99 protein-coding genes and 1 tRNA gene (1 of these 100 cut by a window edge) are annotated in these 115,343 nt (G+C 34.4%); 46 read left to right on the forward strand and 54 right to left on the reverse strand.

The annotated features are described in order from the left end of the window. The first annotated feature begins 231 nt into the window (after window positions 1-231). Both ABEG63_RS00200 and ABEG63_RS00205 read left to right on the forward strand, forming a co-directional pair. On the forward strand, window positions 232-717 hold the full coding sequence (locus tag ABEG63_RS00200) for a hypothetical protein (RefSeq protein WP_346582071.1): 486 nt from the start codon (window positions 232-234) through the stop codon (window positions 715-717). Between the two features lie 2 nt (window positions 718-719). After that, window positions 720-2,078: a M64 family metallopeptidase gene (locus tag ABEG63_RS00205; RefSeq protein WP_346582072.1), complete on the forward strand. Its 1,359-nt coding sequence runs from the start codon at window positions 720-722 to the stop codon at window positions 2,076-2,078. A 54-nt stretch (window positions 2,079-2,132) separates the two neighbouring features. On the opposite strand, the gene ABEG63_RS00210 is transcribed toward ABEG63_RS00205, so the two are convergent. After that, the gene (locus tag ABEG63_RS00210; protein ID WP_346582073.1) at window positions 2,133-2,657 is read right to left on the reverse strand and encodes a 2'-5' RNA ligase family protein; all 525 of its coding nucleotides are present in this window, start codon (window positions 2,655-2,657) and stop codon (window positions 2,133-2,135) included. Window positions 2,658-2,738: 81 nt separating this feature from the next. On the opposite strand from ABEG63_RS00210, the gene ABEG63_RS00215 reads away from it, so the two are divergent. Further along, on the forward strand, window positions 2,739-3,062 hold the full coding sequence (locus ABEG63_RS00215; protein ID WP_346582074.1) for a PadR family transcriptional regulator: 324 nt from the start codon (window positions 2,739-2,741) through the stop codon (window positions 3,060-3,062). 14 nt (window positions 3,063-3,076) lie between these two features. Beyond that, entirely contained in the window at window positions 3,077-3,799 is a 723-nt protein-coding gene (locus tag ABEG63_RS00220; RefSeq protein ID WP_346582075.1) for a hypothetical protein, read from the forward strand. Between the two features lie 3 nt (window positions 3,800-3,802). Here ABEG63_RS00220 and ABEG63_RS00225 read toward each other — a convergent pair whose 3' ends face one another. From ABEG63_RS00225 to ABEG63_RS00245, 5 genes are all read right to left on the reverse strand, one after another. Then, window positions 3,803-4,945: a serine hydrolase domain-containing protein gene (locus ABEG63_RS00225; RefSeq protein WP_346582076.1), complete on the reverse strand. Its 1,143-nt coding sequence runs from the start codon at window positions 4,943-4,945 to the stop codon at window positions 3,803-3,805. 141 nt (window positions 4,946-5,086) lie between these two features. Then, a complete protein-coding gene (locus ABEG63_RS00230; protein ID WP_346582078.1) occupies window positions 5,087-5,794 on the reverse strand; it encodes a diphthine--ammonia ligase in 708 nt (235 codons plus the stop codon). 45 nt (window positions 5,795-5,839) lie between these two features. Beyond that, window positions 5,840-6,877, reverse strand: a complete 1,038-nt coding sequence (locus tag ABEG63_RS00235; protein ID WP_346582080.1) for a hypothetical protein — start codon at window positions 6,875-6,877, stop codon at window positions 5,840-5,842. A gap of 127 nt (window positions 6,878-7,004) precedes the next feature. Further along, window positions 7,005-8,693, reverse strand: coding sequence for a T9SS type A sorting domain-containing protein (locus ABEG63_RS00240; protein WP_346582082.1), 1,689 nt, complete (start codon window positions 8,691-8,693; stop codon window positions 7,005-7,007). 161 nt (window positions 8,694-8,854) lie between these two features. Next, window positions 8,855-12,202: a methylmalonyl-CoA mutase family protein gene (locus ABEG63_RS00245; RefSeq protein WP_346582084.1), complete on the reverse strand. Its 3,348-nt coding sequence runs from the start codon at window positions 12,200-12,202 to the stop codon at window positions 8,855-8,857. Window positions 12,203-12,406: 204 nt separating this feature from the next. On the opposite strand from ABEG63_RS00245, the gene ABEG63_RS00250 reads away from it, so the two are divergent. After that, window positions 12,407-12,739, forward strand: a complete 333-nt coding sequence (locus ABEG63_RS00250) for a hypothetical protein (RefSeq protein ID WP_267406913.1) — start codon at window positions 12,407-12,409, stop codon at window positions 12,737-12,739. A 55-nt stretch (window positions 12,740-12,794) separates the two neighbouring features. On the opposite strand, the gene ABEG63_RS00255 is transcribed toward ABEG63_RS00250, so the two are convergent. Beyond that, a complete protein-coding gene (locus ABEG63_RS00255; RefSeq protein WP_346582086.1) occupies window positions 12,795-13,904 on the reverse strand; it encodes a DUF3667 domain-containing protein in 1,110 nt (369 codons plus the stop codon). 383 nt (window positions 13,905-14,287) lie between these two features. Here ABEG63_RS00255 and rplM point away from each other — a divergent pair, with 383 nt between their 5' ends. From rplM to rpsB, 3 genes are all read left to right on the forward strand, one after another. Continuing rightward, on the forward strand, window positions 14,288-14,743 hold the full coding sequence (gene rplM / locus ABEG63_RS00260) for a 50S ribosomal protein L13 (protein ID WP_027381190.1): 456 nt from the start codon (window positions 14,288-14,290) through the stop codon (window positions 14,741-14,743). Between the two features lie 6 nt (window positions 14,744-14,749). Next, window positions 14,750-15,136, forward strand: coding sequence for a 30S ribosomal protein S9 (gene rpsI / locus ABEG63_RS00265; protein ID WP_034706090.1), 387 nt, complete (start codon window positions 14,750-14,752; stop codon window positions 15,134-15,136). A gap of 207 nt (window positions 15,137-15,343) precedes the next feature. Continuing rightward, window positions 15,344-16,105, forward strand: coding sequence for a 30S ribosomal protein S2 (rpsB, locus tag ABEG63_RS00270; RefSeq protein WP_267406930.1), 762 nt, complete (start codon window positions 15,344-15,346; stop codon window positions 16,103-16,105). A gap of 81 nt (window positions 16,106-16,186) precedes the next feature. Here rpsB and ABEG63_RS00275 read toward each other — a convergent pair whose 3' ends face one another. From ABEG63_RS00275 to tsf, 17 genes are all read right to left on the reverse strand, one after another. Continuing rightward, window positions 16,187-16,645, reverse strand: coding sequence for a DUF6759 domain-containing protein (locus ABEG63_RS00275; RefSeq protein WP_346582089.1), 459 nt, complete (start codon window positions 16,643-16,645; stop codon window positions 16,187-16,189). A 30-nt stretch (window positions 16,646-16,675) separates the two neighbouring features. Further along, window positions 16,676-17,305, reverse strand: coding sequence for a DUF6759 domain-containing protein (locus ABEG63_RS00280; protein ID WP_346582091.1), 630 nt, complete (start codon window positions 17,303-17,305; stop codon window positions 16,676-16,678). A 181-nt stretch (window positions 17,306-17,486) separates the two neighbouring features. Continuing rightward, window positions 17,487-18,164 carry a tRNA (guanosine(46)-N7)-methyltransferase TrmB gene (gene trmB / locus ABEG63_RS00285; protein ID WP_267406936.1) on the reverse strand — a complete coding sequence of 226 codons (678 nt, stop codon included), beginning with the start codon at window positions 18,162-18,164 and terminating at the stop codon, window positions 17,487-17,489. A 108-nt stretch (window positions 18,165-18,272) separates the two neighbouring features. Further along, entirely contained in the window at window positions 18,273-19,049 is a 777-nt protein-coding gene (locus ABEG63_RS00290) for a DUF6759 domain-containing protein (RefSeq protein ID WP_346582094.1), read from the reverse strand. A 194-nt stretch (window positions 19,050-19,243) separates the two neighbouring features. Beyond that, on the reverse strand, window positions 19,244-20,032 hold the full coding sequence (locus ABEG63_RS00295; RefSeq protein ID WP_346582096.1) for a hypothetical protein: 789 nt from the start codon (window positions 20,030-20,032) through the stop codon (window positions 19,244-19,246). A 165-nt stretch (window positions 20,033-20,197) separates the two neighbouring features. Next, window positions 20,198-23,596 carry a T9SS type B sorting domain-containing protein gene (locus tag ABEG63_RS00300; RefSeq protein WP_346582098.1) on the reverse strand — a complete coding sequence of 1,133 codons (3,399 nt, stop codon included), beginning with the start codon at window positions 23,594-23,596 and terminating at the stop codon, window positions 20,198-20,200. A 115-nt stretch (window positions 23,597-23,711) separates the two neighbouring features. Next, window positions 23,712-24,551 carry a tetratricopeptide repeat protein gene (locus ABEG63_RS00305; RefSeq protein ID WP_346582100.1) on the reverse strand — a complete coding sequence of 280 codons (840 nt, stop codon included), beginning with the start codon at window positions 24,549-24,551 and terminating at the stop codon, window positions 23,712-23,714. Between the two features lie 60 nt (window positions 24,552-24,611). Continuing rightward, window positions 24,612-25,190: a hypothetical protein gene (locus ABEG63_RS00310; protein ID WP_346582102.1), complete on the reverse strand. Its 579-nt coding sequence runs from the start codon at window positions 25,188-25,190 to the stop codon at window positions 24,612-24,614. Between the two features lie 155 nt (window positions 25,191-25,345). Further along, the gene (locus tag ABEG63_RS00315; protein ID WP_346582104.1) at window positions 25,346-25,756 is read right to left on the reverse strand and encodes a hypothetical protein; all 411 of its coding nucleotides are present in this window, start codon (window positions 25,754-25,756) and stop codon (window positions 25,346-25,348) included. 95 nt (window positions 25,757-25,851) lie between these two features. Continuing rightward, entirely contained in the window at window positions 25,852-26,397 is a 546-nt protein-coding gene (locus tag ABEG63_RS00320) for a hypothetical protein (protein WP_346582106.1), read from the reverse strand. Further along, a complete protein-coding gene (locus tag ABEG63_RS00325) occupies window positions 26,372-27,808 on the reverse strand; it encodes a hypothetical protein (protein WP_346582108.1) in 1,437 nt (478 codons plus the stop codon). Before ABEG63_RS00325 ends, ABEG63_RS00320 begins: the two co-directional genes overlap by 26 nt. A gap of 11 nt (window positions 27,809-27,819) precedes the next feature. Beyond that, window positions 27,820-29,604, reverse strand: a complete 1,785-nt coding sequence (gene vgrG / locus ABEG63_RS00330) for a type VI secretion system tip protein VgrG (RefSeq protein WP_346582110.1) — start codon at window positions 29,602-29,604, stop codon at window positions 27,820-27,822. Between the two features lie 185 nt (window positions 29,605-29,789). Continuing rightward, a complete protein-coding gene (locus ABEG63_RS00335) occupies window positions 29,790-30,149 on the reverse strand; it encodes a hypothetical protein (protein WP_312394614.1) in 360 nt (119 codons plus the stop codon). A gap of 303 nt (window positions 30,150-30,452) precedes the next feature. Then, window positions 30,453-33,311 carry a T9SS type B sorting domain-containing protein gene (locus ABEG63_RS00340; RefSeq protein WP_346582112.1) on the reverse strand — a complete coding sequence of 953 codons (2,859 nt, stop codon included), beginning with the start codon at window positions 33,309-33,311 and terminating at the stop codon, window positions 30,453-30,455. 150 nt (window positions 33,312-33,461) lie between these two features. Beyond that, window positions 33,462-36,362, reverse strand: coding sequence for a gliding motility-associated C-terminal domain-containing protein (locus ABEG63_RS00345; RefSeq protein ID WP_346582114.1), 2,901 nt, complete (start codon window positions 36,360-36,362; stop codon window positions 33,462-33,464). A gap of 79 nt (window positions 36,363-36,441) precedes the next feature. Next, window positions 36,442-39,786, reverse strand: a complete 3,345-nt coding sequence (locus tag ABEG63_RS00350) for a gliding motility-associated C-terminal domain-containing protein (protein ID WP_346582115.1) — start codon at window positions 39,784-39,786, stop codon at window positions 36,442-36,444. Window positions 39,787-39,985: 199 nt separating this feature from the next. After that, window positions 39,986-40,810: a translation elongation factor Ts gene (tsf, locus tag ABEG63_RS00355; RefSeq protein ID WP_267402382.1), complete on the reverse strand. Its 825-nt coding sequence runs from the start codon at window positions 40,808-40,810 to the stop codon at window positions 39,986-39,988. Between the two features lie 145 nt (window positions 40,811-40,955). Between tsf and ABEG63_RS00360 the strand changes: the two genes are divergently transcribed. Continuing rightward, entirely contained in the window at window positions 40,956-41,669 is a 714-nt protein-coding gene (locus ABEG63_RS00360) for a DUF6759 domain-containing protein (protein WP_267402381.1), read from the forward strand. Window positions 41,670-41,732: 63 nt separating this feature from the next. Then, window positions 41,733-42,314 (forward strand): hypothetical protein, encoded by a 582-nt coding sequence (locus ABEG63_RS00365; protein WP_346582116.1) that lies wholly within the window; start codon window positions 41,733-41,735, stop codon window positions 42,312-42,314. A 52-nt stretch (window positions 42,315-42,366) separates the two neighbouring features. Here the strand turns inward: ABEG63_RS00365 and ABEG63_RS00370 are convergent, their stop codons facing one another. Further along, complete coding sequence (locus ABEG63_RS00370) at window positions 42,367-43,323, reverse strand: acetyl-CoA carboxylase carboxyltransferase subunit alpha (RefSeq protein ID WP_267402379.1); 957 nt, start codon at window positions 43,321-43,323, stop codon at window positions 42,367-42,369. Window positions 43,324-43,373: 50 nt separating this feature from the next. Next, a complete protein-coding gene (gene gltX / locus ABEG63_RS00375) occupies window positions 43,374-44,876 on the reverse strand; it encodes a glutamate--tRNA ligase (protein ID WP_346582119.1) in 1,503 nt (500 codons plus the stop codon). Window positions 44,877-45,062: 186 nt separating this feature from the next. Between gltX and ABEG63_RS00380 the strand changes: the two genes are divergently transcribed. From ABEG63_RS00380 to ABEG63_RS00390, 3 genes are read left to right on the forward strand one after another with little or no spacing between them, the layout of a single operon-like run. Then, window positions 45,063-46,001, forward strand: coding sequence for a glycosyl transferase family 90 (locus ABEG63_RS00380; protein ID WP_312394593.1), 939 nt, complete (start codon window positions 45,063-45,065; stop codon window positions 45,999-46,001). 13 nt (window positions 46,002-46,014) lie between these two features. Beyond that, the gene (locus ABEG63_RS00385; RefSeq protein WP_346582120.1) at window positions 46,015-46,359 is read left to right on the forward strand and encodes a phosphomannose isomerase type II C-terminal cupin domain; all 345 of its coding nucleotides are present in this window, start codon (window positions 46,015-46,017) and stop codon (window positions 46,357-46,359) included. Window positions 46,360-46,372: 13 nt separating this feature from the next. Further along, the gene (locus tag ABEG63_RS00390) at window positions 46,373-47,122 is read left to right on the forward strand and encodes a hypothetical protein (RefSeq protein WP_267402375.1); all 750 of its coding nucleotides are present in this window, start codon (window positions 46,373-46,375) and stop codon (window positions 47,120-47,122) included. A gap of 50 nt (window positions 47,123-47,172) precedes the next feature. Here the strand turns inward: ABEG63_RS00390 and ABEG63_RS00395 are convergent, their stop codons facing one another. The 3 genes from ABEG63_RS00395 to ABEG63_RS00405 are packed head-to-tail and all read right to left on the reverse strand — an operon-like array spanning window position 47,173 to window position 51,106. After that, window positions 47,173-48,048, reverse strand: coding sequence for a hypothetical protein (locus ABEG63_RS00395; protein ID WP_346582121.1), 876 nt, complete (start codon window positions 48,046-48,048; stop codon window positions 47,173-47,175). Continuing rightward, window positions 48,045-50,081, reverse strand: coding sequence for a glycosyltransferase (locus ABEG63_RS00400; protein WP_346582122.1), 2,037 nt, complete (start codon window positions 50,079-50,081; stop codon window positions 48,045-48,047). The genes ABEG63_RS00395 and ABEG63_RS00400 overlap by 4 nt, the downstream gene beginning before the upstream one ends. Before the next feature lie 2 nt (window positions 50,082-50,083). Beyond that, window positions 50,084-51,106, reverse strand: a complete 1,023-nt coding sequence (locus ABEG63_RS00405; RefSeq protein ID WP_346582124.1) for a hypothetical protein — start codon at window positions 51,104-51,106, stop codon at window positions 50,084-50,086. A 47-nt stretch (window positions 51,107-51,153) separates the two neighbouring features. Here ABEG63_RS00405 and ABEG63_RS00410 point away from each other — a divergent pair, with 47 nt between their 5' ends. Beyond that, on the forward strand, window positions 51,154-52,239 hold the full coding sequence (locus ABEG63_RS00410) for a glycosyltransferase family 1 protein (RefSeq protein WP_346582126.1): 1,086 nt from the start codon (window positions 51,154-51,156) through the stop codon (window positions 52,237-52,239). On the opposite strand, the gene rocD is transcribed toward ABEG63_RS00410, so the two are convergent. From rocD to pdxA, 6 genes are all read right to left on the reverse strand, one after another. Then, window positions 52,236-53,486 (reverse strand): ornithine--oxo-acid transaminase, encoded by a 1,251-nt coding sequence (gene rocD, locus ABEG63_RS00415; RefSeq protein WP_346582128.1) that lies wholly within the window; start codon window positions 53,484-53,486, stop codon window positions 52,236-52,238. The genes ABEG63_RS00410 and rocD overlap by 4 nt on opposite strands. A gap of 257 nt (window positions 53,487-53,743) precedes the next feature. Beyond that, entirely contained in the window at window positions 53,744-55,099 is a 1,356-nt protein-coding gene (gene accC / locus ABEG63_RS00420) for an acetyl-CoA carboxylase biotin carboxylase subunit (RefSeq protein WP_267402368.1), read from the reverse strand. A 151-nt stretch (window positions 55,100-55,250) separates the two neighbouring features. Continuing rightward, window positions 55,251-55,733, reverse strand: a complete 483-nt coding sequence (gene accB / locus ABEG63_RS00425) for an acetyl-CoA carboxylase biotin carboxyl carrier protein (RefSeq protein ID WP_267402366.1) — start codon at window positions 55,731-55,733, stop codon at window positions 55,251-55,253. A 126-nt stretch (window positions 55,734-55,859) separates the two neighbouring features. Next, window positions 55,860-56,063 carry a 50S ribosomal protein L32 gene (rpmF, locus tag ABEG63_RS00430; protein ID WP_267402364.1) on the reverse strand — a complete coding sequence of 68 codons (204 nt, stop codon included), beginning with the start codon at window positions 56,061-56,063 and terminating at the stop codon, window positions 55,860-55,862. A 59-nt stretch (window positions 56,064-56,122) separates the two neighbouring features. Continuing rightward, complete coding sequence (locus tag ABEG63_RS00435; protein ID WP_346582131.1) at window positions 56,123-56,647, reverse strand: DUF177 domain-containing protein; 525 nt, start codon at window positions 56,645-56,647, stop codon at window positions 56,123-56,125. Between the two features lie 84 nt (window positions 56,648-56,731). Beyond that, window positions 56,732-57,823, reverse strand: coding sequence for a 4-hydroxythreonine-4-phosphate dehydrogenase PdxA (gene pdxA, locus ABEG63_RS00440; protein ID WP_346582133.1), 1,092 nt, complete (start codon window positions 57,821-57,823; stop codon window positions 56,732-56,734). 49 nt (window positions 57,824-57,872) lie between these two features. Between pdxA and ABEG63_RS00445 the strand changes: the two genes are divergently transcribed. Genes ABEG63_RS00445 through ABEG63_RS00455 form a run of 3 tightly spaced genes read left to right on the forward strand, consistent with a single transcriptional unit; the run spans window position 57,873 to window position 60,608 of the window. Then, window positions 57,873-58,469 carry a riboflavin synthase gene (locus tag ABEG63_RS00445; RefSeq protein ID WP_267402358.1) on the forward strand — a complete coding sequence of 199 codons (597 nt, stop codon included), beginning with the start codon at window positions 57,873-57,875 and terminating at the stop codon, window positions 58,467-58,469. Then, complete coding sequence (locus ABEG63_RS00450; RefSeq protein WP_346582134.1) at window positions 58,459-59,913, forward strand: HAMP domain-containing sensor histidine kinase; 1,455 nt, start codon at window positions 58,459-58,461, stop codon at window positions 59,911-59,913. Before ABEG63_RS00445 ends, ABEG63_RS00450 begins: the two co-directional genes overlap by 11 nt. Continuing rightward, a complete protein-coding gene (locus ABEG63_RS00455) occupies window positions 59,913-60,608 on the forward strand; it encodes a methyltransferase (RefSeq protein WP_346582135.1) in 696 nt (231 codons plus the stop codon). Before ABEG63_RS00450 ends, ABEG63_RS00455 begins: the two co-directional genes overlap by 1 nt. Before the next feature lie 123 nt (window positions 60,609-60,731). On the opposite strand, the gene ABEG63_RS00460 is transcribed toward ABEG63_RS00455, so the two are convergent. Then, window positions 60,732-61,442, reverse strand: coding sequence for an ATP-binding cassette domain-containing protein (locus tag ABEG63_RS00460; protein WP_267402352.1), 711 nt, complete (start codon window positions 61,440-61,442; stop codon window positions 60,732-60,734). Between the two features lie 155 nt (window positions 61,443-61,597). Then, window positions 61,598-61,756 (reverse strand): 50S ribosomal protein L34, encoded by a 159-nt coding sequence (gene rpmH / locus ABEG63_RS00465; protein WP_039365072.1) that lies wholly within the window; start codon window positions 61,754-61,756, stop codon window positions 61,598-61,600. Window positions 61,757-61,996: 240 nt separating this feature from the next. On the opposite strand from rpmH, the gene ABEG63_RS00470 reads away from it, so the two are divergent. After that, a complete protein-coding gene (locus ABEG63_RS00470) occupies window positions 61,997-63,001 on the forward strand; it encodes a bifunctional oligoribonuclease/PAP phosphatase NrnA (protein ID WP_346582821.1) in 1,005 nt (334 codons plus the stop codon). Between the two features lie 75 nt (window positions 63,002-63,076). Here ABEG63_RS00470 and ABEG63_RS00475 read toward each other — a convergent pair whose 3' ends face one another. The 7 genes from ABEG63_RS00475 to tilS form a co-directional block, all read right to left on the reverse strand. Then, window positions 63,077-63,877 carry a patatin-like phospholipase family protein gene (locus ABEG63_RS00475; protein ID WP_346582136.1) on the reverse strand — a complete coding sequence of 267 codons (801 nt, stop codon included), beginning with the start codon at window positions 63,875-63,877 and terminating at the stop codon, window positions 63,077-63,079. A gap of 50 nt (window positions 63,878-63,927) precedes the next feature. Continuing rightward, window positions 63,928-64,749, reverse strand: coding sequence for a hypothetical protein (locus ABEG63_RS00480; RefSeq protein WP_346582137.1), 822 nt, complete (start codon window positions 64,747-64,749; stop codon window positions 63,928-63,930). Between the two features lie 9 nt (window positions 64,750-64,758). Beyond that, window positions 64,759-65,541, reverse strand: a complete 783-nt coding sequence (locus ABEG63_RS00485) for an alpha/beta hydrolase (RefSeq protein ID WP_346582139.1) — start codon at window positions 65,539-65,541, stop codon at window positions 64,759-64,761. An 11-nt stretch (window positions 65,542-65,552) separates the two neighbouring features. Then, a complete protein-coding gene (locus ABEG63_RS00490) occupies window positions 65,553-66,068 on the reverse strand; it encodes a hypothetical protein (protein ID WP_346582141.1) in 516 nt (171 codons plus the stop codon). Window positions 66,069-66,131: 63 nt separating this feature from the next. After that, window positions 66,132-66,659 carry a biopolymer transporter ExbD gene (locus ABEG63_RS00495; protein ID WP_346582142.1) on the reverse strand — a complete coding sequence of 176 codons (528 nt, stop codon included), beginning with the start codon at window positions 66,657-66,659 and terminating at the stop codon, window positions 66,132-66,134. A gap of 342 nt (window positions 66,660-67,001) precedes the next feature. Continuing rightward, window positions 67,002-69,080, reverse strand: a complete 2,079-nt coding sequence (locus tag ABEG63_RS00500) for a cytochrome c biogenesis protein CcdA (protein ID WP_346582826.1) — start codon at window positions 69,078-69,080, stop codon at window positions 67,002-67,004. Between the two features lies 1 nt (window position 69,081). Beyond that, complete coding sequence (tilS, locus tag ABEG63_RS00505) at window positions 69,082-70,425, reverse strand: tRNA lysidine(34) synthetase TilS (RefSeq protein ID WP_346582143.1); 1,344 nt, start codon at window positions 70,423-70,425, stop codon at window positions 69,082-69,084. Between the two features lie 86 nt (window positions 70,426-70,511). Between tilS and ABEG63_RS00510 the strand changes: the two genes are divergently transcribed. The 4 genes from ABEG63_RS00510 to ABEG63_RS00525 all read left to right on the forward strand — a co-directional run bounded on the left by ABEG63_RS00510 (window position 70,512) and on the right by ABEG63_RS00525 (window position 74,392). After that, window positions 70,512-71,345, forward strand: a complete 834-nt coding sequence (locus ABEG63_RS00510; protein WP_267402334.1) for an OmpA family protein — start codon at window positions 70,512-70,514, stop codon at window positions 71,343-71,345. A gap of 358 nt (window positions 71,346-71,703) precedes the next feature. Next, the gene (locus ABEG63_RS00515; protein ID WP_346582146.1) at window positions 71,704-72,351 is read left to right on the forward strand and encodes an O-methyltransferase; all 648 of its coding nucleotides are present in this window, start codon (window positions 71,704-71,706) and stop codon (window positions 72,349-72,351) included. A 79-nt stretch (window positions 72,352-72,430) separates the two neighbouring features. Further along, window positions 72,431-73,150 (forward strand): C40 family peptidase, encoded by a 720-nt coding sequence (locus tag ABEG63_RS00520; RefSeq protein ID WP_346582147.1) that lies wholly within the window; start codon window positions 72,431-72,433, stop codon window positions 73,148-73,150. Between the two features lie 9 nt (window positions 73,151-73,159). Beyond that, window positions 73,160-74,392, forward strand: a complete 1,233-nt coding sequence (locus ABEG63_RS00525) for a glycosyltransferase N-terminal domain-containing protein (RefSeq protein WP_346582150.1) — start codon at window positions 73,160-73,162, stop codon at window positions 74,390-74,392. Here ABEG63_RS00525 and ABEG63_RS00530 read toward each other — a convergent pair. The 3 genes from ABEG63_RS00530 to ABEG63_RS00540 are packed head-to-tail and all read right to left on the reverse strand — an operon-like array spanning window position 74,384 to window position 76,759. Then, complete coding sequence (locus ABEG63_RS00530) at window positions 74,384-75,010, reverse strand: deoxyuridine 5'-triphosphate nucleotidohydrolase (RefSeq protein ID WP_346582152.1); 627 nt, start codon at window positions 75,008-75,010, stop codon at window positions 74,384-74,386. The genes ABEG63_RS00525 and ABEG63_RS00530 overlap by 9 nt on opposite strands. After that, window positions 75,010-75,768 (reverse strand): glycosyltransferase, encoded by a 759-nt coding sequence (locus ABEG63_RS00535; RefSeq protein WP_312394536.1) that lies wholly within the window; start codon window positions 75,766-75,768, stop codon window positions 75,010-75,012. The genes ABEG63_RS00530 and ABEG63_RS00535 overlap by 1 nt, the downstream gene beginning before the upstream one ends. A gap of 13 nt (window positions 75,769-75,781) precedes the next feature. Beyond that, window positions 75,782-76,759, reverse strand: a complete 978-nt coding sequence (locus ABEG63_RS00540; RefSeq protein WP_346582154.1) for an acyltransferase — start codon at window positions 76,757-76,759, stop codon at window positions 75,782-75,784. Window positions 76,760-76,973: 214 nt separating this feature from the next. Between ABEG63_RS00540 and ABEG63_RS00545 the strand changes: the two genes are divergently transcribed. The 15 genes from ABEG63_RS00545 (at window position 76,974) to ABEG63_RS00615 (ending at window position 101,324) form a co-directional block, all read left to right on the forward strand. After that, a complete protein-coding gene (locus ABEG63_RS00545; protein ID WP_312394531.1) occupies window positions 76,974-77,435 on the forward strand; it encodes a lipocalin family protein in 462 nt (153 codons plus the stop codon). A gap of 204 nt (window positions 77,436-77,639) precedes the next feature. Then, on the forward strand, window positions 77,640-80,453 hold the full coding sequence (gene leuS / locus ABEG63_RS00550; RefSeq protein WP_346582156.1) for a leucine--tRNA ligase: 2,814 nt from the start codon (window positions 77,640-77,642) through the stop codon (window positions 80,451-80,453). Window positions 80,454-80,693: 240 nt separating this feature from the next. After that, window positions 80,694-81,557, forward strand: a complete 864-nt coding sequence (locus ABEG63_RS00555; protein ID WP_267402318.1) for a MotA/TolQ/ExbB proton channel family protein — start codon at window positions 80,694-80,696, stop codon at window positions 81,555-81,557. A 60-nt stretch (window positions 81,558-81,617) separates the two neighbouring features. Further along, window positions 81,618-82,220: a biopolymer transporter ExbD gene (locus ABEG63_RS00560; protein WP_312394524.1), complete on the forward strand. Its 603-nt coding sequence runs from the start codon at window positions 81,618-81,620 to the stop codon at window positions 82,218-82,220. 12 nt (window positions 82,221-82,232) lie between these two features. Beyond that, window positions 82,233-82,808, forward strand: a complete 576-nt coding sequence (locus ABEG63_RS00565; protein ID WP_267402314.1) for a biopolymer transporter ExbD — start codon at window positions 82,233-82,235, stop codon at window positions 82,806-82,808. Between the two features lie 23 nt (window positions 82,809-82,831). Next, window positions 82,832-83,677 carry an energy transducer TonB gene (locus ABEG63_RS00570; RefSeq protein ID WP_267402312.1) on the forward strand — a complete coding sequence of 282 codons (846 nt, stop codon included), beginning with the start codon at window positions 82,832-82,834 and terminating at the stop codon, window positions 83,675-83,677. A gap of 75 nt (window positions 83,678-83,752) precedes the next feature. Then, a complete protein-coding gene (locus ABEG63_RS00575; RefSeq protein ID WP_267402394.1) occupies window positions 83,753-83,947 on the forward strand; it encodes a DUF308 domain-containing protein in 195 nt (64 codons plus the stop codon). Further along, window positions 83,937-84,809 (forward strand): substrate-binding domain-containing protein, encoded by an 873-nt coding sequence (locus tag ABEG63_RS00580; RefSeq protein ID WP_346582157.1) that lies wholly within the window; start codon window positions 83,937-83,939, stop codon window positions 84,807-84,809. The genes ABEG63_RS00575 and ABEG63_RS00580 overlap by 11 nt, the downstream gene beginning before the upstream one ends. A 96-nt stretch (window positions 84,810-84,905) precedes the next feature. Then, complete coding sequence (locus tag ABEG63_RS00585; protein WP_267402309.1) at window positions 84,906-86,558, forward strand: tetratricopeptide repeat protein; 1,653 nt, start codon at window positions 84,906-84,908, stop codon at window positions 86,556-86,558. A 144-nt stretch (window positions 86,559-86,702) separates the two neighbouring features. After that, window positions 86,703-87,422 (forward strand): bacillithiol biosynthesis deacetylase BshB1, encoded by a 720-nt coding sequence (bshB1, locus tag ABEG63_RS00590; protein ID WP_267402307.1) that lies wholly within the window; start codon window positions 86,703-86,705, stop codon window positions 87,420-87,422. A gap of 36 nt (window positions 87,423-87,458) precedes the next feature. Then, window positions 87,459-87,534: transfer RNA gene (locus tag ABEG63_RS00595), tRNA-His, on the forward strand. Between the two features lie 687 nt (window positions 87,535-88,221). Then, the gene (locus ABEG63_RS00600; RefSeq protein WP_346582159.1) at window positions 88,222-90,456 is read left to right on the forward strand and encodes a T9SS type A sorting domain-containing protein; all 2,235 of its coding nucleotides are present in this window, start codon (window positions 88,222-88,224) and stop codon (window positions 90,454-90,456) included. A 358-nt stretch (window positions 90,457-90,814) separates the two neighbouring features. Next, complete coding sequence (locus ABEG63_RS00605; protein ID WP_346582160.1) at window positions 90,815-95,332, forward strand: fibronectin type III domain-containing protein; 4,518 nt, start codon at window positions 90,815-90,817, stop codon at window positions 95,330-95,332. Window positions 95,333-95,703: 371 nt separating this feature from the next. Continuing rightward, window positions 95,704-96,138, forward strand: a complete 435-nt coding sequence (locus tag ABEG63_RS00610) for a hypothetical protein (protein WP_346582162.1) — start codon at window positions 95,704-95,706, stop codon at window positions 96,136-96,138. Between the two features lie 149 nt (window positions 96,139-96,287). Continuing rightward, window positions 96,288-101,324 carry a DUF4132 domain-containing protein gene (locus tag ABEG63_RS00615; protein ID WP_346582163.1) on the forward strand — a complete coding sequence of 1,679 codons (5,037 nt, stop codon included), beginning with the start codon at window positions 96,288-96,290 and terminating at the stop codon, window positions 101,322-101,324. 246 nt (window positions 101,325-101,570) lie between these two features. Here the strand turns inward: ABEG63_RS00615 and ABEG63_RS00620 are convergent, their stop codons facing one another. Then, window positions 101,571-101,906 carry a DUF3276 family protein gene (locus ABEG63_RS00620; RefSeq protein WP_034679055.1) on the reverse strand — a complete coding sequence of 112 codons (336 nt, stop codon included), beginning with the start codon at window positions 101,904-101,906 and terminating at the stop codon, window positions 101,571-101,573. Between the two features lie 99 nt (window positions 101,907-102,005). After that, complete coding sequence (locus tag ABEG63_RS00625; RefSeq protein ID WP_267402293.1) at window positions 102,006-103,667, reverse strand: ABC transporter ATP-binding protein; 1,662 nt, start codon at window positions 103,665-103,667, stop codon at window positions 102,006-102,008. Window positions 103,668-103,758: 91 nt separating this feature from the next. Between ABEG63_RS00625 and ABEG63_RS00630 the strand changes: the two genes are divergently transcribed. The 4 genes from ABEG63_RS00630 to ABEG63_RS00645 all read left to right on the forward strand — a co-directional run bounded on the left by ABEG63_RS00630 (window position 103,759) and on the right by ABEG63_RS00645 (window position 106,650). After that, window positions 103,759-104,664: a transcription antitermination protein NusB gene (locus ABEG63_RS00630; RefSeq protein ID WP_346582165.1), complete on the forward strand. Its 906-nt coding sequence runs from the start codon at window positions 103,759-103,761 to the stop codon at window positions 104,662-104,664. Between the two features lie 11 nt (window positions 104,665-104,675). Next, window positions 104,676-105,191, forward strand: a complete 516-nt coding sequence (locus ABEG63_RS00635; RefSeq protein ID WP_346582167.1) for a DUF1573 domain-containing protein — start codon at window positions 104,676-104,678, stop codon at window positions 105,189-105,191. 58 nt (window positions 105,192-105,249) lie between these two features. After that, window positions 105,250-105,576 (forward strand): preprotein translocase subunit YajC, encoded by a 327-nt coding sequence (gene yajC, locus ABEG63_RS00640; protein WP_312394618.1) that lies wholly within the window; start codon window positions 105,250-105,252, stop codon window positions 105,574-105,576. Between the two features lie 342 nt (window positions 105,577-105,918). Further along, entirely contained in the window at window positions 105,919-106,650 is a 732-nt protein-coding gene (locus ABEG63_RS00645) for an SDR family NAD(P)-dependent oxidoreductase (protein ID WP_346582169.1), read from the forward strand. Here the strand turns inward: ABEG63_RS00645 and ABEG63_RS00650 are convergent, their stop codons facing one another. The 3 genes from ABEG63_RS00650 to ABEG63_RS00660 all read right to left on the reverse strand — a co-directional run bounded on the left by ABEG63_RS00650 (window position 106,651) and on the right by ABEG63_RS00660 (window position 109,631). After that, window positions 106,651-107,196, reverse strand: a complete 546-nt coding sequence (locus ABEG63_RS00650) for a hypothetical protein (RefSeq protein WP_346582170.1) — start codon at window positions 107,194-107,196, stop codon at window positions 106,651-106,653. A 104-nt stretch (window positions 107,197-107,300) separates the two neighbouring features. Continuing rightward, window positions 107,301-109,055: an aspartate--tRNA ligase gene (aspS, locus tag ABEG63_RS00655; protein ID WP_346582171.1), complete on the reverse strand. Its 1,755-nt coding sequence runs from the start codon at window positions 109,053-109,055 to the stop codon at window positions 107,301-107,303. A gap of 138 nt (window positions 109,056-109,193) precedes the next feature. After that, complete coding sequence (locus tag ABEG63_RS00660; RefSeq protein ID WP_346582173.1) at window positions 109,194-109,631, reverse strand: ankyrin repeat domain-containing protein; 438 nt, start codon at window positions 109,629-109,631, stop codon at window positions 109,194-109,196. A 250-nt stretch (window positions 109,632-109,881) separates the two neighbouring features. Here ABEG63_RS00660 and ABEG63_RS00665 point away from each other — a divergent pair, with 250 nt between their 5' ends. Continuing rightward, entirely contained in the window at window positions 109,882-110,001 is a 120-nt protein-coding gene (locus ABEG63_RS00665; RefSeq protein WP_267402277.1) for a 30S ribosomal protein THX, read from the forward strand. A 64-nt stretch (window positions 110,002-110,065) separates the two neighbouring features. Here ABEG63_RS00665 and ABEG63_RS00670 read toward each other — a convergent pair whose 3' ends face one another. Together ABEG63_RS00670 and ABEG63_RS00675 are read right to left on the reverse strand one after the other, a co-directional pair. Next, window positions 110,066-110,731, reverse strand: coding sequence for a DUF937 domain-containing protein (locus tag ABEG63_RS00670; RefSeq protein WP_346582175.1), 666 nt, complete (start codon window positions 110,729-110,731; stop codon window positions 110,066-110,068). A 124-nt stretch (window positions 110,732-110,855) separates the two neighbouring features. Beyond that, window positions 110,856-111,365: a DUF2480 family protein gene (locus ABEG63_RS00675; protein WP_346582177.1), complete on the reverse strand. Its 510-nt coding sequence runs from the start codon at window positions 111,363-111,365 to the stop codon at window positions 110,856-110,858. Window positions 111,366-111,497: 132 nt separating this feature from the next. Here ABEG63_RS00675 and lpxB point away from each other — a divergent pair, with 132 nt between their 5' ends. The 4 genes from lpxB to ABEG63_RS00695 form a co-directional block, all read left to right on the forward strand. Continuing rightward, window positions 111,498-112,601 carry a lipid-A-disaccharide synthase gene (gene lpxB / locus ABEG63_RS00680; RefSeq protein WP_346582179.1) on the forward strand — a complete coding sequence of 368 codons (1,104 nt, stop codon included), beginning with the start codon at window positions 111,498-111,500 and terminating at the stop codon, window positions 112,599-112,601. Between the two features lie 142 nt (window positions 112,602-112,743). Then, the gene (locus ABEG63_RS00685) at window positions 112,744-114,519 is read left to right on the forward strand and encodes a ComEC/Rec2 family competence protein (protein WP_346582181.1); all 1,776 of its coding nucleotides are present in this window, start codon (window positions 112,744-112,746) and stop codon (window positions 114,517-114,519) included. Between the two features lie 143 nt (window positions 114,520-114,662). Then, window positions 114,663-115,325, forward strand: coding sequence for a succinate dehydrogenase cytochrome b subunit (locus tag ABEG63_RS00690; RefSeq protein ID WP_267402271.1), 663 nt, complete (start codon window positions 114,663-114,665; stop codon window positions 115,323-115,325). A 15-nt stretch (window positions 115,326-115,340) separates the two neighbouring features. Further along, window positions 115,341-115,343, forward strand: the beginning of a protein-coding gene (locus ABEG63_RS00695) for a fumarate reductase/succinate dehydrogenase flavoprotein subunit (protein WP_346582183.1). The gene runs 2,010 nt beyond the window's last position; the window shows 3 of its 2,013 coding nt (coding positions 1-3); its start codon is at window positions 115,341-115,343; its stop codon lies off the right edge, out of view.

Below are 115,343 nucleotides of genomic sequence, written 5' to 3' on the forward strand. Positions count from 1 at the left end.
CTGCGGCGGGCAAAGCCCGCCGCAACCGCAAAAAACAAAAAATGAGCTCAAACAAATGCTTCCAATCACGGCTAGGGTGGTAGTCATAAATTCAACATTGTGTAATAATCAAGACAATTTATCTTCCAAAAAAAATTTAGACTAAATAAAATTGAAAGTAGAAAGAAGTTTAATTAAAAAGTAATACAAACTTATCTGAAAAACTTCTTACCTTCATACCAAAATTGAGATATGAAAAATTTATTTACTATTTTAATTATTCCCTCTTTTTTAATAGGTGGTTTAGCAAAGCTCAATCACTTGCAGGGAAATGAAATGAAAGTTCAGCATTCATCACTGAATAAGAATCAGATAGGATATCTTTTCTTTAAAGTGGAAAAAGACAAATCTGGGGCTGAAAAAGTAACTTTGCAAGATCAAAAAATCAGTGAAGGAAAATTGAAATTTACTCCGACTTATGATAGAAATTCTGCGAATATTGGAGATTTCATCATTACATTAACCAATGCAAGCGGTAAAGAAATCGTAAAGCAAAGTATTGAAGACCCTTTGAATCCTGTAATGGAAAGCTTTGAAGATACCATCCAAAGAACAAAATTATCGCTTCAAAATGCTGAATTCAGTATCAGATATCCACATTCTGCAGAAGTGAGTATGGTAAAAGTTGAAAAAATTACCAACGGAGGAAATCAATTGTTATTAACTCAAAAACTATAATCATGAAAAAAACTTTATTTTCCCTATTTATTAGTTCATTCTGTTTTGCTCAGGTTTTTGAGACAGTGCCTATTCTGCAAAACGGAACCAATGATAAACGCATCAACATTGCTGTGATGGGAGACGGTTTTACCGCAGCCGAGCAAACAAATTTTGTGAATTCTGCTCTTAGTACGGTAAATTATCTTTTTACAAAAAGTCCTTATAAAGAATATAAAAACTATTTTAATGCGTATGCCATTAAAGTAATTTCTCCCGAATCTGGTGTAAAGCATCCTGGAACGGCAACAGATGTTACAGAGCCTGTATTTCCGGTGAGTAATCCAAATAACTATTTCAGTTCTTCTTTTGATAATGGAGTTCACAGATGTTATTATGGGAATACAACAAAAGTTACTCAGGTTTTACAAGCCAATCTTCCAGATTATGATGCAACCTATATTCTCGGAAATTCTGCAGAATATGGTGGTTGTGGTGGAACGTATGCCTTTGCAACGCTTGACCCTTCTGCAAATGAAGTTGTAGTTCATGAGCTTGGACATTCTTTTGGAAAATTAGCAGATGAGTATTGGTTTGCGGGCACTGGAGAATCGCCAAATAAAACTCAAAATTCTAATGCTGCTACCATCAAATGGAAAAACTGGGTAGGGCAAAATGATGTAGGAATTTACCCTTATACAGAAAGTCCTACATGGTTCCGTCCTCATCAAAATTGCGAGATGAGATATTTGAACAGAGAGTTTTGCTCCGTATGTACAGAAACGCTGATTGAGAGAATCCACTCGTTGGTTTCACCGGTTGATTCATTTACGCCAGCAAATTCAAGCACATTGAACGGAAATTCAAATGTAACATTTACGGTGAATGAGATTTTACCAATTCCTAATACTTTAACAAATACCTGGACGCTGAACGGAACACCACTTTCATCAACAAGCAATACGGTAACGCTTACTCCGGCTCAATTGAATGGCGGAAACAATACACTGCTTTTTTCGGTGACAGACGGAACTTCTTTGGTAAAAGTCGATAACCATTCTGCAGTTCACTTTGCAACGGTAACGTGGACGTTGAGTAAAGCTGTGTTGGGAACTTCAGATGTGAGAGCAGAAGAAAGAAGGTTCGGGATTTATCCAAACCCGGCAAATAATGAATTTTACATCAAAGGAAAACAAGATTTTGGAAAAAATGTAAAAGTTTTATTTTATGATGCCTCTGGAAGAGTAGTTACTGTAAAACATGAATTAAAAGATGCTGCAACTATTTTTGTAGACATCAATGCAGTTCCAAGTGGAGTTTACACATTGGCTGTAAGTGAAAATAATGGTTTAATTATTTCTCAGAAAATTGTGAAAGAATAAGTTTAAACTTACAAATATTTTAAAATCGATTCTATTTAGAGTCGATTTTTTTGTTTAAATAATTAATTTTTTCTCATTAATAGGAATCCAATTGTCATCATGACGAAGAAGAGTGATCTTGTCAACTAAGAAATTAGTTTTGTATTCTTTGTCTCTATAAATTTCCCAAGCCTTCAAATAGTTTTCAAAACTTAAATTTCTGTAACCAACCGTAACATGGGGATGGAAGGAATATTTAATAAAATTAAACTGCTGCTGTACACGAAGATAAAGTTCATTCAAATGATTATTTTCTTCGGGTTTTACGAATAGAACAGGGTTTTTAGGATTAGAAAAACTTCCGAAACCATTTAATGTAATTTCAAATGGAGGAATTGTGGTATTAATCTTCTCAAATGCAATATGAATATCTTTTTCTAAATCTAATTCTCTATTAAAAGGCGGAAACAAAGTAATATGGGCATCATTCTTCAATGCTTTTGAATTATCATAATTCAAAGCCAAATCCTGCTTGAAAATTTTGATTTCATCAATAATTTCTTGAGGTGGATAAATCGCTATGAAGTATAACTTTTTCATTTTATAAATTTAAAAAACTAAAATAAATTTTGATGCATAAGAAAATTATGTATAGATTTGCTAGGTATTAAAAGATAAAAATTGAAAAAGAACAGTCTTTATAAAGGAACTCTTCAAAACATCATTTTAAAGCTGCTTGCCAAAGACGTGAAAATGTACGGTTATCAAATTACGCAGCGGGCAAAAGAACTCACACAGGGCGAATTGGAGATGACAGAAGGTGCATTATATCCTCTACTGCATAAGCTGGAAGCAGATGGTATGATAACTTCTGAAGTTCAGAAAATTAACGGAAGAGATCGTAAATATTATCTTTTAACGGAAAAAGGTAAGGCGCAACAGGTAGCGCAGGAAAGTGAAATGAAAAATTATTTATTCAATTTAAACACAATATTTAATATTTAATAAAAACTCAAACGATGATTACAGCTGAACAGGAAAAACAAATAACAGACTATCTTATTTTTCAAAAGCTTCCTTTAGATGTTTTATTTGAAGTAAAAGACCATATGATTGCGCAGGTTTTGGATATTCAGATGAATGAAAATATCAATTTTGATGAAGCTTTTCGTAAAACGGTAGAATTATGGAAAGATGAATTTAAAATGACCTCTTACTACGCTTTCTATGTAGAAAAAATTCCTGTGATTGTAAAGAAAATTGTAAAAGAAAGATATAATAGGATTCTTAAAAAATCATTTTTGTTAGGATTGGTTTCTTTTGGGATTAATTTGATTTTAATTTATTCGGCAAATAGCTCAGAAATGTACGCTTCACTTTTCAAAGCGCAAAATTGCATGTTTTTATTTGCTTTACTTTTTGTTTTATCTACGAACTATAAAATGAGACAGTACCTCAAAAAAGATTTTAAATTCAAAGGGAAGTCATTTTATACAATGTATCAGCAAAACATGAGTCTGTTGATTGTGTGTATTACCTCGCTGATGCAAATTGTTTCAAGAGATGCAAAGTATGCTTTTTCGCTTTTTAGAATGGGAGATTTCGCGCATATTTCTTCTTCATTATTTACGTTGATTTTTCCATTTTTGGTACAAGTGATGACGATATTTTATCTCATCAACTTCTTCGAACATAAAAAAACAATCATCAGGCTTAAAAATAATCTAAAAACTGCCGATTAATTTTTATATTTTGAGTTGAGAAGCAAGCGTATCAATTTTCATTTCATGAATAGTGTTTTCCACAATATCTGCGATTTTCTTTACTTCTTTATGAGGTTTAAAAATTAAACCTTTTCCACTTTGCTCATCGGCAACGTTAGATAAAATAATCACCGAAGTTTTAGTTTCAGGATAGTAAATATTCAAAGAAGGCGAACCTTTGATATAGCCACTGTGGAAAAAAGATAACGGCTTGCCAAGGTTGATCATAATCCCATAACCGTAGCCCATTTTGCCAAAAATAGCATGATTTCTTTGTGAAGTTTTGGAAGTGAATTGCTTCAGAGTTTCCGGCTTTAAGATTTTTCCGCCATACAATGCATTATTCCAGATATGAAGATCATCAATGGTTGAAAGAATTCCTCCGGCAGGAATTCCTATCTCTTTACTGCCTAATCTTTTCGGCATATTTTCAATTTTTTCGGCATATTTTCCATTGCCAACGTGCGCGCCTGCGAAATTTCCACCTTTAAAAAGATCCCCTGTTGAAGAATGATTCATCCCTACTTTTCTGAAAAGCTCCATGATATTGTCGTCATAGGTTTTTCCTGAAACTTTTTCCACAATTTTTCCTAGGGCATTAAAACCGTCATTAGAATAATAAAAATCTGACCCACTTTTAAACATCAATTTTCCTCCGAAAGTATTTAATCCAGAAGTGTGATTCAAAAGCTGATGAATATTGATATTTTCGTACTCTTTCGATTTAAAATTATCTAAATATGTTGAAACTTTATCTTCTAAATGTAGTTTTCCCTGCTCCATTTGAAGCAAAACCAAAACAGCGGTAAACTGCTTACTTACCGATGCAATGGCAAAAACTGAATTTGGGTCAATCTTCGTTTTAGTTTTAAAATCAAGAAAACCATTTTCTTTGCGGTAAAGTTCGGTAGAATCTTTAAAAACAGCGACGCTTCCGTTAAAATTATATTTTTTGAAAACTGAATCTATCTGTTGCTTCAAAAGATTTTTTTCAAAGGTTGTGATGGTAGAATCTACAATTTCGTTTTTATTGATGGGTTTTGCAGGAGGAATATCATTCTTGCAGGAAATAAAATTAACGAGAATTGAAATTAAGGCGAATAAATAAAGTGTTTTTTTTGTCATTTGATGTAGGAAATAATTTTTTAAGCAACATTGTATCTCAAAAATAAGAAAAAACCTCCTAATTTTAATTAAGAGGTTCGGTTATATGATATAATCTTATCTGAAATATAATTTCCATCTCTGCCACCTTAGGCATGATAACTATGAAGTCAAATCACAAAACCAGAAAACATATTCTCCGTCTTCGTCATTTTCATCAGATTTTGGTTTAGAATAGGTTTTCTTTACAACTTCTCCGATTTCAAACTGAACCGGGTTTTTGAAAATAGGACCATCAAAAGTGAAAGTATGAAATTCTCCGTTTTCACCGCAAGGATCTACTTTTTCGGGTAAATCTTTAATGAAATCTTTATCAATAATTCTTCCAGCAAAGCTTTTGTCTAAATACGTTCCGTTCACGCAGGTTACGATGGTTTTAAAGCTTAAATTTAAAAATTCATGAATAAGTTCGCCCGTATCTATTTTCCACAAAGGAAAAGCGCCTTCCATTCCGATGGATTGCAATTGATCTTCACGATATTTTCTCAAGTCCTCCAAAAAAATATCTCCAAAAATAGAATGGGTAACGCCTTGAGATTGTATTTCATTCATCGTTTTAGACATGATTTCGCTGTATTCTTTCATCGAAGGCTCTTTCGGGATTTCTATTTTAATTAAAGGAAAGCCTAAACTTTCTGCCTGTTTTTCCAGTAAAGAAACATGAACGCCATGCATGGAGATTCTTTGAAATTCTTTATTAATGCTTGTTAGCAAAGAAATAATTTCAAATTGATCTTCTTTTAAAGTTTTATATAATGCAAGGGCAGAATCTTTTCCGCTGCTCCAGTTGAAAATGGCTTTTGGTTTCATATTAAAAATAAAAATCTCCCAAAAATAGGGAGATTATGTGAATTACTATTTTTCAACTTCTTTAAGAGGAATAAAACCTCCGTTTAAATAATCTAGTTTTAATTCAAATGGAACCGAAGAAGATCCGGATGCGATTAACCCACCAATGATACCAAAAAATGCTGAGGCTAATACGACATCTCCAGTTTTAGCTGTAGATTTTATTTTTCCGGTGAAATAATAATCATCTTCTCTTTTCTCTGCTTTTGAAAAAACATCTTCCATAGGCAAATAAATGTAAGGTGCTCCTTGATAGACAATCGCAAAAGTGTTATTTTTTTTGATTTCCTTGTCTTTTCCATCAATGGTCTCGTAAATTTTAATGATTTTTGATGTTTTTCCATAAAATTTAGCATTTGAAATCAATTTTTCAGATGGCTGCTGATTCTTGAAAGAATTATAATCTGTATATATTCCTTCTTTCAGTTCATTAGAGTTGTAGAGTGCTAATTTTTGTTTTTCAATTTCATCAAAATTTTTAATGTCTTCGAAGGTATATTGATCAGTTGGAACTGCTTTTTTAGATATATTCTTACTGATAAAATTACTTACCATCTCACTGCCTTTTCTCATCGTGGCTTTAGTAACATCCATAGATGAATGATCGATAACAGAATCTATTTTATCAATGTATGAATACGCTCCATTATCATTTTTTGCAAATAAATAGGCTTGAAAATAACAGTAACCATGTTCGGAAAAGGCTCCTGTAAGCTCTGCAAAATATAATTGTTTAAGATACATTACAATTGTACCTTCTTCAGTATTCTCTCCGTTGATTTGATTTAATAAATTTTGAAACTGAACTGCAAGACTTGTCGTAGGAACCACCCTTGCTTTTGTATTAAATGCTCCTTTTTGCACAATTCCCAACGATGTAGAATCGGCTCTAGCATCTATGAGCTTAATGGTTTTATAATAACTTTTTTCAAGTTTTTTCTCAGGAAAGCTGATTGTAAAATCTTCAGTTCTCTTTTGAGCATAAGCTGAGGATGATATGACGATTCCTAAAAACAGTAAAATATACTTTAAATTATTTTTCATAGCTATTTTTAATTTTTGCGTGAAATTATAAAAAACTCTTGAAGAGAAAAATAGACTTTGTGAAAATTAAATTTTTAAACAACAAAAAACCTCAAAGAAAATTTCCTTGAGGTTTTGATTTAAAGTATTACTTCTTTATCATTTTTTTATTTGTAATTAATTTTCCAGACTTGTTGAAAATTTCTACAATATAATTTCCGGAGGGTAGTGATCCTATTTCAATTTTATTAGATAAAAAAGTTGGATTTAACATCAATTTTCCGCTTATATCATATATTTTAGCAGATGATAATTGTTCATTTGTATCAACTATAATAAAGTCATGAGCTGGATTAGGATACATTTTTATATTATTTACTATTTGCAAATCTTTTACTCCTAAAGCGCCCATTTGTGCTAATTCTGCTATATAATAATTATCTCCACCGATGCTATTAATTGCTTGCCCTTTAATAGATTGTGCCCATGTGTTACCTGCTATGAATATTTTATTGCTTGAAAGGATTGATATTTTTTGATTATAATCATTGAATGAACTTTGAATAATTGGCTCAATAAAGCTTAAACTCCCATTTGAATTAAATTTAATAATATTGGAAGAATATGTACTCATTGGATGTTCGTTTCCTTCAATTGTTATTTTATCAAACCATCTTCCATAAATATAAGAATTTCCTACTTCATCAATATCAAACTGATTGGAATCATACGTGCCTGATGTGAAAATAGGACTAGACCATAATACATTTCCTGTTTTAGAGACTTTTGATACGGCATTGGCTATACTCTTATTTGGATAAGGATTTGTATGATACATTCCATTAATTGTTAAAAATGATGGATTAGGAGTTGCTCCTGCCGACGCTATTACTTCGTACATTATAAAATTAGTTCCATCATATTTTACATCATTAAGCCAGCTATATTTATTTGTACCAACAGGTATATTTTGATAAAAGTTTTTACCCCAAATAGGATTGCCTAAACCATCGAATTTTACCATTAGAAAATTAAAATCATCTTCGTTTCCTTGAATTTGAATATTTCCAACATTAAATGTATGATCAGAATTGATGTTAAAAGGTTCATAGAAAGCATACATTTCATTATTTTCATCAAATAAGATTGATCCTATCCAATAACTTAAGTCATCAATACTTTTTGTGTAAATAATATTTCCTGTCTGCCCATTTAATTTTACAATAATGCTATATATTGAGCTTAATTGTTGATTGTCAAAAAGCAAATTGGTTCCCTGATTTTGTCCTATCCAAACAATAATGTCACCATTTCGGTCATAAAATGAAGAAACCTTAGGATTTGTAAGGGAGACAATGCTTTTTTTCCATTGTAGTTCTCCTGTATTAGATAGTTTTATTACCTCGTATGCATTGTTGACTAAAGGTATTTCTACACCATTATTACTTTTAAAACTACTATTATTAGATGTCGGAATAGTATAAATAATTTCACCTTGACTATTTAAATCTATAATGTGATTGTTGTCATAACTTGCTGGCATAATATCCGATGAAGTAATATAGGATTGCCATTCAAGATTTCCAGCTGAGCTTAATTTTGAAAATACACTAATTTTATTGGCTCCTGTATCAATAGTATTTCCAAAAATATTTACATTTCCAGATGCTACTGTGTTAGAATATATGCTGCCGTCTACCTGTTTTTTTAGATAGCTAGATGTTATAGTTTGGGAGAGAGCATTGCTGTTTGACTGAAATAAATTGTTTAGTTGTAGATTCTGAGCTTTTAAATTATAATTCAAGATTAATAATAAGCAAAAAAATATTTTTTTCATTGTTGTAATTAATTTTGTGCGAAAATATAAAATCTTGGTAAGATAGTCTCCTCTAATTATGATTAATTTAAAATATCAAACCTCAAAGAAAATTCCTTGAGGTTTAATTATATAATTTTTAAAACAAGTAGTAGTAAAAAATTGTCTGCCCGACTACGGGCCTACATATTTCTTCTGTACTTACCACCCACTTCAAACAAAGCATTGGTAATCTGCCCAAGTGAACAATATTTCACGGCATCCATCATCACTTCGAATAAGTTTTGCTGATTGATGGCAGCGTGTTGTAAAGTTTTCAGAGCTTCTGCAGATTTATCTTGATTAGAATTTTGGAAATTATGGAGCATTTCAATCTGGAATTGCTTTTCTTCCTCAGTCGAACGGATCACTTCTCCTGGACGAACCGTTGGCGAACCGTCTTTTCCTAAGAACGTGTTTACCCCGATGATTGGATATTCTCCTGTGTGTTTCAACCATTCGTAATGCATTGATTCTTCCTGAATTTTTGAACGTTGGTACATCGTTTCCATCGCTCCAAGAACACCACCTCTTTCCGTGATTCTGTCGAATTCTGTATAAACAGCTTCTTCCACCAAATCCGTCAATTCTTCAATAATAAATGAACCTTGAAGTGGATTTTCATTTTTCGCCAAACCTAATTCTTTATTAATAATCAACTGAATCGCCATCGCTCTTCTTACCGATTGCTCAGTCGGAGTTGTAATCGCCTCGTCATAAGCATTTGTGTGCAATGAATTACAGTTATCGTAAATTGCGTAAAGTGCTTGAAGAGTTGTTCTAATGTCATTAAAATCAATCTCTTGAGCATGAAGTGAACGACCTGAAGTTTGGATGTGATATTTCAACATCTGACTTCTTTCGTCGGCTCCGTATTTCAATTTCATTGCTTTTGCCCAGATTCTTCTCGCCACACGTCCGATTACTGAATATTCAGGGTCGATTCCGTTGGAGAAGAAGAATGATAAGTTGGGAGCAAAATCGTTGATGTCCATTCCTCTTGATAAATAATATTCCACATAAGTGAAACCATTTGCCAACGTAAATGCCAACTGAGAAACCGGATTTGCTCCCGCTTCCGCAATATGATATCCTGAAATCGAAACGGAGTAGAAGTTTCTTACTTTTTCTTTGATGAAATATTCCTGAACATCACCCATCAATCTCAAGGCAAATTCAGTAGAGAAAATACACGTGTTTTGAGCTTGGTCTTCTTTTAAAATATCTGCCTGAACAGTACCGCGAACAGTTGCGATGGTTTTAGCCTTAATTTCAGCATAAGCTTCCGCAGGAATTACTTCATCTCCCGTAATTCCTAATAATTTTAAACCTAAACCATTATTTGAAGGAGGTAATTCTCCGTTATATTTTGGTCTTGCCAAACCTTTATCGTCGAATTTTTCCTTAAGCTTAGCCTCAACCTTAGCCTCAAGATTATTTTCAGCAATATATTTTTCAACATTTTGATCGATGGCAGTATTCATAAAGAAAGCCAACAACATCGGAGCTGGACCATTGATTGTCATTGAAACTGAGGTCAATGCATTCACCAAATCAAATCCTGAATATAGTTTTTTAGCATCATCCAACGTCGCAATCGAAACTCCCGCATTTCCAATTTTACCATAAATATCCGGTGGTAAAGCAGGGTCTTGTCCGTACAATGTTACCGAGTCGAAAGCTGTAGACAAACGTTTTGCAGGCATTTCCGCAGAAACGTAGTGAAATCTTCTGTTGGTTCTTTCAGGACCTCCTTCTCCGGCGAACATTCTCGTTGGATCTTCACCTGTTCTTTTGAAAGGATAAATTCCGGCTGTAAAAGGGAATCCTCCTGGAAGATTTTCCTGGCCTTTCCATTTGATCAAATCGCCCCAATCGTTGTATTTTGGTAACGCAATTTTCGGAATTCTTAAATGGGATAAAGATTCTGTTGAGGTCTCCACCTTAATTTCTTTTCCTCTTACAAAATAGGAGTAGAACTCTTCGTGGAAAGACTTTTTCGTATCTTCCCAGGTTTTTAGGAAGTCGATGTTTTCCTGTTGAAGTTCTTTTTCTGCTTTTTGATATTCGGCGTCTAAAGTTTCATTAGAAATAATTTTTTTAACGCCCTCAATATGATACATTGTTCTGGCTAATTCAGCCTGTTTTTCAATGTTCGCATCATATTGTTTGTTGTTTTCAACGATTTCAGAAAGATAACGAGCTCTTTTTGGAGGAATAATCGTTACTTCGTCCGTAATTTCCTGTTCAACAAAACCTTGTAAATTTAAATCTGAAAACTTATCGTTTACTTTTGAAATTAATCTGTTGTATAATTCCGTTGTTCCGTGGTCGTTGAACTGAGATGCTTTTGTCGCATAAACCGGCATTTCATCCAATGGTTGTTCCCACAGCAAATGGTTTCTCTGGAACTGTTTCCTAACTGCTTGAAGCGCATCAAGAGCTCCTCTTTTATCAGATTTATTGAGTGCCACTAAATCTGCATAATCCAACATATCGATTTTTTCCAACTGTGTAGAAGCTCCATATTCAGGAGTCATTACGTACATTGAAACATCAGCGAAATCTGAAACTTCCGAGCCAGATTGTCCGATGCCTGAAGTTTCTAAAATGATAACATCCGGATGAGCCAATTTCAATACATTTAAAGCAGAATGAATGAACGGAGAAACAGAAACGTTGTTTTCTCTCGTCGCCATAGAACGCATATAAACTCTTGGATCATTGATCGCGTTCATACGAATTCTGTCTCCCAAAAGTGCACCTCCGGTTTTCTTTTTTGAAGGGTCGATGGAGATAATCGCAATTTTTTTACCAGGGTTTGAACGTAGGAATCTTCTTACCAATTCATCCGTTAAAGAAGATTTTCCGGCTCCACCTGTGCCCGTGATACCGATGATTGGAATATTTAAATCTTTTGATTTTTCGTCGATTGCGGCAACCAATTCAGGTTTTTCTTCTGAGAAGTTTTCAACAGCAGAAATGATTTTAGCAATGCTTGTAGAATTTTCAAAACTGATGGAATCTAAATCGTTTGCCGTAACTTCTTTTCCTGTTGCGAAATCTGATCTTTTCACCAAATCGTCGATCATTCCTTGTAAACCAAGTTCACGACCATCGTCCGGAGAATAAATTCTGTCGATTCCGTAAGACATGATATCTTCGATTTCTTCAGGCAGAATTACACCGCCACCGCCACCAAAAATCTTGATTTGCGGAGAGTTTTTCTCTCTTAAAAGGTCGTAGATATATTTGAAATATTCGTTGTGACCACCCTGATAAGAAGTAAGGGCAATCGCGTTGGCATCTTCCTGAATCGCTGTATTTACAACTTCCTCTGCCGATTTGTCGTGGCCAAGGTGGATCACTTCGCATCCCGTTCCCTGAATCACACGACGCATGATATTGATAGCAGCATCGTGACCGTCGAATAAGGATGCGGCCGTCACGATTCTTACTTTATTTTTTGGAGTATATTTTTGGGTTTCCATAAATAGTATGAGAATTTCTGAATTCTCCAAATATAATAATAAAATAAAAATAGCTGGTTGAATATAATTTATTGAATTTCATTTAATTAAATAAATTGTTTAAATCATGCTGATCCAAAATAACAAACATTCGTTTAGCATAAGATCGAGATTAATTATATTCTCAGATTAAAATCTTTATTTTTGCATCATATTATATAAGGTATGAAAAAGGCATTGCTCTATTTTGCGTTGGGAACGGTTTTAAGTTTTTTGATTAATTATTTCTTTTACAGTTCAGAAAATTTGGGACTTGATATTTATTATGCTTTGGCTTTCGGTATTGCCTGGGGAATTGCATATTATCTGGATACTCCCGATTTCACTTTACCACAAAAATTAGGTTTATCATTTGTTGCGATGGCTATTTTAGTGGCTGTCGGAACTTTATTATTTAAGCTGGAATTGGCTATTCCTTCGATTTTGAAGTTTTCAACGGTGTTTGTGGCGTACTATTTATTTGCAAGCTTTAGAGGAAGCAAATCTTTGAGAAAATAGATTTTTAAATAAAATATATGAAAAGAGACCGTTTATAATGCGGTCTCTTTTTTATTTAATGAATCATCAGGAAACTTACCAAAGCAAGCCCGATGACTAAGAATGTAAATGCAAAGAAATTGATGGTGAACAATATCCAACCAATAAGCATGCTTACCACTCCGTGGGTGTGATAAGTGCGTCGGTGGGCGATGAAAAAATATAAAAGACTGTAAATCGTTAATGCCGCGATAATTAAATATAAAATCATATTGATTACTACAATATTTATTGTATTTGATAACTTAATGATGAGTGATGTCACCAATATATTCAGCAATAAAAATGAAAAATAATGCAGTGTAAAAATACCGTGATCAAAATACCACCATTTTTTCTTGTTGTGAAAAATCCATAAAAAGAATGCAAATAGCGGCAGATAAATAAAAAGAGCTTTCGGTAAGTTATGAAAGGATGTTTCGGCCAGATTTTTAAGTATTTCTCCTTTTGAAATGCCTTTTTCTTTAAGTTCGAAAAATTTGTGCGCAATAGGTTTATCAATAAAATTAAAGATGGACGGGTTTTTTGCTAAAGCAGAATCATAAGACCTTTTATTTAGGTATCCTTTAAAGTCGGAGGATTCATCAATTTTACCACTCATTTCAAAAGCGTTTTCAAAATCTTGAATTTTCGAGGAATCAGGGACCAGAGCGCTCATTTTTTTTAACGTCAGAGAATCTTGTGTGCTGAGGTTTTTTCCAGCTTTGATGCTGTCGATGATTTTTTGTGCATCGGTAGTTTTTAACTGACTCAATAAACTTTCTTTGTCAGGGTTTTTAGGATCCTCTTTTGTTTTAAAGTTTAAATTAAATAGAGGAAATAGCGCAAACATGAAAAAAGTAATGAAGCTGACAAAAATATAAAGCTTCACGGGAGGAACGAATTTTTGCCTTTTTCCTTCGAGATAAATGCTTGTTAATTTTCCGGGTTTTAATGCCAGATTTTTTAATGTTCCCCAAAACTGTCCATCGTAATGCGTAAAATCTTCTACGAAGTGGGTAAAGAGATAGTGAAATCTTTGTCGGGTTTCGATGTTTTCCTGTCCGCAATGGGGGCAATATCTTTCTTCAACGTGATGTTCGCAGTTCAGACACGTCTTGTTCTCTCTAAGTTTTCCGTGGCTCATAATTTGAGTTTTGGGCAAATGTAAATATTTTAAATAATAAAATTTATCTTTTACGTTAAATTGATTTTAATTTAATAACAAAAAAGGGTATTCTGATTATTTGTCGTAAAAATATATTTGCTTTCAGGAATAGAATAAAAAAAGAGTTTATCCCCAGTAAACTCTTTTCAGTTGTGTTTTTAGAATCTTCGAAATTTTTTCATCCAAAAATCTTTTTACAATATTTATGCCAATAATAACTTTTATAGATAAAATCTGTTGAATCGTTTAAACTAATGAAGGCTTTTAGGATTAAATAAAATAAGTTTTTGCAATCCAAAAATAATTTGTACCTTTGCACACCCTTTTAGGGGGAAATTATGTTTAATCTTTAACTAAAACGTGTGAATACATTAAGTTACAAAACTGTTTCAGCGAACAAAGCTACTGCTAATAAAGAATGGGTTGTGGTAGACGCTGAAGGACAACCGTTAGGAAGACTAGCTTCTACGGTTGCAAAGATTTTGAGAGGTAAGCACAAAACGAACTACACACCTCACGTAGATTGTGGTGATAACGTAATCGTTTTGAACGCTGGGAAAGTAACTCTTTCTGGAAACAAGTGGAACGATAAGACTTATATCTGGCATACAGGTTACCCTGGAGGACAGAAGTCTATGACTGCAGCTGAACTTCAAAAGAAAGATTCTTTAAAAGTATTAGAAAAATCAGTAAAAGGGATGTTGCCTAAAAACAGACTTGGAGCTGCTATTCTTAAGAATCTTTATTTATATGAAGGAACTGAGCACAAACATGAAGCTCAACAGCCTAAAACAATTAATGTTAACGAATTTAAATAATTAATTATGTCTATAGTTCACAAAATCGGAAGAAGAAAAACTTCTGTAGCTAGAGTTTATGTAAAACCAGGTTCTGGTGTTATTACAGTAAACGGTAAAGATGCTGCAACTTATTTCTCTACAGACGTGATGGTTTACAAATTAAACCAGCCGTTTATCCTTTCTGAAACTGTTGGTCAGTATGACGTTACCGTAAATGTTTTCGGTGGTGGTAATACAGGTCAGGCAGAAGCTATCAGATTAGGTATTTCTAGAGCACTTTGCGAAATTAATGCTGAATTCAGATTAGCATTGAAGCCTGCAGGTTTACTTACAAGAGACGCAAGAATGGTGGAAAGAAAGAAGCCAGGTCAGAAAAAAGCAAGAAAGAGATTCCAATTCTCAAAACGTTAAGATTTGCTGTTGGCGAATGGCTTTTAGCTATTGGCTTCAGGAATTTATTAAATTTTTTTTAAACTTAATCTCGGTGAAAAGCCAATTGCTAAAAGCAAAAAGCCATACACCAATTGCCCGTTACGTTTAGCATCCAAACGCTTCTCCCATCTAAAGAAGTTGTTGATTGTTTAAAAAACGGAAAGTAAACTAACAAAAACAGAAAACATGGCAAAAGCAAATGTAAAAGACCTTCTAGAGGCTGGTGTACACTTCGGTCACATGACTAGAAAGTGGAACCCAAATATGGCTCCATACATTTTTATGGAGAAAAATGGTATTCACATTGTAGACTTACATAAAACAGCAGTTAAATTAGATGAAGCTTGTGGAGCTTTAGAAAAATTAACTTCTGCAGGTAAAAAAGTTCTTTTCGTAGCTACTAAAAAGCAAGCGAAAGAGGTAGTTGCTAAGCACGCTGCTGAACTTAATATGCCTTATATTACAGAAAGATGGCCTGGTGGTATGTTAACAAACTTTGTAACTATCAGAAAGGCTGTTAAGAAAATGAACTCTATCGACAAAATGAAAAAAGATGGAACGTTCGAAACTTTATCTAAAAAAGAAAGATTACAAGTAGACAGACAAAGAGCTAACTTAGAGAAAAACTTAGGTTCTATCTCTGATATGGTTCGTCTTCCTTCTGCAATCTTCGTTGTAGATATCATGAGAGAACACATCGCGGTAACTGAAGCTAAGAAATTAGGTATTCCAGTTTTCGGTATTGTTGATACAAACTCTGACCCAAGAAAAGTAGACTTCGTTATCCCAGGAAACGATGATGCTTCTAAATCTATCGATATGATCTTGAGCATTGTTTCAGAATCTATCAAAGAAGGTCAGTCTCAGAGAAAAGCTGATAAAGAAAAATCTAAAGAAGAAGGAGAAGTAGTATCTGCTGATAAAGATGCTGATTTCGATGCTGAATAATTAAAAATTTTCTTTAACTATAGAAAAAACCACTGAATCAACGATTCAGTGGTTTTTTGTTTTAATTATTTCGAAATTCATTTAGTTTGAAAGCGTAATATTATAAGAGCTTGTAACAAATTTTGTTTTGTTGTAAACAGCATTACAAATCGTTCCCGACAACGTATAATTTTGGTTTTTCATCACCATTGCTGAACCTATTTTATTCGCACCAATCGGGATTTTCTTAAAATAATTGTTTCCGCTTATCGTTAAAACCATATTACAATTCGATTTATTTTCGACTGTAATTGATGTTTTTTGGCTGTCTTCAGAGCCATTTAATAAATCTGTTAATACTTCTGCCGTTTCCGATTTATAAGTCTTTATTAAAGTCTGATATTCCCTTTCCGTTTGGCTTGCCGATGTATTGCTGCTTCCCGTATTGACAGAAGGTTTGCTGTTGCCATTGGCAGGATAGGTCGTTCTGTGATAAGTTGGGCTGCAACTGTTCAATAGTACAACATAAAGCATCAAAAAAGGGAATAATAACTTCTTCATTTCACAATTTTAAACTGTAAATTTAAGTCTTTACTTCTTTGTCATAGTATTTTTTTCTACAGGATTATTCAATGTGATAAAAACACCCTTTTTTATTTCCTTTTTTGAGCTGTATTGTAAATCGCAAACATTACTCGTTAAAACATAATCATCTTTTTTTACCACAATAAAATTTTCTCCTTTAGCGGGAACAGCCAAATTATAAAACTCTTTTCCCTGAATTCTGAGAATGATATTACAATCGGAACTGTTCTTACATAAAAGAATAGCTTCATTGCTGTGAACGTCTTCATTAAACATGGCATTTAAAAGCTTTACGGTTTTATCCTTGTGCTCGCTGCTGTTTTCTGTAATTAAACGTTTAAATTCCTCCGCATCAGAAGCGTTTCTCATTACACTGTTTGGAATATCCACAATAATAGGACGAGCCTCCATAGGTTTTGCATTCTTTGCTCCTTTTGTCCATGCCTGATTTTTTAGCGATACCAACTTGGGCTTCAGAACGCTTCTTCTGGGATCTTCCGGATGAGCCACTTTTAAAAATTCTTCTATTTCCGGGATGCTTGTGCTTTTAAGAATGTTTTTGAAATTTTTCTGAGCGTAAAGCAGATTGCTTACCGTCATTAAGAATAATGACAGAACGAAAATGTGTTTTTTCATCATATGTGATTTTAATAGATTTCATTTGTGTGTTGAAGTATAGATATGACGATAAGAGACTGTAAGTTTTTTACAATCTATCGTTTTTAAGGTTTAAAAAATTTACCTTATTTCTTTAAAAATAGAATAATTTTTTAATGTGCGTGTGTTAGAAAATTTTTTCATCATTTTGTTGTTGTTTTTAGTTAATTCTGAATTTTATATACGTAATTGTCTTTCCTTTAGAAGAAAACAATTCTTCGTAATACGTTCTGATATCTTTTAGGTGAGGCGTATCGGGATTATATTCCACCGCTCCGTAAATATCATGATGTGCAGTAATGATCTCATAGCCTGCACCTTGTAAAAAGCCTAATGTATAGCCATGAAGAAATTCTGAATCGGTTTTTAAATGCACAATTCCCCCCGGTTTAAGAAATTTTTTATATCTCTCTAAAAAATCAGGATGCGTTAATCTATGCTTTGTACGTCTGTACTTTATCTGAGGATCCGGGAAAGTAATCCAGATTTCATCTACTTCGTTTTCAGCGAAATAATATTCAACCAATTCAATTTGAGATCTTAAAAAAGCCACATTATTCATCCCGTTTTCAACTGCTTCTTTAGCGCCGAACCAGAATCTTGCTCCTTTAATATCAATTCCGATAAAATTTTTCTCAGGGAAAGTTTTTGCAAGCCCTACAGAATATTCTCCTTTTCCACAACCTAATTCAAGAACAATAGGATTATCATTTTTAAAGAAATCTTTTCTCCAATTTCCTTTTAATGCGAAACCATTTAAAGCTTCGTCTCTTGTTGGTTGAATTACGTTTGGTAATATTTTGTTTTCAGCAAATCTTGCTAATTTATTCTTGCCCATGATTAAAAAATAAAATCTTGCAAAAATAGCAAAAAATAGAGGAAATCATACTGCTTTTGGTCTTAAAAAACAGTATGAATGATTATTTTCAGATAAAAATCTAAATTTTTATTTTTTAGAAGAACTTCCTAATGCCACGATCAAAGGTTTCTGAATTGTTTTCTGTGAAGCATATTGTGAGCCGCAAACAATGCTGGTGAAAAGATAATCTCCTTTCTGAATGACAATCGCATTATCACTATGTGCGGGAATGGGAAGTCTGTATTTGGTGGTTCCGATGCCTTCCATTCTGACGATAATATTGCAGTCAGATTTATTTTCGATCATCACAATACATTCTTTCGCGTTCGGGTCGTTATCAAAAAGAGAGTTTAATATTTTTACAGTTTTATTCTTATGTTCCACAGGGTTTTCTCCCATCAGCATATTAAATTCTGAGGCTTCGGTATCGGCTATCACTGCATTTGTAACGGTAGGCGTGGCGGCATAAACGTTTTGCGAAGCACTTGGCGTATACACAATAGCAGATTGCCCAACCTGTAATTCTTTCTGATATTTTAGAATTTGTTTTTGCTTAATAATAGCATTCATTTCATCAAAAGAAATCTTGGTAGACGGCCTTCGTTTCAGCATGGCAAGCCAATCCTGCATTTGTCTTACTTTTGTGTCGCCGGGAGGTGCATTTTTAATATAATCCTTAATCATATCCATCACTCTTGGTTTCAAGACGGATCTTCTGGGGTCATCCGGATGTGCATCTCTAAGAAAAGCATTGATTTCGTAAATATTTTTACTTTTAAGGATATTGCTGTAATCTTTCCCTCTCGATTGTGCCGAGAGACTAACGAATAACGCTGTACTAAAGAGTAAAAGTAATTTTTTCATTCACACTAATATTTAGTTAAGGTTTGGTGATCTTAATTTGGCATTGGTTATTAGTGATTAATTTATAAACGGAAGAATAAAATTTTTATTTTTGACACCGCTTTGTGAGATAAATGTAAGGATATTTTTAGAAGATAAAAAAATGTGCACTATAAAAATTTTATAATGCACATTTTATTAACAAGATTAGTATATTATCTTACGACGTCCTGAAGGTGAGAGTTTCTCAATCTTCTCTGGTAAATCGGTAAGTATTTTTCGATGGGGATTTTTACAGCTTCGAAATTGCCAGCCATAATATAAGGCTCAATATTTTCTGAAGTATAAACGAACTGTAGGAAATTATCAATTAAATTTTCAGGAATTTTGAATCTTGTGAAGTAATCTTTACCCATATAGTTTTTAATCTGAGTAATAGAGCTGTTCATTTTCTCGTAGGCAATATAACGTTGCTTTTTCTTTCTTTCTCCTGAAAGAATATCGTAAATGCTTTCTAAACTGAAAGTAAGACCACCATCCCGAAGCCCGGCAACAGGAAGTTCTGGCGGATTTCCATCTCCTTTAGGTTCTGGCAAGCCGATTACTTTTTTAATTGCTAATGCTTTGTCTTCTTTTCGTAAAGCGTTGACGTCATATCGTAAATTTCCGGTAGGTTTGAATCTGCTGATTACCACTTCCTGAATATCGTGATAGGCAATTTTAAGCTCGATAAAATTTCGGTTGCCTAGCATTTGCGGGGTTAGTTTTACATCTTTTCTTTCCGTAACAATGGAGGTAAAGCGGATAACGTCTCCCGGATTTGCCTGAATATTAAAATCCCCGTTGTAATCTGTAAGAACGGTTTTCTGGGTATTAAGATTGGTAACATATACCTGATTAAGGTACAAAACGGAATTATCTCTTAAGAATACTTCTCCGGAGTATAATTGTGCATTCACTTTTACCAAAAAAGTCAATAGCAGTAGAGTAATAAGTTTATTCATATATAATGAGGCAAAATTACACAGAAATCCCTCAATTTATACCTAATTAATTAGTGAAAAGTGGTTAAAGTTATATTAAACTTTTATAGTAAACTGTTAAGGAATGTTATAAGCTTTCATTTTAAATATAAAATCTATGAAAATAATATTGTTGAAGGCATTTTATTATCTGTTTTTAATAAGAAGCCAGCTGGTGTATTTTACTTTGGTAGGCGAACCAAATTCACTGAAACTGATGAAATACCAATATGTTGCCGTGTTCACAGGTCTGTCTTTGATGTTTCCGTCCCATTTGAAATTATTAGCCGGAGTTCCTCGGAAAACTTCAGCACCGTAACGGTCAAAAATTCTGAATTCAAGATTTTCTTTGGTCATGAGTTGTGAGTAGTCGATAGAATCATTAGAACCATCAAGATTTGGCGTAATGGCATTAATTAAATTAATGATCGTGAAATCTCTTTTAATATCCTCACAATTCTGAGAATCTCTTACAAATATCGTATGAACACCTCTCGGAACATTCGTGAAAACGTTTGTACTTTGCCAGCTCACCCCATCCAAAGAGTACTGATAAGGAGGAGTTCCGCCACTTACACCAATGGTAACCGTTGTTCCGTTGATGTCAATTAAAGAGATCACGGGAAGCGGAGATTCTGTAATATTTACATGCTGTCTGTAAACACATCCATTGAAGGTAAGATCTACCCAATAACTGCCTACGCCAACGTTATTAATCGATGGTGAAGTTGCTCCTGTGCTCCACAGATAGCCGTCAAATCCAGGGCCTGCATCTAGTGAAGTCGTCGTTTTAGGACAAATAATTTTATCAAATAAAATGTCTGATTTTTTTGAAGTTTTAATATTGATGGTAATTGAAGCAATTTCCGGACAGGAATTTGGTTTTTCAAATCTGATATAAATCGTCTGATTGCCTGAAATATTTACCGGATTATTAATTGGTGAAACATTATTTTGAGCGTTTGATAATGTATCAAAAAAGCTATAAGTAACTGTAGGATCTGTAGTAAACTGTGTTATAAATGGTATTAAATCTACAGCTTTTACGGCATCAAGATCATCATCGCAAACGGTTTCCGTTACATTTGTTCTTAACAACGGTAATCTTGCCCCAATACTGAAAGTTAATGGCTGAACCACCGGCGGACAACCATCTGGAGAATCTACACGAATGTAAATAGTAGTGGTCGCTGTATAACTCCAGTTATTCGGAAGGGTATTTGTATTTCCTGCATTAGCATCCGTTAAGCTTCCGTAATATCTGATATTAGTGAAGAAGCTCGGATTATTTAAAACAATCGGAGTGATATTGGAAAGAATTACCGTAACTGTTCCGTCAAAATTATCATCACAGAAAACTCCATTATAGTTTTGAACAATCACTGCAAGATTAAATAAATTCAACGTGATCTGAGCAATGGTTTTACATCCCAAAGTATTTTTTACAACCGCATAAACAATGGTTCCGTTTGGAGCAGTGTAATTGGTGGTGGCTGTAATTAAAGCTGCAGCGTTTTCATTCTGAGCATCAAGTAAAGTCGGGTAGTAGGTAATAGTGGTTCCTGTAGTCGTGGAGACATTGGCCGTTGTGAGATTAAATGTACCTTGTCCGTTCACATTACAAGCCGATAACGTTACATTTTGGGTAACAAGAGCTTGAATATTAATGGTTACGGTTATAGTTTCACAATCTGTAAATTCAGGATCATTTCCGCAGAAAGTATAAGTAAACGTATCTGTTCCCACCGTTCCCGGATTGGTAACTGTATACGTAATGATTCCAGTTGTAGGGTTTACTGTTGCCGTACCTAACGTTGGCTGAACAGTAACGGCCACTGTAGAGGCAACCGGAGTTTGAGCTGAAGTTGTAAATGCCGGAGTAATCACTTTATCGGTACAAACATCATACGTTGCTGTACTTTGTTTCATACAATTCAACACTTTGTATTGTGCCGATACCAGCGGCGCGCAACTTCCCATGGTTACAGAGCAGGTATAATAACCCGACTGAACAGGGGAGATGGAAGAATTGGTAGCCCCCGGAATGATATTTCCGTTTCTGTACCATTGATACGTGTCGTAAATAATAGGATCTATCGTTAAAACGATTCCGGGAGCACAATCGCCTCCGGATTTTAAGATTACAGGTTGCGTAGGAAATCCTGCGAAAAAACCACCGTAGCCCACGGCATCACTTCCCGCGGTAATTCCTGCTGTAATGGCTTTATCTGAAATTACCGTAATGGTTCCCGTAACATTTGGAATTCCGTAAGTTACCCAATTATTGGTTCCCGTCATGTTGAACGGCCCTGTGCTGGCTGGTGGAAAATTTCCGTTTACGGTGACCACCGCGCCGCGTTCTGTGATTAAATTTAATTTGGTTGGAATATTTAAAATCCCAGATGGATTATTATTGGAATGAACAAAGTTTTCATTAATAAAACCTAGCTCATTGATTTGCTTGGGTAAATAACAATTCAGAGCCGGAATAAAATTAAAACCTCCCGTAGCTGTTTCGTTTCCAGATCCTGAGTCACCCGCTAAAATCTGATAAACGTATGCATTTTTGGAAGTTTTCATATATAAATTATAATGACCGCTCCCTTGTAGCTGATATTTGCTATCCGGGACTACATAATATTGTCCCGTATTAATAGTCGCAACCGGCGGAATTTCATTATTTACATAAATCTGCGTGTTATCTTCAGTGGCTACTACGATGGCGCCTTCCATATTGGCTCCTACATTTCCGTTACCTTTTACCAGGGCAAATTCGCTTCCCAATCTGTCAACAGGAACCGCTTGGTCCATCAGAATATCTGAACTGGAAGGGAAATTTCCTGCATATTGACCATTAAAATTACCATTCGTAATATTTACATTTTTGTTTGAAACAATTTTAGCCCCGATAAACCCATCTGCATTTCCGGAAAGGTTGCCAACTCCATCAATAATATAGGATTGCCCTTTATTCAGTGTGACCGTCATCGTAGGAGTGGTTGTTCCCGTGGTTCCGTTAGAAAACTGAGTGGTAGGTTTATAATTTGAAATCGTAACCGTTGTATTATCTTCTGTAGCCAAAATACTCGTCATGAAATTCAAAATAGGATTAATGACCGTAATAGGGGCTGTAGCTACATAAAATAGCTTTCCGGTAGAGGGAATTCCTTTTGAGGTAATGATTTCTGCGTGATTAAAAACTGAAAATCGAAGGTTGGCATAAAAAGGAAATTCTGCCTTCAAATAAAGTCCTTTTGTGGTTGGAGTAAATAAATCGGTCTGCTGAGTGGTGATGATATAATCTCGTAAAACATCAAATTTCTGAGGATTATTTTTGCTGATATTTACCGTTCCGATTAATATATTATTGTTATAAATGCTTACCGGAAAGGGTGTTGTACGGTTGGTAGACATATAAAGCTTCTGATACTGATTGGGATTTCCCGTTCTGTCGACCATAGGCGCAAACCAATGTTCTCTATCTAATTGAGCAAAAGTAGTAGAGAAAATATAAAAGATAAGAAAAAAGGATAGAATTTTCTTCATTCAGCAGTTGATTTATCACAAATTTAATAATAAAAACGATTATTATGTTGAAAAAACAATAAAAAACCATGATTTTAAAATCATGGTTGTGAAATGGTTACTTATAGTTTATAAATCATTTTATTCTCTCAAAAACTCTTTGAGGAATTTTAGATTGATCCTTATTCTGAGATTTCATTAATTCGATATATTTTTTGTAATTCTTTTTGGCTAAATCTTTATCATTTATAGCCCAGTAATTATCTGCTAAATTAAGATAGGCTACAACTCGGCTAGGAAATTTTTGGATGATTTTTTTTAGTAAAAATATACCTGCATCAAATTTATTTTCTTTCTCTAATTGAAATGCTAGGTCATTATATTTAGTCACTGAAAAAGAAGTGATAGGATAGGTATTTAGCAAGGAAAAAATAAATTCTTTCGTGTAGAGATCTATATTTTTCTTTAATTGTATATTCTTAATGATATTACTTACTAATTCTTTATTGTCCATTTTTACACAAACTTTTTCATTGCTTTTTTTATTTTCAATTTCGCATACTTTAGTATTTAGATTATCAGAAGAAGTCTCAATTGATTTAGAAAGCTTCCACTTATTATTGTCATAAGTATAAAAATATTCAATTGTTTGCCCGCCTGCGCCACTAAAGATATTTTTAATATAAAGTACATTACTATCTTCAGCAAATCCCATAATTTTTACAGGAAAATATAAGCCATCCATTGTGTAATTATCACCCTGAAAAACTTTATTGTACTGGTTTCCGTTTTTTATATAAAATAACAATTCATTTCCTTCTCTATTTGAAGCAACTTTATCTTTAACTCCATCTTTATTGATGTCAATATCAAATATTTGAGAGGATGAATTTTTACTAATCTCATGATATGAATATTCTTGCCCTTGTAGCGAACAGAAAAATATTAGACTAATTATTATTAATACATTTTTCATGTTTTTTCGGAATATCTTCGCTCTAGCAAATTTTGCCTATGATTATTTCTATTGCGTTTATTATCTGTTTGTTCTGTTTGCTTTGTTTTTTAAAAAGAGATTTGCACATTTTTCAGAATAATCAGAAACTATTTTTTCCTCGAAATTTTCGAAAAAAGTTTTAGGGAAAATCATTTTTGCTTTAATTGTAGGAATCTTTATCAATTTTTCTCTTCTTAAGTCATAATAATTCCAATTTCCGATGTAGTTCTCTGTTAATAAATTAACACTTGATTCACCGCTTCCGTCATTATTTGCAGGACCAAATTCATATCTACTCATCCCAATAAGTTGTATTTTCTTTTCAAGTTTATTATATCTAAACTGGCAAGCATATCCGGCTCTCATCCAATCAATATCAAGTTCAAATCCATTTTTAGTAGCTCTTATACTTCCTTGTCCATCCAAAGATTCTATTTCTCCGCTATAAATTTTTTTAAATTTTTTCGTAGAGAGCTGTGCAATTAATTTCAAATTTTCAGCATCAATAGAGATTGTATCTTTAATCCCATCTGCATCTATATCTTGGATAATTTTTTCCTGGGCTGTAAATGAGTTTGTTATTAACAGTATAAATAGTATTATAAAATTATTTGTCATTTTTTATTTATAGAAATCAATTTGTCATCTTAATGTATTTATCAGAGATTGATATCATTGATAAATGATCATAATAAAAAGTAAAATTTAGATATGCTTTTTTATTTCCTTTGTACAATAAAATGATATATCCAATGGCATTTTCTTTTGGAACACTAACTAGGAAGTGTTGATGGAGATTGAGATGAAATTGGAAATATTTTTTTGAAATCTTCAATAGTTGTGAAGTAAGAAAAAGTTTTGGTTTTGTATTTAATATAAAATTTTGTTTTTTCTAAATCCACAAAACTTACATAAGCAAGTTTTCCTTTTAAATAAATAGAAGCAATATCATTACGTAAGATCTTATCAGGTCGAGTAAGAGAAAAGGGAATTTTTTCATATTGTACATGGTTGCTATTAGAAAGTTTGCCTGCATCTTTTTCAAAATCAATGATTCTTTCTCTTGAAAATATTAAAGAAAAATTGTTGACTTTAAAATCATTAATATCAGCTTTATCAAATTTACTCTGTGTGAAACAGAATCTTGAGATTTGAAAGATAATTAAAAATATAACATTTTTCACTTTTTAGAAATATTGGGATTTGAGCATATGAAAGATTAACAATCATTATTAAAAGTATAATTATTGGTTTAGACATTTGGTTTAAAATAAAACATTTATTTAGGATATGTAAACGAACAATTTCTCTTTCTTTTTTCTTCAATCGGAAAACCATTTATTACTGTTTCAGGTTTAAGTAATTCTTTTAAGAGTATATTTTGATTCACCCAACACTTACATTCTATAGCTATTTTATCCCAATAATTGACATAATACATTGTCTTTGTCAGTATCCATTGTTTTTTTCTAAAATCGATATAATGAACAGCTCCCGAATCTCCTCTGTCAGGAAAGTAGGTTTCTATCTTTAATATACCGTCATTTTTTATAGGAGTGATATTTTTTATTATAAATCCTCCATCTTCGGATAAGTTTCTTGTTTCTAAAACCTTCTTTTTATTTATGAAGAAAAATAATTTATCTCCATAAAGAGGCTTGCTAATAAAAACGTCATCTAAAACATTATCTTTATTTAAATCTGCTTTTATTAGAAAGAAATCTGCCGTATCCTTTTTTAATTCATTATAGGTTTGTGAATAAATATTTATGTTAGACAATATTAAAAAGATCACAATATTATTTCTTATTGATGCATTTTTCATAATTAAATATTTCTTTTAGTTTTTTTGTACTTTTTTTTCTTCCATCCAAATTGTACATATTTTGACCATTTACAAGAAAAGTAATTTGTTCTACATTATCATCGTCAGCAACTAAATTTATATCAATGGTTGTATATTTACCTACTTTTTTCTTGGGAAATAGCTTCTTTTCTCCTTTTGAGTTTGGATATTTACCTTTAAAAAAATCTCCTTTTGATAGAAGTTTTCCCCTAAACCAAAAATACCCACTCGCATCAAAGGCGTAGCGTATATCTTTATTTAGTAAATCATAACTAGTTTTATAATCGGTTCTATTTAAAAATTCAAAATATTGTTTATATCCCATCTCTCCAATTTTCTCTCCACTATGGGTTAATTGTATTATTCCTCTTCCGATGTACGGATAGTAATATCTCGATTTTAAATACGTTTCTGAGCCTTTTTCTTGAGATGTTGAAAAATATGCTGACTCTTCATATGATTGGGCTAAGAAATGAATTTTTCTTATACATGTATTTATTTCATACTTATTGAAAATAACATTTATAGTTTCTGTGAATTTTTCGTAGGTCTTATCTCGTAGAGGAAATTTACAATTATTACCTGAAAATAATTCGTAGCCATAGTTTTTTTTGATGCTTGACTCACTATCTCTTAATTGATGTATAATACTAGTAACCTCATCAACCGTAAAATCTCTACCACAAAAACACGTTCCCCCTTCCGTTAATTCAAAAGGTTTTTGGAAAGAAAAATTCTTTGGATCATTTACATCGTCCCCTTTATAAAATACATCTCCTTCAGCATCCAAAACTTCAACATGAAAATAAAGCTTTATTTTTTTATCTTTAGATTTTGCTAAAATATCTTTCCACTTTTTCTTTTCATCGTCGGTTGTTGGCTCCAAAATCATTTCTTTCAATGCCGTATTTTCTAATGCTTTTAAATTAGAAGCTTCATATTTGTTTTGTGCATCTTCACTTTGGGTAATTTTACCTACGGTCATTTCCATGACACTTAGTGCGTCCACTTTTTGGTCTTTTTCGGTAAGCTGCTTTTCAAAAGCCTGTCTTACTTCTACTTTAAGTTTCTTGCCTATAAGACCTAATGTTTTTACTTTCAAGAAAACTTTTTCACCAATAGAGAAACTATTTTTTATGGGTAAAGCCATTACTTTTTTGGTTGCATCAGATGTACTGTCTTTTACTTCCTGCTTAGCAAAACCAACCTCGATCACTTCGGCAACCGGAGCAGGGAGAACCATTTCCTCATAATTTCCAATAATTGTATTGGGCGCGTCCCAATAATTTTTGTTTAATGCATTAAATTCTGCTTCACCGTCGTAGATATGAAATATTATATCTTCTTTACTCGTAATTTCAGTAATTCCTTCAACTATTCTTGTTTTCATAAGTTTTGAGTTTAATGGTCATTACTTTTTTCACCGCTATTTCTTTTTATTGAGCTAGAAGCGTTTACTTTAATATCTGTTTCGCTGCTTACTTTCATCTCTTTGGTTGTGGTATGATTTCCTTTTTCAGCGTGGCTTTGAAGATTTCCTTTTATATATTCTACAAAATTTCCAATCACATTAACCATATAATTTGTTCCGACATTTAGTGCATTTATCATCCCAACTCCCACAGATTTATTCATTCCCACCGTTTCTGTAGAATTCATCCCGACATTGGTATTCATATTTTTTCCGGCGGTGATATTCACATCTTCTCCTGCCATTAAATTAATATTCTTCGGCGCCGTAATATCAATATTTCCGTCACCATAGAAAACCGCAATCGTCTGCCCTTTCTGACTTTCCAGGGTCACATCTCCCGTTTCATCATCCATGATCAGACGGTTTCCGATGCGGGAATGAAGCACTTTATAACGATTATCCGCCGTCGCATAACCGCTGACTTCTTTTCCATTATACATCGCTCCCGAAACATATGGCTTTTCGGCATTGTTACTTTCAAAATTTACCAAAACTTCATCACCAATTTCCGGAATTTTATAATCACCTCGCGATGCTCCAGCGTAAGATGTTTTTGTCCTTATCCACGGCGATTTCTCACCCTTCCTTTCCTGCCACTGAAACTGCACTCTCACCCTTCCCATGCCCGAAGGATCATTATTATCAACCACTCTGGCCGATTGCTCCTCACCAAAAGGAACCGCGTCCGAATCCTGATACGGCGCGTTTTCCAGATCCGGAATGCCCACAAATTCATTATAATATTCATTGCCGTCGTGATAATGCTTAAGCTCAATGATGCGGTAGGTTTCCATCGGATTATCATTAATATCGATCAGCTTCGCCAAACCTCCGATTTTCAATAAAGGATCTCTACTTTTCCCTTTAATCATAATTAAATTTTCACGGTTTTCGCGCTCCCTTCTCACCGAATCTTTCAGTTCTCTCGACGTATTATTCGAAATTCCGGTATGATTGTAGAACATTTCAGCTCTCTTTTTATAAACACTTTCCGAAGCATTGATCGCCACCGCCTGAAACGGATTTTCTTTATATTGATGTTGAACAGAATTCGACTGATAATCAATGTTTTCACCCGCCTGAACATCATACGCCGAATAGCTGAAATGCTGTGGCTTGATATTCATTTGAAACTCAACTTCAATTAAGTTCTTGTTTTCCTCCAAATCCAACATATCCTGCACTTTATTGCCAAATAAAAGCTGCTGACCGTTGTAATAAAAATATTCACCAAACCTCGTTGCGAGCCTTTTAATAAACTGATAATCTGACTCTTTGTACTGAACCGTGTATGGAAGCGAATACTCCGTATTGGGATGATGCACCAAAATATGGGCTTCATCGGGATATTCCGAAACGATTTCCTTGATGATCTGCTCCAGCGATTTTCCTTCAAAGCTGCGGCATTTTTTCCCGCTTTCCATCAGCATTGTCGGAGAATATCCGGTGATATAAAGTTCTCCGTAACCATTCTCTTTTCGGTTTCGAATATTGGCGATAATACCCACAAAAACCTGACGGATATTGCCATACCGATGAATATTAATGGTGATGGTTTTGCCTAAAATATTCTTAGAATTTTCCATCACATAGCCTTTGAAGCTATCCAAAGCATCGTCGGGAACGGTGATCGTGAAGGTATCGTGCTCGTTGGTAAACTGGTTCAGCTCAACGGAAAAGGAAGATTTTTCCAAAAAAGGCTTTCCATCCATGCTTAAGGTTGTATAGACAATCGGGTTGGTCGGATCATTCAGAAAATCCTAAAAACTCCGCATCGAAAAGTATTTTTTTATATCATCCGGATGGTTCAGCCTTCCAAAATCGGAGTTATAATATTTTTCGCTGTCTTCTTCGTGATTGTTGTTGTTTTCTTCCATAATAATTGTGCTTTTTTTGGTTAATTTAAATGAACATCTTCCAACAAAGAGTCTCTGTACTTTTGCTTGGTTTTGAAATAAAGATAGGCCTGCTCTAGTACAACTTCCTCTGTTTTAGAATTTAGAATAATTTTTCCTTCATCAGATTCTATATATTTTCCTTTTGGTATTTCGTAAGTAATATCATTGTCGTCTGTGTAAGAAAGGTTGCTTTTCACGTATATGATTTTATTTCCTTCACTGTCATTAAAAATGGACAGACCGCTTTTTTTGTACTTAATGAAATAGGCTCCTGTAAGGTGATCTAAAAGAATCTTAAGCTTTCCGTCTTCAGATTTTACAATATCTTCAGAGTATATCAGGTCAAAAATATTTGTCATGATAAGAAGATGTTGAATGATGAATAGAAAGTTTCGCGTAGGTTGAATGGTTGAGTATCATAATTTTTATCATTTGGTTAATATCCCAAATATAGGAAATATGAGGTGTGGTCGCGAGCTTTGTTTTTGTTTAGCGATGGTAATTCGTTACTTTATAATAAATTGGGAATTGATATTTTGTGATACAAAATATTTAATGTAAAATATTTTGAAATTTTAAATAATCCTGAAGTGATAAATCATGTATAAAAGCAAAAACCACGATAATAAAATCGTGGTTTTGTATAAATGTTGTTGATATTTTTAATCTCTGTTTTTAACTAAAATCCAGCCTGTGAATTTTATCGGTGTTAATTGTTTGTTGGGCTCATTCCAGCCTACTTCATACCAATAACTTCCGGTAGAGATTTTCTTTGTACCAATGGTTCCGTCCCATTTGTAATTGTTGGATTTATCTCCTTGATAAATTTTCGATCCGTATCGATCAAAAATATTGAATACAAGATTCTTTTTTCCAGCCAGAGAAGAATAATCAAGAATATCATTCACGCCATCGCCATTAGGAGTGATTACGTTGATGATGTTTGGATTTGTATAATCTACCGTTACAGGATCACAATTGTAAGAATCTTTTACATATACCGTACCTGTACCTCTCGGAATTTCTGCAAATACATTAGAATCCTGCCAATGAATATTGTCTATTGAATATTGATAAGGTGCCGTTCCTCCGATTGCACTCACCGTAAGATTTGTGGTTGAAATTTCAAGATTTGTAATAACGGGTTGCTCCGCAGGATATACTTTTACGGTTTGTCTTGTGATGCAATCTCCTGTTTTTAGATTTACCCAATAAACACCTACGCCAACATTCGAGATTGATGGAGTCGTAGCGCCCGTGCTCCATTGATATCCGTTGAAATCCGGGCCAGCGTCTAATGTAGTGGTATCTTCCATACAGATTACTTTATCGGTTAAAACTGTAGATTTTACAGGCGGAAGTACTGTCAAAGTAACCTCAGCAATTCTGTAACAGCCTTGTGCATTGGTCACTTTTACATAAGCCACTCCGTTTGGTGCGATGTAGTTCACGGGATCCGGAATTTCATTGGTTCCGTTGTGTGCATCGGTAGGAGAGGGATAATATTTTTTTGTGATTCCGGTTTGTGAAGTTACACTTGCAACAGTAAGGTTGAATACAGCTGTTGCCGGATTCGATTCTATAAAACAAGATCTTAATGCTGCATTGGTAACGATCGGACTTTCAGAAACGGTTAGATTTAAAGTCACTTCTTCACAATCTGTAAATTCAGGATCATTTCCGCAGAATTTATAAACAAATGAATCGGGACCAAAATATCCAAAGTTGGGTGCATAGCTGATTACTCCGTTGGTAGGATCGATCACTGCATTACCATTTGCCGGAGGTGTAATGATAACCACCGATCCCGGAACATAAGACTGGGTAGAGTTTGTAAACTGTGGTACAATTGTTTTTACGCCATCACAAACGGTATCGTTGGTTGTTGTTTCTGTTAAGCAGGTAAATACTTTATAAACAGGAGTTGTAACCGGCGGACAAGTGCCTACCGTAATTTTAACTACATAATTTCCTGATTGTGTTGGAACGTAAGAGTTTGAAGTTGCTCCCGGAATTGGATTATTATTTCGGTACCATTGATAAGATTCAAAACTATCATCTACTTCAAGGATAATTCCTGGAATACAATCTCCGGTTTGCTTAGCAATTACAGGAATTGATGAGAACCCCGCGAAATAACCGCCATACCCTACAACACCACTTCCTCCGGAAATACCTGCCGTTACGGCTTTGGACGAAGTAATCGTCATATTTCCAGTAACATTCGGAACTGAATAAGAAACCCATGATGAAGTTCCCAATACAGGATAAGGGCCTTGTGTGGCAGGAGGAGTTCCGTTGTTTACTGTAACCACGGCGCCCGCTTCTGTAAGGATATTTAATTTAACATTATTGGTGGTTGGCGGAAGGATATTAATCATTCCGATTTCATCAATTTTTCTTGGCAAATAACAATTCAAAGGTGGGATATAATTGAACCCGATGGTTGCATTGCTGGTTGCTACACCTGCAAGAAGCTGATACACATATACATTTTTCGAGGTTTTAATATACATGTTGTAATGATCATTTCCTTGATTAATGTAATTGTTATTGTTGGTTTTGTTTACTCTGTAATATTCACCTTCATTAAGAACGTATACAGGAGTAGTTGCATTATTAATGTAAACTTCCGTTCCGTCTTCGGTGGCAACAATAAGGGCATCTTCCATTTTCTCGTTGATGTTACCATTTCCTTTTACGACTACGAATTCATTTCCAAGTCGATCAACAGGTACAGATTGATCCATCACAATATCAGAACCGTCCCAATATCCTCCCGCAGGATCGATGGCAAATTGTCCGTTAAAGTTTCCATTGGTCACGGAAATAGGTTTGTTCGATTCTATTTTAGCTCCAATAAAACCATCTTTGTTTCCAGTTTTATTACTGATACCTTCAATAATATAAGATTGCCCTTTGTTAAGAGTAAATGTTAGGGTAGGTGTTGTTAACCCTGTGTTTCCATTGGTAAAAACAACTTCAGCAGCATAGTCTGAAACCGTAACGGTTGTGTTGTCTTCCGTTGCTAAAATTCCGGTAGTGAAATTAAGTAGCGGATTGGTTGAGGATACCTGGATATCTTCTATAGGTGAAACAACGGCATAAAATTTTGTTCCGATGCCTGCTTTACCTTTCGAAGTGAGAATCTCGCCGTGACTGCTTACTGAAAACCTGAAGGTCACAAAATAGGGTTTTGCTCCTTTTGTATACAATCCTTTGTTGATCGGGTGAAAAAGATCCGATGTGGCAGAAGTAATCATATTATTAAGCGGAACTGAAAAGGTCTGCGGATTTCCTTTACTGATGGTAACGGTTCCGATGACATTGTTGTTACTGTAGATTTCTACCGGAAAAGGGGTGGTAGAATCTGTTGAAAAATAGAGTGCCTGTTGAGGACTGCTCAGTACTGCAGTTCTTGCTGCCATAGGGGCAAACCAGTGCTCTGTGTCTCTTTGTGCATACAAAGAGAGTGGTATTGATAACAGTATCAATACTAAACTTTGTAAAAGTTTTTTCATAAACGTGGGAATTAAGGATTGCCACAAAAATAATATATTATTTAGAATGAATAGAAAATTATTTCGAAATAATTTTAAAATATTCATAAAAAAGGCAATAAAAAACCACGATTCCAAAAAATCGTGGTTTTAAATATTATTTTACTTTTACTAATCGATATTTTTTACAAGAATCCAACCTGTATATTTTATTGGTGTCTTTTGCTTATTTGGCTCATTCCAAGTAATGTGATACCAGTAAGTGCCTGTAACAATTTTTTTATCGTAATGTCTACCGTCCCAAGTATAATTATTGAATTTATCTCCCGTAAATATCTTGTTACCGTATCTGTCATACACTACGAATACCAGATTATCTTTATAGCCTAATTCTCTATAGTCAATCACATCATTTACATTATCACCGTTCGGAGTGATAGCATTAACTAAATTCGGAACTGTAACTTCTACCGAAATAGGCGTACAGCTGTAAGAATCTTTCACATAGAATGTGTGCTGACCTCTCGACAATCCTGTAAATATATTAGAGTCTTGCCAGTTGGCGATTCCATCTACGGAATATTTATAAGGTGGCGTTCCTCCGTTTACAATTACCGTAGCCGTATTGTTGGTAATTTCAATCTGAGTAATTACAGGGTCCGGTGCTTTTTTAATGTTAACAACCTGAGTAATAAAACATCCGTTTTTACCTAAAATTACAGTATACTGACCAGGGCTTACACCACTGATTCCTGAAGTTGTAGCGCCTGTATTCCATTGGTAAGAATCATATCCAGGGCCTGCGTCAATGTTTGTTCTTGCATCAATACAGATAAACTGATCTACCAATAGAGGTGATTTTTTAATTGGTTTTGCTACCAATGTAATAATTGCGTTTGCTGTACAGCCTTCGTTGGTTGTTACTTTCACGTATACAGTTCCGCTTAAAGACTGATAATGTACAGGATCTGTAATCATATTGGTTCCTGTTGTCAGGTGAGCCATTGTCTTGTAGAATTGTTTTGTCACCAAAGGATAATCTGTAACCGGAGCTGTTGTTAAATCAAACTCAGCATATGGGTTGGTATCGTATTGGCAAGCTTCAATCGTAACATCTTTGATGACGAAAGGAACTACATTTAGATTTAAAGTTACTTCTTCACAGTCTGTGAATTGTGCATTATTTCCGCAGAATTTAAAAACAATTTTATCAGGACCTAAATATCCCGGATTTGGTGTATAAGTGATAACTCCCGTAGAAGTATTAATTGCTGCACTTCCCTTGGTTGGAGCTGTAAGAATTGTTACTGTACTTGCAACCGGAGTTTGTGTAGAGTTTGTAAAGGTAGGAGTAATGATGGTTGTTCCGCAAATTGTAAGTGTTTTAGTCGTTGTCATCAAACAAGTATACACTTTGTAGATTGGCGTTGTTACCGGCGGGCAAGTTCCCATTGTTACTTTTACTGTAAAATCTCCAGATTGTGTAGGAGTATAAGTATTAGTCGTAGCACCCGGAATAGCCACTCCGTTTCTGAACCATTGGTAAGTTTCGTAGCTGTCGTCTACCTCAAGTACAAGACCAGGTACACATTCTCCTGTTTTTTTGGTAATTACAGGAATTGAAGAGAAACCTGCAAAATATCCTCCATATCCTACAGCTCCACTACCTCCAGCGATACCTGCAGTAACAGCTTTAGTAGAAGCTACTGTCATATTTCCTGTCGCATTCGGAACAGAATAAGATACCCAAGCAGTTGTTCCTGTTATAGGGTATGGTCCTTGTGTGGTTGGTAACTGAACATCATTTACAGTAACTGTGGCTCCGGTTTCTGTAATAATGTTTAATTTTACGGTATTTGTAGTTGGAGGTAAAATATTTACCATCGCAATCTCATCAATTTTTCTTGGTAAAAAGCAATTCAAAGGTGGAATATAGTTGAATCCTTCTGTTGCATTGTAGTTTGGAAGACCAGCAAGAAGTTGATATACATATGCATTTTTTGATGTTTTAATACGCATGTTATAATGCCCGTTTCCTTGATCGATATATCTATTGATAAATGTACCGCCTGCTCCTTCGCTTACACGAAACCATTCTCCTTCATTAAGAGTAGCTAAAGGTAAGCCAGAATCGTTTACATAAACTTCTGTATTGTTTTCGGTGGCAACAATTAATGCGTCTTCCACACCATCGGTAATATTACCATTACCTTTTACTAGAGCAAATTCGTTTCCTAATCTATCGGTAGGAACTGATTGATCCATTATAATATCTGTTCCGGAAAAACCTCCCGGAGGTGAGAGAGCAAATTGGCCATTAAAGTTTCCGTTAGTAACGGAGATTGGTTTATCAGCTTCTATTTTTGATCCAATAAAACCTGTTTGATTAGTAGAGGAGGTACCAGGAATTTTTCCTTCAATAATATAAGACTGTCCTCTATTCAGGTTTACTGTCATTGAGGGAGTTGTAGCTCCTGTTGTTCCGTTAGAAAACTGAACTCCAGCAGCGTATCCAGAAACTGTAACTGTTGTATTGTCTTCAGTAGCAATAATTCCGGTTGTGAAATTTAAGTAACTAGAAGAATTTAAGCCTGTAATCGGGCTCGTGACAGCATAAAATTTCTTTCCTAATGCTGCTTTACCTTTAGACGTAAGAATTTCACCATGGCTGCTAACTGAAAATCTGTAGTTTACAAAATATGGCTTTTCTCCATGAGTATAAATTCCTTTATTTACTTTGGTAAACAATTCTCCACTAGCTGATGTTACCATGGTTGTCCCCATCGTAACACCTGGTATAGCAGGGGTCGCGGGAAAGTTAAAGACTTGCGGATCTCCTTTTTTAATGGTTACAGTACCAATGATTACGCTGTTTCCTGATGCGTTATTGGTATAGATGTTTACATCAAATGGGGTAACAGAATCTGTGGAAAAATATAGACCCTGATAAAAGGATATGAGAGCAGATGGATTTGCAGCCATTGGCGCAAACCAGTGGTCTGTATCTCTTTGTGCAAAGAGCGTTTTAGTCGTCAAAAAAACTAATACTAAACTAAGTAGAAATCTTTTCATATGATTGGGAATTAGGATTTCTACAAAAATAGCATAATATTTGAAAAGTTTTTTAAAAAATATAAAGAATCGTGAAAAATTATTCACGATTCTTTATTAATATCCATCCTGAGTATGAAACTGTTAATTTCGTATCCGGCTCTGTCCATTGAAGCACATACCAATAAGTTCCAGTAGGCAAAGTTCTTCCACCTGGCTTTCCGTCCCATGTATAAACGTTTTTTGGAGATTTATAAACAATAGCTCCGTATCTGTCTGAAACCTCAATGTTTACGTTTTCTTTCATTCTTAATTCAGAATAATCCAAAACATCGTTTATTCCGTCTCCGTTGGGTGTAATTGCATTGATGATGTTAATTACTAAAAATTCTTTAATGACAGGAAGACATCCATCAGATCCTAAAACATATACTTGATGAGTTCCTCTTGATAATCCCATAAATACGTTTGAGTTTTGATAATCAATACCATTTAAAGAATATCTGTACGGAGGAGTTCCGCCTGTAACGTGTACCGTTGCTGTATTTCCTGATACTTCAATTTTAGTGATAATAGGAGCCTGAGCCGTATTTACATTTACATGTTGACGATATACGCAGCCGTTCATTCCCAAATCTACATAATAACTTCCTGCACCTGCCAAAATGGTTTGTGTGGTAGCTCCGGTATTCCATTTATAAGAAGTGAAGCCTGTTCCCGCATCTAAAATTACTTTATCATCAGAACAAATTACCTGATCATGAAGCGTGCTCGATTTTCTTGGAGATTTAAAATTAACAGTTAAAGTTCCAATATTCGGACAAGCACTTGCACTTACAAATCGGATGTAATAGATGTTGTTTGAATTAATTGTTTGTGTTGCAGGAATAGCATTTGTCGCATTTTGCGCATTTGCAAGAGAAGTGTAGAAAGTTAATGTTACAGTGGGATCTGTGGTAAATAAATTTTTATAATCATTAAGGTTGATGTTTTCAGAACCGTTCAAGTCGTTATCACAAATATCTGTGGTGGCAGTGTTTGTAATTAAACTGATTTTATTTCCGATGGTGAAATTAATTTGTCCTAAAACAGCCGGGCAATCTCCTGTAGGCGATTCTACTCTTACGTAAACAGTTGTATTGGTATTATAATTCCAGTTGGTTGGGATTGTGTTTGTGTTTCCTGCCGTAGCATCAGCTTGTACTAAATAATATTTTACATTAAAGCTTCCTGCATTATTAACAATTTGTGGAGTTACCGTGGCGAAATTCACAGGAATAATTCCATCAAAATTATCATCACAAATATTTGCGTTAAAATTACTTACATTAATATTCGGCGACGGAGAAGCTGATAACGTGATCTGAGCCACTTTTGAACATCCGTATGTAGAAGTTACATTCGCATAAATAGTTCCTGTAGGCCCTGTATAAGATGCAGGGTTGGTAATTTGACCAGTTAAGTTGGAATTGGTGAAATAATTAACCGTAGCTCCGGGACTTGCGGTAACAACAGCTGAGGTTAAATTATGCGTTCCGTTTCCTGTTGAATTGGTACAAGACAATAATGTAGCATTCGTTACCTGAAGAACATCTGTATTGATGACAATTTTAAAATATTCAAAGGCAAAAGGAGTTCCGTTTCCTTGAATATAATAGATAAATGAATCTGTAGTATTTACAGTCGTAGGATTCGGAGTATACGTAATCTGTCCTGTTGTAGGGTTTACTGTTGCAGTTCCTGAAGTTGGTGCAGAAATAATGCTCGTTAACGAAGGAATAATAGTTTGAGTAGAACTTGTAAAAGCCGGTGTAATCGTTTTTGTTGAACAAGAACCGATTGTATAAGTTGTTGTGGTGATTGGCGGACATAAAGTATAACTATAAATCGCCGTCATCCTTGTTTCACAACTTGTTTTTGTGATTTTACAGGTGTAATCTCCCGCTCCGTATAATTCTGGATTAATCGAATAAGTCGTCGCCCCAGGAATAGCAACTCCGTTGAAATACCATTGATAGGCATCATAGGTATTGTCTACTTCAAGCAAAACTCCGGCATAGCAATCTCCCGTTTTTGTGATCGTAGGAACAGAAGAAAATCCTGCGAAATAACCCCCATATCCTACCGCACCGTTACCTGCCGCAATTCCTGCAGTTACAGGTTTGTTTGATCCGATGGTGATATTTCCTGTTACACTTGGGATAGAGTAGGTAACCCAGTTAGGATTTCCTGTCACTGGCGCGGGTCCTGCGCTTGCCTGAATAGGATTTCCGTTAATGGTGACCGCTGCTCCGGTTTGTGTAATGATATTAAGTCTTGTATTAAAAGTGTCGTTTCCAATTTTATTGATGGAACCAATTTCATTAATTTCTTTAGGTAAAAAACAGCTCAAGGGCGGAATAAAATTCATACCTCCGGTTGCATACACATTTCCTGTAGAAGTTCCTGCAAGGAGCTGATAAACATATACATTATTATTTGCAGAAATACTCATGTTGTAGTTTCCGTTTATCTGGCTGATGTAGTTGGTTCCCTGTACCACGTAATATTGTCCTGCATTTAGCGTAACACTGTTTAAAAGGGTTCCGTTTATGGTAAGTTTGGTGTTATTTACTGTTGCCACTACCACGGCTGCTTCCATTCCTGAGTTGGCTGGGCCGTTTCCTTTCATCATTACAAAGTCTTTACCCAATCTTTCTACAGGAACCGACTGATCCATCAAAACATCTACGTTGGTACTATTAAATGTTGTATAAATGCTGTTGAAATTTCCGTTAGTTACAGAAATGGGCTTGTTGGCTGTAATTTTTGCACCTACTAATCCCGTTAAATTGTTTGAATTAAGATTACTCTGTGCTTCAATAATATATGATTTACCTTTATTGATGGTAAATGTTCTTGAAGGTGCCGAAATACCATCCGAAAAAACAACTCCGGGATTATATCCGGATAAAGTTACGGTTGTATTATCTTCTGTAGCCGTAACTCCGATGGTTGAGTTTACGTAAGGCTTAGCAGTTGTATTGGGAGCCATTCCTACGAAGAAGTTTTTTCCAAGTCCGGCTAATCCTTTAGAAGTAACAAATTCAGCCTGATCAGAAACAGTAAATCTGTAGCTGGCAAAGAATTTTTTATTTCCTTTTACAAATAATCCCATCCCGGTAGAAGTAAATAAGTTGGATGCAGTAGAAGCAATCATCATATTGTTGGGAATGGTTACCTGCATTGGGTTTCCTTTGCTTACCTGAACGGTTGTAAATAAATTGTTATTATTAAAAACCTGAACAGAAAAAGGCGTAGTTTCATTGGTTGAAAGGTATAAGTAACCTTTGGGAGTTCCTTGTAACGAACTTGCCGACATTGGGGCAAACCAGTGTTCTGTATCTAATTGTGCATTAACGATTAAACAAAGAAACGTACAAATAATTAGTAGAAATTTTTTCATGCTTATTAATAAGGGGCTGCAAATATAAGCATTAGTAATCAAAATTTTAAATGAATTTTTCTTTACATATGAATGAATGGAGAAATTGCTAAATATTTAATAATGAGTTAATATTTGTTGCGTTCTCATAATTAAGTGAAATAAAAAAATCCCGATGAAAAAATTTCACCGGGACTATTATTTTTAAAATCTTAAAAGATTACAAACCGATTCTGATGAATCCAGTTACTTTTAGGTCAGCATTTACAGATTTTACATAGTCAGCAACTGAGATAGAGCTGTCTTTGATGAAATCTTGGTGTACCAACGTGTTGTCTTTGTAGAATCTCTGCATTTTACCTTTCAAGATATTGTCGATAATGTTTGCAGGCTTACCTTCTTCTACAAGCTTGTGTCTTTCGATTTCTAATTCTTTATCGATAGTTTCCTGAGAAACAGAAGTTTCGTCAAGAGCGATTGGGTTCATCGCAGCAGCTTGCATAGAAACAGCTTTAGCAGCCTCGTCAGAACCTTCTACTTTAGCAGAAAGAGCAGTGATAGCAGCGATTTTGTTTCCAGCGTGGATGTAAGCTCCTAAGAAAGGACCTTCGATTCTTTCGAATGCACCGATCTCGATTTTCTCACCGATAACACCTGTTTGCTCGATTAATTTTTCAGCAACAGTTAATCCGTGGAAATCTGTAGCCAATAATTCTTCTTTAGTAGCAGCAAAAATAGCCATTTCAGCTAATTCGTAAGCTAGCTCGATGAACGCCTCGTTTTTAGCAACGAAGTCAGTTTCGCAGTTCAAAGAGATGATAGTACCCAAAGTGTTATCTTCGTTTACTCTAGCGATTACAGCACCTTCAGTAGATTCTCTGTCAGCTCTGTTAGCAGCAACTTTTTGTCCTTTTTTTCTAAGGATATCTACTGCTTTTTCGAAGTCTCCTTCAGCTTCAACTAAAGCTTTCTTGCAGTCCATCATACCTGCACCTGTTTGGTTTCTCAATTTTGCTACGTCTGCAGCAGCTGGTGTATAAGACATAATATCTATTATTTTTTTATTGTAAGATTAGTATTAATTTTTAGCTTAATTTTAAAGCGATGCAAAGATAATGATTTTAATGATAAACTAAAAAATGACTTTTTGCGTTATTTGTATATTTAATAAATTTTTAAATGTTTGGTTAATGAAAAAAATATTTCTTCTTCTGTTTTTGTGCATTTTTACCCTTGGCTTTTCTCAAAAAAAGAAAAAAGCGAAATCTAAGGCTGTTGCTGAGAAAGAAACGCTTATTATCTATACAGAGCAGGATGCAGAGAGCACTAAAGAAGCCAGAATTATTGCCGGATTCTTGAAGCAAAACCCGGGTCATGCCAAGACAGATTATTTTAAAAGAAAGTTAATAGAAATTATCATGGCAGATAATTCTCCTGAGGCAAAACCTACTATCACGCCTTTAAGCAAAGGAGAAGTTGCAAAAATGGCTAAAAATGAATCCAAAGTTTCTGGTAACAAAACAATGGCATCTAATACAAAGCTAGCTTCTACTTCTGCAGTGCCAGCAAGAGATGTAAATTATGCAAGTGTAACCAATACGAGTAAAAAATCTGAACCCAGCGAGAAAAATAAAAGAACGGCTGCGATGTTAACGCACATGTTCAACAATGATCCGATGGATAAGGAAGCTTATATAAATATTAAAAACAGATCTAAATGTAATCTGATTGTAAAAATCACCGGAAAAAAATATTATAATCTGGATGTTCCCGCTAAAGGGCAGAATTTTATTTTAATAGATAAAGGAGAATATGTCTTAACAACAATGGTTTGTGATGCCAAATATTCGTCACTGAAAAATATCAATAAAGATATTGAGATTGAATTAAATTTGGCAGAATAATTTTTTTTCTAAATATGGTGAGATATTTTTAAATTGAGTATATTTGGAAAAAATATATAATTTATGAAAAAAATAACATTGTTTTCCTTTGTGATTTTATCTTTAATCTCTTGTTCTAATGATAGTAATAGTTTAATCGAAGAAAAAGAAAGTTTGTCATCAAAAGATGCTAGTACCCAAAAAGTATCAGTGACTAAATCGGTTGTTGAAGCAGAAAGTAAAATTCAACAATTACAAAAAAATCAGTCATTGAATGTAGATTTTCAGGGTAATCGATTGAGATTAACAATGCAAGATGATTGTAATTTAGTTTTATATTATGAGAAACCTGCTTCAAATTTCACTCTCACTTTATGGAAAACAAATACAAACAGACTATTAACTTCCTCGGATATTGCATTAGCATCAGCTCAAACGGATGGAAACTTTGTTGTCTATCAAAAAGCTCCATATGTTTTATCTAATTCTGTTTGGGCTACTAATTCTTATGTTGGAAGTGTATCTAATCCATATATTAAATTACAGTTAGTTAGAGTGAAAAATGAACTTTTTGGGACGCAGAAATACGTTTATAAGTTGTTAATTGAAGGTAATGGTACAGATAGAGTTGTTGTTGCAGAAGGAGATTTAGCTCCGAATATGTAAAATTGCTAAAATGTAAAAAAAAGACTTGTCATTCATTTGACAAGTCTTTTTTTTATCCTTTAAACTGACCCATTGCGATAAATTTATCTTGTCTTTGGGTTTCAAGTTCTTTTCCTGTAAATTTCGAGAACGCTTTAATGTTCTGTAAAATTGAAGTCTTTAAGTTTAAAAACGTTGTTTCGGGGTCGTAATGCGCACCACCAAGTGGTTCCTCTACGATTCCGTCAATGAATTTTTCTCTTAAAGCATCTTTTGGAGTCAAATTCAATGCGTTTGCGGCATCTTCTTTGTGATCCCAGTTTCTCCAAAGAATTGAAGAACAGCTTTCCGGAGCAATTACTGTGTACCAAGTGTTTTCCAACATATACACTTTGTTACCAACACCAATTCCTAATGCACCGCCACTCGCTCCTTCACCGATAATATAAGTGAAAATAGGAGTTTTTAGCATGGTCATTTCGAAAATATTTCTTGCAATTGCTTCACCTTGTCCTCTTTCTTCAGCTTCCAATCCTGGATAAGCTCCCGGTGTATCAACCAAAGTTACCACAGGAATGTTGAATTTCTCAGCAAGCTTCATCAATCTCAGCGCTTTTCTGTATCCTTCAGGATTCGGCATTCCGAATCTTCTGTGTTGTCTTTCTTTAGTTGTTCTTCCTTTCTGAGTTCCGATGATCATTACTTTTTGCCCGTCTAGGGTAGCAATACCGCCAATCATGGCAGGATCATCAGCGAAATTTCTGTCTCCGTGAAGTTCTAAGAAGCTGCCTTTATCTACCATCCCGTTGATATAATCCAATGTATAAGGACGATCCGGATGACGAGATAGTTGTACTCTTTGCCAAGGGGTAAGACTTCCATAGATTTCTTTTTTCTTTTCTATGATTTTATCCTCTATCTGGCTGCATGCTAATTTTACATCAACACCACTTTCTTCTCCTACTAAAGAACAAGTTTGGTATTGATCCATTAATTCTTTTATAGGTAGTTCGAAACTTAAATATTCCATTCTTGAAGTAAATTAAATCTTTCAAATGTATGAAAAATTATGAAAATTTATTAAAAATTATTAACAGCATTGTTTATTCTGGATATAGTTTCCTCTTTTCCAAGGATTTGCATGATGTCCGGGACGTCTGGGCCTTTCAATTCTCCCACCAACGATAAACGCAGTGGCATCATTACTTTACCCATTCCTAAGCCTTTATTTTCGGCGAAATCATGAATGTTTTGCTTTAAATTTTCAGCATTAAATTCAGCATTTTCTAAACCTGATGCAAATTCTCCTAAAATAGCAGATGTTTCATCATTCCAAGCTTTTTTAGATGCTTTTTCATCATAAGAAGTCGGAGCTTCGAAGAAAAACTTTCCATTTTCATAAATATCAATCGGGAAAGTCGCTCTTTCTTTCATCAAATGAATGATTCTTAAAAACTTCTCATCTTCGATTGTGATATTAAGATCAGAATTTTTTAAAATCGAAAGAATTTCTTCATCAGATTTTTGTTGAAGATACTGATGGTTGAACCATTCAGCTTTTTCTTTACTGAATCTTGCACCTGCTTTATGAACTTTATTCAAATCGAATTCTTTTGCCATTTCATCCAACGATAAAATTTCTTTATCATCCGCAGGCGACCAACCTAAAAGTGCCACCATATTGATGAATGCTTCAGGCAAATATCCACTTTCTCTATATCCTTTAGAAACATTTCCGGTTGCCGGATCTTTGAAATTCAAAGGGAAAACCGGGAATCCGAATTTATCGCCGTCTCTTTTGCTTAGCTTTCCTTTACCTTCTGGTTTTAAAATCAAAGAAAGATGTGCAAACTGAGGTGCTTCCCAACCCATTGCTTCATATAATAAAGTGTGCAGACCTAAAGATGGCAACCATTCTTCACCACGAATAACGTGAGAAATTTCCATTTCGTGGTCATCGATGATATTGGCGAAGTGATAAGTTGGCATTCCGTCGTTCTTTACCAAAACTTTATCATCTAAAGTATTTGTGTTTACAGAAGAATTTCCTCTGATAATGTCAACAAGATTCAAAGTTCTGTCAATCGGCATTTTGAATCTTACGACGTATGGCGTTTTTTCATCCAATAACTTTTGAATTTCCTCTTCAGAAAGCGCAAGGCTGTTTCTTAACTGATTTCTTGTTTTGTTATCGTAAGAGAAAACATCGCCTCTTGCCTCGTATTCAGCACGGATAGCGTCTAATTCTTCAGCAGTATCAAAAGCGATATATGCATAATCTGTTTTCAGGATCTGCTCTGTATATCTGTCGTAGATGTCTCTTCTTTCAGATTGTCTGTAAGGGGCAAATTTTCCTCCTTTTTTAGGACTTTCATCAGCAATAATTCCGCACCATTCCAGAGCTTCTTCAATATAATCTTCCGCTCCTTCCACATATCTTGCAGTGTCTGTATCTTCAATTCTCAATACAAATTCACCACCTTGGTTTTTAGCAAAAAGATAGTCATATAATGCGGTTCTTACGCCTCCTAAATGCAAAGGTCCCGTGGGACTTGGAGCAAAACGTACTCTTACTTTGTCCATTTCAATTAAAATTTTGATGCAAAGTTAGGTAAACTAACACAAAAAGATAAATTTATTTGGAACTAATAGGTAAGGTGAAAATTTGTTAAATATAGATTTTAAGAAAAATAAAATTCCGATTAAAATTTGTATCTGATTGAAAAAGAATAACTAGAATAATGTATTTTTGTATGATTTGATTTAACCATGACAAAAATTAAAAAACAAAATAAGTTATCATTTTATATTAAAGGTTTTTCGAGAGGATTATTTCCTGTTCAGCCTTATGAAAAAAAAATAGATAGTCTTTATAAAACGCTTTCAAAGAATGATTTAAATGAGGTTGAAAGAAGGCTGAATTATTATAATAAAATCAATTCTGAAATAAAAGTAGATCATCACGGAACGACAATTCAAGATCTGCTGAAGCCTAAAACGCCTAAAGCATATTATTTTGATACGTACGAATATGCGAGATATTTTCCCAAAGATCTCAAGATAGATTATGCCTTTGGAGATGTGAATACTATTTTAGATTTTCCGATGATTACAAAAAGTCGTCCTATTCATGGAGGAAACGATAATAATATTTTACTGAATCTGGATAAAGCAAGACATTTTGTTTCTCTACAAGATAATCGGAATTTTGATGATAAGAAAAATATAATGATCGGAAGAGCGGCTGTACATCAGGAACACAGAAAAAGGTTCTATGAAAAGTATTTTAATAATCCGATTTGCGACCTAGGGCAAGTAAATAAAAATGGTGGCAATCCGGACTGGATAAAGCCTAAAATTTCCATTGATGAGCATTTAAAAAATAAATTTATTTTAAGTCTTGAAGGAAATGATGTTGCTACCAATCTGAAATGGATTATGTGTTCAAATTCTGTAGCTGTATCACCTCCCTTAAAAATGGAAACTTGGTACATGGAGGGAACTTTGAAACCGAACGAACATTTTATCTGTATTGATGAAAATTATGAAAATCTTGAAGAAAAAATTCAATATTATATAGAACATCCAAATGAAGCGAAAGAAATCATTAAAAATGCCAAGGAATATCGCTCGCAGTTTAATAATAAAAATGTCGAAAATTTAATATCGCTTTTGGTTTTGAAAAAGTATTTTGACTACATTCGCTAAAAAATATCGAATTATGTTAGAAATTGGAGAAAGACCTTGGGGCAAATATTATGTTTTGGCAGACGAGCCAAATTATAAGCTAAAAAGAATTGAAGTAGATCCTGGACAAAAGCTTTCTTATCAATATCACCACAAAAGACAAGAGCAATGGACAATCATTGAAGGGGATGCAACAATTGTTTTAGATGATAAGGAAATTAAACTGGCGTATGGTGAAAGCATCTTTATCCCATTAGGAGCGAAACACAGAATGATGAATCTTTCTGAAAAGCCTGTTGTTTTTATCGAAGTTCAAACCGGAACTTATTTTGGTGAAGATGATATCGTGAGGATTGAGGATGAGTATGATAGAAATTAATTAAGTTAGAGAAATGATAAATACAAATAGCCTTGAAAATACAGATAAATTTTTTTGGCATCGTTATGATTCGATTTATACACAAGAACTTTCCAATTTAGAAAATGTTAAAAAAATTGTAGAGTTCGGAATTTTTAAAGGAGACTCTGTAAGATGGCTAAATCGCGAATATCCTGAAGCCAAAATTTTTGGCGCAGATATTTTACCTGTACAAAGTGAATGGACTATTAATGATGCTATAAGCTATTATCAATTAGATCAGGATAAAGTTTCGGATATTCAAAATTTTCTGAATATTACAGGAAATGAAATTGATTTAATTATCGAGGATGGAAGCCACTTTCCAAAGCATCAGAAGAATTGTTTAGTGGAGGGGATGAATTATTTAAAATCTAATGGTATTTATATTTTAGAAGACATTCATACTTCGCATCCACAACATGACTACTATACAAAAGATGGTAAAAATTATATTTCACCCTTACATCTATTATTGTTTATAGAGCACCATAGAAGTATTGGGGTGGAAATTCATGAGGATAAAATAAAAGAATTGACAAAAAATTCGTTATTTAATTTTAATGAAATTATAAATTTAATAAATACTATAAAAGATATTAAAATTTATAGAAGATCTACATTACCCTTGAAATGTTATAATTGTAATTCATCTGACTATAATTATCATTTATTAAAGTGTAAATGCGGTGCTGATGTATATGCAGAAGCAGATTCTATGACTGCCGTACTTACAAAGAGATAAAATATAAAGAATTAAATTGGGCCGATAAAACATTTATCGGCCTTTTTATTTTAAAATAAACTTTTTAAGTAAAGTTTTATTTTTTTTGTAAACGAAATGTTGAGATATAGTTTTTTTTGTGGATATTTTGTTTTAAATTTTAATAAAAACTCATCAATATCTTTTGCATTGAAAAACTCTATATTCTCCCAAGAAGAGCCAGAAAGAGGGTGAAAGTTTTTATAATTTGTATAATTATTTTTATTTAATGTTTTCCAAATATGAAAAAAGCCTTCTACGTCAAAATCATTTACATGTCCCCAATTATTAACTTTTTGTAGAATCTCTGACTCTGTTCTTGCCCATGATTGATGAATGACATAATAATCTAGAAATAACGTTCTGTCATTTTGAGGCATTCTTGCTTTTGTATATTGTGGTGAGTTGGTAACCATGAAGCAGGTCTCATTGAAAGGCTGTACCACAAAAAAACCATTTTCGTTTTGCTTAAATAGTACAACCCAGTTTATAAGAAAGTTGAATGGTGTTTTTTCTGGTTTTCTAGTGAGGTATGCACATTTCCGTAAAAAATTTGATAGCTTTCGAAAATCGTATGGATATTCATCACTGTCAATTTGAAGATGCCACCCTCCTTTTCCCATGAATTTTCCCATTAAATTTCTTTGCCTTGTTTCTAATTCCATGGGAGTGTGTCCTCCAATATAGAATTCATCGGCGTAAAACCTAATTTTATTTTGTCTATCAATATTCTTTATTTCATCAAATACATATTCAGGAATAGAGATGTCGTTTCCGCTCCAAGTTTTATTGTTTTTATCATAACTTATAACAATGTCATCTGCTTCATCATATACCAATTCTAGAGATTTAAATATAAATTTATAATCGTATGAAAGTAAATAACCAATTTTTATTATTTTGCTCATAAATTTGTTATTTTTTCTATTTCTCGGATTTTTTTATGCAAATTTTCAAGTGAAAAAGGTTGTAGGCCGTCGGCAGATTTTAGCTGTTGCTGCTTCCAAAGATTTTCATTTGTATAAAGTTCAATTGTCTTTTCTGCAAAATCTGTTTCATTATCAGCAAGAACCATATTATCTCCTTTTTCTGAAAGCATTCCTTCTGCTCCGATCGCACTTGTAATTACTGGAAGATAAAATTCAAAAGCTTGTCCTATTTTTCCTTTTACTCCTGCTCCATATCTTAATGGTGCAACCATAATTCTATTTTCTAAAAAATGAGGAACAATATCAGGAACATAACCGTGAAATATAATATTTGGATGATTAATATCTTTTATTTTTTCATTTACATCACCAATAATATTTAATTTAACATCTGGGAGTTTTTTCCATATTAACGGTAGAATTTTATTTGCTAAAAAATAGATAGCATCAATATTAGGATGATGGGTAGAGCCAATAAAAAGTAAATCTTTTCTTTCAGCAAAATCTTTACTGTCCTGGATATTAATTTTTGGATAATGAATGTTAGATATGACAAGTTGTTTTTTACCCATAGCAAAAGTATCCATATATTGTTTCTCTTCTTCAGAAATAGGAATAATCAAATCTGTTTCAAAAGAGGCTTCTTTTTCAAATTTATAAAATATGGAGTAGCTTTTTTTATAAAACGGATTTTTTGGGTCTGAATCTAATGCTCTTTTGAATCTAAGGTGATGTATATCAACCATATCATAGACAGTAAATACTTTAGAGAAGTACTGCTGGATTTTTTTATAATTTTTGATAAAAATATTGGCAGCATAAAACCATGCTATAGTTTTCTTTGCGTCAAATAATCTATAAAATTCTTTTAAATCTGTATAAGGTAAATATTCATAATAAACACATACGCCAAGTCTTTGAAAGTATTCATTATAAGAATTGTCTATTTTATTTCTTTTAGCAATAAAGACAACATTATACCCTTCTTTTTTATAAGCCTTAATAATTTCGGTAAGCCTTAACTCTCCTGAGTTTTTATCATACTCAGGAACTCTATTGTTATAGAAAAAAATATTTTTGTTTTGATTGAGTTCTAAAACTCTTTGTTGTACTGTTTTAGCCTGTATTGCATTAATTTGGTTATTCCATTTTGATTTAAAAAGAGCAAGATTTTTTTCAAAAAGCTTTTCTTTTTCTGTGGGTATATTATCTTTTTTTGCATTGTAAGAAGCACCGTTGAAATGAACTATTTTAGAAAAAGGAGTGTAATAAATATCCTTTTTTTGTTCATATTTAAATCGAAAACATAAATCTGTTTCTTCAAAATAGGCTGGTGCAAATTGTTCATCAAATAAATTTAGATCACCATTATCTGAATGCTTTTTAAAAAGTAGGCTGCATCCTGAACAGTAATCAACTTTGTAGATATAATTAATAATTGGATAATAAGGTTTTCGTTTATCTACAATTTGTGCAATATTACAATCCTTCATAAAAACACTACCAGCTTCTTGTAAACTGCCATCAGCATTCATTAGCATAGAGCCTACTGCTCCTACATTTTCAAAGTTATTGAACACATAAATAAGTTCATCTAAAAAGCCTTTATGCACAATGGTATCGTTATTTAATAAATAGATAAATTTACCACTAGAGTGTTCTATACCTTTATTACAGCTTTTTAAGAAACCTAAATTTGTAGGATTTTTGATGATTGTAATATTTTCAATCGTTGAAAAATCATAAGATTCAGAGCTATTGTCGTCTATTAATATGATTTCAAAATCAATTTCGGGAAGATTTTCAAAAATAGATTTTAAGCAATTCCAAGTATAATTTTCTTGATTATAAAAAGGGATGATTATTGAAATCAACGGAGATTCTGATTTAGGGAATTTCAAGGTTTCTCGTTCCAAAGTAGGAATTAGTGATATTTTAGAAAAGCTTTCATCTAGTTTTTTAATTCGATTAACTTTTCTTACAACATATTTAAGTTCTCGCCAAAGTCCCATTTTTAATCAATTTTTATATAGGGTTTATTATCAAATATATAATTTATCCAGTTGCTAAAAGAATATTTTTTGTAAATATCAGGATCAATATCAGTATATTCTAATTTTAAAAAATTATGAATTTCTTCAGAATTTTGATTTTTCCAAATAAGTATATTGTTTGGATGGTAAAAATCGTAATTTTCTATAGCTGGATTATTTGTTATCAATTTCTTTTTAAAGCAAATAGATTCAAATACTCGAAAAGATAAGCCATTATGAATATTGGTATTTTGAAACTCTAAAAGGTATTTTGATCTTTGAATTTCATTTATCATTTCTGAATACTTCACTGAGGATTCTAAGACTTTAATTTTTGATCGTTTAATCTTTTCAGGAATATTGCTTTTTTTATAAACAATTTGAATGTTTGTATTAATATTTTGTTGTTCAAAAAAAGATGTTATTGAAATTATTTCATCAATTCTATTTTCCAAATAGCTTCCCAAAAAGAAAATTTCTTCTCGCTCTTTCTCATCTATATTTTCAAAATTGTCAATATAAAAATTTGTAGTATAATGTAGATTATGATAATCACTTTGATAATTATCATAGTCTTCTTTTTCAAAAACAAAAAAACGATCGAATAATTTTATGTAATCTAAGATTTTGGGATAACGTTTAAAGCCATCCCATTGATATGCAGTAAAAACTTTTGTTTTCTGCTTTAAAAGTTCTAATGATTCTTGAGAAAAATAATCAGGTCGAATTACTAATGTATATTCAAAATCAAATTTTATATATTTTAATTTTTCTACAAGCTCTTCAGAATGTCTGTTTATTCTTAATTGAGATTTAAAATTTTTATTGTTGAGAAAAAACTTCTGAATGAAATTAGTTAATTTTTCATTAAAGTTTTTATATTGAAATTTCTTGTCAGATAGAACCAATAATTCAACTATGTAATCATTTGCTTCTAGATTTTTAACAATACTTTCATATAAACTAAAATGATATGGCATTAATAATGCTATCTTTTTTTCCATCCAGCAATTTTAAACAAAAATAATAAATATATATTTGTAAAAAAAATATGAAAAAGAAAGTATTAATCGACCTTGAACGTCTTAGATATCCAAATTCAGGTATTGCAAATGTATTTCGAAACCTTGCAAAAGGTTTAATTGAAACCAATTCTAAATTTGAAATCGCTTATTTTGGAAACAGAGAGCAGCTTGAAAAGATTTGTTCCATACCAAAGTGTATCTTTTGGAATAAGACACATAAATTTTTCGAAAGATTTAGTACGCAGTTCGATTTAATTCATGTTAGCCATCAGCTATCATCTTACTTTCATAGAAACTATAAAAATACTCTTAAAATTGTAACGCTTCATGATCTGAATTTTTTACATGAAAACCTTACTGAATCTAAAAAAAGAAAGATGTTGGGTAAAGTAAAAAACAATGTAAAAAATGCTGATTATATCGTTTGTATATCTGAATATGCAAAGCAGGATTTAATTAAAAATAAAGGGCTTTTCACGTTTAATAAGCTTAAAGATATTGTGGTGATTCACAATGGAATTCAGTTGCCGGAAGATAAGCAGTATGACTTGGGAAAATATTCCTTTTTAAAAGATAAAAAATATATCCTGAATATTGGTGTGCTTTTTAATAAGAAGAACCAGTTGACTTTAGTTGAAATGCTGCCTTATATTGATAAAGATTTGGTTTTGATTGCGTCTGATGAAAAGCAACCTTATGCCGATGAGGTAAGAAAAAGGATTAAAGAACTAAATTTAGAAAACAGAATTCATTTTTTAAAGAATGTTTCTGAGGAAGAAAAGTATGCTATTATTCAAAATTGTGAAACCATGTGTCATCCTTCCATTGCAGAAGGGTTTGGTATTCCACCAATAGAAGCTATGGCATTTGGCAAGCCTGTCTTTCTTTCAAAGTATACCAGTCTTCCCGAAATTGGAGGCAATAAAGCGTTTTATTTTGATAGTTTTGAACCGAAAGCTATGAGTAGCATTTTTCATGAAAAAATGACTCTTTACAACAGCAATAAGGAAGTGATGAGTGAGGATATAAAAAATTGGACAAAGCAATATAGCTATACTGCAATGTCCAACAATTATCTTAAGTTTTACGAAAAAATTCTGCAACAGAATTAATTCTTATATTCTAATACCGTTTTTTCAATAATTTTTACACAATCCAATAATTGCTCTTCAGTAATTACCAAAGGTGGTGCCAATCTGATAATATTTCCGTGAGTTGGTTTTGCCAATAGCCCATTTTCTTTTAATTGTAAACAGATATTCCATGCGGTAGAGCTGTCCGGAGTATCATTGATCAAGATAGCATTTAACAATCCTTTTCCTCTTACTTTGGTAATCAGACTTGTTTTTTCGATCAATTTTTCAATTTCGTTTCTGAATAATTGACCTAATTCTTCCGCTCTTTCAGAAAGTTTTTCTTCTTCAACAACATCTAAAGCTGCAACTGCCACTGCACAAGCAATCGGGTTACCTCCGAAAGTAGAGCCATGCTGTCCCGGCTTAATCACATTCATGATTTCATTGTTTGCTAAAACTGCTGAAACAGGATACATTCCACCAGAAAGAGCCTTTCCTAAAATTAAAATATCAGGCTGAACATCTTCGTGATGGCAGGCAATTAATTTTCCGGTTCTTGCAATACCTGTTTGAACTTCATCTGCAATGAAAAGAACATTGTGTTTTTTACATAGTTCAGAAGCGTTTTTAAGGAAGTTTTCATCCGGAACATATACTCCGGCTTCTCCTTGAATAGGTTCAACTAAAAATGCTGCAATATTACCTGCTTCATTTTTTAAAACTTCTTCTAAAGCATTGATATTGTTATATGGAATTTTGATAAATCCAGGAGTGAAAGGTCCGTAATTTTGATTGGCATCAGGATCATTCGAGAAAGAAACAATGGTTGTTGTTCTTCCATGGAAATTATTTTCACAAACGATAATTTTTGCTGCGTTTTCTGAAATTCCTTTTATTTCATAGCTCCATTTTCGGGCTAATTTTACTGCAGTTTCCACGGCTTCAGCACCGGAATTCATGGGTAAAACCTTATCAAATCCGAATAGAGTAGTGATCTTTTGTTCGTATTCTCCTAATTTCGAGTTGTAAAATGCTCTTGAAGTTAAAGCTAATTTTTTAGCCTGCTCCACTAAAGCATCTACAATTTTAGGATGAGAATGTCCTTGGTTTACAGCAGAATACGCTGAAAGAAAATCATAATATCTTTTGCCTTCTACATCCCAAACAAAAACGCCTTCTCCTTTGTCTAAAACAACAGGAAGAGGGTGATAGTTGTGAGCTCCATGTTTGTCTTCAAGGTCAATAAAATACTGTGAGTTTTTTGCTGTTTCTACTGTTGACATATATTTTGGTTTTTGACAAAGTTAAACATTATAAACGACATTTATCAACAGAAATCTTATCCTTTAAATAAGGTTTGTTTGATAGTTAATTGAATATTTATCAAGGGTAATTGGGTATCTTGTTTAATTTAATTATTGATTAAAGTGATAATATCTTTTCGAATCAACTTTGTCAAAGTTCTGAACTTTGACAAAGTTTTAAAAACAAAAAACTGCCTCAAAAAGAGACAGTTCCAAGTTTTTATTTTAAAATAATCTTAGTGATTATCGTATTTTCTATCCATAACAAAATCCTCCATGAATTTCGTGGTATAGTTTCCTGAAAGATAATCTTCATTATCCATCAGTTGTCTGTGGAAAGGAATGGTAGTTTTTACACCTTCAATATAGAATTCTTCCAAAGCTCTTCTCATTTTTGCAATCGCTTCTTCACGAGTTTGAGCCGTCGTGATCAGTTTAGCAATCATTGAGTCATAGTTAGAAGGGATCGTATATCCTGCATAAACGTGAGTGTCTACTCTTACTCCGTGCCCGCCAGGGATATTCAATCCTGTAATTTTTCCCGGAGATGGTCTGAAATCAGCATAAGGATCTTCCGCGTTGATTCTACATTCAATTGAATGCAATTTCGGATAATAATTAATTCCTGAAATTGGAGTTCCTGCAGCCAAAAGAATTTGCTCTCTGATCAAGTCATAATCAATAACCTGCTCAGTGATAGGGTGTTCTACCTGAATTCTCGTATTCATTTCCATGAAATAGAAATTTCTGTGCTTGTCAACAAGGAATTCAATCGTACCAACACCTTCATATCCAATGAATTCTGCTGCTTTTACAGCCGCTTCACCCATTTTTTCACGAAGTTCGTCAGTCATGAAAGGAGAAGGAGTTTCTTCCGTCAGTTTCTGATTTCTTCTCTGAACTGAACAGTCTCTTTCAGAAAGGTGACAAGCTTTACCAAATTGGTCTCCTGCAACCTGAATTTCGATGTGTCTAGGCTCTTCAATCAATTTTTCCATGTACATCCCTCCGTTTCCGAAGGCAGCCACAGCTTCCTGAATTGCAGATTCCCAGTGGTCTTTAAGGTCTTCAGCTTTCCAAACAGCTCTCATTCCTTTTCCACCACCACCGGCAGTTGCTTTAATCATTACAGGATATCCTGTTTCTTCAGCAACTTTTACAGCGTGTTCGTAAGATTCAATCAAACCGTCAGAACCAGGTACACAAGGTACTCCGGCAGCTTTCATCGTAGCTTTAGCATTTGCTTTATCTCCCATTTTCTCAATTTGCTCAGGAGAAGCACCGATGAATTTGATGCCGTTTTTCTCACAAATTCTTGAGAAGTTGGCATTTTCAGATAAGAATCCGTAACCTGGGTGAATCGCGTCTGCATTTGTAATTTCTGCAGCAGCAATAATGTTAGGGATTTTCAGGTATGAGTCTTTACTCATTGCAGGACCAATACAAACAGCCTCGTCAGCAAATCTTACATGAAGACTATCTTTGTCGGCAGTAGAGTATACCGCAACAGTTTTGATTCCCATTTCTTTACAAGTACGTAAGATACGCATTGCAATCTCGCCACGATTGGCAATTAATATTTTTTTGAACATCTTCTTCAATTTGAAAATTAGATAATTTGAAAATTAGATAATGCGGTGATGTGACGATGGGAATGGGATAAAATCAAAGCTGGTAAACTTCCAGCATCCAACTTCCCGCTTCCATCTTTTAACATCTAATGTCTAACATCTAACCTCTAAATTAAGATGGATCTACTAAGAATAAAGGTTGATCATATTCTACCGGAGTAGCATCATCCACTAAAATCTTAACGATTTTTCCGCTTACTTCAGAATCAATTTGGTTGAATAATTTCATTGCTTCAATTACACAAACTACTTTCCCTACAGAAACTTCGTCACCTACGTTTACGAATACATCTTTATCTGGAGATGGTTTTCTGTAGAAAGTTCCGATCATTGGAGATTTAATCGTGATATATTTGCTGTCGTCAGATGCAGCTTCAGCTTTTTCAGCAGGTGCAGCAGCAGGAGTTGCTACAGGTGCAGGAGCAGCCACTTGCTGAGGAGCAGTGTGGTAAACTGCAGGTTGAGCATAAGCAACTTCGCTTCCAGCTAATGGAGTTTTAATAGTGATTTCGAAATCTTTAGTTTTGTATTTCACCTCAGAAACCTCTGCTTTAGATACAAACTTGATAAGATTTTGTATGTCTTTAATGTCCATAAATTTGATATTTGATTTTTTTCAAAGATACCAAAAAAACGTAAAAAACAACAAAAAACCGCCAAATTTTATCAAAATTGGGCGGTTTTTGTATTAAAATGAGGCTTTTTCAGCGAAAAGCGACTCTTAGTTTTCTTCAGTAGTTGCTACTTCTTTTTCCAATACTACTTTACCTCTGTAGTAAAGTTTTCCTTCATGCCAGTGAGCTCTGTGGTATAGGTGAAGCTCTCCTGTTGCTGAATCTTTTGCCAATTGAGGAACTACAGCTTTATAGTGAGTTCTTCTCTTATCTCTTCTTGTAGACGACTGTCTTCTCTTTGGATGTGCCATTTTGTAATAACTTTTTTAATTGATGAGCGATGAGATTCATCATCCCATCATTAAACTATTTAATTTTTATTCTTTAAATTTTTTAAAGCGTCCCATCTTGGGTCACTTTCTTGTTCTTCCTCTTCTTCATGTTCTTTTGCACTGAATTGATCTAAAATTGCCAGATCTTCATCACTTATATTCGGTGAAATTTTTTTCATCGGAATAGAAAGTGCTACGTTTTCGTAAATAAGCTGAGAGATATTAAAGGCATGGTCGCTAGTTGGGATTGTGATCACATCTTCTTCGCTGTCATCATATTCTTCACCAAATTTCACCAAAACTTTAATCTCGTTTTCAATAGGATGGTCGAAATTGTCGTTTGTAATATCACAAACCAATTCCACTGTCCCGCTTACTTTGATCTCAAATTCTAAAAAAGTAGAGTGTTTGTCTAATAAAACATCCACTGCGATTCTAGGATTTGTAAATTCCTGTTCAGTGTCAAATAATTGAAAGAACTCTTTATCTATCTCAAACTTGAACTCGTGCTTGCCGGTTTTCAATCCGGAAAAGCTTACGTCGTAGTTTCTTAACTTGTCCATAAAATGAGTGTGCAAAAATATGCAATTTTTTTATAATAACAAATAAATTTTCCAACAAATTAATTTAAAATTTGTTTCAAAGGTTTAAGCCTCAGTTTCCTCAGGAAGATCCTCATCAATTCCGTTATCCATCGCCATTTTTCTTGGCTGTAGACGGTTTTGCATCAGTTCTTTATATTCCTCTCTATTCTTAAAAACTTTAATGGCTGTGAAGATCGATTCCATAAAACTCTGCGCATCTGCCACATTTTTCCCTGCAATATCATAAGCAACACCGTGATCCGGCGAAGTTCTGATAAATGGTAAACCTGCGGTATAATTCACTCCTTCTTCATACGCTAACGTCTTGAAAGGTGCTAAACCTTGATCGTGATACATCGCTAAAACGGCATCGAAGCTTTTGTATTTGTTCGGCTGAAAAAAGCTGTCTGCAGGAAACGGACCGAAAGTCAGGATTCCATTGTCTGAAAGCTCTCTGATCGCTGGTTCAATGATTTCTATTTCTTCAGTTCCGATTACGCCGCCGTCTCCTGAGTGAGGATTCAATCCTAAAACGGCAATTTTAGGTTTAGAAATATTAAAATCTTCGATCAGCGTCTGGTTAAGCATTCTGATCTGTTTTTTTATTTTTTCTTTTGAAATATTTTCAGCAACTTTTGAAATTGGAATATGGTGCGTAGAAACAGCAACCTTCAAATCTTCAGTTACCAGAAACATCAATCCTTTTTTGTTGAATTTTTCTTCAAAATATCCTGTGTGGCCAGTGTGTTTAAAGCCCATCTTTACCATTTCATCTTTATTGATAGGCGCTGTTACGATCACATCAATATCTCCTTTAATTAAAGCTTCGGTAGCCGCTTCCAGAGAATCGATCGCCATTTTGGTAGATTCTTCGGTAGGTTTTCCTAATTCTACATTCACATTGTCTTTCACAAGGTTTACCATATTCAGTTTTCCTGTCTGTGCCTGTGAAGGTTCGTTGATGTAATTGAAATTCAGATTTAATTTAAAAATATTTTTCTGATAGGTAAATAATTTTCCCGAACCAAAAATTACCGGAGTGAAAAAATCCGTGATGGTTTTGTCTGTCAGGCATTTCATAATGATCTCAGGGCCGATGCCGTTGAAATCGCCGATTGAAATTCCTACTCGTACTTTATGGTTTTTTGGGCTCATTTTGATTATCTTTGAAGATTATAATTTTACAAATTTAGCAAAAAATAATATGTTCACAGGAATTATTGAAGCAGTTGGGGTTATTGAGAAAATTGAAGAAAACGGAAGTAATATAGATTTTACCCTTACATGTCCTTTTACTAATGAATTAAAGATAGATCAAAGCCTTGCACATAACGGTTGTTGTTTAACGGTGGTGAAAATTGAAGGAGATCAATATGTAGTTACCGCTATTAACGAAACTCTTGAAAAAACGAATCTTGGAAAATGGGAAGTAGGTTCTGTAGTAAATCTTGAACGTTGCATGAAAATGGACGGCAGATTAGACGGGCACATCGTACAAGGTCACGTAGATAAAACCGGAGAAGTGGTAAGCATCGAAAATAAAGACGGAAGCTATTTCATTACCATTAAATATGAAGATAATGGAAGTTTTGTAACGGTTCCTCAAGGTTCTATTACGGTAAACGGAATCAGTTTAACAGTTGCAAAAAGTGAGGACACTCAGTTTTCCGTAGCAATTATTCCTTATACTTGGGAATTTACCAACATGAAACATTTAAAATCAGGAGATAAGGTAAATCTTGAATTTGATATAATTGGTAAGTATATTGCTAGGTTAATTAATAAACAGAATGTCAATTAATATTTACAAAGGATATAGCTTAAGAAACCGGGTTTTTTTCGGTTTCTTATTGGTATGTCTTCTAAGTGTTGCTGCTTCTTCGCTGGTGCCGTACTTTGTTCTGAGGAATAATTCTTTGGAGCAGAGCCGTATCGACATGCAGGATAAGACCAATGCCGTAATGGGCTATTTGGATTATGCTGTGAGTAGAACATTGGTGCAGACGGATGACCTTGCTAAGGTTTTAAGTAATAAAATTCTTGAAATTGCGGATATTAATCAACATGATATTGTTATTTATGATTTAAAAGGAAATTATTTAATCTCAAACAGAGATCCTAATCTGATTGAGCAGAAAACTATTCCGATTAGCATTGTTAATAAAATTCTGTCTACGGATGCGCGAGTAGATATTCGTGGCTACGATCAGGCTAAGGATGCGGTTTTCACTTCATCCTATATTTTACTGAGAAATAATGTGCTTGAACCTATCGGAATTGTGTATATTCCTCTATATCACAATGAATCTGCTTACCTTGAAGTACTTCATAAATATGTAAAATATATTCTTTTAGTCGATCTTTTTTTAATTCTTTTCAGTATTTGGTTGAGTTGGGTTACGTCTAATAATTTAGCGAAAACCATTACTAAATTTTCTGATATGATTACGCGTATTACTTTGTTTGAAAACGAAATGCGTCCTATCAGATATTATAAAAATGATGAATTAAATGCTTTGGCGAGAGCTTATAACCGAATGATTCTTCAGATTCAGGATCAAAAGGAAAGACTTCGTTTTAAAGCATCGGAAGAAGCTTGGAGAGAAATGGCAAAACAAGTGGCTCACGAGGTGAAAAACCCTTTGACACCAATGAAACTGACCATTCAGAATTTTGAAAGAAAATTTGATCCAGAAGATCCAAATATCAGAGAAAGAGTAAAACAAATGAGCAAAACAATGGTCGATCAGATTGATTTGATTGCTACCGTTGCTTCAGCTTTTTCAGAATTTGCGAAACTGCCTGAAAAAAATAATGAAGTCATTAATCTGAATACTGAAGTGGAAGATATTCTGCGTGTTTTCAATGATGACAGTATTTTCATGCATTCCAACAAAAATAATATTATGATCACGATGGATAGGATTTACCTTTCCAGAATCATTACCAATCTCGTAACGAATGCTAAACAGGCGGTGAGTGATGAGCGAAAATTGATCATTAATGTAGATGTAGAACAGCATCAGAGAAGGGTGATGATTTCTGTACAGGATAATGGAATCGGGATTCCTGAAAATATGTACGAACGAATTTTCGAACCTAATTTTACCTCAAAAAATAGCGGAATGGGACTTGGTTTATCGATGGTCAGAAAGATGATTGAAGATTATAAAGGTGAAATTACCGTGAAATCTGAGGTTGGCAAAGGCTCTACATTCACCATTACTTTACCTACGAATTTATAGTGAAACCTTTTCAATTTAAACAGTTTGAAATTCAACAGTCAAAAGACGTCTTCCGCGTGGGAACAGACGGTGTTTTGCTGGGCGCTTTGGCAAATGTGAGTGAAGCTTCGAATATTCTTGAAGTTGGAACAGGTACGGGCTTAATTTCATTGATGCTGGCTCAAAGAAATTCTCAGGCAGAGTTTTTAGGAATTGATATCAATGAAGAAGCGGTTAATTTTACAAAAACTAATTTTCAAAATTCGCCTTTTTCCTCACGGTTGAAAAATATTCATTATGATTTTAAATATTTCGAAACAGAGGAAAAATTTGATTTAATTGTTTCAAATCCACCATATTTTGAATCTTCAGATTCTGAAAAGGATAAGATTGCACGACAAACAGTTGAGTTGAATTTCAGGCAATTGATTTCACAATCTTCAACCTTGCTTACCGAAAACGGAATTTTTTCAGTTATAATTCCCATTGAAGCAGGAAGTGATTTTATTGAAATTGCTGCTGAAAATCAATTATTTTTAATAAAAAGAATCAATATTAAAGGCATTGAAAACTCAAAAGCAAAAAGATTGATTCTTGAATTTTCTAAAACGGAAAAAGAATTACAGGAGTCTGAGTTTGTGATAGAAAAAAGTCCGAGACAATACTCGGACCAATATCTTGAACTCACCAAAGAGTTTCATGTTTTTCGTAAATAAAATATATTTCTAAACCAAGGAGTTAAGAATATTAAGTTGTTACGATTTTAAAACTTAAAAATCTATTTGATTTTTTTTCTTAACAAAACTTAACTTCTTAAATGTTCTTAATGGTTAAATTATTTATTCAAATAATTCTGCTGTATCAAGTACAGAAACTTTCCCATCCTCACATCTGATTGCTTCGCCAGGGAAGTTTTGGATCATGTGATAATCATGTGTTGCCATTACCACAGCAGCTCCGTTTTCTAGGGCAACCTGCTTTAGCAACGTCATAATTTCGTTGGACGTTTCAGGGTCAAGATTTCCGGTAGGCTCATCCGCTAAAATAAGATCCGGATGATTTAATAAAGCTCTTGCAATCGCCACACGCTGCTGTTCTCCACCAGAAAGCTCGTGAGGCATTTTGTGCTTCTTGCTCTTCATATTTACGCTTCCTAAAACCTCGTTGATGCGGTCTTCCATTTTTGTTTTGTCATTCCAGCCTGTGGCTTCAAGTACGAATTTCAGATTCTTTTCAACCGTTCTGTCAGAAAGCAACTGGAAATCCTGGAAAACGATTCCTAATTTTCTTCTCAGGTTCGGAATATCAGAAGTCCTCAATTTAGCCAAATCAAAACCTACCACTGCTCCGTGTCCTGAAGCTAATGGAATATGCCCGTACAAAGTTTTTAACAATGAACTTTTTCCGGAACCTGTTTTTCCGATAAGATAGCAAAATCTTCCTTTTTTAATGTTCAAATTAACATCAGAAAGAACAGTGAAGTTTTTTTGTGCGATTTTCGCGTGTTGCAAACTTATAATATTATCTCCGGAGATATTGGTATGTGGCATAAATTCGATTTTATAAGGCTTTTTCTGGAATATTTTTTCAGATTTTAAAAATAGAAAAAAGAAACGTAAGAACCTTAGATTTTAGGAAATTTTAACAACAAAAAATGCTCGAAAAATTTCTTTTCAAGCATGATTTGTATATGATAATAGAGTTATTATCTCTTAGCGCGTGCAGCACTTACAGTTAAACTCTTTCTGCCTTTAGCTCTTCTCGCAGCCAAAACTCTTCTTCCATTTGGCGTAGACATTCTTTCTCTGAAACCGTGTTTGTTTCTTCTTTTTCTCTCTGATGGCTGGAATGTTCTTTTACTCATTACTATATGTTTAAATCGTAATTATTCTATTAATTTTCAGGTTGCAAAGATATGGAATTTTTTAGAAGTTGCAAATATTCCTAAGTTTTTTTTGAAAATATTTGCAGTGCTTTTTAATGGATTACTTATAAACCTCCGCTGTAAAACGAATTCCTATTATATTTAAATAATAATATTAATGATTTATTTAAAAGCTCTATCTTTGGAAACTCAAAATTAAAGAAAAAATTAAACATAATGATGTTTACACCAGCAGAACTTTTAGAAATCAATACATTACTTATTCCAGAAAATAAAATAGTAATTCTTACTCATTATAATCCGGATGGCGATGCTATTGGTTCCAGTTTGGGGCTGAAACATTATTTAAAGGCAAAAGGAATTCACGCTGAAGTTGTGGTTCCAAACGATTTTCCGAAGTTTTTGAAATGGATGCCGGAATCTAAAAAAGCCATTATTGGTGAGTACAAAAGAAAAATTGCATTCGATTTGATCAATGAAGCGGATGTTATTTTCTGTTTAGATTTCAATTCTCCTTCAAGAATTGGTTTGTTGGGAGATTGGCTGACGAAAGCTGCAGCTAAAAAAATCCTTATCGATCATCACCAACAGCCGGAACAGTTTGATTTTGTCTATTCAGATACCGTTATTCCTGCGACCTGTCAGATGATTTATCATTTTATCGAAGCGATGGGTGATCAGGATTTAGTGAATAAAGATATTGCAGAATGTCTTTATACCGGAATTATGACGGATACCGGTGGTTTCCGTTTCCGTTCTACCAGTGCAACGACCCACCGGATTATTGCGAATTTAATTGAAAAAGGAGCAGATCCTGCAATGATTACTTCCAATACCTGGGATACGAATACAGTTTCCAGACTTCATTTATTAGCCTTGATTTTAGGAAGAATTGAAGTGGTAAAAGATGGTACGGTTGCTGTTTTATATCTTACCAGAGAAGAATTGAAGGAATATGGCTTCCAGAAAGGAGATACCGAAGGTTTTGTCAATTACGGACTGAGTATTCTTGGGGTAAAAATGTCCGCATTTTTCATGGAAGATTTGTATGAAGATTTTATTAAAATTTCTTTCAGAAGTAAAGATGATATGGATGTGAACCAGTTTTCAAGAAAATATTTCAATGGAGGAGGGCACATCAACGCAGCAGGCGGAAAATCCAATGATTCTTTGTTGAATACGCTTGAAATCTTTAAAGAAAAAATAGAAGGAGAAAATTTGTAGTAAAATAGATGATTGTTGATGGTTTTTCGTCTTTTTTCTGCCATTCTGAATGAAATGAAGAATCTTAAAACCCTCTCACTCTCTCAACCCTTTCGAATATCCTTTCTCCTCCAATTCACGACAGGTATATTCATAGACTTCGTGAAACATAATATCCAGCGATTTTTTGTTGAATAAACTGAATTTCGTCATTTTAGGCGGATCCAGAAAAATATCACAATGTTTTACTTTAGAATAAACCGATTTGGCGATGGCTAGGTGTAAAATTCGGTCAAATTCTTTCAGCAAACTCATGCTTTGAAGGCTGTCGTAACTTATAGAATTAACGTGTGAAGCAATTAAAAAATCACATTTGTCAATGATAGGTTCGATCGGAAGGTTGTCTAAAACGCCACCGTCAACATATATTTTCTCGCCCATTTTCACGGGCGGAAGTACAAAAGGAACACTTGATGATGCTAATAAGGGAACGAATAATTCTCCTTCGGAAAAAAAATCAACAATGCCATGCGTCATTTCGGTAGCGGCAACATACACAGGAAGTTTTAAAATGCTGAAATCATCTTCTGGAAAATGATCTTTAAACAATTTTAAAATAAAATTAGAGCTGAAAATTCCGTTCTTAGAAAGTCTTAGGTATGATCTCGAAAAAAAGGTGGTTTGTCTTACGATATCCATCATTTCATCCGGCGTTTTTCCGAAAGAATAAAATGCAGCAACAATAGATCCTGCACTGGTTCCTGAGATAATCTGGGGCTTCAGATCGTATTCTTCCAAAGCTTTTAAAACTGCAATATGGGCTATTCCGCGCATTCCTCCGCCCGAAAGTGTCAGGCCGATGATCGGTTTCTTTTTTGTGAAATTGAAAATACCCATCAAAAATATTAAGCTTTACTAAGATACAAGATTTTTTTGACAAGTATTTATTAAGGTTCGTCACATTCAGCATCAATTTTTATAAATAGAGATTCGAATTGTTTATTCATTTTTTCATCATGTTCAGGACGTTGTATTTCGTCATTGGCGCAATTTCCCCATCCAAAAACAATCAGATCCAAAATAGCATAATCTTTTTTGTATGATGAATTCAGGCGGCTTTCAAACTCGTCCATGATTCTTTGCGGATCACCGTTTTTCTTGCTCATTTGCTCACGCATTTTTCTCCATTCCTCAATAATTTCATTGTCACCGGAATTTAAAACGCGTGCAAAATGACTACAGCTTTTAAATTTAGAATTCAATAAAACAGAAGGGTCAGAATAAGCCATAATTTTGATCTTATCCAGTTCATATTCCTGAACCAAAGCTTGAGCTGTTTGGGTTTTAACATTCTGCCAATAAGGGGTGTTTACAACTTTCAGGTTTTCGATCAAAGCTTTTTTTTCTGCAAAATCTTTATCAAGCTTAGCAAGAAGCTGGTTTTTATCTCTTCTTACCTGTTGAAGATCTTCCAGTTTAAAAACAGCAGGATCATTCAGAGAAACACCACCTAGTTCAAACCAAAGTTTATACGTATTCTGAATTTCGTCTTTTGAATATTTATTAGCATCAAAATAACCTTTATTTGTGCATAATTCTGTTTCGAAATTAAAGACTTCTTTCTTAACTTCTTTTGTCTGAAGACTATCTTTTGCCTGAGTTTCGGTATTGGTAATAGAATCGTTTGCAGGATTTTTGCTGGCGATTTTGTTCTCTTTTTTACAATTAATCAAGCAAAATAGAAGAACTGAAAATAAGTAAATTCTCATAAAAATATTTTATAATACAAGGTGTTTTGGTAAGTTGTGAAGGAGCTCGGTATTAATGATCGCGGTGCAAATACCCGGTTTTTCCCAATGCCCGTTGTGGCCGCAATCCAGAACGTAGGATTTTATATTGGTTCTGTCCGGAAGATTTTTGATAAGCAATTCGGTTTTTACGGCGTTGTCATGTTTTCCGGCAATGACTAAAATTTTGGCTTCCAGATTTTCAAGAACGTGTTTTTTATCGGTTCTCTCCACCATTCCTTTTACGGAAGCTAATGCTCCAAGATTGTTTGTGGAAAGTGCCGTTTGCAAAGCGATTTCGATTTTTCCTTCCAAAATATCTTTTTCATTGGGGTTAAAAAGATTCGGAACACCGGCTTTTGCATAATGGGCAAACGCATCCTGTATAATTCGGTAACTTTTAATGCGCTGTGCTTTTTTCTCGGCATCATCCGGAAAATAGGTTGAGAAAAATAAAGTTAAACTTTTAAGATATTCAGGATATTTTTCAGCAAAACCTAAAGAAATATAACCACCCATGGAATGCCCTAATAAATGAATTTTTTTAAGATTCTGACTGTCCAGTACCTTTTTTACTTCTTCGGCTACCAATTCCATCGTCTGTACTTCAGCAATAATTTCAGATTGACCATGCCCTGGAAGATCAATCTTTAGCAGAGTGAAATTTTCAGACAAATGAGGTTCCATATCGCTCCAGATAGAACTATTTTCCATGAAGCCATGAAGTAGCACTAAAGTCTCTTTTCCGTTTCCTTTTTTCTCAAAATGTAGCATGATCTTACTTATTAAAAGTGAATGTCAATATAATCAACAAATCCTGAACCATTCACCATATCCTGAAGTCTCCACGTTTTTCCGCCATCTTTCGACATAAAAGTTTTGGTTCCCTTTCTGGTGTAAGCTTTTCCATTGTCGTTATCGGCAATACTTTGAGTAATTTCTCCTGTGAAATTCAAATGTTTGTCTGAAACTACGGCTGCAAAACCTTTAATTGTAACGTTATTTTTACCAGATTTTATATCTCCCGAGATCGTATAATGATCTCTTTCGCCATCAATTTTATCAAATTTTACCGATCCTGAATATTTAGGCGAACTGTCATTCTGATACGTAAACTTATGGGTTCCGTTGAAATCTTTAAAACGATTTACGCTATTTTTTGCTTTAATACTGTCATTGATTTTTGTTCTCGCAGCATTAATAGAATCAACAACTGCTGTGCTGTCTGTCGACTGTGTTTCTTTTTTTGAACACGAAATAATTAAAGTAGCTAAAGCTATTACGGTTAAGAAGTTTTTCATCAAAAAATAAAATTTTATCTCAAATGTAAACAAAAAAGAGCATTTTGAAAATGCCCTTTTGTATTATTTGGTTAATTCTTCGTAAACTTTCTTTTCCCACGGCTTGATGTCGGTAATTCCGTAGCGTTCTTTCTTGGAGATCGCGATATTATCCAGCACGTCTACAAAGTTCTTATAATTGGCATCATCGGTCGGTTTTATGATGATGGTAAAGTTTTCCTTTTTCGGAGCATTATTATAAGCTTTCGCGATGATCTTTGTTATTTTTATGCCTCCAAAATCGGTTTCTTTCAGGTTTCTTTTATTTAAATCTTCGGCATCACTTTGATGATAGAAAACTCTGTCGTTTTTTCCTAAAATAAAAGTGACTTGGTTTCTTTTATCAATAAAATTTTTAGGATTGTGGATCGGATCTCTTGATTTTGCAGGTAATCCCAAATCCATTACATTCGGTTTTGTAAAATTGGTGGTAAACATAAAAAAAGTGATTAATAAAAACCCTAAATCTACCATGGGAGTCATATCTACACGTATCGGTTTTTTACGTTGTTTGCTGCCTCCCTGTTTTTCTTGTGCAATTACTTCAGCCATAACTTTGATGTTTTTTAATGTTAAACAATTACTCTAGTGTTGAATATCGATGAGTATTGATCTGTAATGATTGATACAAAGCTAATACCTGAAACGGCTGTTTTTTGTCTGGGAAATAGGCGATACCCTTTTAATTTATAAATTTATTTCTTTTTTATTTAATATAAAGTATTGATTAATATTTAATTATGATTTGTGTTTTATTAATGTTGTAGAAACTCAAGTTGACGCGTCAATTTATAAATTCAAACGTTTGACAATAGATAATTTTAAATTTAAGCTTTTAAAAAACAAAAAACTCATGCCTTTCGACATGAGTTTTATAATATTATTTTGAAGTTTTTATTTATTCTTTTTGTAATAATTTACTCCGCATTCTAAGAATTTCTTGAAATCCTCTTTCGGCATATATCCTGAAACCGGAGTGTTGATCACTTTTCCGTCCGGTGTTACCAATACATAATGCGGTTGAGAATTATTATTGAAATTAACCTGTTGGAATAAGCTCCATCGGTCACCGATTGTTTTTACTTTTTTCACTTGTCCGTCACCCAGATCAATTTTTGTTTTTTGGTCTTCAGGAAGTTCTTCTTTGTCATCAACATATAAAGATGCTAAAACAATGTCATTTTGAAGAATCGGTAAAATATCCGGCTCACTCCAAACAAATTCCTCCATTTTTCTACAGTTTTCACAACCGTAACCAGTGAAGTCAATCAAGATCGGTTTGTCTTCTTTTTTAGCCAATTCAATCGCTTTGAAAAAATCATGTTCAGGATGCATTCCCAGAATTCCATCTTTTTCATCATGGAAATAGCTCACATTTAAAGGAGGTAAGATTCCGCTTAATAATTGCAATTTCGGACGTTCAGAAGGAATTAATCCCTGAACCAAATAAATTACAAATCCGAATCCTAAAACTCCCAAAATCTTTCTTGTGATAGAAATTTTTGGTTTCTTATCATCGTGCGGGAATCTGATTAATCCAAATAAATATAATGCTAAACCTAACGCCACGATAATCCAAACTGCGATGAAAAGTTCTCTTTTTAATAAGAATGTTTTAGAAACTAAGTCTGCTTTTGATAAGAATTTTAAGGCTAAAGCCAATTCCACAAAACCTAAAACCACTTTCACGGTGTTCATCCAGCCTCCCGATTTTGGAAGACTTTGCAATGCTTGTGGGAATAAAGCCAATAATCCGAAAATAATCGCCCAAGCCAATCCGAAACCTGCCAGAGCAAAGGTCAGTAACATTGGAACGTTTGTAGAACCTGTTACGGCACTTCCCAATAAACTTCCCAAAATTGGTCCTGTACATGAGAAAGAAACGATTACCAAAGTCAACGCCATGAAGAAAATTCCGATGATTCCACCAGCTTCTTCCGCTTTTGAAGATTTGTTCGCAATTGAGCTTGGCAAAGTAATATCGTAATATCCGAAGAAACTTCCTGCGAAGAAAATGAATATGATGAAGAAGGCGATGTTCAGCCAAACGCTCGTTGAAATTTCGTTGAAAATATTTCCTGCAATCCCATCAATAATATGGAAAGGAACACTTAATAAAACGAAAATTAAAAAGATGAAAAATCCGTAGATCATGGCATCTCTTTTACCTTTTGCTTTGTTTTTACTTCCTTTGGTAAAGAACGAAACCGTTAACGGAATCATTGGGAACACACACGGCGTCAACAATGCAATTAATCCTCCGATAAATCCTAAGAACAAATAAGTCCAATAATTTTCGTCCACTTTTGTCGAAGCAGTTCCGCAATCTGTTAAAGGTTTTTGGAAATCAATCGACTCAATTTTTAATTGTTTCGGATCTAATTTCGAAGCTTCTGTTACCGTAACTTCACCTTTTGCCGGATTTTCAACAGCCGTTTCTGTCGTTGCCGGAGCAGCTACAGAATCTTTTGAAGGTTCTGCTTTTTCGTCCGTTTTAGCTTCTTCAGTTGCGCCTTTTGGCGTAACCTGTTTGTTGAATTCTAAGGTATTCGGAGCTAAACAAACGCGATCATCACAAGTCTGATACGTAATTTCTGCAACTACATCAGCAGGTTTTGTTCCGTCTTTTAGCTTAAATTTTTGCTTGAATCCTGCTGAATTGGAATAAAAAACGATCTTTCCACCAAAAGCTTCAGAAAATTCTTCATGTTTTTTTCCAACTTCCACGAATTTTCCAATCAGTTCAATATTTTTTCCGGAAACTTTATATTCCGTCGGAATTCCCGTATCTTCAGGAATGTCTCTGGAATAAATATGCCAACCGCTTTCCATCGTAGCATTCAACACGGCTTCGTATTGATTGTTTCCTAATTCGTTGATTGTAAATTTAAATTTTACAGGATTTTTGATTTGTGCATTAATTCCTGTCGCTAAAAACAACAGAATCAATAAAAACCAGTTTCTAAATTTCATTTTACTTTTCATTAAAAATTTTGAGAATTTTATTCGTCTTCTCATCCCTTGCATATTTTCTATCTTGCCTGAAAGGTATTATTCCTAGGACAGAATTTTCACGATCAGTTAATATCCAGATTTTTTGCCTCGCTAAAATAGATATTTTTTCGTCCCTAAAAAACTTAGAAACTTTCTTTTTCCCCGAAAACCCGGCGGGATAAAATTCATCGCCATCCTGTTGTCTTCTTAATCGCAGCGGGAAGCTGATTTTTTCAGCATCAAAGTTCCAATCGAAGTTTTTATTGATTTCTTCAATGTCGCTGATTATATTTTCGAGATTAATGACGATTTGGTTTTCCAAAAAGTCAAATTTTTCAATTACAATAATTTCCTCGTTCGATTTTTTTTCAACATGATCCAACTTCCAGCTTCCATCCTCCGTCTTCCCGCTTATAATCAATTCATCATAATTTACCGTCAGTTGATACTCTTTTGAAAAAAAATGACTTCCGTTTTCAGCTTTAAAAATTTTCGAAATTTCTTCTTCTTGGTTAAAACCGTACTTTTTCAACAATTCAAACTTTACAAAATCACTTTCCTGATTGAGCTTTTGTTTTGATAGAATTTTATGGTCATTGTTAAATATCGTCAGCCGATTTTCTATTTCCAAGATTTGTTTTTGAACAAAATCTTTGGTCTGATTCAGATAAGAGGCGCTTTTTTTGAAGTTTTCAAGAAAATTATTATTCGTCTCCAATAGTTTAGGAACGATCTCAAGCCTGATTTTATTTCTTAAGTAATCACTTTTTTTATTGGAAAGATCTTCGCGGTAGTCAATGTTTTTTTCTCTCGCATAATCGTAGATCTCATCTTTTGTGAAATCTAAAAGGGGTCTCAAAATATGGTTGTCATTGGATGGGATTCCGCTCAACCCAGTTATTCCTGATGCTTTTGAAAGATTAATGATAAATGTTTCCAGCTGATCATTCAAATGATGAGCGGTGACCAAAAATTCTAGATTTTGCTTTTCCTGAATCTTTTTAAAGAAATGATAGCGCAATTCTCTTGCCCAAAGCTGAATAGAATTTTCCGGTTTTTGATCTTTTTCTGAAACTTGGTATAGGTGAAATTTGATGTTATTCTTTTCACAGAATTTCTTAACGACCTTCTGATCGAGTTCAGAATCTTCACCACGAAGTTTGTAATTGATATGTGCTATTTCGAATGTATAGCCGAAATTACTGAATAATTCAGCTAAAACCATGGAATCAGCACCTCCGCTCACGGCCAAAAGGTAAGTCTGATTTTCTGGAGAATCTACCAATTTTTTTAATCGGTTTTTGAAGTCTGTGTTTGTCAACATCTATGTTGAGGATTTCTTTTATGCAAAGATAATTCATATAATTAAAATGAATTTTCTACCTTTGGTTCGTCTAAAAATGATTATTTATGAAAATTTTTAAAATCTTAGCAGTTTCTGCAATGGTGTTAGGAATGACATCTTGTATTAGCAAAAAGCAATACGACGCATTGAGCTCAAATTACAAGCAATGTATTGAAAACGTGGGGGAAAGACAGAGAGAGATTCAGGATTTAAAATCTCAAAATTCTGCTTTGACGAGTGAGAATAATTTACTAAAAAGCCAGCATGATGCTTTAAAATCATCTTTGGATGCTTGTTTATCAAATTCAGGAAAAAGTTCTGCAAATATTGATAAATTGGTAGGAGAGATCAATGCCTCAAACTCTTACATCAAGCAATTGATTTCTAATAATGCTAAAAATGATAGTTTAAACCTGGCATTATCAAACAAACTGAAAAGATCTTTGGATAATGTAACAGATGAAGATGTACAGGTGAAGGTATTAAAAGGTGTGGTAATGATTTCATTATCAGATAAAATGCTTTACAAAACAGGAGATTATAACATTTTGCCAGCGGCTCAGGAAGTGTTGGGTAAAGTGGCTAAAGTAATCAACGATTACGATAAATATTCTGTATTGATCGAAGGTAACACAGATAATGCAGCATTAAATTCTTCAAGCTTACCAAGAGACAACTGGGATCTTTCTGCATTGAGAGGTACTGCGGTTGCTAAAATCTTACAGACTCAGTTTGGTGTAGACCCGGCGAGAATTACAGCCGGTGGTCGTTCAGAATACAATCCAAAAGCGACAAACATGAGTGTTTCCGGAAGAGCTGAAAACAGAAGAACAGAAATCATTATTATGCCTAAACTGGATGAGTTTATGAAATTGATGGATATTGCTCCTAAGAAATAAGTTTAAAACTGTTTACAAATAAATAAATCCCGAATTGCTTCGGGATTTTTCTTTTTCATCAAATTAGTTCTTCTTTTTTCAATAATGAAATAATTTTCCGTAAAAATGAATTGGATATTTCGTCATTAGTTTTTTTAGAGGATAAAACCTTTACATCTTTTGATTGTGGTGATTCCTGTTTAATAATTCGTTTTTTCATCGCTTATTATTTTTACCCTCAAGTGTGTGTTTCAATTCCTTATTGCAAATGTACCACAGTTTTGAATGGTAAACCATCCGTATTTTTACGGTAATTGATATGGGGTTTTCCCGAATTTGATTATATTTAAGTAAATTTGAATAACAAAAACTTTGTAGAATGAGCTTTTTTGAAGAAAAAAATCCTGAAATGGATAGGTATCTGGAAAATCAGGCGTCTTCCGAACCTGAAATTCTGAAAAAACTAAGAAGAGAGACTTACCAGAAAACAACGCAGCCTCATATGATTTCCGGATATCAGCAAGGAAGGCTATTAACGATGGTCTCCCAGATGATACAGCCGAAAAATATTCTTGAAATCGGAACTTTTACGGGATATGCTACACTTTGTCTTACGGCAGGTTTAGCAAAAGACGGAAAAATTACAACGTTGGATGTAAATGAAGATTTAGCCTATTTACCAAGAAAATATTTTGCAGAAAGTGAATATTCAAGCCAAATTGATTTTAAACTTCAGGATGCGAAAGAATTTTTAAGAAATACCGATGAAATTTTCGACTTAGTTTTCATTGATGCAGATAAGGAAAATTACGCTGAATATTTTAAATTAATCAAACCAAGAACAAAGTCAGGATCGGTAGTGATGTTCGATAATGTTCTTTGGTACGGAAAAGTTTTGGAAGAAAATCCTAAACAGAAATCGACGCAAATAATCAAGGAATTAAATGATTCCGTGGCAAAAGATGATGATTTTGAAAATCTTATTTTACCTTTGCGTGATGGTGTAAATTTTTTACGCAGAAAATAGAATAAGGCTGAGGTTAAGGTTAAGATTTATTGCAAAATTTATCAGCCTTAACCTCAATCTAAACCTTTAATATAAATTAATGAATAAAGGAATTTGTATTGTTACAGTAGCGCCTGTGCGTGCAGAAGGATCTGACCGTGCGGAAATCGTTACCGAAATATTGTTTGGAGAAAGTGCAGATATTTTGGAAGTAAATAAAAACTGGACCAGGATAAAAATGCACTACGATGGCTATGAAGGATGGATGGATACGAAACAATTAAAGCCTGTAACAGACGAAGATTTAGCAAAACGAAAAGTAACTGTTGTGACGGAAGATTTTACTTCTGTTCTGATGAATGACGGAAAAACCTTACTTTCGATGGGTTCGGAGGTAGAATTTCCTGTTGTGGCATCCAGAAGAAGTCATGATGTGAGAGAAAGTATTGCTTTAACGGCTAAAGAATTCCTTAATGTTCCTTATTTATGGGGCGGAAAAAGTTTTTTTGCAATCGACTGCTCTGGTCTTACACAGTTGGTTTATAAAATTCATGGGATCAAATTGCCAAGAGATACTTCGCAGCAAGTGGAAGTGGGCGAATCTTTAACTTTTGTTGAAGAAAGTCAGCTGGGTGATTTGGCATTTTTCGAAAATCCGGAGGGTAAAATTATCCATGTTGGTATTATGCTGGAAAATCAGAAAATTATTCACGCTTCAGGAAAAGTAAGAATCGATACGCTGGACTCTACAGGTATTTTCAATAAAGAACTCAATAAGCATACTCACAAGCTAAGAGTCATCAAAAGTATTATAAAATAAAAATCGGGTTTGAAGTTTTTCTACAATATATTTATCAGTCTTTTGATTTTTGGAATGAAGGTTTTTTCTTTATTCAATGAGAAAACGAAAAAGGGAGTTGAGGGGCGAAAAAAGTCTTTAGAAAAAGTAAAATCAGCATTAAAAAAATCTGATAAGGTAATCTGGATGCACGCCGCAAGCTTAGGCGAATATGAGCAGGGGTTATCGGTCTTAGAGCAGTTAAAACAAAGGTTTTCTACTCATAAAATTCTTGTCACATTTTTTTCTCCATCCGGCTACGAAAATGTAATTAAGAAGCAAAATATTGCAGATGTTGTTTGCTATTTGCCTTTCGATAAAAAGAAAAGAATTAAAGAATTTACTTCTCATTTTTCTACTGAACTATTTTTTACGGTGAAGTATGATTACTGGTATAATCTTTTGGAAGAGCTTAAAAATCAGGATGTAAAAACGTATGTGATCTCCGCTTTGTTTTATGAAAGACAAGCGTTCTTTACGTCATACGGAAAATGGTTTGTAAAGCAATTACAGCAAAATATTGATTGGTTTTTTCATCAGACGCAGATGTCTTATGTTTTAGCAAAAAGTGTAGGTTTGGAAAATGCTTCTGTAACGGGAGATACAAGATTTGATCGTGTAAAGCAATTGAGTGAAAGAGATAATTCTGTAGATTTTGTAGAAGAATTTATCGGTGAAAATCAAACTATTGTTTTTGGAAGTTCTTGGCAGGCTGAAGATAAAATAGCAGAGGAGATTTCGGAGAAAAATCAATTTGTGAAACTTATTATTGCGCCTCATGATTTGAAAAGGGTTCAGAATTTAAAGCTGATGTTTCCGGATGCAATTTTGTACAGTGAGATTAATCATTCTTTGCTGGCCGATTCGCAATCGAATGTCTTGATTATTGATAGTATAGGCTTGCTTTCAAAATTATATTCTTACGCAGATATTGCCGTTGTTGGCGGTGGTTTTCATGACGCTGGACTTCACAATATTTTAGAAGCAGCTACATTTGGTGTTCCTGTGATTTTCGGAAATAAATACAGAAAAAATCCTGAAGCAGATGAATTAATTGCTTTAGAGGGCGGAAAATCTTTTGATAATGAAAGTTTAGCGGCTAGTTTTGCGTTATTTCTTCTTGATGATGAAGAAACGCTTCATTCAATGTCTGAAAATGCTCAGAAATTTGTTGATGCTAAGTCCAATTCTACTGCGTTGATTATCGAAAAGATTTTATCTTAAAAATCCCTGACTTTTAATGTCTTTAATGATCGATTCAATATCATCAGGAATTCTGTCAGAAGTCAGCCAATTAAAATCTAAACCATTATTGATACAAAGTTTTTGTAAATAATGATTTTCCTGAATTTTATCGTGAAGCTTATCTAAATATTCATCAATTTCTATCCAATAATCTTCATCTAGTTTTTTAGTTAAGATTAAAGCTTTGAAAACTTTATTGATAAGGTAAATATATAATTTGTACACATTATCAAAACGTTGTGTTCTCAAATCTTCATTGTAATCAAGAATTTTATTGATCATTAATAAGTTTAAAGAAATATCTCCAAATTTATCTGTGGTAATCTTTACGTGCTCGGTAATCTCCGCGCTCAGCTTTCGGATAATTCCCAGAAAATATTGTTGATTTCCGATGTATTTTGAAGCCAAAAGAACTTTCTCGCCAATGATTTCTTCCATTGCATCTCTTTTGTTGTCGGTAGTTTCCGGATCAATTAATTCGAAATACAATTTTTTAGACAAAAGCTTGTCTTTCTTCAGCAATCTGAAAATAAGACGGTCTTTTTCTATGGATGAAAAATTACTCAGTGCTGCTTTAAATTCTTTAGAATATTCCATTAATTAAATATTTTTGAATATTTCAGGAAACCGTTCATTGCCCAATTGGCAGTGTAATATAAAGATTTTATTGTTGAAAATCCCATAAAATCTTTATACACCAAATATTGATCAACAATAATATTTTTTTTCTTTCTCGAAACGCTGTTTTCGCGCATTCTGTATTTTGCCAATGTCTTTTTTACAGGGTGACCTTCAGGGATTTCTTTCAATAAATTCAGCCACATGACGTGATCTTCGCGTTTACTTTTTACAGGAAAGAAAAATTTTCCAACTCTTTTGGTATCATACATCGTTGAAACCGGAGCCAGCCTGCACGTTTTAAGCAAATTAGAAAAAGTAACGATTTTATCTGCCATGAAATCCTTTAAAATAGGTTCCATCGTATGCTCATCACATCTCGAATAGTTGCTGTAAACCAACTCTACGTTATGTTCTTCCATATAATCGGTCATGGTTTCCAGATATTCGGGATACCAAAGGTCGTCAGAATCTAAGAAGGCAATATATCTTCCCTGCGCTCTTTCAAGACTTTTATTACGGGCATTTCCGGCGCCGCCGTTTACTTCCAAAGCCTCCAGTTTTATTCTTGGATCATTGTATTTTCGGATGATTTCAACGGTGTTATCTTTAGACAAATCATCGGTAATCAGCCATTCCCAGTTTTCGTAGGTTTGCTTAAGTACAGATTGTATAGTCTCCTCGATGAATTCTGCAGAGTTATAACAAGGCGTGATAATGGAAACGAGATCTTTCATTTGTGATGTAAAATTATAAAAATTTCTTTTCGTATAAATGCCAAGAAGCAATTCCTACTCCGATCACTACCAACATACAGATAATGCCCATGAAATAAGGATTGTAATCTGTAAATAATCCCAACGTTGCAAAAACCCTGATGATCGGGAAGTGGAAAATGTAAATTCCGTAGGTGAAATCTCCATACTTTCCGAAGTGGTTTAAAAATTTGAAAGAGTAGGCGATATACAGAACAATAATGCTGATCATAATAGGCGAGAACAGTTTAATTTTTAAAATTAAATCAATCCAAACCGTTACAAAAGCAATGACAAAAAGAATATTTTTATGTTGAATGAATTTTTCAAAATTAAAGTAAACCAGCATTCCGCCAATAAAATAGCATAGCGCGCCCGGAATTTGTCTTGATAATTCTACTTTTCCGATGTGTTCAAAATAATTCAGATAAGCTAAAGAAAGAAAATAGAAGATAATCAAGCTGATATTTCGGTATTTATTATTCTTTCCAAAAAATAAAAATAAAACAGGGACTAAAAAATAAAAGCACATTTCGATTTTCAATGTCCAAAGTGCTCCGTTTACAGCTCCATTTCCAAACACTCCGGGAAGGTTGGGTGCCATAAAATTCATAAATACAGAATTCCATAGAAAATATTTATGCGTTTGCGAGCTGCTGAAATATTCGGCAAAAGAAACGGTGCTTACCAGACTTAAAAGTACAGTACAAAGAACCACCACCAGCCAGTAACCGGGAAGAATCCTTTTAAGCCTTTTCATGATGTATTTTTTCAAAGTGCTCGTTCTTTCGTAGCTGCGGGCAATCAAAAAACCACTTACGATGAAGAACGCAAAAACAGCGACTTCTACAGGGCTGTGTTTTAGAAATTCTAAATCTGCAGAAGCACTCAGATAGCCTAAATGACCAACAAAAACGATGAAAGCGAGGAGAACACGGATAAAATCAAAATTATTTTTCGCGATGTCTTGCATTTGTATATTTTTAACAAAAATAGTTTTTTATTTTGAAGTTTGTGTTAAGCCTACGTAAGCAAAGGTGTTTTGTGATGATTTACAGGATTAAATTTTTTTTTAACCATATAAATTTTTTGAATATCTTTGAAAATGTAAATTTCAGCAAGGTTTTTTACAAAAAATGATTAAATAAAGTAAAAAAATTATAATTTTAAGGCCTGAAAAATTTGATATGAAGAAATTAGCATTACTATTTGCAGGAGTATCGTTATTAGCAATGAGCGGATGTAAAGACGATGTAACTGAGCAAGTGTTTCCATTGGTAGGGAAGTGGCAGCCGATAAAAGAGGTAAGAACAGTAGTGGAAACGGGAGAAGATCCTTATTCTGATACTATTGATTATACAGACTGCCAGAAATCTTCAAGATGGGATTTCTTCGAAGCAGGAAACGGAAAAAGAACGGACAGAGAAGAGGTAGGCGGAGCTTGTAGTGCAGTTGCAGATTATAATTTTTCATATACTTATGATAAGAGTTCTACACAATTTGAAATAAAATATCAGGGAATTGTAGAATCTGAAAAAGGTAAAGTAACGCGTTTGGATGCCAATACATTGAATCTTACGTTTGAAGATACGTCGGAGCCAGGTGTATATGAGTCTACAACCATTACGTATACAAGAATCCCGCAATAATTTTCAGCAAAGAATTAAATGCAAAATAAATATAAAGATCTCATCTTCGAATGAGATTTTTTTGTTAGTATCTTTATGATAATTAATTATAAATTCAATTTCCATTTCTTTTAAAATTATTAAATTTGTGAAAATTAGAATTAGATTTAATCATAAAATTAAATCTGATATCTAAAGTCTAACATCTAACATCTATTATATAAAGTGTTTTACGATCATCAGCAGATAGAAAAAAAGTGGCAGAAATACTGGGAAGACAACCAAACGTACAAGACTTCCAATAACACAGACAAACCGAAATTTTATGTTCTCGATATGTTTCCGTATCCTTCAGGGGCAGGGCTTCACGTAGGTCACCCGCTGGGATATATTGCTTCCGATATTTATGCGAGATATAAAAGACATCAAGGTTTTAATGTGCTCCACCCGGTTGGTTATGACAGTTTCGGGCTTCCTGCTGAACAGTACGCCATTCAGACAGGGCAACATCCTGCGATTACGACTGAGCAAAACATTAATAGATACGAAGAGCAATTAAGAAAAATTGGTTTCTCTTTCGACTGGAGCAGAGAACTAAGAACTTCTGACGCATCTTATTATAAATGGACCCAATGGATTTTCATTGAATTGTTCCACTCATGGTATAATAAGGATACAGATAAAGCTGAATCTATTTCTACTTTAATTAAACATTTCGAAGAAAAAGGAACGGAAGGTTTAAACGCCAATCAAAACGATGAATTACATTTCACGGCAGAAGAATGGAAATCTGCTTCTGAAATTGATAAAGAAGATATCCTTTTAAATTACCGTTTAGCGTACAGAGCAGAAACAACGGTAAACTGGTGTCCTGCTTTAGGAACCGTGTTGGCTAACGACGAAATAAAAGACGGAAAATCCGAAAGAGGAGGTTTCCCTGTTTTCCAAAAGAAAATGATGCAGTGGAGCATGAGAATTTCTGCTTACTCTGAAAGATTATTGCAAGGTCTGAAAACTTTAGACTGGCCACAACCGTTGAAAGATTCTCAGGAATACTGGATCGGAAAATCTCAGGGAGCACAAGTGAAATTTGATGTTGATGGTCATAACGAAATTGTTGAGGTATTCACCACAAGACCTGATACAATCTTCGGGGCAACTTTCATGGTATTGGCTCCTGAAAATCCTTTAGTGGAAACCATTACAACAGCCGAACAAAAAGCTGAAGTAGAAAATTATATTGAAGAAACTTCTAAAAAATCTGAAAGAGACAGAATGTCTGACGTGAAAAACGTTTCAGGTGCTTTCACAGGAAGTTACGCGATCAACCCTTTCAGCAATGAAAAGATGCCGATCTATATTTCAGATTATGTGTTGATGGGGTACGGAACGGGTGCTGTAATGGCGGTTCCTGCACATGATGAGCGTGATCATAGATTTGCGAAGAAATTTAATTTAGAAATTAAAAAAGTAGTTGAGACGGACGAAGACGTTCAGGAAGCTTCTTTTGATTCTAAAACAAGTGTGTGTGTAAATTCTGATTTCTTAAACGGATTAAGTTATGATGAAGCGAAAGCTTTGGTAATTTCAGCGGTTGAAAAAAGAGGAATCGGGCACGGAACGACAAACTACAGACAGCGTGATGCCATTTTCTCAAGACAAAGATATTGGGGCGAGCCGGTTCCTATCTATTATAAGGATGGAATGCCATACACGTTACCAAATGCTGCATTGCCTTTGGAACTTCCTGAAGTTGAAAAATATTTGCCGACTGAAGACGGAGATCCGCCATTAGGAAATGCAAAAACTTTTGCTTGGGACGAAGTGAACCAAAAAGTTGTAGATACTCATTTAATTGACGAAAAAAGTATTTTCCCGCTAGAATTATCTACCATGCCGGGTTGGGCAGGGAGTTCTTGGTATTTCCTAAGATATATGGATCCTAATGATCAGGAAGCTTTCGTTAAAAAAGAACTGGCAGATTATTGGGGACAAGTAGATTTATACATCGGTGGTAGCGAGCACGCAACCGGTCACTTATTGTATTCTCGTTTCTGGAATATGTTCTTAAAGGATAGAGAATTTATCACTCATGACGAACCTTTCCAAAAGTTGATTAACCAAGGAATGATTTTGGGGATGAGTGCTTTTGTATATAGAATTGATGGTACAAATCAATATGTATCTAAAAATTTAGCAAAAGATTATACAACTCAAGCAATTCACGTTGATGTATCTTTATTAAAAGGAACTTCTGATGAGTTGGATACTGAAGCGTTCAAAGCTTGGAGACCAGATTATGCAGATGCTGAATTTATTTTAGAAGACGGAAAGTATATCACAGGTCGTGAAGTAGAAAAAATGTCTAAGTCTAAATACAATGTGGTAAATCCTGATGACATCTGTAATGAATATGGAGCAGACGGTTTAAGATTGTATGAAATGTTCTTAGGTCCATTGGAGCAATCTAAGCCTTGGAACACGCAAGGTCTAAGCGGAGTGTATGGTTTCCTTAAAAAATTCTGGAATCTGTATTTCAATGGAGAAACTTTTGAAGTTTCAGACGAAGAGCCTACAAAAGCTGAATATAAAGTTTTGCATACATTAATAAAGAAGGTAGTTTATGATATCGAAAACTTCTCTTTCAATACGTCTGTATCTTCATTTATGATCGCTGTAAATGAATTACAAAAAATAAAATGTAACAAACGCAATATTTTAGAACCTCTTGCCGTTATCATTTCTCCTTATGCGCCGCACATTTGTGAAGAGCTTTGGAGTTTATTAGGGAATAAAGAATCTATCGAATTCGAAAAATTCCCTGTGTTGAACGAGGATTACCTTGTGGAAGATGAAATTGAATATCCGGTGAGTGTAAATGGTAGAATGAAGTTCAAAATTTCACTTTCCGCTCAACTTTCGGCGAAGGAGGTGGAAGATTTGGTGATTCAAAGCGAAAAAATCCAGCAGATTTTGGAAGGAAAAACTCCTAAAAAAATCATTGTGGTGCATCACCGAATTGTGAATATAGTAATTTAAAAAAAAATTAACATTGGGAAATTAAAAAAAATGAAGGGTGAAATTTTTTAATTTTTTAACGTAAATGTTAAAATTGAGAAAAATTTCTAATTTTTTGAAAAATAATTATAATATCTAAATCGTATTAAAATTTCTTTATCAAAAAAAACTAAAATGTTTATTTAAGACTCTTGCATTTTAATTAATTTTGCCTTTAATTTACACCCTGTAAAATTTTAAAACAATATAATTTAGTTAAATATGGAAATGAATGTTTCAAAAAATGATGAGCAAGTAGTTGCTAGAAAAGCAGGAGGTCTTAATCCAGCTGTTATTATTCCTATTCTATTTTTAATAGGAGTTGCTATTTATTTATTCGTTCTTGGTAACCCAGGAAATTTCAAAGATGCAGAAAAACTAGGCGGTGGTTCTGTTGCTTTCTCAAGTGTTGAAGGAAAAGACATTCACCCAGAGTCGTTTTTAGGTATTATTTACAAAGGAGGGGTTATCGTACCTATCTTGATTACTTTCATGATTACTGTAATCGTTTTCTCTTTTGAAAGATATTTCGTTCTTGGTAAAGCTGCAGGAAAAGGAAACCTAGACAACTTCGTAGTACAAGTAAGAAGCTTGTTGAACAACAACAAAATCGACGAAGCTTTAGAAGAGTGCGACAGACAACAAGGTTCTGTAGGTAACGTAGTGAAAGAAGGTCTTACTACTTACAAAGCGCTTTCTCACGATACTACTTTAAATAAAGAGCAAAAAATGGTAGCGCTTAACAAAGCTATCGAAGAAGCTACAACTCTTGAAATGCCAATGCTAGAGAAAAACATGATGATTCTTTCTACATTAGGTACTGTTGCAACATTAGTAGCACTATTAGGAACGGTAATCGGGATGATTAAAGCATTCTTCGCGTTAGGTTCTGGAGGTGGTACTCCTGATGCTGCTGCACTTTCTACTGGTATCTCTGAGGCTTTGATTAACACGGCATTAGGTATTGGTACTTCAGCTATCGCTATCATCCTTTATAACTTCTTTACTTCTAAAATCGACGGATTAACTTATAAGATCGACGAGATCGCAATGAGCATCCAGCAGTCTTTCGCTGAATTCAACTAAGAATTTTAGCAAGGAATTTGTATAAGTAAAAAGAAGTTTAATTAAAAATCATTAATAATAATGGCGAGAGTCAAACCAAAAAGACATGGAGTAGTGACGGATATGACGGCAATGTGTGACGTTGCGTTCCTACTACTTACGTTCTTTATCTTGACCACTCAGTTTAAAAAACCTGACGTGGAGCAGATTAAACCGCCATCTTCAATATCAGAGAAGTTACTTCCTGATGCAAGTTTGATGACTATCAACGCTACGCCGGACGGAAAATTTTATTTCCAGCCAGTAGAAAATGCATCTGAGAGATTGCAGCTTTTAGACAATATGGGTAGAAAGTATGGTATTACTTTTGACAATAACGAAAAAGCTTCATTCCAGAAAGTACAAGCGATCGGCGTTCCTATGAACCAGCTGAAAAGCTATCTTGATTTGTCAGATGAAGAGCAGAAAAATTTTAAGAGTCCTACAGGGATTCCTATGGATAGTACAAATAAGCAGTTAGTAGACTGGGTACAACAAAGTTTAAGCGTAAATCCTGATTACAAATTAGCAATAAAGGGTGACGTTACTACTGAGTATCCAAAAGTTAAAAGCCTATTTGAGGGTTTAAGAGATATCGATTTTCTTAAATTTTGGTTGATTACATCACAAGAAGGTAAACCTTAATATCATTTAGAAATGGCAGAAGTACAAGTACAGGAAAAAGGCGGGAAAGGCGGCAAGGTTCGATCCAAGAAGCAGAATACCCGCGTAGATATGACTCCGATGGTGGACTTAGGGTTTCTTTTGATTACCTTCTTTATGTTTACAACCACATTCTCTAAACCGAATGTAATGGATTTGGGTCTTCCGGCAAAACCGAAAGATGAAAAACAAAAACCACCTCCAACAGAAATTAAACTTTCTAACTCGATCTCTTTATTATTAGGTAAAGACAACAGAATTTTCTGGCACCAACAAGATAATACATCTTTAACAGATCAGAACCTGAACGAAACTAACTTCGACAGAGAAGGGATTAGAAAAGTAATTGAGCAGGCAAAAGCAAACGCGGCTGATAAAACTAAGTTTACTGTTATTATCAAACCGACTGACGATGCTGTATATAAAAACTTTGTGGATATTCTTGACGAAATGGCAATTACAAAGAGCGAACAGTACGGGGTTACCGACTTGAAGCCTTGGGAAAAAGCTATTTACGATAAGAAAGTTGGTAATTCAGGAGCTCCGGCTGCTGCACCAGCTGCAAAGTAATTTAACCATAAAATTGTATATCTATGGCAGATGAAAATGTATACAATTCTAATCTAACTTTAGATGAGATTGTATTTGAAAATAGAAACAAGGAGTATGGTGCATACGATCTTAGACATCAGTATCCAAGATTACTGACAAAATCTTTTATCGTTGGAACAGCATTATTCCTAATTGCGGCTTTGTCTCCGTTCATTTATCTTACCATTAAAAGACTTACTGAACCACCTAAGCAAGAAGTGAAGGCAGATTTGGTAGAAATTCTTCAGGAAGATAAAATTATTGAGCAGCCAAAAGAAGAAGAACCACCTCCACCACCTCCACCTCCAAAAGAGGAAGAAAAAATCGAGGTTATTCAGAACGTGGTTCCTGAGCCTGTGAAAGCTCCAAAAATTGAGACTCCACCACCACCAATTTCTAAGCAATTAGAAACCACAACTGGTTTGGTAGCTCAGGAAGGTGTAAAAGCTCCGGCTTATACGCCACCACCGCCACCACCATCTACAGGTACTAAAGCTTCAACAGCTGAAGTTAAACCTCAGGTGAGTGATACTCAGGTGTATACGGAGGTAGAGCAAACTGCGGAATTCCCAGGAGGTATTAACTCTTTCAGAAAGAAAGTAGGTGATAACTTCGACGGATCTGCGATGAATGGTGACGAGGGTACGGTAAAAACAGAAATCACTTTCGTAGTTGAAAGGGATGGAAGTATTACTGACGTGAAGGCTAGCGGAGGAAACTCTGACTTCAACTCGGAAGCTATCAGAACAATTAAGTCTATTAAAAATAAATGGACTCCTGCAAAAATCAATGGTCAATCTGTTCGTTACCGATTTAGATTACCTTTAACTATGAATTTTGAAGGATAATTTATCTTTAAATAATAATTAAAAAAGAGAAGCTTATGCTTCTCTTTTTATTTTTTTTGGTATTTTTGTTACATGATGTTCAATTGGTTATCCCTTGTTACGGGATTATTTTATATCGTTTTAGGAATTGTAGTTATTATTTATAAATTCTTTTTTACAATTCTAGAACCTGCAGTAGCCTATGGATTAGGCGCACTTCTAATACTTTACGGAGTATTCAGAATCTATAGAGCTATTTCAAAAATTAAAAATTCTGGTGATGAAAAATAGTGTTAAACTAATAATGCTGCTTTTCATTAGTATGATTGCTATTAATTGCAAGCAGGAAGATAAATCTCCGTCTTATCATAAAGGTGATTTAACCATTCTTACGGATGAATCTTTTAAAAGTGTAACTGAAGCATTAGCAGAAGGTTATATGATTAATTATCCTGAAACGAAAATTAAGGTCGTAACAAAGAAAGAAGATCTAGGTTTTCTTGATCTTTTACAAGATAAAGCGAGAATTGCGGTGATGTCTAAGGAGCTTAATCCTGAAGAAATCAAAGCCTATGAAGAACAAGTAGATCTTAAATTTTTACCCGCGAAATTTGCTGCTGATGCGGTGATTTTTATCGTTCCTAAAGATTCTCCAAAGAATTCTATTACGATGGATGAAATTAAGAACGGGTTGGCATCGGAAAACAAAGAATTTATCTTTGACGGAGCAAACTCTAGTAACTTGAACTTCGTTGCTCAAAAACTAGGAAAAGAGCCAAAAGATTTAAAATTCTCTGTACTTCCGGGAAGTAAAAATATCATTGAAGAATTAAATAAATTTCCTGGTAAAATTGGAGTTATTGGTTTGAATACCTTCAGCAGACCTTATGATAAAACTTCTGAACAGCTGAGAGATTTAGTTAAAATTTTACCTGTTGAGAATAAAGGAGTATTGTATAATCCGGATTCTACCGGATTAAGAGAAATGAAATATCCGTTTACGCGTGTATTGTATTTTTTAACAAATGAAGGAAACTTTAACATCGCCAACGGATTTATCAGATATTCATGTACTCAATTGGGGCAAATGATTGTACAGAAGGAAGGCTTGCAGCCTTACAATATTTACAGAAGAGAAGTGCAAATGCGTTAAAAAGTATTAAATAAACTTTTTACCCGAAATAAATACACTATTTTGGTCTGAAAATTGTGTTTACAGTAATTCGAAATTTAGATTAGAAAATATAAAATGAAAGATATAATGAATATGAATGTAAAGAAGATTGCTTTTGGAGCAGCCGTGGTATTTTTTGCCAACTTTGCCTCTGCGCAAACGTTACAAGATGGTATTAACAGCATTGACAGCGACAAGTTTGCTCAAGCAAAAACTAATTTTACTAATATGATTGCTACGGCTCCTACGGCTGAAAATTATTTCTATTTAGGAAATACTTTCTTAAAGCAGGGCGAGCCTGATTTTGCTTCGGCTACTGAAAACTTTAACAAAGGTATTGCTGCAGACGGTAAAAGTTACCTAAACAAAATTGGTTTGGCTGCAGTGAAGTTAGGAAAAGGTGACAAATCTGCAATTGCTGAAATTCAAAAGATTGTAACAGATTCAAGAGAGAAAGATGCAGAAGTACTTTTCAGAGCGGCAGAAGCATTAACTTTATTTGAAAATAATAACTCTCCAGACCTTGCTATTCAGTTCTTGAACAAAGCAATCGAGAGAGCGTCTAAAAAAGAAGTCCCTGCATACTACTACTATACTTTAGGAGATGCATACAGATTGAAGAGAATTCCTGGTGATGCGATGACAGCTTATGACAAAGCGTTACCATTAGCTAAAAACAAAGCTTCTGTCTATACAAGAATCGGTACTTTGTGGATGGCTGCTCAACAATGGCAGCAAGCTAAAACAAGTATAGAAAAGGCAATTGCTACAGATGCTACGTATGCACCGGCATATAAGGCGTTAGCCGCTTATGATATTAAGTATCAGCAAAATGCTAAAGCGACTCAGGATTTGATCAACTATACAAAATATGCTGACGAAGATCCGTACACTCAGTTGGAAATTGCTAAATTATATTTCACAAACGAAGATTATGCTAATTCTAAAACAGTTTTAGATAAAATTTTTGATAAAGTACAAGACCCGATTAAGTTCAAGTTAAGAGCTTATCAATTATATGCTGAAGGAAAATATTCTGAAGCAAAACAAGCAATGGATACTTTCGTTTCTCAGGCAGAAAAATCAAGAGTTCAGCCTGCTGACCAAGGTTTACAAGGTCTAATTGCTGCTGGTTTGGCTAAAACTGAAACAGATGCTGCTAAAAAATCTGCTTTAACAACAGAATCTCAACAAAAGATTGCTATCGCTAAAGCGGCTAAAGACGAAACAATGAAGTGGGATCTTGAATTGGCAAACATCTCTGGAGGTGGTGCTGTTTCTCAGTCTTCTGTTGATGCAGGACCTACAAACCCTACGATTGAAGGGTTGAAGCAAAAAGTGGCTGCTAATGCGCAAGATTCAGATTCTTTATTCAAATTAGCAACAGCGTATCAGGATGCTAAAAACTGGAACGGAGCTATCCTTACATGGCAGAAAATGATTGCTCTTTTACCAGATTGGGCGCCTGCATATTACAGCCAAGGGTATTCTTATCAACAAGCGGGTAACAATGATGCAGCTAAAATTGCTTACGAAAAATTCATCAGCACAGTAAAACCTGCTGATCAGGAAGCAAACAAGCAGACTTTAGCATATGCTTACTTTGCAGTAGCTTATATGAGCAAAGACTCTGATGTTGCTAAAACTAAAGATTATCTTGCGAAATCTTTACAGTTAGATCCAACTTATCAGGATGCTGTAAAATTAAATGCAGAGATCAACAAGTAATTTAAAATTTAAATTATAGATATAAAAACTTCCCATTCGTAATGTTTGGGGAGTTTTTGTTTTAATGACTATATTTGAAAGTACGAATGTTGTAAGAGTAATTCTTAAGCGTTCTGTCTTACAAATTAAAGAATCAAACAAAAAATGAAAACAGATATACTTGCTTTTGGTGCTCATCCGGATGATGTGGAATTAGGATGTGGGGGGACAATTGCGAAATTAGTTTCTGAAGGAAAGATTTGCGCAATCGTAGATCTTACAAGAGGAGAATTGGGAACCAGAGGTACAGATGAAACCAGAAGAATAGAAGCAGCAGATTCTGCAAAGATCTTAGGAGTGGCTGCCAGAGAGAACTTGGCAATGAAGGATGGCTTTTTGGAAAACTCAGAAGAATATCAAATGAGGATCGTAAAAATGGTTCGTAAATACAGGCCAGAAATCGTCTTAGCGAATGCAATTGATGATAGACATCCAGATCACGCAAAAGGAGCGAAATTAGTATCGGATGCGTGCTTTTTGTCTGGACTGAGAAAAATTGAAACCGTTTTGGACGGAGAAAATCAGGAAGTGTGGAGACCCAAGCATATTTTCCATTATATTCAGTGGAAAGATATCAAACCGGAATTCGTAATCGACATCTCAAATCACTTAGATAAAAAAATTGAAGCGTGCATGGCTTTCAAAACTCAGTTTTATGATCCAACTTCTAAGGAACCAGAGACGCCAATTACGTCAAAAGACTTTTATGAGAGCTTAACGTACCGCGCACAGGATTTAGGAAGATTATCGGGAGTGACTTATGCTGAGGGCTTTACGTCTGAAAAGTTAATTTCTTTGAAAAATTTTGATGGAATAGTTTGGTAATTAAAAAATCTTACCTATATTTGCAGCACGAAAAACGGTGATTGTAGCTCAGTTGGTTAGAGCGTCGGATTGTGGTTCCGAAGGTCGTGGGTTCGAGACCCATCATTCACCCAAGAAAAGTACACTTTTTAAAAGTGTACTTTTTTATTTTATAATATTTCTACATTCCATTTTACATCGTATTATCTTCTAAATACAACATTTTATATAATGAAATTTCGGGTGTATTTAATCTCAGGCTTGGTAATGGGGATTTTTCTAACATAAATTATGTGTTTTCAAGTTTTTGTGTCATTTACCAATACATGTTAATAAAACACTATTTAGTGTTCAAATTTTCATTAATTGTTTGATACTCCATAAAGAAAGTATATTTTTGCAGTCCACAATATGAAAAATCATCATGATGATCTGTTGTTACTAAAAACTGAAAAACAATTAAACCATGAAACTGAAAAAAAATACCCTCAATTTATTCTTTTAATTCATCACCACTATTCATTTCCTAAAACTTAAGTAAATCTTCAAAAACCCTTTAAATAGGTAGATTAGATAATAAACACACTTTGTCTGATTAATTTATTTTGGCTGGATAACTTTTACCGATATTGAAGAAACTTCGAATATTCTATAGTAATGATTTAGTGTGATTTTGTCGACCAGAAACTTTAAAAATTTATAATGAATTAATTTAATTTTAAAGAGTCTTAATTATAGATGGAGTTCAGAAACCATTCAAACGAAGCGGAACCGAAAAGCTAAACGAGTAGGAAACATTTAAAACTAAGCATTAAAAATCATGAAAAAATTCTATTTTTTATTCTTAATCCTCAGTTCAATTTCTACATTTGCACAGTATAGTTACACAACGTACAATACTTCAAATTCAGGAGTAGGAAGCAATTATATTGCTGATATTAAGACTGATGCCAATGGTCTGTTATGGCTGGCGACTTATAACGGGGTTTCAACCTTCAACGGAACTACTTTTACCAATTACAATACTTCCAATTCCGGTATTGCGTCTAATTCAATTATAAAAATCCAAATTGATGGTTTGGGCAGAAAATGGATTGCATCTCAACTGAATGGAATCATCATGTATAACGGTACCACTTGGGTTAATTATACAACTTCCAATTCAGGATTGCCGACGAATACAATCAACGATATAGCTATTGACGGACAAAATAACCTGTGGATTGCAACAGATTCAGGACTTACAAAATTTAATGGTACTACCTGGAGTACTTATACCTCTGCAACGAATTTAAATTCTGTGGCAACTGACACTAATAATGGAGTTTGGGTGACAAATGATGGTGTATTGTATAAATTTAACGGAACAGATTTCGATTTTGTAGCGCAGGGAACTCAAAAAATATTGAGAATTGCCAACAATACAGTGTATGTGAAAGGTTATGATAGTTTAATTACGCTAACGACAAGCGGTACTAATCTTACTTTTATCTATCAAAGTACTTCTTGCCTTGCAGGATACAATCTTAATGCCTTGGACGTTGACACTAACAACAAAGTATGGATTGGGTTTAATGGGTCAGGTTTGCAAAACTTTACGGATTGCACTACCTATACTAAAACAAATACCAATTCTGGCTTGCCAGATGATTATTTTAGTGCAGTTAAGACACAATCTTCAGGAACGATCTGGCTGGGAACATTGCAGCTTGGTTTAGTGAAGATGTCGCCAAGTACTGTTCAAACAGGTTGTTTTCAAAAGATAGATGCAGGTAGTTTGCATAGTGTAGCTATAAAAACAGACGGAACATTGTGGACGTGGGGTAATAATTATTCAGGAGAATTAGGACATGGTACAAACACCAGTACATCAACCCCAAAACAAGTAGGAACCGGTAACAACTGGAAAGAAATTGTTGGCGGAAGCAGCCACACAATTGCTCAAAAAACAGATGGAACTCTTTGGGCATGGGGAGCAAATTCAGGCCAGTTGGGTAATGGTACAAATACAGCACAAAATACCCCCGTGCAAGTAGGAACTGCTAATGACTGGAAAGTTTTTGATACCGGAATGTATCACACGGTAGCTATAAAAAATAACGGAACCCTATGGGCATGGGGACTTAACCCTTATGGGCAGTTAGGTACAGGCAATACAACGGGCAGTTTAGTGCCTATTCAAATAGGAACTGCTAATAATTGGTTAGCTGTTCAATGCGGGCAGGATTTCACCATTGCATTAAAAACAGATGGAACACTTTGGGCATGGGGAAGCAACTATTATGGTGTTATTGGAGATGCTACCAATACCAATAGGCTGGTACCTACCCAAGTAGGAACTGCTAGCAACTGGCAAACGCTTGGTGTCGGAGGGCTTCATGCTACTGCATTAAAAACAGACGGAACACTTTGGGCATGGGGTTATAATGCTAATGGACAGCTTGGAGATGGAACAACAGTAAATAAAAATATTCCGACACAAATCGGAACAGCTACTAACTGGCAGACGATTGCTGCTGGAGGAAATCATACCCTTGCTATAAAATCCAACGGAACACTTTGGGCATGGGGAAGAAATCAATATGGACAATTAGGAAACGGAATTACAACTAACAGTAACGTTCCTTTACAAATAGGCAATCTTACGAACTGGAAAAATATTGTTGGTGGAATATCACATACCTTTGCATTAAAAAGTGATGGAACTATTAATACTTGGGGATTAAATTTATATGGTCAATTAGGTGATGGTTCTACTGTTGATAAAAATATTCCTACAGCTATTGCCTGCCCAACTTTAGGGGTTAATGACTTTGCAACGCCGAACAATACCCTACAGGTTTATCCAAACCCGGTTAATGATAAGCTGATGATTTCGCTTGATCAGAAGATATCTTTGGTATCGGTTTATAACCTATTAGGTCAGGAAGTATTGAGCAAAACAATAAATGCTAATGAAGGAACATTAGATCTTTCTGGTCTTGCATCAGGAGTTTATTTGGTTAAAGTCAATTCAAATGATTCGACTAAGACAATAAAAGTCATTAAAAAATAAATAGATTAAAATTAAATCAATGAATTGCTAACACGCAATCTGATTTTTGACTATTATTTACCAATCAAAGTACACTTGTAAAAAGTGTACTTTTTTATTTTATACCTTCCAGAAAATTTATTTCTCAACCTAATTTCAGGATATTCTCCTAAGTTTTTCCAAACAATTTCAATTGAACCTCACTATTTTGGAATTGTAATATTTAAATTTTAAGCATTATAAAGACTCTACAGAAATACAGGTACTTCTGTTATTCAAATTAGTTCTACTAAATTTTACATTTAATAGAAAATATACTTTATATTTGCTCACTTATAAAAAATTTAGAACTAAATAATCATTACAAACTTTTATTAAAATGAGGAAGAAAATTACCCTATCCTTACTTTTGATGCTTTTTCTCATAGCATCAAAGATTTCTGCTCAGTGCACAACGGGGACCCAATATCCCGCCGGGATTCATCAGGCTACGGGAGCCGCCGGCACAAGCACGATCAATACTGATGCAAGAACTGGCCAATATGCCAGTGTACATGTTGAACCATCAAGGTATTATACTTTTACGTCATCGGTATCTACGGATTATTTGACCATTACCAATGATACTGGTACACAAGTGCTTGCTTCTGGGGTTACACCCGTAAGTTTTGTTTCAGCTTATAATCAGGCTGTTCGGTATTACCTACATCAAAATGCACAATGCCAAACTACGGATCAGTTTGCAAGAACAAGAAAAGTAACGTGGGTTACGGCTCAAGCGTGTTTAGATGTGACACCAACAGGTGTTTCGAATATTACACCTATATCATGTACACTTAATTATACTACGCCTTCCGTTGCACCTGCTTTTGGCTACCAAGCTTATGTGAGTACTTCATCTGCTACGCCTGGTGCATCAGTACAGACAAGTTCTTCGAGTACAAATTCGATGTTGGTTACCAATCTAAATCCGGATACTACTTATCACTATTGGCTTCGTTCTAGATGTGATTATCAATATGGAGCTTGGATTTATGGAGGAACTTTTACAACGATTTCATCATTGCTTTGTAATAGTGCCTATTATGGCATTTATCCTTCAGCTACCGTTACACCAAACTGTAATGGAAATGATGATTTTTTTGCTACTGATGTAAAAAATGGTAGTTTTTCTAATATAGCTGTTGTTCCAAACACTCAGTATCAATTTAAAACCAATTATGGAACCGATTTTATTACCATTACTAATGCTTTAGGAACTGTTGTTCTGGCAAGTGGTACAACACCTGTAAATTGGAATTCGGGCTCTACTTCCGGCGTGGTTCGTTTTTATTCTCATGACAATGCCCAATGTGGTTATGGCACTTCTACAGGAAGTTCGCGTAATAAATATGTAAATTGTATTACAACATCTGTTACTTGCCTGCCTCCGTCTAATTTTGCGGTGGGAAACATTACGTCCAATTCTATAAGAATGTCTTGGGCAGCTCCAAATAATGTACCAAGTAGTGGCTATGAAATGTATATCATTACTACAAATACAGCTCCAACAATAAATAGTACAGCTACACATACCAGTACAACTACAACTAAAGATATTAATGGTTTAACAGCGGGTGTTACCTATTATTATTGGGTTCGATCTAATTGTGGTAATGAAAAAAGCAGCTGGGCTTCGGGTGGCTCTTTCACAATGAATCAATCATTAAGTTGTAATGGAGCTATTTATGGTTTATATCCAGATGCTACATTTACGCCTTCATGCACTGGTAGTGCAGAGACAATTACTTCTAGTGCTTTTGCAAGTCAATATTCTAATGTAAACATCACTGCCAACCAACAATATATTTTCTCTTCTTCTGTGGGTACCGATTTTATAACGATTACCAATAGTGCAGGAACTTCAGTTTTAGCAAGTGGGCAAACACCATTAAGCTGGTCTTCGGGTACAAATACAGGTGGGATACGTTATTATTTACATAGTAATTCTAATTGTGGATCACAAAACACAAACAGAACTAAATATATTCAATGTGCAGCAACTACAAGTTGTGGATTACCTTCACAATTATCAGTTTCTAATATTACATCAAATTCTTGCAGACTGAACTGGACCGCACCAGCAACAGCACCAACTAATTATGATATTTATGTAATTACAAGTAATACTGCACCTACAAGCACAACAACACCTTCTGGAACAACTGCATCGGCAGCGGTAGGAGCATTATTGAATGGAATTTCGGCAGCGACAACTTATTATTATTGGATAAGATCTAACTGTAATGGAACAAAAAGTGCTTGGGTTTATGGTGGAAGTTTTAATACACTTGCTGCTTTAACTTGTAACGGCGCAACGTATGGTTTATATCCAAGTGCTACTTTTACCCCAACTTGTACGGGTAGTCCGCAGCAAATTGTTGCCGATGCTTATGCTGGTGAATATTCAAACGTAAATGTAGTTGCTAATACACAATATACTTTTTTTAGTTCGAATTCATCAGACTATATTACAGTAACCAACGCTTTAGGAAATACGGTTCTAGCATCAGGTACCACGCCTCTAAACTGGGTTTCGGGTACTTATTCAGGCGTTGTTAGATATCATATAAATACCAATGCTTCTTGCGGTACACAAAATACAACTAGAGTAAGATATATTCAATGTATGGGGCTGGCTTCTTGTGGAGCTCCTAGTAATTTAACAGTATCCAATATAACTTCAAACTCTTGCAGACTTGCTTGGTCTCCGCCAGCGACTGCTCCTTCTGATTATGAGGTATATTTCTCTACAGTAAATTCAGCACCGGGAAGTGGAACAGTTGCAAATTACTCAACAGCTGCTACTGCAATAGCTTCATTAAATCCACTAAGCCCTTCAACTACTTATTATTATTGGGTTCGTTCTAATTGTAATGGATCAAAAAGTGACTGGGTTTCTGGAGGAAGTTTTACAACCATTGCCGCATTAGCTTGTAATGGTGCATCATTTGGTTTGTATCCTTTAGCTACTTTTACCCCTGCTTGTACAGGAAATACAGAACAAATTGTAAGCAATGCTTATGCTGGTGAATATTCTAACGTGAATATAGTAGCAAACAGACAATATACTTTTACAAGTTCTGTAGCAACTGATTATATTACTATCACAAATGCAGATGGAACAACAGTTTTTGCTAGTGGATTAACACCATTAGTATGGAGCTCAAATTCAACATCTGGAGTTATTAGATACTATTTACATGCAAACGCTAACTGTGGAGCGCAAGGAACGTCAAGAACCCGTTCAATAAAATGTGAGAACATTACAGCTTGTAATCCGCCTTCTCAATTTTGGAGTAATGATATTACTTTAACATCAGCTACTATAAGTTGGACACCTTCATCATCGGCACCTAATGGTGGCTATGTGTATACTTACGGAACGAATCCTAACCAGGGAACTACAACCGGAAATACATCAACTACCAATGCCAATTTATCAAATTTATCGCCTAATACAACTTATTACTGGTGGGTTGCTGCCAATTGTGCTTCTGGTTTAAGTACTTGGACTTTAGGAGGTTCATTTACTACCCTTCCTGTAGGTTGTTGGAAAACAGTATCTACAGGTATGAGTCATTCGCTTGGTATAAAATCAGACGGAACACTTTGGGCGTGGGGTGGAAATGATTTCGGACAATTAGGTGATGGAACATCCACTAATAGAACACTTCCAGTGCAAATTGGAACAGCAAATGACTGGCAAAGTGTGAGCGCAGGGACATTTCATAGTATGGCTATTAAAAACAATGGAACACTTTGGGGATGGGGACTTAACGGAAATAGCCGATTAGGTGACGGAACAACTAACGGTCGAATCTTCCCTGCTCTAGTAAATTCAGATACGAACTGGAAGAGCGTTTCTGCTGGAGATACAAATACAGCAGCCATAAAAACCGACGGAACGCTTTGGGCTTGGGGCTATAATGGGTACGCTCAATTGGGAGATGGATCAACCAACAACCGATCGACTCCTTATCAAATAGGAACAGCTACTAACTGGCGTAGTGTTGATCTAGGATCGGTACATGCGCTGGCTATTAAAACTGATGGAACACTTTGGGCATGGGGTACCAATTCCTACGGTCAGGTAGGAGACGGTACTACAGGTACTAGATTTAATCCTTTACAAATAGGAACCGATACAGATTGGAAAGATGCTTCTGCAGGAGGTTTTCATTCAGTGGGGTTAAAAACTAACGGAATACTTTTCACTTGGGGAAATAATTTGTATGGACAGCTTGGTGATGGCACGAATACTTCTAAATCAGCACCTAATGCAGTGTATGATGGTGTTAAAAGTATTAGTGCTGGTTCTGATCATACTGTAGGAACGTCATCTTATGGAAATATGTGGTATTGCGGTAGCAATGTGTATGGCCAATTAGGCGATGGAACAACCACTAGTAGAAATACCATTTCAATGACCAATGCTAACAATTATCAAATGGCTATAACCGGATTTCATCATACTTTATTATTAAATAATGAAAGTAATATTTCTGGTGCTGGTTTAAATGGATCAGGACAATTAGGCAATGGCTCAACAACAAATAGCTCTTCATGGGTATCTATTGCATGCCCTGTAAGTAGCCTAATGGTTGATGAAGTTAAATCTTCAGCAGATAATTTAAAAGTTTTCCCAAATCCTGTAAATGATATTTTAAATGTATCTTCTGATAAAAAGATTGTCTCGGTAACAGTATTCAGTGCTGCAGGACAATTGATTTTTACGAAAGTAATCAATGATAAAAAAACATCGATTGATGTTTCGAATTTAATATCAGGAGTTTATATGTTAAATATAGATTCAGGTGACAAAAATGTGAAAACAGTGAAGGTAATTAAAAAATAGATCAGGCTATTTGTTAAATATTTTGATTTTCAATTTATTACATATTAAATAAAAAACAACCTTCGGGTTGTTTTTTTGTTTTTGCAAATCAGGTATTTCGGTTGTGCTGATAAAAAAAATTAAACAGGCTTCTTGTAATCAAAATTAGAATCCGTTCCCCAGTCATAGTTATACTTGACGAAGATCATCAATTTTTCTCCCTATTTTATTTTTGAAGCTATTTCCCGCTTTTCGTTGCAATCTTTTTTTTCAAAAAAGGTTTTCCACTGCAATCGGGGCTAGGAATTTTGTTTATGATTAAAAATACCGGAAAAATACCTAAGAAGACGGCAAAAAATATTTCCCTATTTTTAAAATCACAATCTCAAAATATGGAAATAAAGGTTACTGTAAAGCAACTCGGCAGGAAACATCCTGTTCTTTCAGAGCAAATTCTCAATATTGCGCATCATGAAAATACCATTTCATTAGAACATCTTTTAAAGCTGGTTGTTCAGCAGCAGGTAGACGCATTTAATGCAAAATCCTTTGAATTAGAAGATGAAGATTATACCAAAATTCCACAGGATAATTATTTAAATATCTTAACCGATACCGGAAAAGTAGGTTTCGGAAGTATTTATAACGAAAAAAGAGCCAATCTGGAAAAGGCTCAGGAAAACGCAATTCAGGCTTTTGAAGACGGAATGTTTGCTGTTTTTTATAATGACGAGCAGCTTGAAAACCTTTCTCAAACAATCGATCTGAGCTTACAACATACTTTTACCTTCATCCGACTTACATTTCTGGCAGGAAGCTATTGGTAAGTTAGGCGGGAAGATGGGAATGGAAGCTGGAAGTAATGAAAACCATCCTAGCAATAGTGTTACAAAACTTCCAGATTCCAACCTCCTACTTCCAGCCTAAAAATCTTCCATCCAAAAAAATCTTCAAAACATACTAAATCACACTAACAATGGAAATCAGTGAAAAACTAAAATCGAAGAAAATTGTCGATTACCACAAGAATCTGAAAAAAGACCTGAAAGAACAGGCTGAAAAGGGGTTGATCTCCAAGCTATTTTCAAAATCAAAACTGAAAAAAGAAGTTGCAGAATTAGGATTGCTTCTCCTTGGCAAGAACGATTATTACGAAGAAATTACGCTAGGTTCTTCACAAGCCGATAAAATTAAAGAACATATCAAAAGTAATATCTGGGAAGACAAAGATTATTACGAGCTATTGGTTTATTTCTTTGGCGATAAAGCCGAACTGGTAAAATATGCATGGAATAAAATGCCTTTCAAAATGTATCAGACAGGCTACGAACGCCGCTCGTTCCGTGCTCCGAATAATGAAAGGTTCACTTTGCTCAATCAGGTGAATTTAATAAGAACGTTGCTGGAGCTTCCCAGTATTTATAATTATGGTTCGGGATATCAGTCTTACGAACTTTCCTTGGAAGAGCAGATTATTTATGATACGCAGGTTTCCAATAATGCAAGCCAGTTTTATATTTGGTCGGCAGCGATTGATACCGGAAATAAAGAAATTTATCAGTTGATTGAGGATATTATTTTCAACAAACATCCGGAAGGAAAAGTTTCGCGAAATATTATTCATGCTTTGCTGAACAGCGAGCAAAAACAATGTTGGGAGCTTGTGGAAAAACTTTTGTTGGCAGCACAAAGGCAGGAAGGTCTTCGACAAACCATTTTAGAAGCTTTAGATGAAACAAATACGCAGGCTTTACAATACACGTTAAATGTTATCGAAGAAAATAAGCTGACCCGTTTTTCATCCGTTGTAAGAGCCATCGGCACATGGACTGGGCTTGGCTGGGAGTCTGAAAAAGAATCTGTAGTGAAAAATATTGTTTCGTTGGCGAATCTCTATTTCAATAACCCAGATAAGATTTCAGAAGCGGTAAAAAGCAAAAATAATAACGAAGTTTATATGGCGCTTTGGGTGCAGGGCGTTTGGGATGTAGAGCAAACGGTTCCTTATCTGCATGACCTGTTAGATAAAGGAAGTATAGAAAAGAAATGTCTGGCGATAAAATTTGCCATCGAAACCAGAGATCCTTATATCCAGATGCCGCTTTTTTATAAAGCTGTTCTGAATGGCGATCTACAAGTGCTGGCATTTACTGGCCAAGCTTTAAGCTCGTTGTTAAGTGTCAATGTAAAATCAAAATTCTATATCAATAATCCGGATTATCCTGATTTCTTTGAAAAGCTGCATGAGTTAACTCAAAAAATAGAGGTCAAAGAAAAGAAATTTGAAGGAAAAGTATTCTCTTGGCAGAATGCAGTATTCAGGAAGAGTGATTTATATGCCTCAATGTTTTATTTGGTAGGCGAGGATAGTGAAAAGCTGGATTTGGTACTTTCGTATTTCGATCAGTTTGAACTTGCTTTGCGTGAACAGTTAACGAGAAACCTTCTGGGCGATTTCTACTGTTATTCATATTCCTATAATTTTGAGAAAAAGAAAAAAGAAGTAACGCCTTTCCAGAAAGAGTTTGCCTTTAAAATCGTTAAAGACCGCGGAGAATCTTTAGTGGCTTCAGGAATCAACGTTTTGCAGCAAAATCCTTTGACTAAGGAAGAAGCCATGACTTTCTATGATTTGTTTAAAAGAAAAGGCGGAAACCTTCGTAAAAAGCTGATTGAGCTGATGATGAAGCAGGAAGATGAGGTTGTCACGCCTTTAGTAGACGAACTGATGACCAAGGGTGATGTAGAGCAGAGAACGGCTTCTTTGGATATCATGCTTCAGCTTCAAAAAAGTAAAAGAGCTTCAGCACAAATTGGGCAATGGCTTCAGCAATATTCGGAGAGAACAAAAATTTCTGAGCGGGAACAAGGCTTATTGGATCAGCTGAATCCTTCTGAAGATAAAGAAATTCTTTCTGCTGAAAATGGTTTCGGTTTTTACGATCCTACGGTAAAATCAGCTTATGAATTGCCGAAAGTAGATACTGATTCTGTTTATGCGAGGGCAACAAAAACTGATAAATATGGTTTTACACAATCGCAGACTCATATTAAAAATGAACTAAAGAAGCTCAATGATCTTTTCCTAAAAAATAAAGATTTTGAATACGAAACAGAAGACTGGAATGGTTCTTTTACAAAAGAATTACTAGGCAACAGCTTCCGCCCGATCAAAAGAAATACCGATGGATTTACGGGTGAACAGTTATTTGAAAACTATCCTCTGCATGAAGTTTGGGAGCAGTGGTATAAAGAATCCGGATTGCAGCCGCAGGATTTGTTTTTACTAACATTTGTGGATAACTGTGACCGTAAAAAATTCAGAGATTTTCTTGAAAATTATGTTTTCTATCATAAAGATGTAATCCCGAATCCTCTGAAAAATCATTATTACTGGAATAATCCGATCAAAAATATTCTGGATTCTTTGAAATACAAATTCAGGTTTGAAGAAGAGAATGATTTTCTGATCGATGCCAGCGCGACTTTATTTGCTAATCTTCCTGAAGATGTTATCAATTTTAAAGCTAAACAAAATGAATATTACTACGGTCGCGGCGGAAATGGATGGCAGCAACAGGGCTTTTTTACTGTGTTTTTACAGGCTATTCCAACTAAAAAATTATCAGACGAACAGTTTGTAAAAGTCTGGAATCTTCACCGATGGATGCAGTTCAACGGTTTGGAAGAAAACATTCAGTTTACGGTTCCGCATCTGTATTTATTCTGCAAAGCGTATGAACTGAATTTAATTACAAAAGATGAATTATACGAAGGAATTTTCACGGCAGAATCCGCCATCAGAGATCTTACGACAACGAAATTCTATCATCACAGCGAAAAATATTTAGAAACATTCCCTTTCCTGAAACCAATCGTTGAGGAAATTCAAAATAAATTTTTAGATATTGAATTAATTCGTGGTGATGCAGGAACTTCGGTTTCTCATTTTGTTCAGGATTTCCAGTCGATTTATGGTGCGGAACGTTTTGTACAAATTTTAAAAGGTTTTGGCAAGGCGAATTTATATGCCAATTATATTTACAGCTACAGCAGCGAAAGCATGACCAAGCAAAAGCTGTTCTCTTATCTTTTATCCAACTGTTATCCTCGCGAAACAGATACTCAGGAAGCATTCAACGAAATGGTGAAAAAAGAAAAGATTGCAGAACTTCGTTTGATTCAGGCAGCAGTTTATGCTCCGCAATGGCAGAAATTCATCAGTAATTATTTAGGGTGGAAAGGATTGGATTCTGCGATCTGGTGGATGCACGCCCATACAAAAACAGGAACATATGAAGCGCAGAATTCCGGATTGGAAAGTGAAGTGGCTAAATATTCTTCCGTAGATGTTCAGGAGTTTAAAGATGGGGCAGTAGATAAAGACTGGTTTACAAAAGCCTATAAAGAATTAGGAAGAGCACGTTGGGAGATGCTGTATGATTCTGCAAAATATATTTCAGACGGAAACGGGCACCGCAGAGCAAGATTGTATTCTGATACTTTAACGGGAAGTTTGAAGATAAAAGAAGTGACGGCAAAAGTGAAAGATAAGCGTGATCAGGATTATCTGCGCGTGTACGGCTTGGTTCCTTTAAGCAAAACAAACCCTGAAAAAGATGTACTAAACCGTTACGAATATATTCAGCAATTTAAAAAAGAAAGTAAAGAATTTGGCTCTATGAAGCAGGCGAGTGAAGCTCTGGCAATTCGTGTGGCGTTGGAAAATCTTGCTCGAAATGCAGGGTATCCTGATCCAATCCGTCTGACTTGGGCGATGGAAACTAAGCAAATTCAAAATTTATTGTCTAAAGATACGCAGGTTACGATTGACGGAGTTACTGTAGGTTTGATTATCGAAGACGATGGAAAGGCAGAATTGGTAGTTTTCAGAGATGATAAACAGCTAAAATCAATTCCTCCGAAGATTAAAAAAGATAAAGCGATTGTGGAATTAGGAAACAATCGAAAAATTATGCGCGAGCAATGGAGTCGTTCCAGAAAAGGTCTTGAAGAAGCGATGATTCGTGGGGATGAGTTTCTGTATGCTGAAATCCAGAATTTGTTTGAACATCCGGTGATTGTAAAACACCTGGAGAAACTGGTATATATTTCAGATGACAATAAGATCGGATTTTTCCATGATGGAAATTTAGTGGATGCTCAAGGCGAAATTCATGAATTAAACGAAAATAATACCTTAAGAATTGCGCATTGTGTAGATTTGCATCAACATTCGGTTTGGAGCGATTTCCAACATTATTGTTTTAAAGAAAAACTGGTGCAGCCATTTAAGCAAATATTCAGAGAATTGTATGTTCCGACACTGGATGAGTTGCAGGAAAAATCGGTTTCCAGACGTTATGCGGGTCATCAAGTTCAGCCAAAACAGGCATTGGCATTGCTGAAAACGAGAGGCTGGAAAGTAGATTATGAAGAAGGCTTGCAAAAGGTGTATCATAAAGAAGGTTTTCAGGTGAAATTATATGCCATGGCAGATTGGTTCTCGCCGGCAGATGTGGAAAGCCCGACGCTTGAAACCATAGAATTCCATTCGTTGAAAGATTATAAAAATATTCCTTTTGAAGAGATCAATCCTAGATTATTCTCTGAAGTGATGAGGGATATTGATCTGGTGGTTTCTGTGGCGCACGTGGGTGAAGTAGATCCGGAAGCGAGCCATTCATCAATCGAAATGAGAGCGGTCTTAATGAAAGAAACAGCAAGATTGTTTAAACTCGATAATATTAAAATTGAAGGTTCTCACATTTTAGTAAAAGGTCAAATGGCGGAATACAGCGTTCATTTGGGAAGTGCGGTGGTGCATCAGGTTCCGGGGAAATATCTGTCTATTTTACCAGTTCATTCGCAGCACAGAGGAAGATTGTTCTTACCTTTTGCGGATGATGATCCGAAATCTGCTGAGGTTTTGTCTAAAGTTTTATTGCTGGCCAAAGACAACGAAATACAGGATCCTACGATACTTTCTCAAATTAAGAGAGAATTTGTGTGAGATTAGGTGGGAAGATGGAAGAAAGGAAGCTGGAAGTTTATTGTGGTTATCTATGAAAGTTCTATCATCTTAAATGTTAAGACCTGATTATACCTCCTGCCTCAGGCCTCCATCCTCCCTCCAAAAAACAAAAACGGTGCACTTTCAATAGTGTACCGTTTTGTTATAATAAGTGAATTTTTCAGTTTTTGAAGATAAAAAAAGCACCCTTTTTCAGATGCTTGTGTTTTTAGAATTATTCTTTTTTTAAACTTCGTCGTCAGAATCTATTGTGTAAGATTTGCTTTTGAAGTCTTTGTCATGTTTTTCTGATATTACATCCTCACCCTTTTCGTTAATGATGAAATCTGTGGACTCATTAAACATCTCCTGAAAACTTTTAAAATCTTCCTTGTAAAGGTAAATTTTGTGCTTCTCGAATGTAGCTTCTCCATTCTCTCCGAAATTTTTCTTACTTTCTGTAATCGTAAGATAATAATCTCCTGCTTTTGTCTCGCGCACATCAAAGAAATAAGTTCTTCTCCCTGCTTTTAACACCTTTGTGAAAATTTCATTTTCATGGCGCTCCTTGTATTCACTCATTGTTAGATATTTTTTAATCTTGTTAAGAACAAATATAAAAGTTTTCTTTTAATCACAAAATTTTTTTTATGATTTATTTAACAATTGAGAATAAAAGGGCTAAGCAGTTACAGAATTGCTAATTTCACTAAGGTTGATGATTTTATCTGCTCTTTGAGCACTAGACTCTCTGTGTGTGATGATTATGGAACTTGCATTCTTGATTTTTCTATCGATATTTTCCAGAATATTCTGTTCCGTTTCGGTGTCTAAAGCAGATAGGGAATCATCAAAAATAATGATGTTGGGGTTCTTAATTAGGGCTCTGGCGATGCAGATTCTCTGTTTCTGACCTCCCGAAAGCATCACCCCACGCTCACCAACGAGTGTTTTATACTGTTCTTTAAACTCAACAATATTTTTATCAACATCGGCAATTTTAGCATATTCTACCACTCTTTCATGAGACGGATTATCGATGGCAAAACCAATATTGTTTTCAATGGAGTCTGAGAAGAGGTAACTTTCCTGAGGAATATAGCCAATGAAATTTCTGTAGTTTTCTAAATTATGATCTTTAAGGTTTTTTCCGTCGATTAAAATTTCACCTTCCGTAGGATCGATCAAACGGCAAAGAAGCAAGGCAATCGTTGATTTTCCACTTCCGGTTTTTCCCATGATGGCTAAAGATTCTCCGGCATTTATTTTAAAACTTAAATTATGAAGCGCTCTGATGCCTGTATTCGGATACACGTATGAAACGTTTCTGAATTCAATTTCACCTTTAATCGTATAATTTTCAAAATTTTTATTTACGATCTCAGATTTTTTATCCATAAATTCATTAATTCTCTGCATGGATGCTTCCGCTCTCTGATTAACAGAAGTTACCCAACCCACCATAGAGAAAGGGAAAATCAGGGTGTTGATATACATGAAGAAATCGGCAATCTTACCGATGCTTAATTCTCCGGCGATATATTTTTGTCCGCCGATCCAGATAATTGCAACATTCAGCAAACCGATTACAAATAAAATAATGGTAAAGAAATACGCTTCTGTTTTTGCTAAATCTAATGCCTTATTCTGATAATCGGTAACCTTTACGCCATAATTTTTCTCGATATATTTCTCTCTGGCAAAATATTTTACCACACGAATTCCCGAAAAGCTATCCTGTACAAAAGTGGAAATAGCAGACTGGCTTTTCTGCATGATCTTCGACTTTTTATTGATAATTGAACTTACCTTATAAATGGCATACGATAAGATCGGAAGTGGCAACAACGTCCAGGCTGTCATCGACGCGTCGGTTTTTACCATATAAATTGCTGTGATAATCACCAAAACAATCAAATTGGCAACATACATTACTCCGGGACCAAGGTACATTCTTACGGCAACCACGTCTTCGCTTAATCGGTTCATTAAATCTCCAATCGTTGTTTGCTTATAATCCGTTAAAGAAAGATCCTGATAATGTCTGTAGATTTTATTTTTCAGTTCATATTCAATTCTTCTGGATGCAACGATAATGGTTTGTCGCATCATAAAGGTGAAAAATCCCGTCAGTAAAGAGCAGCCGACAATAATGGCAACGTAGATCAATACTTGTTTATTGAAGCCAAGATTTCCGTTTTTTGTAAGTTCGTCGACAGATTTTCCTACAAACTGAACTTTATATATGTTGAAAAAATTACTGGCAATGATGAATAATACCCCCCAAAATAATAATATTTTGTGCTTTAAAAAATAAGGGTTTAAGGTTTTAAGCGCTTTCATATAGTTTTACAAAATTACGAAAATGTGATCAGATTACGAATTTCATCAATTTTAAATTTTGTATCTTTGCAGCCATTAAAAAGCTCTTTGAATGTTAGGAAGACGACAAATCCGTGAAAAAGTAGTACAGACTGTGTATTCTTATTACCAGAATCCTGTAAAGTTTGATGTTTTAGAGAAAAACATGTTTGCCGGAATAGAGAAAATCTATCATCTCTATATCTACCAGCTAAACTTCTTGGTTTCTCTTAAAGAATTGGCTGAACACCAAATTGAGATTGGAAAGAATAAGTATATTAAAAGTGATGCTGATGTAAACCCCAATCAGAAATTCATCAACAATCAGGTATTAATTAAGCTTGAAGAAAACCCTGAGAGATTATTTTTTACTGGACAGCACAAGCAGTTGAAATGGGATTTGCATGATGATCTGTTGGTGAAAACCTTCCAGAGAATGACAGCCGGGAAACGTTATCAGGATTTCATGAAAGAAGAAGGTTATTCTTTTGAAGCTGACCAAAAATTTATAGGAAAATTATTTTTGAGATATATTGCTGAGAATGACGATTTCCATGATTATCTTGGTGATAAAGAACTTTCTTGGTATGACGATATTCACATCGCGAATTCAATGGTTCAAAAAACAATCGGTTTCCTGAAAGAAGATGAAGAAAGCAGAACTTTAATTAAAATGATTAAAGATGAAGAAGATAAAACTTTCGCAATGAAACTTCTTAGAAATACCCTAGATAGCTGGGAAACTAACGAAAAAAAGCTTGCTGAAAGATTAGAAAACTGGGATCTGGAAAGAGTTTCTTTAATGGATAAAGTAATCTTATCAACAGCGATCGCGGAGCTGGACAACTTCCGTTTTACCCCTTCAAGAGTTATTATTAATGAATATATTGAGGTTGCTAAAGTATTTGCAACAGACCGTTCGAATATCTTCATCAACGGTATTTTAGATAAATATTGTAAAGATTTAAATAGAATATAAATATTTTAAATATGAAAAAGACGTTATCAATTATCGCCTTATCTATCATAGGCTTTGGTTTAGTTTCTTGTAAAAAAGAAAACACAGAAGCTCAGGCTGCTGATGCTGTAGCTACAGATTCTACGGCTGCAACTGCAACTGCAACTCCTGCTGATTCTGCTGTGGCTCCTGTATCTGCTGATGCAACGGCTGCTGCTCCGGTTTCTAACCAGCCATCTACTTCAATCGCGCTTTCTGAAAGCAACTTCGATTTTGGAAATATCAAAAAAGGAGACAAAGTAGAGCACGTATATGAAGTAACAAATACGGGAACAAATCCTTTGGTAATTTCTGAAGTAAAGCCCGGATGTGGATGTACTGCTCCTGACTTCACGAAAGATCCAATTTTACCAGGTAAAAAAGGAAAAATTACTTTGCATTTTGATTCTTCAAATTTCGACGGAAACGTAAGCAAATTTGCTGATGTATATGCGAATGTAGAAAAAGCGCCTATTAAATTAACATTCACTGCGAATATTCAACCATAATATCATGAGCCAGTTATCAATATTTTTACAGGCAACTCCGGGAGGATCTTCATCTCCTATGATGTTGATCATGATGGGTGTGATGTTTGTTGGGTTTTATTTCTTGATGATAAGACCTCAGCAAAAAAAAGCAAAGCAGGAGAAAAACTTTCAGGAAAACTTAAAAGTAGGAACTAGAGTGGTGCTTACTTCAGGTCTTCACGGAAGAATTGCTCAGGTTCAGGAAGATGGTTTCGTAATTGAAACATTATCCGGAAAATTGAAATTCGAAAAAGCAGCTATTTCAAGAGAATTTACAGAAGCCCGTTTTGGAGATAAAGCTAAAGCTACTGAAAAAACGGCAGATAAGCCTGCAGATAAAAAAGAAATCGAAGAGAAAAACTAATTTTTTTCTTTTTTGAAAATATTTCGTTTCGGCGGGGTGAGCAAAGCTCACCCCGCCGAAACTTTTTATAATCTATACTAACTTAATTTTAGCAGTATTTGTAATATTCAAGTTTGTCATTTTGTATCTTGGTTATTACTTCAACTAAGATTATCATTTTACATAAAAAAAATAAAGGGTTTCGGCGGGCTCAGCCTGACAATGCTAATACTATTCGTCATTATTATGCACTGTCAGGCTGAGCCCGTCGAAGCCTTCCAAAGTAACTTAAAATCCATTATTACTATTGTTCATTAGTGAAAAACATTAGTGAAATTCGTGTTAAAAAAATATCTTTGCCCTATGAATCAAAACACAAACAAAACCGTACTCATTTTAGGCGCCAATTCCGATGTAGCCAAGCAAGCCATCAAGCAATATATTCAAAAAGGATTTTCAGTGATTGCAGCTTCCCGAAATACACAATCTTTAGACGAATTTGTTCAGAAAAATAATTTTAGTTCAAAAGTGACGATTCTGTCATTTGATTCTGTTGATTTTGATTCACACCAAAAATTTTACGATCAACTTTCTGTAAAACCTCATATCGTTGTTTACGCTGCCGGATTTTTAGTTGATAATGAAAAAGCATTGACTGACTTTAAAGGAACTCAACAAATGATGTTGGTGAATTATATGGGAGCTGTTTCTATTTTGAATATTATTGCAACCGATATAAACAATAAAAATTTAGAAAGAATCATCGGGCTATCTTCTCTTTCGGGAGTAAGAGGTCGAAAAAGTAATTTCGTTTACGGAAGTACAAAGGCAGCTTTTACAACATATTTGGCTGGTTTAAGACAGGAATTGGCTTCAAGAGACATAAAAGTAAATGCTTTGGTAATCGGCTATATTCGAACAAAAATAAATGAAGGATTGCAATTGAATGAATCTTTGATTATGGAACCTGATTACGTTGCAAAATTCATCGTTAATGCGGGAAATTCTTTTACTATTGTTCCGAATTTCAAATGGAAGATGATTTATTTAATCTTAAAAATGTTGCCGGAGAGTTTGGTGGCGAAGTTGCCATAATTATTTTTGTTGCTTAGAACGGTTTTGAAGGTAATTTAATAAAATATCATAATCTGAATTATCGAATTCAGTTTTAGTAAAAACAAAATTTAAGCTACCTTTTAACATTTGTACGATAAGATAATCATCCACAAATTTATAGCTAGTTTTCTCCCAAATTGAACTAAATGTATTAAAAGTACTTTTAATTTCTAAAGAAGTTTCATTTAAAATAATACAAACAGTTTGATCAGTAATGTTTTTAAAATCTTTGATATTTTCTTCGATTATTTTATAGGTTTTCTTTTTAGAAAGTGTATATTGATAAATCAACAGAAAAATATATCCAATATAAAGAAATCCAATATACTTAAAAATATAAGGTATTGCATTTTGATCAAATCCCTTTAATGGTAGAAAACCAATAGTTAAAAAAATAACAGCATACATTACTGCTTTTTTTACTTCAGTAAAATTTTTTTTCCAAACATATTTAAAAAAGAATTTTTGGTTTTCCCTTTCTATATTTTCATTAAAAAGAAATTTGATAATTGTATTTTCGTTCATGGTTATTAGTATGGATAAATTTTTCGTCCAAAAATATTGAATTTCCTCAATATTCAGCGATACTTCCAATATAAAAAAAGCGGAGAAAAATCTCCGCTTCAAATTTATACTTTTAAATTCAATTGTAATTCCAATTCATCAAGCTGTTCATCAGCAATCGATGATGGCGCATCGATCATCACATCACGTCCCGAATTATTTTTCGGGAATGCGATATAATCTCTGATCACTTCGTTTCCGTCTAAAATAGCTACTAAGCGGTCAAATCCGAAAGCCAAGCCACCGTGAGGCGGGGCTCCGTATTTAAAGGCGTTCATCAGGAATCCGAACTGCGCTTCAGCTTCTTCTTTTGAGAATCCTAGCAAATCAAACATTTTAGACTGAAGATCTTTATCAAAAATTCTGATAGAACCTCCACCGATTTCGTTTCCGTTCAAAACCATATCGTAAGCGTTTGCTCTTGCTTTTCCAGGATCTGTCTCTAATAAATGAATATCTTCAGGCTTTGGAGAGGTGAAAGGGTGGTGCATCGCATGGTAACGTCCGCTTTCTTCATCAAACTCCAATAACGGGAAGTCAACTACCCAAAGTGGTGCAAATACGTCTCCTTTTCTCAATCCTAAACGGTTTCCAAGCTCCATTCTCAAAGCAGAAAGCTGAGTTCTTACTTTGTGCTCGTTTCCGGAAAGAATCAGCATTAAATCGCCTTCTTTTGCTCCAAATTTTTCGATGATTTTGGCTAAATCTTCCTCGTTGTAGAATTTATTCACAGAAGAGGTTTTCACCCCATCATTCTGGAATTTAGCCCAAACGATTCCTGAAGCGCCGATTTGAGGTCTTTTTACCCAATCAACAAGCTCGTCGATTTGTTTTCTTGTATAATCTGCACATCCTTCAACATTGATTCCGACAACCAATTCTGCGTCATCAAATATTTTGAAATCTTTTCCTTTTACTAAATCATTAAGTTCTACGAACTCCATTCCGAAACGAATATCTGGTTTGTCGTTTCCGTATTTCTGCATTGCATCAGCAAACGTCATTCTTGGGAAAGTTCCGAATTCCTGACCTGTAATATCTTTAATTAATGTCTTCGTCATTCCTTCAAAAACATTCATCACATCTTCCTGCTCTACGAAAGCCATTTCGCAATCGATTTGTGTGAATTCCGGCTGTCTGTCAGCTCTCAAATCTTCATCACGGAAACATTTCACGATCTGGAAATATTTATCCATTCCACCCACCATCAACAATTGTTTGAAAGTCTGCGGAGACTGTGGCAATGCGTAAAATTGTCCAGGATTCATTCTGCTTGGAACCACGAAATCTCTTGCTCCTTCTGGAGTAGATTTAATTAAAACCGGAGTTTCAACCTCAATAAAACCTTCGTCTGAAAGATAGTTTCTTACTTTCTGTGCCATTTTGTGACGGAAGATCAATTTATCTTTTACAGGATTTCTTCTGATATCCAAGTAACGGTATTTCATTCTTAGTTCTTCACCACCATCCGTTTCATCTTCGATGGTGAAAGGCGGAAGCTGAGATTCATTAAGAACCGTTAATTTTTCAACTAAAATTTCAATTTCTCCTGTTGGAATATTGGGGTTTTTGCTTACTCTTTCAATTACTTTTCCTGTAACCTGAATCACAAATTCTCGTCCCAATTTTTTTGCATTTTCCATCAATTCCGCTGTAGAACGGTCCTGGTCGAAAACCAACTGAGTAATTCCGTAACGATCTCGAAGATCTATCCAAATCATAAATCCTTTATCACGAATGGTTTGTACCCATCCTGAAAGTGTAACTTCTTCATTAAGATGTTGAAGAGATAATTCTCCGTTTGTGTGCGATCGAAACATAATTGTTTGTTTAAAGTTCAATGTTTAAGGTTCAATAGTTTAAACCTTTAATTTTCGTGTGCAAAGATAATATTTTTGCAGATTTTAGACATAAAAAAACTTCCGAGTAAGGAAGTTTTTGATATAATGAGATTTAAATTATTTTAAAACTGTTGCAAATTCAGGATGTTTATATTTTGCTGAAAAATCTTTTGCAGTTTCTCCTTTACTGTTTTTAGCATTTTTATTGGCTCCTTTTTTCAATAAAATTTTTCCCATTTCAGTTTTTCCATATCTCGCGGCAACCATTAATGGAGTTTGATGATCACATTCTTTGTTTACATCTGCTCCGTTATTCAAAAGATAATTGAAAATATTGTTTTTCTCGTATTTTATACTGTATGCCAAAAGATTATAGCTGCTTTCTTTTACAGCGATACATTTATTGTAATCTTCTTTTGGAAAGGCAGTCTTAAAAGATTCTACATTGTCAGATTGAAAAGCAATCCTTTGTTCTTTAGAAATTTGCTGAGCAAAAAGGAAGTTGGCAAAAAGGCAAAATCCGAATACTAAACTTGTAGATATTATTTTTTTCATAAAAATTTAACTTTATAAGAATATACAAAGCTAAATTATTTTTTTGATAGATCTTGCGAAGTTTTCATAAGATTTGAATTTAAATTTTAGAAATAATGAGAATTTTCCGCTAAAATGATAACACGAGAATTAAGAATTAAAATTTTGCATATCTCATTACTTGAATACTTTATAAAAATTTTAACAGCTTTTCTAAGCTTTCTTCAAATGATATTTTTTAAATTCGTGATAACAACAAACATTATTTACTATGGGAAAAGGAGACAAAAAATCAAGAAGAGGAAAGATCAACAACGGAAGTTACGGTAAAAGAAGACCGAGAAAAACTTCAAAATCCTTTGAAACTTCAGAAGACAAATCGAAGAAGTAAACTATCAAAAATAAAAAGACCGAAGAACAATTTCTCCGGTCTTTTTTATACAAAATTAAATTATTTATTTTCCAAAAATTCCTCCCAACAAATCGCCTAGCCCACCGCTTTGTTGTTTTGAGTTTCCATTTCCAGCATTGTGTCCTCCAAGCACATTTCCCAGAATATCATTCAAAGGATTGCCTGAAGATTGAGAATTTCCACCGCCTAAAACGCTTCCTAAAATATCATTTAAGGGGCTTGATTGTGGTTCTTGAGCCTGATTTGAAGCATTTCCAAGAATTCCGCCTAACAAATCACCTAAACCTCCGGCGCCAACATTATTCTGTTGTTTTTCTTTACCAATATATCCCATAATCACGGGAGCAAGCATCGCCAATATCGGGCCGATTTTATCTATGGAAATTCCTGTGTTTTGAGAAAGTTGGTTTTCTACATTTTGCTTATCATTTCCAAAAACATGGCTCAAAATAGAATTTCCTTCATCCTGTCTTGCATCAGCTTGCGAAACATCATCTAAAATGCTTCCATCATGATCTTTATCTAATGCATTATTCAGTGCTTCTGCTTCTTTAGTATCCTGAGATTTTTTTCTGAGATAAGAAATAATCAAAGGTGCAGCCACTGCCAATAAAGCGATAATTTGATTTCTGCTAATACCAAATTTACTTTCAGCCTGATCAGCAACCTGATTGCCTGTATTTCCTGTAAGTAAGTCGATTAAACTCATAGTTTTGTGTTTGTTTAATTGTTAATCAACCAAAGTTATCAAAAAATATTCCTGAATAATTTTTTTTAATCAAAAAGTAATCTTAAAGTTTATATGTTACTTTAAGATGTTGATTTTATAAGTATTAATTTTTTAAAATCGGAACGTTAGAACATGCTTCCCCAAACATCAAAGATTTCACGATCGGTTGCAATTGTTCTACCAATTCGATATAAGCATTATTTGGAATTTCTTTATCTGAACAGCCTTTTACCAAAACTCTTTTTCCAATCATTTCATCAAAATCATAACTTTGAATGGCCTGATGCATCAGGATAACTTCCAAATCTTCTTTATTTCCAAAAACGATCTTTTTAGTAGCATCCGTAAGTTTAGCCGTAATCAGAAAATACGCCCAAAGTGGAACAATGGCATCTGCCGAATTGTAAATATAAACGTAGCTGTCTCTGTATTCTTCAACGTCGATAGCCGCTACTTTTTCACGAAAATCTTTTTCTTTCAAAATCATTTCCATGAAAAGAAAATCTTTAAGATCGATTCCTTTTCTAGCGCCTTTCGGAAGGAGTGTTGCAAGGTCGAAGTTGATTAAACCGCTCTCCGCAACTTTATTTCGGATTTCAAATTCTTCTGACATTTTTTATCATTATCTTTGAACAAATTTACAAATTAAGATTCAACAAACGATTAATTTGTTCTCTATTCCCGTCATAGAAACCTCCCATAACTTAGGTCTTTGTAGGGATAAAAATAAAAGATTTCAGAAGAAATGAAATATTACATTATTGCAGGCGAGGCTTCCGGAGATTTACACGGAAGCAATTTGATGAAAGCTTTAAAAGAGAAAGATCCCCGCTCAGAATTCAGATTTTGGGGTGGCGATCTGATGAAAGCGCAGGGCGGAACCTTGGTGAAACATTACCGTGATTTAGCTTTCATGGGTTTTTTGGAAGTAGCCATGAATCTGCGAACAATTTTGAATAATATTAAGTTTTGCAAGGAAGATATAAAAAATCATCAACCTGATGTTTTGATTTTGGTAGATTATCCGGGATTCAATTTAAGGATTGCAAAATTTGCTAAAGAATTGGGAATAAAGGTAATTTATTACATTTCTCCACAGCTGTGGGCTTGGAAAGAGGGTCGAGTAGAGATCATTAAAAAATATGTGGACGAAATGATGGTCATTCTTCCATTTGAGGAAGATTTCTATAAAAAACATGGGGTTCATTCGCATTTTGTGGGACATCCTTTGTTGGATGCTATTTCAACTTTACAGGATATTAGTGTTGAAAATTTTAAAGCAGAACATCAATTAAACGAAAAAGAAATCATTGCACTTTTACCGGGATCCAGAGCACAGGAAGTGGAAAAAATGCTTGAAATTATGCTTTCTGTTCGTCCTTATTTTAAAGAATATCAATTTGTTATTGCCGGAGCGCCAAGTCTTCCGAAAGAGTTTTATCAGAAGTATGTAGATGATAATGTGCATTTTGTCTCTAATAAAACTTATGATTTGCTGAGATGTTCAAAAGCAGCTTTGGTGACTTCAGGAACAGCAACTTTAGAAACTGCTTTGTTGAATATTCCGGAAGTAGTTTGTTATCGTGGAAGTAAAATTTCTTATGCGATTGCTAAAAGATTGGTTAAAAATATCAAGTATATTTCTTTGGTAAATTTAATTATGGATCGGGAAGTGGTGAAAGAATTGATTCAGAATGATTTGAATACAAATAATCTGGTTGAAGAATTAAAGAAAATTCTCGAAACTGATAAAAGATCTCAAGTTTTGGCAGATTATGAATTATTGAGAGAAAAACTGGGCGGAAAAGGAGCCAGCGAAAATGCGGCTGAGGTGATTTTAAAAGTTTAAAATATTTATAATAATGATATGAACCGTGGAATAATATTCCGCGGTTTTTCTTTTTTAGAATGAATTTAAGTTACTTTAATAAGTTTCAATTCGCTGATTTGTGAAATTTTATCTCATTCATTATTTTTGGGTAACACAAATTTTGAAATTGAATAAACAGCCGCTTTTAATTCTTGTAATCTGCTTTATCCTTGGAATATTTTTTCAGGATCAATTTTCTTTGGATGAAAATTTTATCTATTGGATTATTGGCTTTTGTGGATTAATTTTAATTTCTACATTCTTCAAATCTTTCTTTTTTCATAAAGCAAAACCGTATTTACTAGGTTCAATGTTCTTCGGAATCGGAGTTGTGCTACATTTTTTCAATTCATTTTCTGCACAAAATATTTCGGTTGCTAAAAATGAAACCATTGTTTTCAAAATTTCTAAAAAATTGAATTCTAATGAGAAAAATAGAAAATATGAAGCGGAAATTCAGGTAGGAAAAGAAAATTTCAATGCAATAATTTATATTCCTAAAAGTGAAAGAGAATTAGATTTCGATCATTATTATAAATCAGTAGCATATATTTCAAAACCAAAATCTCCAAAATATGATTTTCAGTTTGATTATTCCAAATATCTTCAAAGAAAAAATATTGAATATCAATGTTATATCAACGATGAGGTTTTTTCTGCTGAAAGAAACGACTTAAGTTTAAATGAAAAATTTTCACAAGAAAGACTGAAAGTTCTTCAAAATATTGACAAAACAAAAATGTCGGCTCAAACTAGAGAATTTTTAAAAGGAATTATTCTCGCCGACCGAACCGAAATAGATTCACAAACGGTTCAGGATTTTAATAAATCCGGATTAGTGCATTTTCTGGCAATCTCAGGAACGCATATCGTTGTGATTTTTGGATTATTCTACTTTTTACTGATTAAAATTTTACCACTGAAGTTGCGAAAGTATGCCATTATTTCAAGCTTAATTTTCATCTGGTTGTTTACCATTTTCATTGGTTTTGGAAGTTCGGTTGTGCGTTCCAGCATTATGTTGAGTGTCTATTTTACCTCTGTCTTGCTTCAAAGAAAACCAGATTTGCTGCATTCTTTGTCGTTATCGGCTTTTATCATTTTAATTTTTGATACTCAGCAGCTTTTTGATGTTGGTTTTCAACTGAGTTTTTTAGCAGTTCTTGGAATTTTCTGGCTGAATCAACCGATTTTAAATTATTTACCAAAGCAGAATAATTGGTTTAAAAAATTAATTTTCAACACGATCTCAATTTCTATTTCAGCGCAGTTGGCGACGCTTCCGTTGGTTTTGTATTATTTTCATCAGTTTTCGTTTATTTCGATTGCTGCTAACTTTTTCATTGTTCCGTTTTCGGAAGTCATTATTGTGTTTTCATTTTTAATGACGGCTTTGATTGCTTTTAATCTTGATTTTGGCTTTTTAAATATTGTTTATGATTTCATTATTCAGATCTTACTGAAGATCATCCACTGGTTTGCGGACTTCGAAAATTTGTTTTTTGAGAATATTTCCATGAATTTGTTTGAGGTATTTTCGCTCTTCGCAATCGTTTACATGTTGAGTTTTGCCATATTAAAATTAAATCTTAAAAATTCTGCGAGATTGATAATGACCATTTTTGGTTTTCTTTTGTTGCGAACAGGTTTTAATTTTTATGAAAACAAAAAGACGGAAATTTTAGTCCATGATTTTAACAAACACGTTATATTTTCTGTGAAAAAAGGTGACGAAGCTTGCTTTTGGATTAACGAAGATTCAGACAAAGAGAAGATTACGAAATTCATTATTGCTCCGTATGCCGCTTCAAGACGTTTGAATAAAACAGAAGTGAAAACTTTTCCTACGGATACCGAAAAGATTGTTTTTAATGGTGAAATTTATCATGTCAAATAATTGTTAAAATTTTTGTTTTTCCTTTATTTATAACCTTTTAAATTCTTATTTAGAAAGATTACAAACTGACTAATTGTGAGATTTCTCACTTTTTGATATTGTTAACATTTCTTAATTTTGTGGAAATTCAAATTTAAACTTATATGGCAGGTTTAACGAGTTCTACGATAGGTAGAAAATATGCTATGGCATTATCAGCTCTATTTTTGCTGATTTTTCTTATACTGCATTTGACGACCAATTTGTTATCAGTCCTGAACCGCGATGCTTTCAATACAGCATCAGATTTTATGGGCTATAATCCTTTTGTGCAGTTCTTAATGCAGCCTGTTCTTGGTTTTGCAGTTATTTTCCATTTCATTATGGGATTTGTGTTGGAAATTAAGAACAATAAAGCGCGTCCTGTAAAGTACGCTGCAAACAACGCTTCTGCGAATTCTTCATGGATGTCTAGAAATATGATTATTTCTGGTGCTGTTGTTTTGGCTTTCTTGGCGCTTCACTTGTATGATTTCTGGTTACACGAGATCACTTACAAGTATGTGGAGGGAATCGCTCCTGACGCAGAACGTTTCTGGCCGGAACTTCACGAGAAGTTTGCAGATCTTTGGAGAGTGGCTATTTATGTAATTGCTTTTGTTTTATTGGGATTACACTTGGCTCACGGTTTCCAGTCTTCATTCCAGTCAATTGGGGCGAGACATCCAAAATATACTCCGGTAATTAAAGCTGTTGGAAAATGGTATTCTATCCTTATTCCTGCAGGGTTTATTTTTATCGCAATTTATCACTTTGTAACTCAATAATATCAATATACTAATATG

Origin of the sequence: Chryseobacterium sp. C39-AII1 (assembly GCF_039672645.1) — a bacterium.
In the GTDB taxonomy this organism is placed as follows: domain Bacteria; phylum Bacteroidota; class Bacteroidia; order Flavobacteriales; family Weeksellaceae; genus Chryseobacterium.

What these genes read in the sequence shown, in the direction of transcription:
- ABEG63_RS00320 (WP_346582106.1), bottom strand. Translation starts at nt 26,397, where the DNA reads ATGAAAAATGCATCAATAAGAAATAATATTGTGATCTTTTTAATATTG.
- ABEG63_RS00490 (WP_346582141.1), bottom strand. Translation starts at nt 66,068, where the DNA reads ATGAAAAACTTCTTAACCGTAATAGCTTTAGCTACTTTAATTATTTCG.
- ABEG63_RS00480 (WP_346582137.1), bottom strand. Translation starts at nt 64,749, where the DNA reads ATGAGAATTTACTTATTTTCAGTTCTTCTATTTTGCTTGATTAATTGT.
- ABEG63_RS00350 (WP_346582115.1), bottom strand. Translation starts at nt 39,786, where the DNA reads ATGAAAAAATTTCTACTAATTATTTGTACGTTTCTTTGTTTAATCGTT.
- ABEG63_RS00500 (WP_346582826.1), bottom strand. Translation starts at nt 69,080, where the DNA reads ATGAAATTTAGAAACTGGTTTTTATTGATTCTGTTGTTTTTAGCGACA.
- rpmH (WP_039365072.1), bottom strand. Translation starts at nt 61,756, where the DNA reads ATGAGTAAAAGAACATTCCAGCCATCAGAGAGAAAAAGAAGAAACAAA.
- tsf (WP_267402382.1), bottom strand. Translation starts at nt 40,810, where the DNA reads ATGTCTTATACACCAGCTGCTGCAGACGTAGCAAAATTGAGAAACCAA.
- trmB (WP_267406936.1), bottom strand. Translation starts at nt 18,164, where the DNA reads ATGGGCAAGAATAAATTAGCAAGATTTGCTGAAAACAAAATATTACCA.
- ABEG63_RS00360 (WP_267402381.1), top strand. Translation starts at nt 40,956, where the DNA reads ATGAAAAAAATATTTCTTCTTCTGTTTTTGTGCATTTTTACCCTTGGC.
- ABEG63_RS00600 (WP_346582159.1), top strand. Translation starts at nt 88,222, where the DNA reads ATGAAAAAATTCTATTTTTTATTCTTAATCCTCAGTTCAATTTCTACA.
- ABEG63_RS00235 (WP_346582080.1), bottom strand. Translation starts at nt 6,877, where the DNA reads ATGAAAAATAATTTAAAGTATATTTTACTGTTTTTAGGAATCGTCATA.
- ABEG63_RS00230 (WP_346582078.1), bottom strand. Translation starts at nt 5,794, where the DNA reads ATGAAACCAAAAGCCATTTTCAACTGGAGCAGCGGAAAAGATTCTGCC.
- ABEG63_RS00690 (WP_267402271.1), top strand. Translation starts at nt 114,663, where the DNA reads ATGGCAGGTTTAACGAGTTCTACGATAGGTAGAAAATATGCTATGGCA.
- ABEG63_RS00390 (WP_267402375.1), top strand. Translation starts at nt 46,373, where the DNA reads ATGATAAATACAAATAGCCTTGAAAATACAGATAAATTTTTTTGGCAT.
- ABEG63_RS00495 (WP_346582142.1), bottom strand. Translation starts at nt 66,659, where the DNA reads ATGGCTGAAGTAATTGCACAAGAAAAACAGGGAGGCAGCAAACAACGT.
- gltX (WP_346582119.1), bottom strand. Translation starts at nt 44,876, where the DNA reads ATGGACAAAGTAAGAGTACGTTTTGCTCCAAGTCCCACGGGACCTTTG.
- ABEG63_RS00675 (WP_346582177.1), bottom strand. Translation starts at nt 111,365, where the DNA reads ATGTCAGAAGAATTTGAAATCCGAAATAAAGTTGCGGAGAGCGGTTTA.
- ABEG63_RS00485 (WP_346582139.1), bottom strand. Translation starts at nt 65,541, where the DNA reads ATGCTACATTTTGAGAAAAAAGGAAACGGAAAAGAGACTTTAGTGCTA.
- lpxB (WP_346582179.1), top strand. Translation starts at nt 111,498, where the DNA reads ATGAAATATTACATTATTGCAGGCGAGGCTTCCGGAGATTTACACGGA.
- ABEG63_RS00670 (WP_346582175.1), bottom strand. Translation starts at nt 110,731, where the DNA reads ATGAGTTTAATCGACTTACTTACAGGAAATACAGGCAATCAGGTTGCT.
- ABEG63_RS00645 (WP_346582169.1), top strand. Translation starts at nt 105,919, where the DNA reads ATGAATCAAAACACAAACAAAACCGTACTCATTTTAGGCGCCAATTCC.
- ABEG63_RS00620 (WP_034679055.1), bottom strand. Translation starts at nt 101,906, where the DNA reads ATGAGTGAATACAAGGAGCGCCATGAAAATGAAATTTTCACAAAGGTG.
- ABEG63_RS00395 (WP_346582121.1), bottom strand. Translation starts at nt 48,048, where the DNA reads ATGAGCAAAATAATAAAAATTGGTTATTTACTTTCATACGATTATAAA.
- rocD (WP_346582128.1), bottom strand. Translation starts at nt 53,486, where the DNA reads ATGTCAACAGTAGAAACAGCAAAAAACTCACAGTATTTTATTGACCTT.
- ABEG63_RS00605 (WP_346582160.1), top strand. Translation starts at nt 90,815, where the DNA reads ATGAGGAAGAAAATTACCCTATCCTTACTTTTGATGCTTTTTCTCATA.
- ABEG63_RS00240 (WP_346582082.1), bottom strand. Translation starts at nt 8,693, where the DNA reads ATGAAAAAAATATTTTTTTGCTTATTATTAATCTTGAATTATAATTTA.
- ABEG63_RS00560 (WP_312394524.1), top strand. Translation starts at nt 81,618, where the DNA reads ATGGCGAGAGTCAAACCAAAAAGACATGGAGTAGTGACGGATATGACG.
- ABEG63_RS00295 (WP_346582096.1), bottom strand. Translation starts at nt 20,032, where the DNA reads ATGAATAAACTTATTACTCTACTGCTATTGACTTTTTTGGTAAAAGTG.
- vgrG (WP_346582110.1), bottom strand. Translation starts at nt 29,604, where the DNA reads ATGGATGGAAAGCCTTTTTTGGAAAAATCTTCCTTTTCCGTTGAGCTG.
- ABEG63_RS00535 (WP_312394536.1), bottom strand. Translation starts at nt 75,768, where the DNA reads ATGAAAGATCTCGTTTCCATTATCACGCCTTGTTATAACTCTGCAGAA.
- accC (WP_267402368.1), bottom strand. Translation starts at nt 55,099, where the DNA reads ATGTTCAAAAAAATATTAATTGCCAATCGTGGCGAGATTGCAATGCGT.
- ABEG63_RS00365 (WP_346582116.1), top strand. Translation starts at nt 41,733, where the DNA reads ATGAAAAAAATAACATTGTTTTCCTTTGTGATTTTATCTTTAATCTCT.
- rpsB (WP_267406930.1), top strand. Translation starts at nt 15,344, where the DNA reads ATGGCAAAAGCAAATGTAAAAGACCTTCTAGAGGCTGGTGTACACTTC.
- ABEG63_RS00565 (WP_267402314.1), top strand. Translation starts at nt 82,233, where the DNA reads ATGGCAGAAGTACAAGTACAGGAAAAAGGCGGGAAAGGCGGCAAGGTT.
- ABEG63_RS00410 (WP_346582126.1), top strand. Translation starts at nt 51,154, where the DNA reads ATGAAAAAGAAAGTATTAATCGACCTTGAACGTCTTAGATATCCAAAT.
- ABEG63_RS00370 (WP_267402379.1), bottom strand. Translation starts at nt 43,323, where the DNA reads ATGGAATATTTAAGTTTCGAACTACCTATAAAAGAATTAATGGATCAA.
- ABEG63_RS00345 (WP_346582114.1), bottom strand. Translation starts at nt 36,362, where the DNA reads ATGAAAAGATTTCTACTTAGTTTAGTATTAGTTTTTTTGACGACTAAA.
- ABEG63_RS00665 (WP_267402277.1), top strand. Translation starts at nt 109,882, where the DNA reads ATGGGAAAAGGAGACAAAAAATCAAGAAGAGGAAAGATCAACAACGGA.
- ABEG63_RS00630 (WP_346582165.1), top strand. Translation starts at nt 103,759, where the DNA reads ATGTTAGGAAGACGACAAATCCGTGAAAAAGTAGTACAGACTGTGTAT.
- rpmF (WP_267402364.1), bottom strand. Translation starts at nt 56,063, where the DNA reads ATGGCACATCCAAAGAGAAGACAGTCGTCTACAAGAAGAGATAAGAGA.
- ABEG63_RS00635 (WP_346582167.1), top strand. Translation starts at nt 104,676, where the DNA reads ATGAAAAAGACGTTATCAATTATCGCCTTATCTATCATAGGCTTTGGT.
- ABEG63_RS00460 (WP_267402352.1), bottom strand. Translation starts at nt 61,442, where the DNA reads ATGCCACATACCAATATCTCCGGAGATAATATTATAAGTTTGCAACAC.
- ABEG63_RS00475 (WP_346582136.1), bottom strand. Translation starts at nt 63,877, where the DNA reads ATGGGTATTTTCAATTTCACAAAAAAGAAACCGATCATCGGCCTGACA.
- ABEG63_RS00275 (WP_346582089.1), bottom strand. Translation starts at nt 16,645, where the DNA reads ATGAAGAAGTTATTATTCCCTTTTTTGATGCTTTATGTTGTACTATTG.
- ABEG63_RS00400 (WP_346582122.1), bottom strand. Translation starts at nt 50,081, where the DNA reads ATGGGACTTTGGCGAGAACTTAAATATGTTGTAAGAAAAGTTAATCGA.
- ABEG63_RS00510 (WP_267402334.1), top strand. Translation starts at nt 70,512, where the DNA reads ATGAAAATTTTTAAAATCTTAGCAGTTTCTGCAATGGTGTTAGGAATG.
- ABEG63_RS00310 (WP_346582102.1), bottom strand. Translation starts at nt 25,190, where the DNA reads ATGACAAATAATTTTATAATACTATTTATACTGTTAATAACAAACTCA.
- ABEG63_RS00405 (WP_346582124.1), bottom strand. Translation starts at nt 51,106, where the DNA reads ATGGAAAAAAAGATAGCATTATTAATGCCATATCATTTTAGTTTATAT.
- ABEG63_RS00530 (WP_346582152.1), bottom strand. Translation starts at nt 75,010, where the DNA reads ATGGAATATTCTAAAGAATTTAAAGCAGCACTGAGTAATTTTTCATCC.
- ABEG63_RS00450 (WP_346582134.1), top strand. Translation starts at nt 58,459, where the DNA reads ATGTCAATTAATATTTACAAAGGATATAGCTTAAGAAACCGGGTTTTT.
- ABEG63_RS00305 (WP_346582100.1), bottom strand. Translation starts at nt 24,551, where the DNA reads ATGAAAAATGTATTAATAATAATTAGTCTAATATTTTTCTGTTCGCTA.
- ABEG63_RS00250 (WP_267406913.1), top strand. Translation starts at nt 12,407, where the DNA reads ATGAAAAAGGCATTGCTCTATTTTGCGTTGGGAACGGTTTTAAGTTTT.
- ABEG63_RS00520 (WP_346582147.1), top strand. Translation starts at nt 72,431, where the DNA reads ATGAATAAAGGAATTTGTATTGTTACAGTAGCGCCTGTGCGTGCAGAA.
- ABEG63_RS00615 (WP_346582163.1), top strand. Translation starts at nt 96,288, where the DNA reads ATGGAAATCAGTGAAAAACTAAAATCGAAGAAAATTGTCGATTACCAC.
- ABEG63_RS00325 (WP_346582108.1), bottom strand. Translation starts at nt 27,808, where the DNA reads ATGAAAACAAGAATAGTTGAAGGAATTACTGAAATTACGAGTAAAGAA.
- ABEG63_RS00580 (WP_346582157.1), top strand. Translation starts at nt 83,937, where the DNA reads ATGAAAAATAGTGTTAAACTAATAATGCTGCTTTTCATTAGTATGATT.
- ABEG63_RS00290 (WP_346582094.1), bottom strand. Translation starts at nt 19,049, where the DNA reads ATGAAAAAATTACTTTTACTCTTTAGTACAGCGTTATTCGTTAGTCTC.
- ABEG63_RS00205 (WP_346582072.1), top strand. Translation starts at nt 720, where the DNA reads ATGAAAAAAACTTTATTTTCCCTATTTATTAGTTCATTCTGTTTTGCT.
- ABEG63_RS00220 (WP_346582075.1), top strand. Translation starts at nt 3,077, where the DNA reads ATGATTACAGCTGAACAGGAAAAACAAATAACAGACTATCTTATTTTT.
- ABEG63_RS00225 (WP_346582076.1), bottom strand. Translation starts at nt 4,945, where the DNA reads ATGACAAAAAAAACACTTTATTTATTCGCCTTAATTTCAATTCTCGTT.
- ABEG63_RS00280 (WP_346582091.1), bottom strand. Translation starts at nt 17,305, where the DNA reads ATGAAAAAACACATTTTCGTTCTGTCATTATTCTTAATGACGGTAAGC.
- ABEG63_RS00545 (WP_312394531.1), top strand. Translation starts at nt 76,974, where the DNA reads ATGAAGAAATTAGCATTACTATTTGCAGGAGTATCGTTATTAGCAATG.
- ABEG63_RS00570 (WP_267402312.1), top strand. Translation starts at nt 82,832, where the DNA reads ATGGCAGATGAAAATGTATACAATTCTAATCTAACTTTAGATGAGATT.
- tilS (WP_346582143.1), bottom strand. Translation starts at nt 70,425, where the DNA reads ATGTTGACAAACACAGACTTCAAAAACCGATTAAAAAAATTGGTAGAT.
- ABEG63_RS00210 (WP_346582073.1), bottom strand. Translation starts at nt 2,657, where the DNA reads ATGAAAAAGTTATACTTCATAGCGATTTATCCACCTCAAGAAATTATT.
- ABEG63_RS00660 (WP_346582173.1), bottom strand. Translation starts at nt 109,631, where the DNA reads ATGAAAAAAATAATATCTACAAGTTTAGTATTCGGATTTTGCCTTTTT.
- ABEG63_RS00385 (WP_346582120.1), top strand. Translation starts at nt 46,015, where the DNA reads ATGTTAGAAATTGGAGAAAGACCTTGGGGCAAATATTATGTTTTGGCA.
- rpsI (WP_034706090.1), top strand. Translation starts at nt 14,750, where the DNA reads ATGTCTATAGTTCACAAAATCGGAAGAAGAAAAACTTCTGTAGCTAGA.
- ABEG63_RS00515 (WP_346582146.1), top strand. Translation starts at nt 71,704, where the DNA reads ATGAGCTTTTTTGAAGAAAAAAATCCTGAAATGGATAGGTATCTGGAA.
- ABEG63_RS00555 (WP_267402318.1), top strand. Translation starts at nt 80,694, where the DNA reads ATGGAAATGAATGTTTCAAAAAATGATGAGCAAGTAGTTGCTAGAAAA.
- ABEG63_RS00445 (WP_267402358.1), top strand. Translation starts at nt 57,873, where the DNA reads ATGTTCACAGGAATTATTGAAGCAGTTGGGGTTATTGAGAAAATTGAA.
- pdxA (WP_346582133.1), bottom strand. Translation starts at nt 57,823, where the DNA reads ATGAGCCCAAAAAACCATAAAGTACGAGTAGGAATTTCAATCGGCGAT.
- ABEG63_RS00380 (WP_312394593.1), top strand. Translation starts at nt 45,063, where the DNA reads ATGACAAAAATTAAAAAACAAAATAAGTTATCATTTTATATTAAAGGT.
- ABEG63_RS00610 (WP_346582162.1), top strand. Translation starts at nt 95,704, where the DNA reads ATGGAAATAAAGGTTACTGTAAAGCAACTCGGCAGGAAACATCCTGTT.
- ABEG63_RS00340 (WP_346582112.1), bottom strand. Translation starts at nt 33,311, where the DNA reads ATGAAAAAACTTTTACAAAGTTTAGTATTGATACTGTTATCAATACCA.
- ABEG63_RS00540 (WP_346582154.1), bottom strand. Translation starts at nt 76,759, where the DNA reads ATGCAAGACATCGCGAAAAATAATTTTGATTTTATCCGTGTTCTCCTC.
- ABEG63_RS00585 (WP_267402309.1), top strand. Translation starts at nt 84,906, where the DNA reads ATGAAAGATATAATGAATATGAATGTAAAGAAGATTGCTTTTGGAGCA.
- ABEG63_RS00470 (WP_346582821.1), top strand. Translation starts at nt 61,997, where the DNA reads ATGTTTACACCAGCAGAACTTTTAGAAATCAATACATTACTTATTCCA.
- ABEG63_RS00255 (WP_346582086.1), bottom strand. Translation starts at nt 13,904, where the DNA reads ATGAGCCACGGAAAACTTAGAGAGAACAAGACGTGTCTGAACTGCGAA.
- aspS (WP_346582171.1), bottom strand. Translation starts at nt 109,055, where the DNA reads ATGTTTCGATCGCACACAAACGGAGAATTATCTCTTCAACATCTTAAT.
- ABEG63_RS00625 (WP_267402293.1), bottom strand. Translation starts at nt 103,667, where the DNA reads ATGAAAGCGCTTAAAACCTTAAACCCTTATTTTTTAAAGCACAAAATA.
- ABEG63_RS00335 (WP_312394614.1), bottom strand. Translation starts at nt 30,149, where the DNA reads ATGACAAATATTTTTGACCTGATATACTCTGAAGATATTGTAAAATCT.
- ABEG63_RS00650 (WP_346582170.1), bottom strand. Translation starts at nt 107,196, where the DNA reads ATGAACGAAAATACAATTATCAAATTTCTTTTTAATGAAAATATAGAA.
- bshB1 (WP_267402307.1), top strand. Translation starts at nt 86,703, where the DNA reads ATGAAAACAGATATACTTGCTTTTGGTGCTCATCCGGATGATGTGGAA.
- ABEG63_RS00435 (WP_346582131.1), bottom strand. Translation starts at nt 56,647, where the DNA reads ATGGACAAGTTAAGAAACTACGACGTAAGCTTTTCCGGATTGAAAACC.
- ABEG63_RS00200 (WP_346582071.1), top strand. Translation starts at nt 232, where the DNA reads ATGAAAAATTTATTTACTATTTTAATTATTCCCTCTTTTTTAATAGGT.
- ABEG63_RS00575 (WP_267402394.1), top strand. Translation starts at nt 83,753, where the DNA reads ATGTTCAATTGGTTATCCCTTGTTACGGGATTATTTTATATCGTTTTA.
- ABEG63_RS00245 (WP_346582084.1), bottom strand. Translation starts at nt 12,202, where the DNA reads ATGGAAACCCAAAAATATACTCCAAAAAATAAAGTAAGAATCGTGACG.
- accB (WP_267402366.1), bottom strand. Translation starts at nt 55,733, where the DNA reads ATGGACATTAAAGACATACAAAATCTTATCAAGTTTGTATCTAAAGCA.
- ABEG63_RS00300 (WP_346582098.1), bottom strand. Translation starts at nt 23,596, where the DNA reads ATGAAGAAAATTCTATCCTTTTTTCTTATCTTTTATATTTTCTCTACT.
- yajC (WP_312394618.1), top strand. Translation starts at nt 105,250, where the DNA reads ATGATGTTGATCATGATGGGTGTGATGTTTGTTGGGTTTTATTTCTTG.